At 45.1% G+C, this 88,424-nt stretch carries 64 protein-coding genes; 55 read left to right on the top strand and 9 right to left on the bottom strand.

The window, feature by feature from the left end; translation table 11 throughout:
* The 6 genes from DC345_RS31875 to DC345_RS26730 all read left to right on the top strand — a co-directional run.
* A partial coding sequence (locus DC345_RS31875; RefSeq protein WP_181586746.1) for a hypothetical protein occupies nt 1-414 on the top strand: 414 nt, incomplete at its 5' end.
* Nucleotides 415-497: 83 nt separating this feature from the next.
* Complete coding sequence (locus tag DC345_RS31870; RefSeq protein ID WP_181586745.1) at nt 498-635, top strand: hypothetical protein; 138 nt, start codon at nt 498-500, stop codon at nt 633-635.
* A gap of 541 nt (nt 636-1,176) precedes the next feature.
* Nucleotides 1,177-1,740, top strand: coding sequence for a ribosome hibernation-promoting factor, HPF/YfiA family (gene hpf / locus DC345_RS26745; RefSeq protein ID WP_113055799.1), 564 nt, complete (start codon nt 1,177-1,179; stop codon nt 1,738-1,740).
* A gap of 968 nt (nt 1,741-2,708) precedes the next feature.
* The gene (secA, locus tag DC345_RS26740; protein WP_113055798.1) at nt 2,709-5,213 is read left to right on the top strand and encodes a preprotein translocase subunit SecA; all 2,505 of its coding nucleotides are present in this window, start codon (nt 2,709-2,711) and stop codon (nt 5,211-5,213) included.
* Between the two features lie 430 nt (nt 5,214-5,643).
* A protein-coding gene (gene prfB / locus DC345_RS26735; RefSeq protein ID WP_099859210.1) for a peptide chain release factor 2 occupies nt 5,644-6,757 on the top strand; the annotation gives its coding sequence in 2 pieces (ribosomal slippage) (nt 5,644-5,715 and nt 5,717-6,757; 1,113 coding nt in all).
* A 101-nt stretch (nt 6,758-6,858) separates the two neighbouring features.
* Nucleotides 6,859-7,764: a YitT family protein gene (locus DC345_RS26730; protein WP_113055797.1), complete on the top strand. Its 906-nt coding sequence runs from the start codon at nt 6,859-6,861 to the stop codon at nt 7,762-7,764.
* A 209-nt stretch (nt 7,765-7,973) separates the two neighbouring features.
* Here DC345_RS26730 and cls read toward each other — a convergent pair whose 3' ends face one another.
* Nucleotides 7,974-9,422 (bottom strand): cardiolipin synthase, encoded by a 1,449-nt coding sequence (gene cls / locus DC345_RS26725; protein WP_113055796.1) that lies wholly within the window; start codon nt 9,420-9,422, stop codon nt 7,974-7,976.
* A gap of 330 nt (nt 9,423-9,752) precedes the next feature.
* On the opposite strand from cls, the gene argC reads away from it, so the two are divergent.
* From argC to argH, 7 genes are all read left to right on the top strand, one after another.
* Nucleotides 9,753-10,802 carry an N-acetyl-gamma-glutamyl-phosphate reductase gene (gene argC, locus DC345_RS26720; protein WP_110000868.1) on the top strand — a complete coding sequence of 350 codons (1,050 nt, stop codon included), beginning with the start codon at nt 9,753-9,755 and terminating at the stop codon, nt 10,800-10,802.
* 116 nt (nt 10,803-10,918) lie between these two features.
* A complete protein-coding gene (gene argJ, locus DC345_RS26715; RefSeq protein WP_113055795.1) occupies nt 10,919-12,157 on the top strand; it encodes a bifunctional glutamate N-acetyltransferase/amino-acid acetyltransferase ArgJ in 1,239 nt (412 codons plus the stop codon).
* 309 nt (nt 12,158-12,466) lie between these two features.
* Nucleotides 12,467-13,306 (top strand): acetylglutamate kinase, encoded by an 840-nt coding sequence (gene argB, locus DC345_RS26710; RefSeq protein WP_113055794.1) that lies wholly within the window; start codon nt 12,467-12,469, stop codon nt 13,304-13,306.
* Nucleotides 13,307-13,675: 369 nt separating this feature from the next.
* Nucleotides 13,676-14,932, top strand: coding sequence for an acetylornithine transaminase (locus DC345_RS26705; protein WP_113055793.1), 1,257 nt, complete (start codon nt 13,676-13,678; stop codon nt 14,930-14,932).
* 199 nt (nt 14,933-15,131) lie between these two features.
* Nucleotides 15,132-16,100, top strand: coding sequence for an ornithine carbamoyltransferase (gene argF / locus DC345_RS26700; RefSeq protein ID WP_113055792.1), 969 nt, complete (start codon nt 15,132-15,134; stop codon nt 16,098-16,100).
* Between the two features lie 85 nt (nt 16,101-16,185).
* On the top strand, nt 16,186-17,421 hold the full coding sequence (locus DC345_RS26695) for an argininosuccinate synthase (protein WP_113055791.1): 1,236 nt from the start codon (nt 16,186-16,188) through the stop codon (nt 17,419-17,421).
* Nucleotides 17,422-17,526: 105 nt separating this feature from the next.
* A complete protein-coding gene (gene argH / locus DC345_RS26690; RefSeq protein ID WP_053779582.1) occupies nt 17,527-18,930 on the top strand; it encodes an argininosuccinate lyase in 1,404 nt (467 codons plus the stop codon).
* 171 nt (nt 18,931-19,101) lie between these two features.
* Here argH and DC345_RS26685 read toward each other — a convergent pair whose 3' ends face one another.
* Nucleotides 19,102-19,890, bottom strand: coding sequence for an alpha/beta hydrolase (locus DC345_RS26685; RefSeq protein WP_113055790.1), 789 nt, complete (start codon nt 19,888-19,890; stop codon nt 19,102-19,104).
* 221 nt (nt 19,891-20,111) lie between these two features.
* Between DC345_RS26685 and DC345_RS26680 the strand changes: the two genes are divergently transcribed.
* The 4 genes from DC345_RS26680 to DC345_RS26665 all read left to right on the top strand — a co-directional run bounded on the left by DC345_RS26680 (nt 20,112) and on the right by DC345_RS26665 (nt 23,838).
* Nucleotides 20,112-20,735 (top strand): YhbD family protein, encoded by a 624-nt coding sequence (locus tag DC345_RS26680; RefSeq protein WP_113055789.1) that lies wholly within the window; start codon nt 20,112-20,114, stop codon nt 20,733-20,735.
* A gap of 14 nt (nt 20,736-20,749) precedes the next feature.
* On the top strand, nt 20,750-21,475 hold the full coding sequence (locus DC345_RS26675; protein WP_113055788.1) for a polymer-forming cytoskeletal protein: 726 nt from the start codon (nt 20,750-20,752) through the stop codon (nt 21,473-21,475).
* A 34-nt stretch (nt 21,476-21,509) separates the two neighbouring features.
* Complete coding sequence (locus DC345_RS26670) at nt 21,510-22,205, top strand: hypothetical protein (RefSeq protein ID WP_113055787.1); 696 nt, start codon at nt 21,510-21,512, stop codon at nt 22,203-22,205.
* 73 nt (nt 22,206-22,278) lie between these two features.
* Nucleotides 22,279-23,838 carry an MDR family MFS transporter gene (locus DC345_RS26665; RefSeq protein WP_113055786.1) on the top strand — a complete coding sequence of 520 codons (1,560 nt, stop codon included), beginning with the start codon at nt 22,279-22,281 and terminating at the stop codon, nt 23,836-23,838.
* Nucleotides 23,839-23,996: 158 nt separating this feature from the next.
* On the opposite strand, the gene DC345_RS26660 is transcribed toward DC345_RS26665, so the two are convergent.
* Complete coding sequence (locus tag DC345_RS26660; RefSeq protein ID WP_113055785.1) at nt 23,997-25,430, bottom strand: VanW family protein; 1,434 nt, start codon at nt 25,428-25,430, stop codon at nt 23,997-23,999.
* A 252-nt stretch (nt 25,431-25,682) separates the two neighbouring features.
* Here DC345_RS26660 and ftsE point away from each other — a divergent pair, with 252 nt between their 5' ends.
* From ftsE to DC345_RS26635, 5 genes are all read left to right on the top strand, one after another.
* Nucleotides 25,683-26,369, top strand: a complete 687-nt coding sequence (gene ftsE / locus DC345_RS26655; RefSeq protein WP_024631580.1) for a cell division ATP-binding protein FtsE — start codon at nt 25,683-25,685, stop codon at nt 26,367-26,369.
* Entirely contained in the window at nt 26,359-27,276 is a 918-nt protein-coding gene (gene ftsX, locus DC345_RS26650; RefSeq protein WP_113055784.1) for a permease-like cell division protein FtsX, read from the top strand. The genes ftsE and ftsX overlap by 11 nt, the downstream gene beginning before the upstream one ends.
* Before the next feature lie 153 nt (nt 27,277-27,429).
* On the top strand, nt 27,430-28,719 hold the full coding sequence (locus DC345_RS26645) for a murein hydrolase activator EnvC family protein (protein WP_113055783.1): 1,290 nt from the start codon (nt 27,430-27,432) through the stop codon (nt 28,717-28,719).
* 134 nt (nt 28,720-28,853) lie between these two features.
* The gene (locus DC345_RS26640; protein WP_076287642.1) at nt 28,854-30,323 is read left to right on the top strand and encodes a S41 family peptidase; all 1,470 of its coding nucleotides are present in this window, start codon (nt 28,854-28,856) and stop codon (nt 30,321-30,323) included.
* Between the two features lie 64 nt (nt 30,324-30,387).
* A complete protein-coding gene (locus DC345_RS26635; protein WP_113055782.1) occupies nt 30,388-31,713 on the top strand; it encodes a PDZ domain-containing protein in 1,326 nt (441 codons plus the stop codon).
* A gap of 52 nt (nt 31,714-31,765) precedes the next feature.
* Here DC345_RS26635 and DC345_RS26630 read toward each other — a convergent pair whose 3' ends face one another.
* Nucleotides 31,766-32,455, bottom strand: coding sequence for a response regulator (locus DC345_RS26630; RefSeq protein WP_113055781.1), 690 nt, complete (start codon nt 32,453-32,455; stop codon nt 31,766-31,768).
* Between the two features lie 21 nt (nt 32,456-32,476).
* A complete protein-coding gene (locus DC345_RS26625; RefSeq protein WP_113055780.1) occupies nt 32,477-33,751 on the bottom strand; it encodes a sensor histidine kinase in 1,275 nt (424 codons plus the stop codon).
* Between the two features lie 209 nt (nt 33,752-33,960).
* Between DC345_RS26625 and DC345_RS26620 the strand changes: the two genes are divergently transcribed.
* From DC345_RS26620 to DC345_RS26610, 3 genes are read left to right on the top strand one after another with little or no spacing between them, the layout of a single operon-like run.
* Nucleotides 33,961-34,896, top strand: a complete 936-nt coding sequence (locus DC345_RS26620; protein WP_113055779.1) for an ABC transporter ATP-binding protein — start codon at nt 33,961-33,963, stop codon at nt 34,894-34,896.
* Between the two features lie 10 nt (nt 34,897-34,906).
* Nucleotides 34,907-36,097, top strand: coding sequence for an ABC transporter permease (locus tag DC345_RS26615; RefSeq protein ID WP_113055778.1), 1,191 nt, complete (start codon nt 34,907-34,909; stop codon nt 36,095-36,097).
* Complete coding sequence (locus DC345_RS26610; protein ID WP_113055777.1) at nt 36,090-37,268, top strand: ABC transporter permease; 1,179 nt, start codon at nt 36,090-36,092, stop codon at nt 37,266-37,268. Before DC345_RS26615 ends, DC345_RS26610 begins: the two co-directional genes overlap by 8 nt.
* A gap of 189 nt (nt 37,269-37,457) precedes the next feature.
* On the opposite strand, the gene DC345_RS26605 is transcribed toward DC345_RS26610, so the two are convergent.
* On the bottom strand, nt 37,458-38,300 hold the full coding sequence (locus DC345_RS26605; protein ID WP_113055776.1) for a flagellar motor protein MotB: 843 nt from the start codon (nt 38,298-38,300) through the stop codon (nt 37,458-37,460).
* Complete coding sequence (locus DC345_RS26600; protein ID WP_113055775.1) at nt 38,284-39,081, bottom strand: flagellar motor protein; 798 nt, start codon at nt 39,079-39,081, stop codon at nt 38,284-38,286. Before DC345_RS26600 ends, DC345_RS26605 begins: the two co-directional genes overlap by 17 nt.
* Before the next feature lie 169 nt (nt 39,082-39,250).
* On the opposite strand from DC345_RS26600, the gene uvrB reads away from it, so the two are divergent.
* The 8 genes from uvrB (at nt 39,251) to galU (ending at nt 56,663) form a co-directional block, all read left to right on the top strand.
* Nucleotides 39,251-41,242, top strand: coding sequence for an excinuclease ABC subunit UvrB (gene uvrB, locus DC345_RS26595; protein ID WP_113055774.1), 1,992 nt, complete (start codon nt 39,251-39,253; stop codon nt 41,240-41,242).
* Between the two features lie 799 nt (nt 41,243-42,041).
* Nucleotides 42,042-44,900, top strand: a complete 2,859-nt coding sequence (gene uvrA / locus DC345_RS26585) for an excinuclease ABC subunit UvrA (protein WP_113055772.1) — start codon at nt 42,042-42,044, stop codon at nt 44,898-44,900.
* Between the two features lie 322 nt (nt 44,901-45,222).
* Nucleotides 45,223-45,435: a hypothetical protein gene (locus DC345_RS26580; RefSeq protein WP_076287653.1), complete on the top strand. Its 213-nt coding sequence runs from the start codon at nt 45,223-45,225 to the stop codon at nt 45,433-45,435.
* Between the two features lie 272 nt (nt 45,436-45,707).
* Entirely contained in the window at nt 45,708-46,874 is a 1,167-nt protein-coding gene (locus DC345_RS26575) for a S1C family serine protease (protein WP_258530815.1), read from the top strand.
* A gap of 43 nt (nt 46,875-46,917) precedes the next feature.
* Nucleotides 46,918-48,819, top strand: a complete 1,902-nt coding sequence (locus DC345_RS26570; protein ID WP_258530813.1) for a stalk domain-containing protein — start codon at nt 46,918-46,920, stop codon at nt 48,817-48,819.
* 364 nt (nt 48,820-49,183) lie between these two features.
* Nucleotides 49,184-51,697: a U32 family peptidase gene (locus DC345_RS26565; RefSeq protein ID WP_113055771.1), complete on the top strand. Its 2,514-nt coding sequence runs from the start codon at nt 49,184-49,186 to the stop codon at nt 51,695-51,697.
* Between the two features lie 361 nt (nt 51,698-52,058).
* On the top strand, nt 52,059-55,712 hold the full coding sequence (locus tag DC345_RS26560) for a DEAD/DEAH box helicase (protein ID WP_113055770.1): 3,654 nt from the start codon (nt 52,059-52,061) through the stop codon (nt 55,710-55,712).
* 72 nt (nt 55,713-55,784) lie between these two features.
* On the top strand, nt 55,785-56,663 hold the full coding sequence (galU, locus tag DC345_RS26555) for a UTP--glucose-1-phosphate uridylyltransferase GalU (protein ID WP_113055769.1): 879 nt from the start codon (nt 55,785-55,787) through the stop codon (nt 56,661-56,663).
* A 100-nt stretch (nt 56,664-56,763) separates the two neighbouring features.
* On the opposite strand, the gene DC345_RS26550 is transcribed toward galU, so the two are convergent.
* Nucleotides 56,764-59,229 (bottom strand): O-antigen ligase family protein, encoded by a 2,466-nt coding sequence (locus DC345_RS26550; protein ID WP_113055768.1) that lies wholly within the window; start codon nt 59,227-59,229, stop codon nt 56,764-56,766.
* 125 nt (nt 59,230-59,354) lie between these two features.
* On the opposite strand from DC345_RS26550, the gene rfbA reads away from it, so the two are divergent.
* From rfbA to ligA, 22 genes are all read left to right on the top strand, one after another.
* A complete protein-coding gene (rfbA, locus tag DC345_RS26545; protein WP_113055767.1) occupies nt 59,355-60,224 on the top strand; it encodes a glucose-1-phosphate thymidylyltransferase RfbA in 870 nt (289 codons plus the stop codon).
* A 16-nt stretch (nt 60,225-60,240) separates the two neighbouring features.
* The gene (rfbC, locus tag DC345_RS26540) at nt 60,241-60,780 is read left to right on the top strand and encodes a dTDP-4-dehydrorhamnose 3,5-epimerase (protein ID WP_113055766.1); all 540 of its coding nucleotides are present in this window, start codon (nt 60,241-60,243) and stop codon (nt 60,778-60,780) included.
* A 30-nt stretch (nt 60,781-60,810) separates the two neighbouring features.
* Nucleotides 60,811-61,641 carry a dTDP-4-dehydrorhamnose reductase gene (gene rfbD / locus DC345_RS26535; RefSeq protein ID WP_258530817.1) on the top strand — a complete coding sequence of 277 codons (831 nt, stop codon included), beginning with the start codon at nt 60,811-60,813 and terminating at the stop codon, nt 61,639-61,641.
* Nucleotides 61,642-61,663: 22 nt separating this feature from the next.
* Nucleotides 61,664-62,794 (top strand): DegT/DnrJ/EryC1/StrS family aminotransferase, encoded by a 1,131-nt coding sequence (locus DC345_RS26530; protein ID WP_113055764.1) that lies wholly within the window; start codon nt 61,664-61,666, stop codon nt 62,792-62,794.
* A 13-nt stretch (nt 62,795-62,807) separates the two neighbouring features.
* Complete coding sequence (locus DC345_RS26525; protein WP_113055763.1) at nt 62,808-63,335, top strand: GNAT family N-acetyltransferase; 528 nt, start codon at nt 62,808-62,810, stop codon at nt 63,333-63,335.
* Nucleotides 63,336-64,517, top strand: a complete 1,182-nt coding sequence (locus tag DC345_RS26520) for a glycosyltransferase family protein (protein WP_113055762.1) — start codon at nt 63,336-63,338, stop codon at nt 64,515-64,517.
* Between the two features lie 33 nt (nt 64,518-64,550).
* Nucleotides 64,551-65,330, top strand: coding sequence for an ABC transporter permease (locus tag DC345_RS26515; RefSeq protein ID WP_181586743.1), 780 nt, complete (start codon nt 64,551-64,553; stop codon nt 65,328-65,330).
* A 13-nt stretch (nt 65,331-65,343) separates the two neighbouring features.
* Nucleotides 65,344-66,108, top strand: coding sequence for an ABC transporter ATP-binding protein (locus DC345_RS26510; protein ID WP_113055760.1), 765 nt, complete (start codon nt 65,344-65,346; stop codon nt 66,106-66,108).
* A gap of 222 nt (nt 66,109-66,330) precedes the next feature.
* Nucleotides 66,331-67,269, top strand: a complete 939-nt coding sequence (locus tag DC345_RS26505) for an NAD-dependent epimerase/dehydratase family protein (RefSeq protein WP_113055759.1) — start codon at nt 66,331-66,333, stop codon at nt 67,267-67,269.
* Complete coding sequence (locus DC345_RS26500) at nt 67,247-70,327, top strand: glycosyltransferase (RefSeq protein ID WP_181586742.1); 3,081 nt, start codon at nt 67,247-67,249, stop codon at nt 70,325-70,327. The genes DC345_RS26505 and DC345_RS26500 overlap by 23 nt, the downstream gene beginning before the upstream one ends.
* Before the next feature lie 27 nt (nt 70,328-70,354).
* The gene (locus tag DC345_RS26495; protein WP_113055757.1) at nt 70,355-71,767 is read left to right on the top strand and encodes a class I SAM-dependent methyltransferase; all 1,413 of its coding nucleotides are present in this window, start codon (nt 70,355-70,357) and stop codon (nt 71,765-71,767) included.
* A 60-nt stretch (nt 71,768-71,827) separates the two neighbouring features.
* Nucleotides 71,828-72,451 (top strand): hypothetical protein, encoded by a 624-nt coding sequence (locus DC345_RS26490; RefSeq protein ID WP_181586741.1) that lies wholly within the window; start codon nt 71,828-71,830, stop codon nt 72,449-72,451.
* A gap of 8 nt (nt 72,452-72,459) precedes the next feature.
* Nucleotides 72,460-73,443: a dTDP-glucose 4,6-dehydratase gene (gene rfbB, locus DC345_RS26485; protein ID WP_113055755.1), complete on the top strand. Its 984-nt coding sequence runs from the start codon at nt 72,460-72,462 to the stop codon at nt 73,441-73,443.
* A 460-nt stretch (nt 73,444-73,903) separates the two neighbouring features.
* The gene (gene rfbB, locus DC345_RS26480) at nt 73,904-74,929 is read left to right on the top strand and encodes a dTDP-glucose 4,6-dehydratase (RefSeq protein WP_113055754.1); all 1,026 of its coding nucleotides are present in this window, start codon (nt 73,904-73,906) and stop codon (nt 74,927-74,929) included.
* A complete protein-coding gene (rfbD, locus tag DC345_RS26475; protein WP_113055753.1) occupies nt 74,926-75,804 on the top strand; it encodes a dTDP-4-dehydrorhamnose reductase in 879 nt (292 codons plus the stop codon). The genes rfbB (DC345_RS26480) and rfbD (DC345_RS26475) overlap by 4 nt, the downstream gene beginning before the upstream one ends.
* Nucleotides 75,805-75,886: 82 nt before the next feature.
* The gene (locus DC345_RS26470; protein WP_146752166.1) at nt 75,887-76,828 is read left to right on the top strand and encodes a glycosyltransferase family 2 protein; all 942 of its coding nucleotides are present in this window, start codon (nt 75,887-75,889) and stop codon (nt 76,826-76,828) included.
* 155 nt (nt 76,829-76,983) lie between these two features.
* A complete protein-coding gene (locus tag DC345_RS26465; RefSeq protein WP_113055800.1) occupies nt 76,984-77,913 on the top strand; it encodes a glycosyltransferase family 2 protein in 930 nt (309 codons plus the stop codon).
* The gene (locus tag DC345_RS26460; RefSeq protein ID WP_113055751.1) at nt 77,910-79,310 is read left to right on the top strand and encodes an undecaprenyl-phosphate glucose phosphotransferase; all 1,401 of its coding nucleotides are present in this window, start codon (nt 77,910-77,912) and stop codon (nt 79,308-79,310) included. Before DC345_RS26465 ends, DC345_RS26460 begins: the two co-directional genes overlap by 4 nt.
* Nucleotides 79,311-79,494: 184 nt before the next feature.
* The gene (locus tag DC345_RS26455) at nt 79,495-80,370 is read left to right on the top strand and encodes a phosphatidylinositol-specific phospholipase C/glycerophosphodiester phosphodiesterase family protein (protein WP_113055750.1); all 876 of its coding nucleotides are present in this window, start codon (nt 79,495-79,497) and stop codon (nt 80,368-80,370) included.
* 281 nt (nt 80,371-80,651) lie between these two features.
* A complete protein-coding gene (pcrB, locus tag DC345_RS26450; protein ID WP_113055749.1) occupies nt 80,652-81,347 on the top strand; it encodes a heptaprenylglyceryl phosphate synthase in 696 nt (231 codons plus the stop codon).
* Between the two features lie 296 nt (nt 81,348-81,643).
* Nucleotides 81,644-84,007 (top strand): DNA helicase PcrA, encoded by a 2,364-nt coding sequence (pcrA, locus tag DC345_RS26445; RefSeq protein WP_113055748.1) that lies wholly within the window; start codon nt 81,644-81,646, stop codon nt 84,005-84,007.
* A 251-nt stretch (nt 84,008-84,258) separates the two neighbouring features.
* Nucleotides 84,259-86,277: an NAD-dependent DNA ligase LigA gene (gene ligA, locus DC345_RS26440; protein WP_113055747.1), complete on the top strand. Its 2,019-nt coding sequence runs from the start codon at nt 84,259-84,261 to the stop codon at nt 86,275-86,277.
* Nucleotides 86,278-86,429: 152 nt separating this feature from the next.
* Here the strand turns inward: ligA and DC345_RS26435 are convergent, their stop codons facing one another.
* Complete coding sequence (locus DC345_RS26435) at nt 86,430-87,782, bottom strand: molybdopterin-dependent oxidoreductase (RefSeq protein ID WP_113055746.1); 1,353 nt, start codon at nt 87,780-87,782, stop codon at nt 86,430-86,432.
* Nucleotides 87,783-88,424: the final 642 nt, after the last annotated feature.

Genomic DNA, 88,424 nt, shown 5'->3' with positions numbered 1-88,424 from the left:
TATCTAGCGTTACAACTGAAAGATGATCAAGGCACCGTGTTGCCATTTAATGATGTGTTTGATTTTATTACGTTGCAAACGGACGGTGGTACTTTGGATACCATTCCAGATACCAACCGTGAAAAAGCAGATTTTGGAATCGCAGGATTCGATAGCTTTAAAACTATACTGGCGCAACCAGTGGGCGGAAATAGTTTGTTCTATGGCTTGAGACAGTCCAGTGGTATGGCACATACCGTGGGATTTGAAGCAGAAACAACTCGGAAAATTAACCTGACAGTAGCAGCTAAAGATGATGCAGCGGTGGGAATCTATACGATTACGATCTATGCTGCTCAACAAGGTACTGGATTCAAGGCCCAGGGAGAAGCACTGAAATATACAGTAGAAGTTAAAGCGGCAAGCCAAGACTAAGATCAAACAGCGCCAGTTGATCTGGATTCAACAGCTGTGACTGAACTAGGGGAAGATGGGCAATCACAGGTGTAACAGGAGATATGGAGTACCGCTTGAAAGATTCGCAGAATGACTGGATGCAAGTTGTGCGTACCAAAATCACAGACTTGGCAGCAGGAATCTATGAAGTGCGTTATGCAGCAAAAGAGGTTACATTGCTGGAGCAACCACTAAAGTAACGGTGGCACCCTACATCGTCCAGGGTGAATAGAGTCTAATATATGAAGATAGTTAGATTGTAACTGCAAATCCGTAAAAGAGGACATAGGAAAGCTCCTCTTTTACGGGTTTTCATTTTTAGTCTGTCCACAAACAAAGTCATATTTCTTGGCATGTTTAGTAAGTCACTAGTAAGAGTTTACTAGGTTGGTTCGGGTGCGAAAGGAGTAACCGAGAAAGTATTGGGGCAGTCCTAATCCGTGTCTGATTCAAATTTTAATGAAATTGTAATTATTCAAGTGATAAAAGAGATTTGAATTCATTTTACATAACAGATTAAAGAAGCTCGGAAACGGTTAATTACATCATCAAGCGCCTAATAAGACCATCCATGTAATTAACGATTATGCCTCAAAATGGTGAAATATCGCGAAATATGGCGGTAAGCCTATGTTGGGTGATGTGGCTTGAACAGATGTCATTATTCGGTCACCGGGAGTTTTTACATGGCGCTTACATTCGTGTTATAATGAAGTGGCAAAGGAAAAGGAGGAGTGCCCTATGAATTTAAGTATTCGAGGTCAACAAATCGAGGTTACCGATGCTTTGAAGGATTATGTCGACAAAAAGTTGAGTAGACTCGAGAAGTATTTCGATGCACCCCTTAACTCTGACGGTGCTGTTACCCTAAGCACAACGAGAGGCTTGCATACAGTAGAGGTGACGATCCCTTTGAAAGGCTTTGTGCTCCGCGCTGAGGATGAAAGTGACGATATGTACGCTTCCATTGACTCCGTGGTAGACAAGCTGGAACGTCAGATCCGTAAACACAAAACGAAAATTAACCGTAAGTTCCGCCAGGAAGGCAGCCTGAAAACGCTCTTCGTCGAAGATCCGACAGGTACAGTGGCTACCGCTGAACTGGATTCGGAAACCGAAGATGATGACTTGGAAGTGGTGCGGACGAAACGGTTTATGTTGAAACCAATGGACGTGGAAGAGGCTATCCTCCAAATGAACATGGTCGGCCACAATTTCTTCGTATTCTCCAACATTGAGAACGAAGAAGTCAGCGTGGTGTACAAACGGAACGATGGAAAATACGGTTTGATTGAACAAGGTTGAACCAATGAAATGAAAAATGATTCCTTAATGATAACGAATGAAGACAGGGATACTTTCGATTCCTGTATTGGATTAAACTAACAAGAGCCTCCATCCTTTACGGGATGGGGCTCTTTTGTGCGTGGATGGGCTGGAAAAAAGTCGCTGAAGCAAGATTGTGAAACTATTTCCCATGTTACTGCGTCTAATAGATAGTAGGAATGAGACCAATCCGTGCAAAGTGAATGATAAATTTTCAGTGCTCACGGAGAAGTCGTTAAAGATGTATTCTTTTTCTCTATATTGAGATTTTCATCCAAATTTACCACCGAAATTCGTTAACATGCCTTATCTAACTGGAAAATGAAACGATAGAATCCAGGGCTTCCGCTAACGACTATGATTTTTTGCACTTAAACTCCATCGGAGAGGCTTCAGAAGTTCAAAGAAGTGTGCCGTGGCGTGTTGCGGCGACCCTTACAAACTGTTACAATTTATGCAAGAGAATCATTGTCCTGATGAGGAATTGTCAACGAATGATCGCTAATCATAATCAATGACAGGCACAGCACCATGAACATGATTCATAAGGCTCGGTATTCGGCTTATTTCTAATAACCGGATCCGGTTGAATACCGAATCAGCTTCATGAGGAACCTTGGCAAGCCTGGAGTTGATTCATCTTATATTATTATTTTTCATATAATTTGAATTTGATTTTTACACGGATAACGAAGAAGGCAGAAATGACCTGTAGAAGCGAAGCGTTCGCCTTTATCCCCAAATTTCTACCTCTGAGAAGGAGTTAAAGAAATTGGGGGATAACAGCGATCGGAAGGACATTCTGCCAGCTGAGTAATGGAGTGTAACTTTCAGTAAGCTCAAATTATATCGTTTGTCACCCCCGGGCAAGTGGATACATATCCATCCGATGGTGTCGCGCGGCGGCAGCAGGGGGTCTATTCTGTTTTGCACGAAAGGGGTATACCATGCTAGGACTTGTCAAAAAGATCTTCGGCGACATGAACGAACGTGATGTTAAACGTCTGATGAAGACAGTCGATGTGATCAATAAACTGGAACCACAATTTCAGGCTCTGTCTGATGAACAACTGAAATCCAAAACGGAGGAATTCCGTGCCCGCATTGAAAAGGGAGAAACAACAGATGAACTTCTTCCTGAGGCATTTGCAACCGTACGTGAGGCATCTCGCCGTGTACTGGGCAAACGTCACTATGACGTACAGATGCTCGGAGGCATTGCCCTTCATGAAGGCCGGATCTCAGAGATGAAAACGGGTGAAGGTAAGACACTGGTAGGAACACTCCCGGTATACCTGAATGCATTGATGTCCAAAGGTGTACACGTGGTAACAGTCAATGATTATTTGGCTCAACGGGATAGCCAGGAAATGGGACAAATTTATGAATTCATGGGCATGACGGTAGGGGTTAACCTGAGCGGTATGGACCATGCTTTGAAACAACATGCTTATGCATGTGACATTACGTACGGAACGAATAATGAATTTGGCTTTGACTATCTGCGTGACAACATGGTGTTGTACAAAGAGCAGATGGTACAACGTCCATTGTTCTTCTGTATCATTGATGAAGTGGATTCCATTCTGGTCGATGAGGCACGTACACCTCTGATCATTTCCGGACAAGCTCAGAAATCCACGGATCTGTACTATGCAGCTGACCGTTTCGTGAAACGTCTGGTTCCAGAAGAAGACTTTACGGTGGATATCAAAGTGAAATCCGTAGCGCTGACTGAAGCTGGTGTGGCGAAAGCTGAGAAAGCATTTGGTATCGAAAACTTGTATGATCATGCCAACGTTACGCTCAACCATCACATTGTACAGGGATTGAAAGCCAACGTAATCATGCGTCGTGACGTTGACTATGTGGTGAGTGATGAAGAAGTACTGATCGTCGATGAGTTCACAGGCCGTCTGATGGCAGGACGTCGTTATAGCGATGGATTGCACCAAGCGATTGAAGCCAAAGAAGGCATTGAAGTACAGAACGAGAGCATGACACTTGCTACGATTACATTCCAGAACTATTTCCGGATGTACCGTAAGCTTGCGGGAATGACGGGTACAGCGAAGACCGAGGAAGAAGAATTCAAAAAAATCTACGGTCTCGAAGTATTGCAAATTCCAACCAACCGTCCAAACAAACGGGATGATATGGCTGATGTGGTGTACAAGAGCATCGATGGCAAGTTCAAAGCGGTTGTGGAAGAAATCGTGGCACGTCACAGCAAGAACCAGCCGGTTCTGGTTGGTACGGTTTCCATTGAAAACTCCGAGCGTATTTCCGATATGCTGAAACGCCGTGGTGTCCGTCACCAGGTATTGAACGCCAAATATCACGCTGAAGAAGCAGAGATAATCACTGGAGCTGGACAAGCGGGTGCAGTAACGATTGCAACCAACATGGCTGGACGGGGTACGGATATTATCCTGGGCGAAGGTGTAGCTGAAGTTGGCGGCCTTCATATCATCGGTACAGAGCGTCACGAATCCCGCCGAATTGATAACCAGCTGCGTGGACGTGCAGGACGTCAGGGTGACCCGGGTTCTACACAGTTCTACCTGTCACTTGGTGATGAACTGATGAGACGTTTCGGTGCAGACAATGTATTGAACATGATGGAGCGTCTAGGTTTTGAAGAAGACCAACCGATTGAGAGCCGGATGATTACCCGTGCGGTAGAGTCGGCACAAAAACGGGTTGAAGGTAATAACTTTGACGTACGTAAAGTCGTTCTCCAATATGATGATGTCATGAACCAACAACGTGAAATTATATATAAACAGCGCCGCGAGGTGCTTGAGTCCGAGAATATCAAACAGATTGTTATGGATATGATCAAGCCTTCCATTGAACGTATCGTTGAAGCTCATTGCAGTGATGACATTCCGGAAAACTGGGAACTGCAGGAAGTTGCAGACTACATGAACAGCAAATTGCTGGATGAAGGCTCAGTAACGAAAGATGATCTGTGGGGCAAAGAAGCAGAAGAGATTATCGACTACCTGTTTGAGAAAGTTCAGAACAAGTACAATGCACGTGAAGAGCGAATCGGTGAAGAGATGGTTCGTGAGTTCGAGAAAGTGGTTGTGCTTCGTGCAGTAGATAGCAAATGGATGGATCATATTGATGCGATGGATCAATTGCGTCAAGGTATCCACCTTCGTGCCTACGGCGGTACAGATCCACTGCGTGAGTACCAGTTCGAAGGCTTCGAAATGTTCCATCAGATGATTGCTTCGATTCAGGAAGAAGTGGCAACTTATGTGATGAGAGCACAAATCGAGAGCAATCAGGAGCGTCAAGCGGTTGTTGACGAAAGCCAGATCTCGACAAGCGGCGAGCCTACGGAGAAACGTCCGGTAAAAGTGTCTGACCAAATCGGACGCAACGATGCTTGTCCATGTGGCAGCGGCAAAAAGTTTAAACACTGCCACGGTCAAGAGTAGTTAAACGACTCTCTTATATATAAGTTGAACTATACATTTACACGAGAACGTAGAGGACAGAAATAAGCTGGAGAAGCATAGCGTTCGCCTTTATCCCCGGATTTTCACCTTTGAAAAAGGAAATCAAAAAATCTGGGGATAACAGCGATCGGAAGGTTGTTCTGTCATCGGAGTGGCAAGTGTAAATATTCTTTGGCTCAACTTAAATAGAATGACATGAACGGCTCCTTGCAGCCGGGTATTTCAAATGATCAAATGAAGGATGCATAACCTGTAATTGGTGCATAGTTATAACTATGTGACCATGATCAAGGAGAAGAGGATTGCCGATATAAAGGTGATCGAGACTCCATGGTGAAGCATTGGATACTTGATCTGGAGGAATACCCTGGATGCGGGGAGCTTATCTTAATGAAAAGAGGAATTGCACATGATCGATCCAAGCGTGAAGCAGGACCTGCGTGAAATAGGCAAGAAACTAACAAATCTTAGGGGGTCTCTTTGACTTAGATCTTAAGCAAGAGATGATTGAGAACTTCGAAGTGAAGATGTCCGCCCCGGATTTCTGGGATGATAATGATAAGGCACAATCCTTAATCGCCGAGCTTAACGCGGTGAAGGGATCTGTGGACCAATATACCAAGCTGCAGCAGGATTATGATGATGCGGTCATGATGGCAGAACTGGCTGACGAAGAAGGCGATGATGATCTGGCTGTGGAGATCGGTAACAGCGTGACAGCCATTGTGAGCAAGGTAGAAGAGTTTGAGCTACAGCTTCTCCTGAATCAGCCGTATGACAAGATGAATGCCATTCTTGAGCTTCACCCAGGTGCTGGCGGTACCGAGTCACAGGACTGGGGACAGATGCTGATGCGGATGTATACACGCTGGGCCGAGAAGCGTGGCTTCAAGGTTGAAGTGCTGGATTATCTGGCAGGAGATGAAGCAGGAATCAAGAGTGTCACGCTATCCATCAAGGGGCACAATGCTTATGGGTATCTGAAAGCCGAAAAGGGTGTCCACCGATTGGTGCGGATCTCACCATTTGACTCCTCCGGACGCAGGCATACTTCCTTCGTATCCTGTGATGTGGTTCCTGAGATTGATGACACGATTGAATTGGATATTCGAACAGAAGATCTCAAGATCGATACGTACCGTGCGAGCGGTGCGGGTGGACAGCATATCAATACCACCGACTCAGCTGTACGGATTACTCACTTACCAACAGGTGTGGTTGTAACGTGTCAGAATGAACGGTCACAGATCAAGAACCGTGAACGAGCGATGACGATGCTTCGTTCCAAATTGTATGAACGTAAAATTGAAGAACAAAAACAACAGCTGGACGAAATCCGAGGAGAACAGTCGGATATTGCGTGGGGTAGCCAGATTCGGTCCTATGTGTTCCATCCCTATAGTATGGTAAAGGATCACCGTACGAGCGTGGAGACTGGAAACACAGGAGCAGTAATGGATGGCGACCTCGATGGATTCATCGATGGTTATTTGCGCAGCCAGATTAAAGTAGATACCGATTAATCAAAAGTTCCTGTATAGACCCGATACGTGTAGGCGTATGCTGGGTGTATACAGGGGCTTTTTTTTGAGCATATATACAAAAAAAAGGAGAGCAAGATGACATGCAACAGCAACAGCAGTTACACAATAACCGCAAGAAGAGGCTAACCACGCTCATTCCCCTGAACGGCCCATGGAGAAACGTTGTAGATACCGTATCCATTATTTTAGGTTCGTTTTTGATTGCCATGGCCTTTAATTTATTTTTACTTCCGAATCAGATTGCTTCAGGTGGGGTATCCGGATTATCGATATTGGGCAAACATTGGCTGGGACTTGAGCCGGCATATACCCAGTGGGCTATTAATATTCCGCTTCTGATTGCGGGTTTTCTCCTGATTGGCAAGCAGTATGGCATACGTTCTGTTCTCGGCAGCATTGTACTGCCACTGTTTGTATACCTCACGAAAGACTGGACCGTTCCAACAACGAATCCGCTGCTCGGTTCACTCTATGGAGGAATTGGGGTGGGGCTCGGGATTGGGATCGTATACCGGGGTAGAGGTTCAACAGGGGGCATGAGCATTCTGGCCAGGATCGTACAAAAATATAGTGGACTAAGTTACTCTCTTTGCGTTGTGATGATGGATGCTACGGTCATTATTATGGCTGCCTTTGTATTGTCATTGGAACAGTCACTCTTTGCTCTAATCGGATTATACGTTACCGGTAAAGTCATTGATGCCGTCGAGATGGGGCTTGGTAACTCGAAGGTTGCTTATATTATTTCCAACCAGACCGAACCGATTACGAAGGTGATTCTGGATGATCTGGATCGCGGACTGACGAAGCTGGAGGCAAAAGGTGGTTACACCGACGATCAGCGCACTGTACTAATGGTGGTTGTGGGACAGAATGAGGTGCCTAGACTGAAAGCTTTGATTCGGTCCGTAGACCCGGGGGCTTTTGTCATTATTAGCAATGCGCATGAAGTGCTGGGCGAAGGCTTCAAGCGTGGGGAATTGTAAGGTACAGCGAGTAGGCACTCTATAAATCAAACTTAACATTCACATTCACATGATAAAGGAGAGCAGTGTAGTGGTCATTCGTTAACTTATAAGAAGAAAGTAAATTTATAATCAAAAAAAGCAGGTACTCCTCCACCAGACCTGGCTGGAAAGGAAGCACCTGCTTTTTGTTTTTCTTTTGACTGATAATCCTTCTATTACTACTGTATCTAGAGAATTGGAGACAGCAGACGAGAGATTGCTTCTTTGAAGCGGATCTTCACACTGCGTTTATTATATTCCTCCAGCGTCATCTCACGGGATACAAGCAGATCATGCTCAAACGTCTGCACAAGAGTAGTCGCAATCGCCTCGTCATACATAAATGCATTGACTTCAAAGTTTAATCGGAAGCTGCGGTAATCAATATTAGCGGTTCCCACAGATGCGACCATACTGTCGATAATGAGCGTTTTGGCATGAATAAAGCCGTTATCGTAGATAAACACGGTTGCTCCCACCTTTAACAACTCACCGATATAAGATAGCGTAGCCCAATATACAAAGGCGTGATCCGGCTTATTTGGAATCATAATGCGAACATCAATTCCTGACAGGCACGCAAGACGAATGGCTTCGAATACACTGGCATCTGGAATAAAGTAAGGCGTCTGAATCAGAATCGAATGTTTGGCTCCATTAATCATTTTCAGATAACTGTTCTTGATATGCTCTGTCTCTGCATCCGGTCCGCTGGATACAATCTGCATGGCAGTTGTTCCTGTGCCCTCAATATGCGGGAAATGTGCCGGAACATATGGGGTATCGTGCTGCTTGGACGCTTCATTCCAATCGAGAAGAAAACGGGTCTGAAGAGCATGAACAGCATTACCCTGAATACGCAAATGAGTATCGCGCCAGTAACCGAACTTGGAATTCAAGCCGAGATATTCATCCCCTACATTAAACCCGCCTGTATATCCAAGATTGCCATCAATGATGACGATTTTACGATGATTTCGGTAGTTCATACGCAGGTTAATCAGACTAAATTTGGATGGGAAAAAGACCTCAACCAAACCGCCTGCTTCGCGCAATTCTTTGAAAAAGCGTTTGGATACCCGCCGTGATCCCAGCGCGTCATACAGCAGACGAACTTTGACACCTTCGCGTGCTTTACGAATAAGTGCATCCCGGATTCTTTTGCCGAGTCGGTCGCCTCTATAAATGTAGTATTGCACATGAACATGATCTTTCGCTGCCTCGATATCATCGAGCAACCGCTGAAATTTATCTGTTCCGTCGGTAATAATCTCGACCGCATTGTCTTCGGTCAATAGAGCATCGTTTTGCTTCAGGTTCATATAAATCATGTCCTGACTACTCTCTGTCGCCTGATTACGGAACGGTGTTCGATTGTCTTGCAGTTGCTCAAGCTGGGCAGCAATACGTTTTTCAAGCCCAAGCTTCTTGCGCTCTTTCCACTGGAAAAGTCGGTAGCGCGTCAGGTTTTGCCCTGTTAATAAGTAGAGTACAAACCCGAACACCGGAATAAAGTTCAAGACGAGCAGCCAAGCCCAGGATGCACTGGCATCCTTTCGTTCGAAGAAAACGACCGCTGCTGCGAAAATAATATTCAGGCCCAGGAGTACAACAAGTAAAATGGATTCGATATGCACTGTAGTCCCCCATGTCTCATAATGACCATCATGAATCCATTCATAAACCCTTCAACGTGTAGATTGATTATGAAATAGACCCTGATTGTAATGTTTCCTATAATACGTATTTTAGCAGAAGTATACGGGTTCGTCCGCAGATGTTGGAAAGATATGTTCGGAAGCGATGAGAATCCATGTAAAATTGATGATAGAGTGTTGTATTTATATAACTAGAGTCGTATAATAATACACAAATATGCATAGAAGCGACGGAATTGCTGTATGAAAGCTCATTGGGAGCAAGAGGACAGTATAAGTAGCGCATACGAAAAGATTGGGGGAGCGAGAGTGAATAACAAATTAAAAGTGGCAATCGTCGGTTCCACCGGCTACGGCGGGGTGGAGCTGATTCGTTTTTTCCAGAACCATCCGCAGGTTGAAATTACTTCGGTAATCTCTTCATCCAGCAGTGGTGAGTCCATCGCAGATGGATTCCCGCATTTGACGGACGTGATTCAGAGGCCACTCGACGGCGTAGACCCGGCTGAGATCGCAAGTCGTGCAGATCTGGTGTTCACAGCAACCCCGTCTGGTGTAAGCGCGAAGCTCGTTCCGAGCCTGCTTGAAGCAGGTCTTAAGGTCATTGATCTGTCTGGAGATTTCAGACTCAAGGATGGAACGGTTTATGAAGAGTGGTATAAACATCCGGCACCATCTGCTTCATTGCTGGAACAGGCGGTATACGGCATGGCAGAGGTGTATGGCGACGAAGTGAAAGGCAAGAACTTTATTTCCAACCCAGGCTGCTACCCAACGGCTACGTTACTCGGATTAATTCCAGCTGTTGAAGCGGGATGGATTGATCCTTCCAGTATCATCATTGATGCCAAATCCGGCGTATCGGGTGCGGGGCGGGGAACGGCTCTGGCGTATCATTATGCAGAAATGAATGAGAATTTCAAAGCATATAAACTGAACAAACATCAGCATATTCCCGAAATTGAGCAAGTGTTGGGGAATATCACTGGAACTCCGGTAACAGTAACGTTCACAACTCAACTGGTGCCGATGACGCGTGGAATTATGAGTACGATGTATGCCAATTTAACTGGTGAGCACAGTGACCGTGAAATCGTTGATCTGTACCGCAAATATTATGAAAATCGTCCGTTCGTGCGTGTACGTGAGCCGGGGATCTGGCCTTCAACGAAGGAAGTGTACGGATCGAACTATTGTGATATCGGATTTGCGGCTGACCCTCGTACAGGTCGTTTGACGATTATTTCGGTCATCGACAACCTGGTAAAAGGTGCATCCGGGCAAGCCATTCAAAATATGAACCTGATGATGGGATGGGAGGAGAACCTCGGGCTGAACATGACGCCGGTATATCCATAAGGTTTGAATCATTGGGAGTGCGCTTAGACGTGCTCTCGAAACCATGTGGGGAAGACGGATCAGGCAAAGCAAGCGGACAATCGGCATGCAGCCGAACGCATAACGGGGGATAACATATGGGAACCAATGTGGAGCAAAAGGCTTTTACTATAGTTGAGAACGGAACGATTGTAACCCCGCGCGGGTTCACTGCTGGTGGATTGCACTGCGGATTGAAAAAAACGTCTCGTAACGACATCGGAGCGATCCGCTGTGACGTGCCGGCAACTGCAGCTGCGGTGTATACAACGAACGTATTCCAAGCCGCACCTCTGAAAGTCACACGTGAGAGCTTGAGCAATGGACGCCTTCAGGCAGTCATCGTGAATAGCGGGAATGCCAATGCATGTACTGGACAACAAGGTGAAGAGGATGCCTACGCCATGCGTACGGCGGCTGCACGTGAATTGGGAGTAGCAGAAGAGGATGTTGCTGTCGCTTCCACAGGTGTCATTGGTGAATTGCTGAAGATGGACGCTGTACACTCGGGAATTACCGCACTTCCGGCTCATTTGGGTGGCGAAGTGAATGAGGCTGAACAGTTCTCCCAGGCTATCCTGACAACCGATTTGGTGAAAAAAGAAGCCTGCGTCTCCGTTGAGGTGAACGGCAAAACGATTACAATTGCAGGTGCCGCCAAGGGATCGGGGATGATTCATCCGAATATGGCGACCATGCTGGCCTTTATGACTTCTGATGCGGTCATTGGTGCAGAAGCGTTGCAGCGCCTGCTGCGTCAGGCGACCAATCATACATTTAACATGATTACAGTGGATGGAGATACGAGCACGAACGACATGCTGGTAGCAATGTCCAGCGGTCTGGCAGGTAACGAAGAACTGAGCGTGGAACATCCGGATTGGGATGCTTTTGCTGCCGGATTTACTTATGTGTGTGAGGTCCTTGCCAAAGCCATTGCGCGTGATGGCGAAGGAGCAACCAAGCTGGTAGAAGTACAGGTAACGGGTGCTGTAAGTGATGAATCCGCGCAAGCTATTGCTAAGACCGTCATTGGGTCCAGCCTGGTGAAATCCGCCATGTTTGGCGCGGATGCCAACTGGGGACGAATCATTGCAGCTGTAGGGCGTGCAGGACAGCCGGTGAACCCGGAGACCGTTGATATCCGTCTGGGTGACATCTCTGTACTTGAACAATCCCGTCCAGTCGTATTCGACGAAGAAGCGGCGCTGGCCTACTTGCAGACCGATACTGTACGTATTGTAGTCGATCTGCACCACGGCGACGGAACAGCCATTGCTTGGGGCTGTGACCTGACGTACGACTATGTACGAATTAACGCGGCATACCGCACGTAATAAGTATTTTGCATTTACGAAACAGCTTCCCTATGAGAGCTGTTTCGTAAATATATAGAAAATGTATAAGGATTGAACTTTCTTTGGTGGCTGATAACTGCGAAGGTAGTGGAGAAGGCGGAATCGATTCTGTAGGAGCGTAGCGTTCGCCTTTGTCTCCGAGTTTTTCCCCTTAGAGAAGGGGAATCCAAAAAACTTGGAGACAACAGCGATCGAAAGAACGATCCGGATTCGGAACGTCAGCCGAAGAATATTGCATCAATGAAGTGTTAATCTCGTTAAAACATTTGAATTGAAAGGAGTGCCCTCATGAATTCAACATTGCAAAATGAGAGTATCGGAACAGAGGCAGGTGCCGAGAAGCAGACGTTTGTAATGAAATGCGGAGGCAGCACGCTGGCGGCGTTGCCTGAATCCTTTTTTGCAGATCTGCGTGATTTGCAGTCCAAGGGAACACAGCCTGTCATCGTACATGGCGGCGGTCCTGCGATCTCGGATAATTTGGCGAAGCTGGGCATTGAGACCGAGTTTGTGAACGGATTGCGTAAAACAACGGAACCCGTGCTGGATGTTGTAGAGATGGTTCTTGCGGGAAGTATTAACAAACAGATCGTCCGCCTGATCCAACGAGTTGGTGGACACGCGCTGGGATTGTCGGGTGTGGACGGTGGTCTGATCCAGGCAAAACCGGTTAGCAACCATGCAGAGATTGGTTGGGTAGGTGACGTAACTGGTGTTAATGCAGCGATTATTCAAGGTATTGTGGATATGGGGTATATGCCAGTTATCGCACCAGTTGGTGTAGATGCAACCGGTCAGCGTTATAACATCAACGCAGATACAGCCGCAGGTGCGGTAGCTTCCCATCTCGGAGTGAGTCGGATGATCGTAGTGACTGATGTCCCTGGCATTATGAAGAATGTAGGTGGCGAGAAAAAAGTGCTGCCATCCGTCTCTGTACAGGAGATCGAGGATATGATCCAAACCGGAGAAATCTATGGAGGCATGATTCCAAAGGTTCGTGCAGCCATCGCTTGTATTCACGGCAAAGTGCGTGAGGTCATCATCGTAGATGGCAGCGAACCACAGATTCTGAGCCGTGTGCTTGGCGGAGAAACGATCGGAACCCGAATTATCCGTATGCAATAATTATTCTCAGTGCGCTAGTGTCTTCATGGTCTTATAGTAAATAAAAAAATATGTGCATCGCTTTTTTATATAAGAAATCTAATATTACACACACAATAACGTAGGGTGCAGAACCAATCTGAAGAATAAAAATGCATAACGTAGAGGACAGAAATAACCTGAAGAAGCGAAGCGTGCGCCTTTATCCCCGGATTTTCCCCTTTAAGGATCAATCAAAAAAATCCGGGGATAACAGCGATCGAAAGGTTGTTCTGTCATCGAAGTGGAGTATGCGTACGTTCAAAAGATGGTCCTGCAATCGGAGTGGTCTAGTGTAAATTATAGCTCTTATATGATTGCCGTTGCACCAACCAATAGGAGTGATAGGTGATGGCAAAAGGCAATGAACAGCCAGGTTCTGGCACAGCAGTAGCGGGCGTAGCAGCGACGGGTGCAGCGGCACAGACGGAAAGCTCTCTTTTCCAAACGTATGCGCGTTATCCAATTAGTTTGGTCAAAGGTAAAGGCAGCTGGCTGTGGGATGATCAGGGCAATCGTTATCTTGATTTCATGTGCGGGTTGGCTGTAACGAGTCTGGGCCATGCACCGGAGAAAGTCGGAGCCAAGCTGAAAGCTCAGATTGATGAGCTATGGCATGTCTCCAACCTGTTCCAGATTCCCGGTCAGGAAAAAGCGGCAGCTTTGTTGACAGCAAATACGTGCGCAGACGCCGTATTCTTCTGTAACAGTGGTGCAGAAGCGAATGAAGCGGCAATCAAACTGGCGCGTCGCTATCACCAGAAGGTCAAAGGCACAGGTCGGTACGAAGTCATTACATTTGCCCAATCCTTCCACGGACGGACACTCGCTACTTTGACAGCAACTGGGCAGGATAAGGTGAAAGAAGGATTTTTGCCATTGCCAGCCGGATTCGTAACCGTACCATTGCATGACACAGCGGCTCTCGAAGCGGCAATCGGACCCAATACAGCAGCGATCATGCTGGAGATGGTCCAAGCTGAGGGCGGCGTGTATCCGGTCAAACCAGATTTTGTCCACCACGTTCGCAAACTGTGTGAAGAGCACGGATTGCTGCTGATTGTAGACGAAGTACAGACCGGAATGGGACGTACAGGCAAACTGTTCGCGCATGAGCATTATGGCATTGAGCCGGACATTTTCACGGTAGCCAAAGGTATTGGTAGTGGATTCCCTGTAGGTGCGATGCTGGGTAAAGGTTATCTGAAGGATGCGTTTACTGCGGGCAGTCATGCAACAACATTTGGCGGTACACCGCTTGCTTCCTCCGTTGTCATTGCAACGATTGAAACCATGCTCGAAGATCACCTGCCTGAGCGTGCAGCTGAAATGGGCGAATACCTGATGAACTCTCTGCGGGAGCGTTTGGCTGGTAATTCGTTTGTAAAAGAAGTTCGTGGTATGGGGCTGCTTGTTGGAATCGAATGTGCTGAAGCAGTAGGCGACATCGTGCTTGCTGGTCAGAAACGAGGCATTCTCTTTGTATCCGCAGGGCCGAATGTCATTCGTCTGCTTCCAAACTTGTATGTGAGCAAGGAAGAGATAGATCAGGCGGTATCCTTGGTAGCTACGTTGATTGAAGAGCATGTAGCTGCGAAGAACGTTTAATAAGACTTTATACCACCTTTCTGACTTGGGGCCTTCGCGGGCCTCGAGCGGAACCAAAATGATGAATCATGAATCCCTGTAGCCGCGCGGTAAACTAGCAGAAGATGAACGTGAGAAGCCTGATGGCAAGATCTCAACCTTCTACACTCTTCTGCCCATGCGGGTGCAGGGAACCGGAAATAAGGAGGACAATACGAACATGACACAAGCGCAACAGACGGAGAAGGTACAGAAGGTCGATCTAAGAGGCCGTGATTTTATTGAATTTACAGATTATACAGCGGAGGAAATTCGCTATTTGCTGGACCATGCGATTGAGATTAAAGGCAAACAAAAAAACGGTGTGCCGTATCAGCCATTGCAAGGCAAAACGATCGGACTCATTTTTGAAAAATCATCTACACGTACTCGTGTATCCTTTGAAGTTGGCATGTTCCAATTGGGCGGACACGCGCTCTTCCTGAGCAAAAATGATATCCAACTTGGTCGCGGGGAAACGACACATGATACAGCCAAAGTCTTGTCACGTTACCTGGACGGCATCATGATTCGTACCTTTGGACACCATAATGTGACTGAACTGGCCCAACATGCGGATATTCCAGTTATTAACGGCCTGAGCGATGCAGCACATCCATGCCAAGTACTCGCAGACTTCCAAACTGTATTGGAGCACAAAGGCAAGCTGGAAGGTTTGAAAATGGCATATGTCGGAGACGGCAATAACATGGCGCATTCCCTAATGCTTGGTGCAGCGAAGATGGGTATGCATGTTGCAGTAGCGACTCCGGAAGGATATGAGCCTGATAGCGCAGTCGTAGAGCAGGCGCGCAGCATTGCACAGGAAAGCGGCTCACAGGTGACAGTAACGTACAGTGCACAGGAAGCTGTGAAAGATGCGGATATCGTGTATACGGATGTATGGGCGAGCATGGGTTTTGAAGAGGAACAGAAGATTCGTGAACAAGCATTCGCTGCGTATCAGGTGGATGAGGAACTGATGAAAGGCGCGAAGCCGGATTATATGTTCCTGCACTGCCTGCCAGCTCACCGCGGAGAAGAAGTGAGTGCTGGAGTAATTGACGGTCCAAACTCCCTGATCTTTGATCAGGCGGAGAACCGACTGCATGCGCAGAAAGCATTGATGGCTGCGTTAATGAGTGAATAGATGCTGTTTGCCTGAATGGGTTGATTTTAGGCACAGATTTCGCGATGATAGATTAAGCAACTGAACTTGGGGAGGACCATCGAACATGGCTAAGGAAAAAATCGTACTCGCTTATTCCGGCGGGTTGGACACATCTGTAATTTTGAAATGGTTGAAAGAAACATATGATGCGGAGATTATCGCATTTACGGCGGATATCGGACAAAAGGATGAACTGGACGGCCTTGAGGAAAAAGCTCTCGCTACAGGCGCTTCCAAAGTGTATATCGACGATCTGCGCGACGAGTTCGCGAAAGATTTCATCTATCCAATGTTCCAGGCGGGTGCCCTTTATGAAGGACAATACCTGCTCGGTACAAGTATCGCACGTCCACTGATCGCTAAACGTATGGTGGATATCGCTCGTGCAGAAGGCGCTACAGCGATTGCTCACGGCGCTACGGGTAAAGGAAATGACCAGGTTCGTTTTGAGCTGAACGCAGCTGCGCTGACACCAGACATTCAAGTCATCGCGCCTTGGCGTCTGGAAGAGTTCCGCAACCAGTTCCCGGGACGTGCCGAAATGATCGCTTACGCTGAAAAACACGGCATTCCGGTAACCGCATCGACGGCTAAACCTTACTCCACAGACCGTAACCTGCTGCATATCAGCTATGAGAGCGGCGTGCTGGAAGATCCTTGGTTCGATCCAAGTGCGGACGAGAACAAAGATATGTTCCTGCTCAGCAGCGCCCCTGAAGATGCACCGGATCAAGCGGAATATGTTGAACTTGAATTTGAACAAGGCGACTGTGTTGCACTGAATGGTGAGCGTTTGAGCCCGCTGCAAGTGATGGAGCAATTGAATGAGCTGGGTGGCAAGCATGGTATCGGCCGTGTGGACATGGTAGAGAACCGCTTCGTCGGCATGAAGAGCCGTGGCGTATACGAGACACCAGGTGGAACAATTCTGTTCACCGCACACCGCAAAATGGAATCCATCACAATGGATCGTGAAGTCATGAACCTGCGTGATAGCCTGATCACACGTTACAGCACACTCGTTTACAACGGCTTCTGGTTCGCACCGGAACGTCTGGCGCTGCAAGCGCTGGTGACCGAAAGTCAGAAAAATGTAACAGGTACCGTTCGAGTGAAATTGTATAAAGGCAACATCATCGGCGCAGGCGTGAAAAGCCCTGTCAGCCTGTACAACCCGGACATTGCCACAATGGAAGCTGATCCAACACAAGCATACGATCAAGGGGATGCAACGGGCTTTATCCGCCTGAATGCATTGCGTTTGAAAGTAAATTCCGGTGTGGAACAAAACAAAAACTAATTTTATCAGGCATATAAAGCATCACGATAATAACTGACAAGGCGGGCCGTTCTTGCACATCTGGCAGGAGCGGCTTTGTCCATGAGCGAAAGGGGAGTACTCACTGTGAGCAAGCTGTGGGGAGGACGTTTTACCAAACAAACCAATCACCTGGTTGAGGAATATACCGCGTCAATCAACTTTGACAAAGCTTTAGCCGAGGAAGATATTCAAGGAAGTCTGGCTCATGTAACAATGCTGGGCAAATGCGGCATTCTGCCAGCAGAGGATGTAGAAACGATCAAGGAAGGTTTGATCACAGTTCTGCATAAAATCCGTGCAGGCGAAGTGGAATTCTCCGTATCGGATGAAGACATCCACATGAACATTGAGAAAAACCTGATCGATACCATCGGCCCTGTGGGCGGCAAATTACATACAGGACGCAGCCGGAATGACCAAGTGGCAACGGATATGCACTTGTACTTGCGTGAGCGCGTGGTTGGGTTTGTTGGCATGCTGCATTCGTTGCAGGAAGCGCTGATCGGACAAGCCAAAGACAATCTTGATACGATTGTACCGGGGTATACGCATCTTCAACGTGCACAACCGATTCTGTTCGCCCATCACCTGATGGCGTATGTATCGATGTTCCAACGGGATGCAGAGCGTCTGATGGATAGCTACAAACGCATTAACGTGCTGCCACTGGGTGCAGGTGCGCTTGCAGGCACAACGTTCCCAATTGATCGTCATTTTGTGGCGGAACAACTGGGCTTCGATGGTGTGTACGAGAACAGTCTGGACGCAGTAAGCGACCGTGACTTTATCGTGGAGTTCCTGGCAGCCGCTTCGCTGATCATGACTCACTTGTCTCGTCTGAGTGAAGAACTGGTTCTGTGGAGCAGCACGGAGTTTGGTTTTGTTGAACTGGATGATGCATTCTGCACGGGCAGCAGCATTATGCCACAGAAGAAAAATCCAGACGTACCGGAACTCGTTCGTGGTAAAACAGGACGTGTGTACGGCAACCTGATCGGTTTGCTGACAGTACTGAAATCTCTGCCGCTCGCTTACAACAAGGACATGCAGGAAGATAAGGAAGGCATGTTCGACACAGTAGCGACGCTGGAAGGCGCACTTCAATTGTTCGCTCCGATGATTGCAACGATGACGGTTAACAAGGGTCGGATGCGTCAAGCGGTCAATCAGGATTTCTCGAACGCTACGGATATTGCGGACTTCCTCGTGGGCGAAGGTTTGCCTTTCCGTCAGGCACATGAGGTTATCGGGAAAACAGTATTGTATTGTATCCAGAACGGCAAGTATCTGCTGGATCTGACCATCGATGAATTCCGTCAGTTCTCCCCGTTGTTCGATGAACGTATATACGATGTGCTGCAACCAGAAGCGGTTGTAAATGCTCGTAATGTGTACGGCGGAACGGCTTCGAACCAGGTGGCTGAGGCGATTGGACGTAGTGAAAAGGTGCTGGAAATTACGGAGCAATGGATCACCAATCGGGGTTAATAACGCATTTACTATAATGAAATAAAGATATATAACGAAAAAGCAGGCCGAGAATTTCTTCTTAACGGCCTGCTTTTCTTGTGTGTGACAACGATTTAGATATGTTCAACTCAACATTTACTGGATAACAGCGATCGGAAGGTTGTCCTGTCATTGGAGTGCCAGTGTCGACTACTTACGTTCACGCAAAGGCAACCATTTCAGCACATTCTGGATCTTCTCGTCCCAATATCCCCAGTCATGTCCACCGGGTTCTTCCTCGTACGTCAGCTGGAAATCGGTCTGTGCACAAGCTTGACGGAACGTTTGATTCTCGTCATACAGGAAGTCCTCTGTCCCACAGCATTGGTAGAGCAAAGGTTTTGGACCCTGACTTGCTTTGCTTTCCTCGAGCAGATGCAGCAAGTCATTCTCCGAACCTTTAATTTCTGCTCCGAAAATCCGTTTGAACTCAGCATCACTTAATGCCTTAACAATTCGGTTATCCATATGCGCTACCATGTCGAGTGCTCCAGACAAACTTGCCGCAGCGGCGTATTGCTCCGGTTTGTGAAGTGCCAGCTTGAATGCTCCGTAGCCACCCATGGACAAGCCAGCAACAAAGTTGTCCTCACGTTTGTGTGATAGTGGGAAGAAGGAACGTGCAAGTGCAGGCAGCTCTTCACTGATGAATGTCCAGTAGCGTCCGCCTTCCGCCATATCTGTATAGAAGCTGCGATGTACCTGAGGCATCACAACGGCAATACCAAGGTCCGCAACATATCGTTCGATGGATGTACGGCGCAGCCAAATGGAGTCATCATCCGATAGCCCGTGCAGCAGATACAGCGTGGGATGTAACCCTTGGCCGGATACGTTCTCCATGCCAATCTGATTGTGGGTCTGTTGTGGAAGAATAACATGCATACTGGTGCTTAGACCAAGCGTGTCAGAGTAAAAGTCACATTTAATAAGTGCCATATCTATGAGAAACCCCTTTCATAAGTCCATTAACGATGTGTTCTGACCCGATTCTATAGGAAGGGATCTGAATCCATAATGGTTCCATAGTGTCTATAATAAACAGGTTAAACGCAAAGTCTTTTCATTGCAATAATAAGAAATTAACCACTAGTTATTCGCCTTCTTTACAGCGTAACAATGTTATGTTACACTGTGTTCAACACAAAGGGGGACCATATATGACGGATGATTTGATCTCCAAAAAAGAATTGCTGGACCTGACGGGTATCTCCTACGGCCAGTTGTACCGCTGGAAGCGGAAAAATCTCATTCCGGAGGAATGGTTTATTCGGAAGTCGTCCTATACGGGACAAGAAACTTTTTTTCCAAAACAACAGATTTTACTGCGGATTGACAAGATTCTCAATATGAAAGACGGCTTGTCGCTGGATGAACTGGCAGATGTGTTTTCACCAACTTTGGGTGAAGTGGAAATGTCCGCTCAAGAGCTGTTAGAGCGAAACATTGTTTCGAATATTTCGCTTGAGCTGTTGAAAGAAGCGGGTCGGGAGCAGCGGCTGTATGCTTTGGAGCAGATTATGATGCTTTATGTACTTGATAAGCTGCTAATGAGCGGAGATATTACCCGGCAGGAGGGTTCGCTGCTGATCGATGTCATGTCCGAGCACTACTATCGTTTCACAGGCAAACCAAGCGAACTGGTGCTTATTCGCAAGATGGGTGTTCCTTCCTTCATGCTGGTCACGGCAGGAACAGAGCTTTATTTTGACAATGGAGTGAAGGTTGTTCTCAGGCAGTCCATGGGAACGTTCATGGAAGAGCTAAAACTCAAATTGGGATAAGGAGAGGATCATATATGGAGGAACGTAATTTGCGCAATGATCTGAACGTAGCGGGCATGAGCCAAACGGCAGGCGGGAACTTTCACCGGGTATCCATTGATGGAATGGCTAAGGTAAACGGTAACCTGGACTGTACGTCCCTGAATGTGAATGGAACAATGAAGATGCACGGAGCCTTGAGCTCTGAGAGTGCAACGATCAACGGTATGTGCACGCTGAACGGCCCCTTGATTAGTTCTCGTGTTCGTGTGGACGGTTTGACAACCATTAATGGAGACCTCCGAAGTCCTGAGCTAGAAGTTAACGGGAAGTGTACTGTACGTGGTCGGGTAGATGGGGAACGGATAGATATTGGTGGTGTAATCGATATTGAAGGCGACGTACAATGTGAGACCCTGAACGTACAGGGCAATATTAAAATTAGTGGCTTTCTGAATGCGGGGACGGTAGAGATCAGACTGCATACATCTTCTTCGGCCAAAGAAATTGGCGGGGAACGCATCGATATTCGTCGTAAGGAACAGACTGGTTTTTGGAAAAGTATTGGTCTGGGTGGTACACCGTCCTTCAAGACATCTTTGATCGAGGGGGATGAAATCGTGCTGGAAGATACCGAGGCTGATATTGTTCGTGGCAGCAAGGTTCATATTGGTCGCGGCTGTAACATCAGGTTGGTTGAATATTCGGGTGAACTAGAGGTTGATCCAGATGCCAAGGTGGGCAGCAGTCAGCGGATTTGAATTTTGATATGAAAAGAAAAGGGATGTGATCGATTTGAATAACCATTTTGCTGGTTCGTTGGATAAAAAACATGACATTAGCATCATCGGCGACGGCAGTTCTTCTGGCGGTGTATACGGCAAGGTCAAGGTAGTGGGAGATTCGTCATTTAACGATAATCTGTTCTGTGATCAATTCAAATGCACCGGCACATCCGTCATATACGGATCTCTTGAATCAACCGATATCAAAATTACGGGAACCCTTACCCTGAAAGAGCGATCTGATGTTGGTTCCGATGAACAGGAAGGCAATCATGCTTCTAACCTGTATGCAAAAGCTGAACATATGAAAGTAGTAGGCGAGCTTCATGTATCAGGTGATTGTCAGGTGGAGAATATGAAGTTGAATGGCCGTTTCACGATAACGGGTATGCTCAGTGCCGAAAGTATGACACTCAAAATTATGGGTCCATCCGAGGTCAAGGAAATGGGCGGTTCCATCATTTCAGTGAAGAGTTCGCGGGGAAAACTGCTGGAGGGTTTGTTCACTGGTAACAAGTCTATTCTCAAGGCCGATCTGATCGAAGGCGACGAAATTGAACTTGAGAACACGGAGGCCGAGGTTGTACGAGGAGATAAAATAAAAATTGGCCCAGGCTGCCGAATTGGTACGGTGGAATACCGCTCTTCTCTGCAAATTCATCCGCAATCGGAAGTTTTGGTGCAAAGCAATCGGTCCTTGGACTGATTATCCGCCGTAACTTTTCGGATATACTAATTCAGTCATATGAATCGGATGTGAATGGGAGAGATTGAGTAGAATGGCTACACGTAAAAATAATATTGGATTGGTGCTGGCAGGGCTGCTGCTGAGCATACTGATGGCTTCGATGGACAATACCATCGTGGCAACAGCTATGGGCGATATTGTCGGGAAGCTGGGTGGGCTCGACAAGTTCGTATGGGTGACCTCCGCTTACATGGTGGCCGAGATGGCGGGTATGCCAATCTTCGGTAAGTTATCCGACATGTACGGACGGAAAAAGTTTTTTGTTTTTGGAATACTGGTATTTATGCTCGGATCTGCATTATGTGGAACAGCAACATCGATTGTAGAGCTGACGATGTACAGAGCTATTCAGGGTATTGGTGCTGGTGCACTGGTGCCGATTGCCTTCACGATCATGTTTGATGTGGTTGCACCGGAATCACGGGGTAAATTGGGCGGTTTGTTCGGAGCCGTGTTTGGTTTATCCAGCGTATTCGGCCCACTACTGGGTGCTTACATTACGCAGTACGCGACATGGGAATGGGTATTTTATATCAACCTGCCGCTTGGTCTGATTGCGTTTGTGTTTATTGCATTTTTCTACAAAGAATCCCATCAGCATCAATCCCAACAAATTGACTGGCTCGGTGCAATCACACTGATTGGTGCAGTAGTCTGTCTCATCTTCGGGCTTGAACTGGGCGGCAAAACGTATGCCTGGGGTTCATGGCAGATTCTCGGCTTGTTTGCCGGATTTGTAGTGTTAGCGTTGCTCTTCTTGTTTGCAGAAACGAGAGCCAAGGAACCCATTATCTCCTTCGGCATGTTCCGCAACCGGGTGTACTGGTCCAGTAACGTTATTGGCATGTTCAGTGGTGCGGCGTTTATTACCGCATCCGTGTATATTCCAATCTTCATCCAGGGGGTACTCGGTGGCAAAGCGACCAACTCTGGCCTCGTGTTATTGCCCATGATGCTGGGGTCTGTTGTTACGGCTTCCATGGGTGGGGTGCTGATGACCAAAATCAAGTATCGTAACATTATGATTCCTACGCTGGCCTTGCTGGTGGTTGGTCTTGGATTGCTGACGACGCTGGATGAAACTTCATCTTTATGGACGATACGTATATTCATGGTGATGATTGGTCTCGGTGTTGGAGCGTCGTTCTCGGTACTAAGTAATGCAGCCATGAACGCATTTGAACCGCAAAGACGCGGAGCAGCAAGCTCCACACTTAACTTCCTGCGTTCACTTGGGATGACGATGGGCATTACGATCTTTGGTATCGTGCAGAGCCAGGTGTTTACGCGCAAAATGAATGATGCCCTCGCCGGATCAGCGGCAGAAGCAGGGGGCGCTGGTGCTCCTGCAGGCGGCGTGCCTCAGGGAGTGAATCTGAGTGATCCACATGCGCTGTTATCGCCAGAGCTGAGAAAGGCGATTCCGCCTCAGGTGCTGGACGCCATTACACACGCGTTGTCTTCATCCATCGTGCAGCTCTTTGCCTGGGCAGCGATCCCGGCCGCACTCGCGTTGATTGCTGCATTCTTTATGGGTAATGAGAAGATGGTTATCGGCGAAGAGCAGAAAGAGTACACAGGCGGACATTAAAGGTTTCAGTCTAATCAAACATAATATGTATCTGTAAAACAAACCAAAGACACATCTCTCGAGGGACCCAGAATGGGGAACGGGAGATGTGTCTTTTTCTATTTGTTATTACCTTTGCAGGGATGAGCTTATCCATGTGTGCACAAGTGAAAGGAAGATTAAGGCTGCTTCGTGTCGCTGATGCCATCCTCTACGACAGAAGGCTCCTTGGGATCAGGCAGGTTAGTATGACCAGAGCGAGCAATCAGGCGATTCTGGGCTTTGTATGTGTCACGTGTAATGGTCTTGGATTCAACGATTTTGCCATCCACCTTTTTGGTGCGCATCGTTTCTACAATATATCCGGGTTGACCGTTCTGGAGCACCTGCTGGGCACCGTCAGGCAGTACGTTGCTCGATACATATTTCACGGGAGCACTTAATGTCTCAATTGTACGGGATTCAAGTGCATAACTGACGTTCTCCGGGAAGGTGCCGAAAAATTTGACCGTTAAGCTTCCACCTTCCACTTTGGCATGAATGAGCAGAGACTTGCCGGTATTGTTTTTGAACCGAAAATTGATTGAGCCTGAGGCAAACGTGGCATCCAGTCCCTTTGGCAAATATTTGACGGGCAGGGAATGGTTACGGCGTTCTACAATATCCAGTCCGGTCAACAAGGCTGCGTTATAGACTGTGCTTGATACCTGGCAGATGCCGCCTCCAATGCCAGGGGTTAGCTGCCCATTCACGATGACCGGGGCTTCCCGGAAACCATAGTGCTCCTCGGCCTTCCTAATGACCTTCTCATAATCAAAAGTACCATTTGGAGGCAAAATCATGCCGTTAACGGCTTGTGCTGCTGCGCTGACGTTATGTATCCGGCCTGCGCTGCTGTTTCCGAGGCTAGTGGAGAACTGAATGATCTTCCGATCAATTCCCTCTTGGCGCAGCGAATCGAGAGTCACTTCGGGTTGCAGCGTATACAACGGCAGCTGAATCAACAGCGGGTTTGGCTTCGTATCATGGTCCAGTGGAGCGAAATCCCGGTGCAGTTTAGCTTGCATCAGGCTCGCGAGTTCATCCCAAGCGATCCGGCGGACGCCTTTTTCAGGGATGTACTGGACCTTGTCACTTGCGGTAATGCGGCGAACAGCGTTCGCGGGTGTACCGAAGGTTTCCTTTTCCCAGGCAGGGGTAAGCTGCTCTCTCAGTGATTTTGAATTATACGTTAGCTTCAGGGACCACTCCTTGATGAAATGATATCGGGCGTAAGCGCGCTCCCACAGATTGCCTTCATCCAGTTGCTGCACAGCTGTCCGGAAGTCGTCAGCACTGTAGCTGGCGCCTGTCTGGGCGGCCGTGAACATCATCGTTTTTGGTGCAGGATCTTCAACCTCCAGGGTGATCGGCCACGCTTCCATTTGTTTTAATCGTTCATCCAGTGCCGGTAGAACTTCCTTGCGATTCACGCCCTCAACCGACCACTCCCCAACACGTACACCTTCGGGTAGGGCGGGTTGGTTCACGTACATATACAGCAATCCATAGGACGCGGAACCGATTAATAGGATGGAGAACAGTGCAATGACCATCAAATGTATTTTTTTCATATCCGAACGCTCCTTTGTACTTCTGTTGTTCCGCATTTCGTAACACTTTCCATATATATGATCCAATGATGGAAAACTTTCGGGTACTCAATAGGTAACAAATTTGTTACAATAAAATTCATATGAATCCATGCTTCACCATCGAAAAAGGGGTGAAATGGATTTTCCCTGATGAAATTCAGGTCTTTTTAAAGGAAATGCCGGGATTGTGTCGAAATGATAATGGCTAACTATGCAACGGGAAGTGATGATGTGATAGAAATGCAGGACGTGTGGAAGACCTACGCCAATGGTACCCACGCATTACAAGGGGTGTCGGTGAAGATCGACCGCAATGAATTTGTCTATATCGTCGGTCCGTCCGGCGCAGGCAAATCGACATTTATGAAATTGATGTACAGGGAAGAAGTTCCGACCAAAGGACAAATATCCATTAACGGATTTAATATCGGAAAGTTAAAGCCACGCAAAATTCCTTACGTACGCCGGAATATCGGCGTTGTGTTCCAGGATTTCAGGTTGCTGCCACGCATGACGGCATTTGAGAACGTGGCATTTGCCATGGAAGTTATTGAAGCACCGAAGCGCCACATCAAGAAACGAGTGATGGAAGTGCTTGATCTGGTGGGATTGCGCAGTAAGGCTAACCGTGAACCTTCACAGTTGTCGGGTGGGGAACAGCAGCGTATTGCCATCGCACGTGCGATCGTGAACAATCCGTCTGTTATTATCGCGGACGAGCCTACGGGAAACCTTGATCCCGAGACGTCATGGGGCATTATGCAGCTGCTGGATGAAATTAATTTTCGCGGAACCACCATTGTTATGGCGACTCACAACAAGGATATCGTCAATACGATGCGTAAACGGGTTATTGCGATTGAACGTGGACAGATTGTACGGGATCAGATGAGAGGGGAATACGGTTATGAATTTTAGTACTCTCTTGCGCCATTTGCGGGAGGGATTCAAAAACGTATTCCGCAACGGCTGGATGTCCGTGGCCTCCATCATGTCCATTATCGTGTCATTGCTTATTCTGGGCGTGTTCATGTTGCTGGTGCTTAATGTGAATTCCATGGCCAACCAGGTGGACAGTCAGGTCGAGATCAGTACGTTTCTCGAGCTGAACGTGGATGAGAACCTGCGAAACACGCTGGAGCAGGAAATCAGTGCCATGCCTGAAGTCAGTGAGATTCGTTTTGTCTCCAAAGAAGAAGGACTCAAGGAGTTTCGTGAACGTCTCGGAGAAAGTGCAGACAATGTGCTGAGCGGTTTCGATGTGGATAACAATCCACTGCCGGAGACTATTGAAGTAGAGGTCATCGATCCGGAAACCGTCACTTTTGTGGCGCAAAAAATCGAAGCATTGAACGATAAACACCCGGAGAAGCCGATCATGAAAGTGAACTACGGCAAAGAAACGGTGGAAGTGTTGTTCAAATTTACGAAGCTTGTCCGGAATATCGGATTTATTTTTGTCGGGGGACTGGGGTTGATGTCCATGTTCCTGATCTCGAATACGATTCGCGTAACGATTCTGGCCCGGCGCCGGGAGATCGGTATTATGAAACTGGTTGGGGCAACCAACACGTTCATTCGTTGGCCTTTCTTTGTCGAAGGGGCATTGATTGGATTGATCGGTTCGGCGATTACGGTAGCGGTACTGTTCTTTGGTTACAGCCGCCTGATGGCCACGATTGGTCAGGATGTATTCATGCAGATGCTTAATCTAATTCCACTCGGTGATATTTGGCTGCTGTTTGGAACATTGTTGATCGGACTGGGTGTACTGGTCGGTATTTTGGGAAGTACATTGTCCATCCGCAAATCTCTTAACGTTTAATCGGAAAAGAATGGCAAAGCAGGTTCACAACTGAACGCTGTTTGACGATATGTAGTAAGGATGGAGTCTTTAGTGTAAAGAAAGCAAAGAACATGCTGTTCACCACCTGTGCAGGTTGCTTTCTTGTGAAATCATAGGATGGGGGATCACATTTTGAAAAAAACAGCTTCGCTGCTGGCTTTAACGTTATTGGCCAGTTTGACGCTTCAACCTTCTGACGGATATGCCAAGAGTAGCATTAGCGACATTGATCAGCAGATTCAGCAACTGGAGAATAAGGCAGCTTCGGCCAAAAAGGAGCAGCAAAAGGCTGCCAGCAACAAAAAGGAAGCCCAGCATTATAAGAACAAGACCAATGCTTACTTGAAAGTCGTCATGGAGCAGATCAATGTGGTTAGTGATGAGCTGGCAAACGTATCCTTGCAGATTGAAAATACGGAAGAGGATCTTCGGACAACGAAAAAAGATCTGCAAGCCGCAGAAGAACGTATCGTTGCAAGAGAGAAATTACTTGAATCACGTGTACGGCTGATGTATACAGATGGTGCCGTTTCTTATCTTGATGTGTTGTTGACTTCAACAAGCTTCTCTGATTTCCTGACTCGTGCCGATTCACTGAAAACGATTGTGGATCAGGATCAGCACTTGTTGGATGAACACAAAAAGGACAAGCAGCTCGTCGTGGACAAAAAAGCAGAACTGGATGTGCAATATGCAGAAGCCAAGAGTCTGTATGCGCAGAAGAAACAGCGTAAGTCCCAATTGAATGAGAAGGAACAGGAGAAGCAAGTGCTTCTCGCTTCTTATGATGCTAAAATTGAAGAGTCGGAAGAACTGACGCAAGAGCAGGAAGACGTATTGATGCAGATTGCCAGCAAACGTTCGGCCCTTCTGCAAGAGAAAAATAAATTGCGTGAGCAGCAAGCGGCGGCAGCAGCCAAAGCAAAAGCAGCAGCAGCTGCACGTGCCGCGGCAGCTGCGAAGGCAGCGACCAAGGTTAGCTCCAACAGCAGCAGCAGTAGCAGTAGCACGTCATACTCCAGTGGTAACGGCATCTTTGGTATGCCAGTATCAGGTGCGCGTGTATCTTCTGGTTTTGGACCTCGTATTCACCCGATCACGGGTGAAGTAGGTAAAATGCATGCAGGTGTAGACTTTGCTGTTGCTCAAGGAACGTCCGTTCATGCTGCTTCAGGCGGGATCGTCATCATGGCTGAATGGTATAGTGGATATGGTTACACCGTCATTGTTGACCATGGAGGCGGACTATGGACGCTTTACGGTCATTTACGTGAAGGCGGATTTAAGGTAAGCAAGGGTGACACGGTAAGCCGTGGCGATATTATTGCTGAATCAGGTAGTACAGGCAACTCCACTGGACCGCATTTGCATTTTGAAGTACGTGATAATGGAACAGCAGTGAATCCTTTTAACTATTTGTAGTTTTTAGCCAACAGTTGGAATGGAACAAACATATTCCGTACAAGCTAGGCATATACTAAGCTGGCATGTTCAGGGAAAGTTTCACAGAACAATTGAATTAGACACGCTTCAATATTAAAGGCGGTGACAAACGGATGATGAAGAAAAGATCGGCCCTGCTGCTTGTCATTGTAGCCCTTCTCGGAGGCAGCTTGCTTACGCTGGTGCTGATGAGCTCACCTGGTCTGGCACAAACGACACCTGGTGAAGGATTGCTCGCCAGCGTAACAGGCAGTTCGCAGCAGAAGAACGATTTGAAGAAGATTGAAACCGCGATGGATTTGATCTCAAGCAACTATTATAAAGACGTGGATCGAACCAAACTGATTGATGGTGCGATCAACGGCATGATGGAATCTCTTGGTGATCCGTACTCCAACTATATGGGGCAGGAAACAGCGGCCCAGTTCGAGGAGTCGATTGAAGGTTCATTTACCGGAATCGGTGCAGAGGTATCCTCACAGGACGGAAATGTTGTAGTAGTATCACCGATCAAAGGATCGCCTGCCGAAAAAGCGGGTATTCGCGCGAAAGACATGATTATGTCCGTGAATGGTGAATCCCTGCAAGGTTTGGAACTGAACAAAGCCGTTAACAAAATCAGAGGTCCAAAAGGCAGTGAAGCGAAAGTACAGGTTAAACGTGCCGGATCTTCCGAGCTGATTGAATTTGTCATTGTGCGTGATGACATTGATCTGGAGACGGTTTACGCCCACATGGAGGATAACGGTGTTGGTGTGATTACAATCACCCAATTCTCGCTGAACACAGGAGATCGCTTTAAGGAAGAACTGGCGAAGCTGGAGAAGCAGAACATGAAGGGCTTAATCATTGATGTTCGTAATGACCCGGGTGGTGTTTTGCAGGTCGTTATTGATATTGCAGAGCAATTTGTTCCGAAAGGCAAAGTTATTGTTCAAGTCGAAGACAAGAATGGTAAAAAGGAACAAAGCAAATCAAACGGATCAGGTAAATCGTATCCAATTACGGTATTGATGAACAAAGGAAGTGCGAGTGCGTCCGAAATTTTGGCTGGTGCATTGCAACAGTCGGCAGGCGCAACGTTGGTTGGAGAAAATTCCTTCGGTAAAGGAACCGTACAGACGAGTTATGACAAGCAGATGGGTGATGGCAGCCTGTTGAAAATCACCATTGCGAAATGGCTGACTCCGAACGGGGACTGGATTCATGAAAAAGGTATCAAACCGGATATTGCGGTGAACCAGCCGGATTACTTCTCGGTGGCACCAATCAACAAAGAAAAATTACCTTTGAAATACGACAGCAATAGCACGGATGTGAAAAGTGCGCAGACGATGCTGAGAGGACTTGACTTTAAGCCGGATCGTGTAGATGGATACTATGACCAGAAGACAGAAGAAGCGGTCAAAGCATTCCAGAAACAAAAAGGCATTCAAGCAACTGGCCAGATTGATGAGAAAACCGCGGAATCACTGGAAGCGGCTCTGATTGAACGCATTGCCAATCCTCAATATGATGCACAGCTGAAGCGCGCGATCGAAAATGTCTCAAAGGATATTTCGTCCGCAGTGTCGAAGCCATAAAGAAGGCTGATTTTCAGCCTTCTTTTTTTCTGAACCGGCTGAAGGAGAGGGGTGACCGTCCACAATGGAATGGGCTTGGCCATGGTTGACCACATTAGGAGAAGCATTGTTGCAGTTGTTTATTCAGCCGTTTTATTATATTGCGGTAATCTTGATTGCTCTCGTTTATCATCGTCAACTCTTACAGGAACGTAAATTGTTCCACGTTCGTCTGCAAAGCTCGATAACACAGACCATTCGTGCAGTACTTGGAGGTATTGTGATCGGTGTAATGGTCTCCGTTATATCGCTGTTTCTCGGGGCACATCTTACACTGAGCAGCCTGATCTGTATATGGGCAGCTACGTTATTCTTGGCATTATTCCGTATCCGATATTTATGTTTTGCTTATGCTGCAGGTTTGCTTGGCGTGTTGCAGTTTGGTTTAAATATGGCTTCGGGCTGGCAGCCGGCAGGTTGGATGGGAAGTGTCACTGAAGCATTACGTGCGATGGATATGCCTGCACTTCTTGTGCTCGCAGCTGTATTACATATCGGTGAAGCCCTGATGGTACGCATGCAAGGGGTATCGATGGCATCGCCTTTGCTCTTCGAAGGTAAACGCGGCAAGCTCGTTGGAGGATACCAGTTGCAGCATTTCTGGCCGATTCCGTTACTGATTCTGGTTCCCGTTACGGGCGGGGCCGAATTGCCATGGACAGCTTTGATCAGCGGTGGAAATAGCTACATGCTGGTTGCGCTGCCGATTATGCTGGGATTCGGAGAAGTTACGCAAAGTATGCTCCCGGGGAAAAAAGTCCAGATTTCCGCAAAGCGATTGTTGCTATATGGGACAGGCCTACTTGTGCTCAGCCTCCTGGCTGCGTGGTGGTCTCCACTCATGGTTGTCGCAGCCTTGGCTGCTTTCATTGGGCATGAGTTCCTGGTGTGGTACAGTGGCTTTGAGGAGCAAAACCGCAGCCCGCTGTTTGTACACCCTGAGCATGGCTTGAAGGTGCTTGGCGTCATTCCTGATAGTCCTGCGGAAGAACTGGGAATTGAAGCAGGGGAGACCCTGTACAAGGTGAATGGCGTATTGGTGCATTCGCCTGAGCAATTACATCGCGCTTTGCGTATGAATCCGGCCTTTTGTAAGCTGGAGGTACGTAATCATCAGGGTGAGAGTAAGTTCATGCAACGGGCGATCTATGAAGGTGAGCATCACCAGCTCGGGGTGCTCATGGCTCCGGATAATCATGAAGCCTGGGCGCTCCGCTTGCGTCCGCTAACTCTGTTTCATATCGTAAGTCTCAAGTTGTTCGCACGACGTCGGAAAGATCAGCTTGATGTTGAGGCTCCACTAGCACTGCCACCCGCACCGTCGGGGGAGCAAAGATCTGTAGAGATGTAATGAAGAAAGGGTATTTCCTCCGCCTAATTAGGCGAGGGAAATACCCTTTTTGCTACTTTTTTAACATGAAAATGGCGATTTGGGTCCGGTCGCGTAAACTAAGCTTGCCGAGAATATCCGTAACATAGTTTTTGACCGTGCCTTCGCTCAAGAATAGCTTTGCGGCAATTTCTTTATTGGACAGCCCTTCGGATATAGCCTCTGCAACAGCCAGTTCCATACGGGTTAATCCGTAAGAGTCAATGGGTTCATGTGTTTGAGGAGCTGCAGCAGGACGGAGTAGACTCGCGAGCTTACGAGCAATATCGGGATGAATCAACATATCCCCGTTATGTACAGTCTTGATGCCTTGAATGATCCGGTCAGGGGGCACATTTTTGAGCAAATAACCGCTGGCTCCGTTTTGCAAAGCCTGGATAATATACTCATCATCGTCAAACGTGGTAAGCATCAGTACACGCACGTCAGGGAAGCTTGCCTTAATAATTCGGGTACCTTCAACTCCGTCACAATCTGGCATGCGAATATCCATAAGTACAACGTCGGCAATTGTTCCTGACTCCAACAGTTCCATAGCTTCCCGGCCGTTTGAAGCTGTACCTGTAACGTTAATACCGGGATCGAGTCCAAGCAGGACTTTGAGACTTTCACGGATAAAGGAATCATCATCTGCAAGCATCAGTCGAATGGACTCAGGGGGGACAGAATGGCTCGAGTTATTTATTTCATTCAGGTAAGACATGAGCAAATCACTTCCTTTTTTTTAGATCAGTTCAGCCTTGTTCGCCATGGGCAGGCGTGTAATCACCGTATAGGGATAATCCGACTTGATCTCCAGTTTCCCACCAACCAACTGTGTGCGTAGGCGCATTCCTTCAAGTCCCATGCCGAGTCCTGTAGACTCTGCCTTTAAGCCCGGGTTAGGACGAGATCCTTCATGTCTTCCTTTCGTTTGTTCATTGGTGGAAAGGGTATGGATCTTCCCATCGTTGCTGATGGACATACAGATTTCTCTTTCTCCAAATTCCAGTTCCACCGTAATCGTAGTGGCATTTCCATGACGGAGGGCATTGGTCAGGGCCTCTTTGGCATTTTTGTACAAAACAATCTGCATGCTGGGATAGAGTACATGTGAATGCCCACGCACTTCGTAACGTGTCTTCACCCCTGTTTCCCGGCCAATGTCTTCAAGTAGACGATCTAGTGCGTAGGCATCGGATATATAAGAGTCGGGCCGCAACTTATGAAGCGTGGATCGCATGTCATCCATACTGGCGGCTAATTGATCCCGAATCTGTCTCACCATTTCCGTGCCCTGTTCTGGGTGTAAAGGGAGGGTGAGGAGGGCTGCCTCAGACATCATTTTGGTGCGAATCAGGCGATGACCAATATCATCATGAAGCTGCCGGGATATCCGGGTACGTTCCTCAACCTGTGCCGCTCCTTCAAGCTGCTTCGTGAATTGCAGCAATTGTTCGCGTGCTTCCTGAATCTCGTAATGTTTACTGCGCAGCTCATCGTACACCTGTTCAAGCTGCCCACGGCTGCTCGCACTTCTAGAACCCTGCCATGAGAGTGCTGCGGTGATGAGCAGGAGCAAGTTACCTGCTACCCGAGCCATTGTCTCTTGGGTGAAGCTATTAGGAATAGCCGTGTTTGTGTGAAGTGTAAGCCATGTATGAAGCTCCTGTGGTGGGGTGTAATACCAATGTAAAGCGATATTGCTGGCTATAAGCTGAATTGAGAGCATTAACCACCGCTGGGTCCTATCCAGTTTGTACATGTACACATAAAGCGCAGATAAGGAGAGGAAAAACATAAATGGGCCGTATAGAGCGATCAGCCAGCAGATGAAGAGAATTTCAGCCGCAAGCAGCAAACGCTGCATACCTGAACGGGAGAAGTCTTTCCAAACTGCGAGTCCTATCGCAATGATAATATACAAAGTATAGCTATCTTCTTGTTCCAGGGGTAGCACCAGAATGTACAGAATCGCAGGAACTATGAGTAAACCGTATTGCAGCAACCGCATCGGCATATGTCAGAGACATCCTTTATTTTAGAAGTGAAGGTATACCTTCCGGTAGTGTATGTCGATTATATCATAGGCAGTTTTCCCAACCGAAGATGACTTAAGTCACCTTTGTTTCATGACCTTTCGTACCTTCGCAGAAGATCATAATTCGTTACAATACAGATATGAAAATCCAGTCACAGGAAGCTGGACGGAAGAGGAGTGTATAATCTATGGCTATGCTTGAAGTGGATCATGTCGTGAAACGATACGGTAGCAAGCTGTCAGTGGATCATTTAAATCTAAGTGTCGGTAAAGGTGAAATATTTGGATTGCTTGGACCCAATGGAGCTGGGAAAAGTACCACAATTAGCATGATTGCCGGTCTTTTAAATATGGATCAGGGTGAAATTCGGTTGGATGGCATATCGGTCAAGGAACGGCCGCTTGAAGTGAAACGCAAAATCGGACTGGTACCGCAGGATCTGGCTCTATACGAAACGATGACCGCTGCGGAGAATGTCACTTTTTTTGCCCGGTTATATGGACTCCGTGGAAAAATGCTTAAAGAAAGGGTGCAGGAATCCCTCGAATTTGTAGGTTTGCAGGACAAAGCGAAGGACACCCCGTCAACTTTCTCAGGCGGTATGAAACGCAGGCTGAACATTGCGTGTGCCATTATGCATCGGCCGGAATTAATCATTATGGATGAACCAACAGTGGGCATCGACCCGCAATCGCGGAATCATATTTTGGAGTCGGTCCGTACGCTTAATCAGATGGGGTCAACCATCATTTATACAAGTCATTACATGGAGGAAGTTGCAGCAATCAGTCATCGGGTAGCGATTATGGATCAAGGGCATATCATTGCCTGTGGCACCGAAGCAGAGCTGAGAGAACGAGTTGCATCTGAGGAAAAAATAGTGCTCACCACTTTGGGCATTGGTCCCAACGTTGTGGAGGAGTTGAAACTTCACCCTCGTGTGCGGGCGGTAGAAGTATCAGACAACACATTGACCATTACGCTGCCTTCTGCACAGCAGGACCTACAGGATATGCTCTTCATTTGTAGCAAACATGAAATCTCCATTCAATCGCTCAAGGTCGAAGAGCCTGATTTGGAAACGCTCTTCCTCAATCTGACCGGACGTACGCTTCGGGACTAGGAGGATTCAGATGAACATATGGCATATTTGCATCTTTGAATTAAGACGGATTCTGAGAATTCGTTCCGTTCTGCTGAATCTGTTTATTCTGCCGCTGCTGCTCATCTTTATATTGGGTACTGCACTTTCCAGTACAATGGGGACGGCAAAAGAAGCTATTCCTGACCCGGTGAGAGTAGGGATCATTCAAACTGAAAAGAATTCCGGTTCAGATGCGATCAGTAAAGCGCTAAATACATTTGTGACTTCTCTGGCAGTAAGCGAAATGATGAAGGTACGGAACATACCTACGGAAGAAGAGGCTGTAAGTGCGCTGCGTCGTGGTGATCTGGATTTTGCCGTAATCGTCCCATCGGATCTGGAAGAGCGGATCATGAAAGGGGAAGAGGCAAGGTTGCAATGGATACTGGGGAAGGATGGCACGCTCAATGTCGTGGGTGAGACTTTGTTTACGCGGTTCACAGATGAACTGAACAGACAGGTCGCTGCGGCGAAAGTGTTAGGTCCTGACGCAGTAGCTGCAATGACTGAGCATTCACAAAACATTAGCGCGAACACTTCATATATAGCCGTCAGCAGTCCCGGAGAAGTGGGCACTTCTTATAGTGCTTCACAATATTATGCGGCTTCCATGCTCGCCATGTTCATGCTTTACTCAGGCATGACAACCAGCAACAGCTTGTTTGGTGAAAGAGACAAAAAAACGCTAACTCGCTTACAGGCAGCTCCAATTGGCAATGGGGTCATTTTTGCAGGGAAAATTGCAGGCAATAGCCTGATTGCTTTCTTGCAGGCCATCATCATCGTATTGGCGACACATTGGTTATATGGTGTGAACTGGGGCACACATCCCGGGTTGATTGTTCTGATCTGTGTACTGATTACGTTGGCTTCCATGACTCTCGGCGTGATTGTTGCCCTAGTTTGCAAGAATGCCGCATCGGCAAGTGCAGCTCTTCAAGGCATCATTATTGCCATGACATTTATTAGCGGTGGATTCACACCCATTGCCGTTGGTTTTGTACAGCGAATAAGCGAATTTACAGTGAATCACTGGGCTTTGCAAAGTTTTCTGCGGATGATGCTGAACGCTCCCGTAAGTGAGATTATGTACAGCATCATGATGCTCGGTGCGGTATGTGCGGTAATGGTGGCGGCAGCGGGATTGATCTATAGAAAGGCGGGATATCGTTATGAATAGCCTGAATATTGCCTGGTTGATGATCCGGCGCACGATATTGCGCAAACGTGGTTTCATCACGTTCTTTCTTCTTCCTTGCCTTGTCGTCACAGGAACAATTGCGCTGTTTGGGAGCGAGGAGGGAACACGTGCAGTTATTCCTTATGTAAACGAGGATCAGGGCGCAGCAGGCAGATGGATTTTGGATGAGCTGGGCCGCAAAGAGGAATATCTGCTCAAGCCCATGAACAACGTTGCGGAAGTTAAGGAAGCCATCGCGCAGCAAAGGGGGAGTTCAGGACTCGTTATCCCGGCGCATTACACGGATAATTTACTGCAAGACAGACAGCCTGAAGTCCAACTGGTGGAACTTCGTGTCAGTGAAAGCGCCTATACGCTGAGAGCTGCGGTTGAAGGTTTGGCGGCGGGACTGAATCAATCTGCTACGGCAGTATTGGCAGCGACAGATGCGGCTCCGGATGAGACTCCTGATCCAGCTCTGGCCCAAGGAAAATTTAAAGAGTTGTTACTTGAACTTGATAAACATCAAATTTCGGGTGAAGCAACTGAGCTGCAGATTTATCCCAAACCGGGTCTGAACAACGTGACCGGATTTACGATTATGTTCATGATGGGGCTGCTGACCAGTACAGTTGCTGTTATCATGGAAGACCGCAGGCAGCGTACGATGACAAGAATCTACACGGCTCCGGTCCGCGCTTATGAAATAGCGCTGGGTAATTTTCTGGGGAGTTTTGCGATCGGCTTGATCCAAATTGTTTTGGTGCTGGGGATTAGCAGATGGGTGCTTCATTATGATGCGGGGATTCCATTTGGCATCCACATGCTCATCCTGGCCGCATTTATGCTGGTCGCTATGGGGATTGCAAGTACGGTTGCCGGCTTGATTCGTGAATCCAAAAATGCAACCATGCTGAATTCACTGATTATCACACCGACGTGTATGATTGGCGGCTGTTTCTGGCCACTGTCGATCATGCCGGATTACATGCAAAAACTCGCTAATTTTGTTCCGCAAAAATGGGCGATTCAAGCGGTGGAAACGATCTCTGCTGGTGGTACGTTGTCGGATATTACAATGCCGCTACTGATACTGTTTGGCATGGCAGCCATTTTGCTGACGGTGGGTTCTGCGATTCTTCGTCCCAGCCAGCCGGGCGTAGATGCGTAATGTGTGAATCGCTTGTATGATGAAGGTAATCACATCGTGTTCCATTGCTGTAAGACGAAGAAAATATGGGATCTGTCGTTTAGCGATAAAATATGAAGTGAAAACAAAAAGCACGTTCTGCTGAATCGAATTCAGTAAGAACGTGCTTTTTATAATACAGCAAGGATGCTTCATACGAAATGTTGAAGATTATGGCTGGAGTTGACGCAAGACGGTGATTTCCACACGTCTATTTTTTTGCCGCCCTGCTGCGGTGGTATTATCCCCAGTTGGGCGCGTATCCGCGTATCCGGCATATTGAAATCCGTCAGGGTCAAGCTTTTCTTTATCGAGAAAAAATCGCAATACAGATAGTGCACGTTCCCCGGAAAGCTCCCAATTGTCTTTATAGGTTGCGTTCGCTCCGACAGGAACGTTGTCCGTATGTCCTTCAATGCTTACAACCGTGCTCAGATCACGGAACAGGCTTGCCAATTTGCTCAGTGTGGGTGCAGCATCACTTTTGAGTGCGGCTTTCCCCTGATCAAACAGGAAACGGTCACTGAGTGTGATAGAGATGCCTTGCGGCTTGTCCGCAACAAAAATTTGATTTTCCAGTTTGTTGTCTTCAATATACTGAGTAATCACATTGAACAGATTTTGCAGCTCCTGCTCCTGTGATCTGAACTGCTCTTCACGCTCCGTAAGTGGCTGATCGTCATCTTCTGTCTTACCTGTCTCGGAGCCGGAAGGAGAACCTTCGCCTTCTCCGGGATCTTCACCCTGAATCTGGGAAGGTGGATTTTTGGTAATGGCTTGTCCAGCTGTACCACCAATGCCTTCACCTTGATCAAGCAGGGAATTGGATTGGTTGAAAGTATTTTGCAACGATTGAGTAACCACATCGTACTTACCAGAATCCAGATGGCTCATGGCATACATGATCACAAAAAAGATCAGCAGCAGGGTAATGAGATCAGCGTAGGTAATCATCCAGCGATCTCGATGGTCTCCAGGTTCACGTTTTCCGCGCCGTTTACTGCGCCGACTCATCCAATCCCTCCTTCACTGCAGGACGTGTAATCTGGCGGTGAGTAAGTGTAAAGGACTCGAGCCGTTTACGCACAAGCTGAGGGTTTTCCCCGTTCTGGATGGATAGTACGCCTTCGAGCAGCATTTCCATCGTTTGAATTTCGTCTGCTCCACGGGATTTAATTTTGGAAGCAATGGGTAAAAAGATAAGATTGGCACTGGCGACCCCGTAAAGGGTTGCGGTAAAGGCAACAGCAATTGCTGGTCCGAGTCCGGTAGGATCGGTCAGACTGCCAAGTACCTGAATGAGTCCCATCACGGTACCAATGATACCCATCGTTGGAGCATAACCGCCCGCTGATTCAAAAATCTTGGCATAACCTTCATATTTTTGTTCGACGGAATCAATCTCCATCTCCATGATCTGGCGAACAACATCCTGATCTGTGCCATCGACAACCATCTGAATACCATCTTGTAAGAATGGATGCGGGTGGTCCATCACCTTTCGTTCCAGTGCAAGCACGCCGGAGCGGCGAGCAATTGAAGACATATCTACAAGTTCTTCAACCCACTGGCTTGAGTCATTGTTGTTACGCCCAAAGGCCATACGGAGGGCAGCAGGGATCGTACGCAGCCGATGTGCAGGGAAACTGGCAACAACTGCGGCGATCGTTCCACCAAATACAATTAGAGCAGCGGTCTTTTGCATCAGACCGGATAATTGGCCACCTTCCCATAAAAAACCACTAATGACTGCGGCAATCCCGGCAATAATGCCGATAAGTGTCGCAATATCCATAAATTAACCCACTCCTAACTTTAGTTCGCGATTGCATCACTTGCACAGACGAGGTATAATTAAACGGGAACAAATATTCCTATTACTATAAGTTTTCCCATATGTAAATTCGGGGAACTTCGACAATATATAGTGACTATTATTTTAGACGATAGGGTGAGATACGGCAATGAGCGATATTATAATGAGCGACAAAACGTTCGAAATCGAGTCAGAGTTTTCTCCCCAAGGTGATCAGCCTGTAGCCATTGAAGAATTGGTGAAGGGTGTTCAGGAGGGGAAAAGATATCAGACGCTGCTGGGTGCAACCGGTACGGGTAAGACGTTCACCATTGCACAGACGATTGCCAAGCTGCAACGTCCCACGCTGATTATTGCCCACAATAAAACGCTGGCAGCACAGCTTGCAAGTGAGTTCAAAGACTTTTTTCCGAATAATATGGTTGAGTATTTTGTCAGTTACTACGATTACTTTCAGCCAGAGGCCTATATTCCTTCCTCGGATACGTATATCGAGAAGGACTCAAGTATCAATGAAGAGATCGATAAGTTGCGCCATGCAGCTACGAGTTCATTATTTGAACGCAGGGATGTCATTATTGTAGCGAGTGTATCCTGCATCTATGGTTTGGGTTCGCCTCATTCGTATTCCAGCATGCTTCTGTCCTTACGGGTAGGGATGGAGAAACCGCGCAATCAGATCTTGTCTCGTCTAGTGGAGATTCAATATCAGCGCAATGACATTAACTTTGTACGTGGCACGTTCCGCGTTCGCGGCGACGTTATCGAGATTTTCCCGGCATCGAAGGGTGAACATGCGATTCGGGTGGAATTGTTCGGTGATGAGATTGAGAAAATTACGGAGATAGACGTGTTAACCGGAGAACTGGTTGGCGAACGTGAACATATCGCCATTTTCCCGGCATCTCACTTCGTAACCCAAGAAGAGACGATGCGTGTCGCGCTGGTGAACATTGAGCGTGAACTGGAAGATCGACTTGAAGTGCTGAGAGAACAGGGGAAATTGCTGGAGGCTCAGCGACTGGAGCAACGCACACGTTACGATATCGAGATGATGAAGGAAGTCGGGTTCTGTTCAGGGATTGAGAACTATTCCGGACCATTGACGTTCCGTGAACGTGGCGATACACCTTACACACTGATGGACTATTTCCCGGATGACATGTTGATTGTGGTTGATGAGTCCCACGTGACGCTGCCACAGATCCGTGCAATGTACAACGGTGACCAAGCACGGAAGACTGTACTGGTTGATCACGGATTCCGTCTGCCATCTGCACTGGATAACCGTCCGCTCAAATTCGACGAGTTCGAAGAAAAGATGAATCAGATCATCTATGTATCCGCGACACCAGGTCCTTACGAGATAGAGCATACGGATACGATGGTACAACAGATCATTCGTCCAACCGGTCTGCTTGATCCAATTATTGAACTGCGTCCAACAAAGGGGCAGATCGATGACCTGATTGGTGAGATTAACGATCGGATTGCGAAAGACGAGCGGGTCCTGATCACCACATTAACGAAGAAGATGTCCGAGGATTTAACAGATTATCTGAAGGAGATCGGAATCAAAGTACGTTATTTGCACTCTGAGATCAAGACGTTGGAGCGTATGGCGATTCTGCGTGATCTCAGGCTAGGGGTGTTCCATGTTCTTATCGGAATCAACTTGCTCCGGGAAGGTCTAGATCTTCCTGAAGTTTCTCTGGTAGCCATTTTGGATGCCGACAAAGAAGGCTTCCTGCGCTCGGAACGCTCACTGATCCAAACGATTGGTCGGGCAGCACGGAACAGCGAAGGTCGAGTCATTCTATATGGTGACAAAGTGACAGATTCGATGGATAAGGCGATTAAAGAAACAGAACGGCGTCGTGCAATCCAGATTGAATATAACGAAAAACATGGCATTACACCACAGACGATTCGTAAAAAAGTGCGTGATGTGATTGAAGCAACCAAAGTTGCCGAATCCAAGAAAGACTATCTTACAGGCGCTGCCGAGAAGATGTCGAAGAAGGAACGTCAGTCGCTTATTCAGCGCTTAGAGGCAGAGATGAAAGACGCAGCCAAAAACTTGCAGTTTGAGCGTGCTGCTGAACTTCGCGATGCATTGTTGGAACTGCGCGCAGAATAGCTTATTAAGCAGACTGTAGAGATATAAGATAGAGGCACATTAATGAATGTGTCGCAGCAAGGATAGATCTGCAACAAGAGAACGGCCGGATGGCCGTTCTCTTGTTGAGTCAGGAAATCATTGATATCTACCGATAATTAGACATGTTGAAAACCTAAAATCAGGTCTATACTGATAGAATAGTTCAAATTGGTTAAAAGGTTTATAGGAAAAGATTTGGAAGTTGTGTCCCCAGGAGCCGAGCCAAAGGCATGGCGACCTTCGCGAGCGAGGCGAAGCTGTGAGCGCCCCGGTGTTTAAGGGGAGCCGAGCCAAAGGCAATGGCGACCTTCGTGAGCGAGGCGAAGCTGTGAGCGTCCCGATGTTTAAGGGGAGCCGAGCCAAAGGCAATGGCGACCTTCGCGAGCGAGGCGAAGCCGTGAGCGTCCCGATGTTTAAGGGGAGCCGAGCCAAAGGCAATGGCGACCTTCGCGAGCGAGGCGAAGCCGTGAGCGTCCCGGTTTTTAAGGGGAGCCGAGCCAAAGGTAATGGCGACCCTCGCGAACGAGGCGAAGCCGTGAGCGCCTTCTCGTGGTGGAGCGCCGTCCAAGAGACCGGCAATCAGCCGGAGTCTTGGACGAAGCTGCGGGGCACACAACAACCTTCACATAGCAAGACCCGACCATTCACCATTGCACCGCCTGTTTCGGGTGTCCAGAGGGTTGCGCCCTCTGGGGCCCTCCCTTGGAAGGGAGGGTTTGGGAGGGATCGAAAAGCCTTTAAAAAGGTTGGAATTTTAACATTGAAAGGATGAATACCATTGGCGAGCGAGAACATTGTCATCAAAGGCGCACGAGCGCATAACCTCAAAAACATTGATATCACCATCCCGCGTGACCGTTTTGTCGTATTGACCGGTCTAAGTGGCTCAGGCAAGTCCTCGCTGGCTTTTGATACGATATATGCTGAAGGACAGCGACGTTACGTAGAATCATTGTCGGCTTATGCACGGCAGTTTCTGGGGCAGATGGAGAAACCGGACGTTGATTCCATTGAAGGGTTGTCTCCGGCCATCTCCATAGATCAGAAAACGACAAGTCGTAACCCGCGTTCTACTGTCGGAACCGTTACGGAAATTTATGACTATCTGCGTCTGTTATTTGCACGTGTGGGACATCCTCATTGTCCGGATCATGGCGTGGAAATTAGCTCCCAGACCGTAGAACAAATGGTTGACCGTATCATGCAATATCCTGAGCGGACCCGGCTGCAGATTCTGGCACCGATTGTCTCGGGACGCAAGGGTGAGCACAAAAGTGTGTTTTCCGATATTTCCAAACAAGGTTTTGTCCGTGTTCGGGTGAACGGGGAATTACGTGATCTGTCCGAAGATATTCAATTGGAGAAGAACAAAAAACATACGATTGAAGTCGTCATTGACCGGATCGTGATCAAGGAAGATGTGCAATCGCGATTGGCCGATTCTATTGAAACTGCACTTAATCTGTCCGGTGGACAACTGCTGGTAGATATTATGGGTGAAGAAGAATTGCGTTTCAGTTCCAACTTTGCCTGCCCGGTATGCGGATTCAGTATTGAAGAGCTGGCGCCGCGCATGTTTTCGTTCAACAGCCCATTTGGAGCCTGCCCGGATTGTGATGGATTGGGTGTCAAAATGATTGTTGACCCGGACCTGTTGGTACCGGATCGTAGCAAAACAATTGAAGACGGTGCGTTTGATGCCTGGACAGGTGGTACATCCACCTATTATCCGCAGTTCCTCAAGTCGGTATGCGAACACTTTAATATTCCGCAAAACGTACCTGTTGAAGATCTGCCTGCTGAACAAATGAACAAGCTGTTGCAGGGTACAGGTACGGAGAAAATTCGTTTCCGGTACGAGAATGATTTTGGACAACGGAAAGAAGCATTGGTTACCTTCGAAGGTATTGTGAATAATCTGGAGCGTCGTTACCGTGAGACAGCATCCGAAGGTATCCGTGAATTCATTGAAGGTTATATGAGTGCCAAGCCATGTGGAACATGTAAAGGTCAGCGACTGAAACGTGAAAGCCTTGCTGTTACGATTAACGATCATAACATGGCGTATGTGACAAGTTTGTCCATTGGAGAAGCTGGTCGTTTCTTCGATTCGCTGCAATTAAGTGAGAAAGAAGAAATGATTTCCAAACTTATTTTGAAAGAAATCAACAGCCGTCTCGGTTTTCTAGTAAACGTAGGACTGGATTATCTGACCCTAAGCCGTGCTGCAGGAACGTTGTCCGGTGGCGAAGCCCAGCGGATCAGACTGGCGACACAGATTGGTTCCAGCCTGATGGGCGTGCTGTATATTCTGGATGAGCCGAGTATCGGCCTGCATCAACGGGATAACGATCGTCTGATCTCGACACTCGCTCACATGCGGGATATCGGTAACACCCTGATCGTGGTTGAGCATGATGAGGATACGATGATGGCCGCCGATTATATTATCGATATTGGTCCGGGGGCAGGTATCCACGGTGGTACCATCATGTCGCAGGGTACACCGGAAGAAATCATGAATGACGAGAACTCGTTAACGGGTCAATATCTGAGTGGGCGCAAGTTTATTCCGGTACGTACGGAACGCCGTAGTGTCGGGGACCGCTGGCTTGAAGTGCGTGGAGCGAAGGAAAATAACCTGAAAAACCTGAATGTAAAAATTCCAGTAGGTGTATTCACCGCAGTAACGGGTGTATCCGGCTCGGGTAAATCAACGCTAATTAATGAAATTTTGTATAAAACGCTGGCGCGTGATCTGAACCGCGCACGAGTACGCCCAGGTCAGCACAAAGAGATTCGCGGTCTGGAACATATCGATAAAGTCATTGATATTGACCAGTCGCCAATTGGGCGGACACCACGCTCCAACCCGGCTACGTATACAGGCGTCTTTGATGATATCCGTGATCTGTTTGCACAGACCAATGAAGCCAAAGTGCGCGGATACAAAAAAGGTCGATTCAGTTTCAATATTAAAGGTGGTCGTTGTGAAGCATGTCGCGGGGACGGCATTATCAAAATTGAGATGCACTTCCTGCCGGATGTCTACGTGCCTTGTGAGGTCTGCAAAGGCAAACGGTACAATCGCGAAACACTTGAAGTCAAATACAAAAATAGAAATATTGCAGATGTGCTGGAAATGACGGTAGAGGATGCAACGCAGTTCTTCGAGAACATTCCGAAAATTCATCGCAAAATGCAAACCTTGCTCGACGTGGGTCTGGGCTACATTAATCTTGGTCAGCCTGCAACTACCTTGTCCGGCGGGGAAGCCCAACGCGTGAAGCTTGCTTCCGAGTTGTATCGTCGCAGTACGGGTAAAACCATCTATATTCTGGACGAGCCAACGACTGGTCTTCATGTCGATGATATTGATCGTCTGTTGAACGTCCTGCACCGTCTGGTGGATTCCGGAGAATCGGTACTGGTTATCGAGCATAATCTGGATGTTATCAAAACAGCCGATTATATCGTTGATCTGGGTCCGGAAGGTGGAAGCGGTGGCGGAACCATTGTTGCGACAGGTACGCCAGAGGATATTATTAAAGTGGAAGCTTCCTATACCGGTAAGTACTTGAAGCCAGTATTGGAGCGGGATACGGAACGAAGCAAGACGTTACAATTGACGGAGTAAATACTCCAGTTTACAGCTTGCTTATGAATATCTAGCCCTTCTTTTTATGAAGTAGGCGGCATCGGTGTATGATTTGATGTCCTCTTCTTCAGAGGAGAAGGGTTTTCTGATATTTTGATGTTGTCCCAATCTAAATATCACATCGGTGAAAGTGTTTACATATGCGATAGAGCAAGCATTCCATCAATCTACTGCCAAACTGGATTTTTTTCATTTTTCTGGATGATAGGGCTTGCATTACAAGCAGGGTACAGATAACATAGAGGAAGATATTAGGGTATGCGTTTAGCTGTTCAACTATGGTGAGGAGGTCTGTCTATCCATGCTGTTTGCAGAAGCTGCCGCGGCGAGTACTTCGAATTTTAATGCGTTTGATATTTTTGTCATCTTATTTACGATCCTGATTTTCATCGGAGTGGTTCGCCTGCTTCGCGCACCGAAGAAGAATTTGTTTGCTATCGGATTTGCAGTGGTCAGTCTGCTTGTATTTCTTTTGACGGACTATGCCATGATTACCGGTTGGTTTGGTTCGTAGAGACAAGGCTGAGCTTATTCGAAAACAGCAAGTAGAAGTACAGACAAACACTTTCCAGTGAGTTAAGGAGGGTGTTTTTTTGTGTTTTGCAGAGTGGTGTGGATAATACGGTCTTCTCTATAGAAATTAGGTCTTAAAGCGATTGTACAGGAATAATTTGTATGTTAAATTTGAGGATACCGGTATTGCAGATAATAGAGAAAGAGATTCAGTAATGGATCAGATGGTTCGGTTGCATAACGGAGGATATATAGAGAGGGTTAGGTGAGAGAATGAGAGTGTTGGGGAAAAAGGGTGTAGCCATACTGATGGCTGCTGTACTCTCGATCAGTGTTGCAGCAACGGCTGGAGCAGCGGAGTCTTCATCAAGTATGCAAGCCAAAGTGGTAGATGGACAAGTATATGTTAATTCAAAGGATTTAGTCAAAGCTCTCGGAGGAACTGGGCAATATGACGCCAAATCTGGAACGTTTCATTATAAGGGTAGTGAAGCAATCCCGAAAGTAATTGAAAAAGTATCTCCGTCTGTTGTAGGCATCATCGGCAAATCTACTGAATCACAGGATGGCGTCACATCGGACCGCTATAACCTGGCTCATGGCACTGGCGTGATCATCCGCTCTAACGGCTGGATTGTGACGAACGCCCATGTGGTTGATGGATTAATCGATCCGTTGGTCGTGACGACCGATGGCAATACATATAAAATCACCAAAACATACAGTGACCCGTTAAGCGATATCGCTCTAATCAAAATTAATGCCAAATCTCTTAAACCGGCGACCTTCGCCAAAGCTTCCCAAACAACCGTTGGGGAAACTGTCATTGCCATCGGCACACCGATCTCCTTCTCTTTGCGTAACTCGGCGACAGTGGGCGTAATCAGTGGGCTTAATCGGGGAGTGGAGGCAACCTATCGGTTGATCCAAACAGATACGGCCATTAATCCGGGCAACAGCGGCGGACCGCTGGTAAACCTCAAAGGTGAAGTTGTTGGTATTAACTCTATGAAATTTTCAGCAGTGGGTATCGAGAGCATGGGATTTTCAATTCCAGTAGATACCGTTCAATATATTATCAATCAGTTCTTTGAATACGGGAAAATCAAGCGTGCAAGCCTTGGACTGCAACTGGAAGAGAGCTGGTCAGCGATTGTGGGCCTGCCTACAGATGATCCTTTGACGATTACGGGCGTGTTGTCGGCTCAAGCGAAGAAGGCCAAAATCAAAGAGGGAGATGTGTTATACAGTGTGGCAGGCACACGTGTGTCCTCTGTGGTGGATATCAATGAGCTGCTCAAAACGTATGTGCCAGGACAGAAGGTCAAACTGTTAATGCAAACGGACGGCGATATTGTCACTCGTACGGTGGTCCTTGCTGATCGAGCGGATATCCAAGGCGATGAAGATGAACAGTTCACTGTAGATGAAGATCAATAAAGCCCGGCGAGCAATCCGGATCCAGAGAGGACGAATAAACGGAATGAAAAAATCATTTTTACGTGTGCTGAGCACAGGTGTGTTAGCCGGGATGCTGAGCATTGGAGCGGCAATACCTGCATGGGCATCCGATCTTACAACAAGTGAGCTGCGAATCACAGCAGGAAGCACGAGCGCCTATATCAACGGCAGCAAGCAGACAATCGCCAAACCATATAAATTCAAAGGGGTTACGATGGTTCCAGTCGGTGTATTCAAAAAGGCTTTTGGCAGCGAAATCCGACTGGAGAAGAATGATGTGGTCAAAGTTAAGGAAGGTCCGCATACTGTCACCTTAACGATAGGCAGTTCGATTGCCTGGGTGGATGGAGTCAAAAAAGAGATGGGTGCTGCCCCAAAAATGGTGAATGGCGTGCTCATGGTGCCGCTCCGTCCGGTAGCCGCAGGGATTGGCGCTACACTTGCCCCAAGCAGCTCAGGAGAAATGGTCATTCGATTATTGCAAACGGATGAATCGACGGATGAAGACGAGGGCGGCATTAATCTGGATGAAGGCAAAACGAGAATTGGTAACAGTTATTACGGCTGGTCCATTAATTACCCATCCGACCTCATGATTTTGCAAACGGGTGAGCAGGAGCGCATGATGACATTTGGCGCGGAGGACAGCAGTTATTATCTTGAAGTGTACGTGAGTGACCAGGATGTGAATCTGGATTCAGATGATTTGTTACAGCAACTTGTTCAGGAAGCGAAAGAGAGCGGAGATACGGTACTCGATCGGGAATCGATTGACAAAGGGAAAACCCCTTATGCCCGAATTGTGGTAAAAGATAGGGACAGGGTATTATGGGAAATGCGCCAATATATCCATGGTGGTCGCCAATATGATGTATATCTCGCGGATTATGAAGCTCTTAATTACAAGGATCTGGGCAAGCGTGCAGCACTGCTCAATTCATTCCAGCCTACTTATGTTCAGTCCGATCGTACGATCAAGGACCTTTCAACCGTGGATGAGGGTATGCGTTCTACCTGGAATGACGATTATGGCATCGAACTGAAGATTCCAGCAGGTTGGTCCATGGACAACACACAGATGATATACGAAGCCAAAGATGGTGCATATCTGCAGCTGCGTGTTACATCTGCACCGAAAGGTGCGACGGTCAAAGAGTGGAGCGGCCAATTGGACAAATGGATGCGTGAAACGTTCACGCCGGAAAGTTATGAACCGATCGGTTCGTATACGATGGATGTGTCAGGTGAGACTGCTGAGGTGAATGAGTTCCGTTATAACTTTGGCGATGGATGGCAGACGGAGTTCGATGTTCTTTTGCAAAAAAACGGCTATCGCTATTATGCAGAGTATACGTTCCCTGAGGAGCAAACGAAGGATCGTGAATGGTTTAAGAGTATCATGAAGAGTGTCGAGATTGATTTTGATACCGTATCCGATAATTTCGGACAGCTGGATGAAGACCCGTATTTGACGGATAAAGCAAAAGCTGTGACACGAACGTCCAAACGTTATCATTATAGTGTTGATATTCCGCGTTACTGGACGCCATACAATGATCGATTTGAGTATTCTCCCGTCTTGTATACCTTTACAGGTGGTCAATTCTCCATTGCTGCGAGTGAGGACAAATCCATTGAAATGACCGTAAGTCAACTTAGAGAGGCGTATGCGGAAGCGACCAAAACACGTAAAAACTTCAAATTGCTTAGCAGTGAGGAGTTGACGTTTGCGGGTGTGCCTGCGTTTTCCTTCATCTATCATGAAGTGGACAATGGTGTGCCGTATACCGGACGTCAGATCGTGTTTGAACAGAACGGAACGACATATACCATTACGAGCGGGCTGAATGACGCCAACAAGACAGAAGTGCAGGCAGCAGCGCTGGAAAAAGCCGTGAACTCATTTACTTTTATCAAATCATGAGAAATGCTGAAATAAAATAGATGTATGTTGCCGGAGGGTCACAAGACCTTCCGTTTTTTTTATTTTTATAATCGGGCAATCGGGGTGTCTAGTGTAAAGTTTAATGGAAATGAAAATGATAAACGGTTTTTTCAGGAAAGCGTAGAAGAGTCGTTGCAGAAGTGGTACACTATACTAGTTCAGGAGTTATGACTGCTGTTCTGAAAAATAAGAATGACTGTAGGCTTGGGAATCAGGCAATACAGACATAATGTATAGATATAGCGATACAGTGACAATGCAGGCGTATGGAATTAAGGTACAGGATTTAGCGTACAGGGTACAGGGATGAAATCCGGCTATGCCGGTTATGGGGAGGATACACATGAAAACAGCAACAATACGAAGAGAAGACGTTGAGCTTCTGGCACCCGCAGGTGACTGGGATTGTATGCGTTCGGCGGTAGCCAACGGCGCGGATGCGATTTTCTTCGGAGTCGAAAAATTTAATGCACGGGCACGGGCGAACAATTTCCGCATGGACGAGCTGCCGGAGATTATGGCGTTTTTGCACAGTTATGGCGTAAAAGGTTTTTTGACCTTTAATATATTGATTTTTGAAAATGAATTGACGGATGCTAAAGAACTGATTGACGCTTGTGTCGATGCAGGTGTGGATGCCGTGATTGTACAGGATTTGGGTCTGGTCAAAATGATTCGCGAGATCTCGCCGGATTTCCCGATTCACGGTTCCACCCAAATGACGATTACGTCACCGGAAGCGGTGGAGTTTACGAAGCCGTTTGATATGGAACGTGTCGTGCTTGGACGGGAGAACAACCTGAAGCAGATTCAGAAGATCGGAGAACAGGCGAAGTTGCCGATGGAAGTATTTGTTCACGGTGCATTGTGTGTGTCTTATTCCGGGCAATGTCTGACTTCTGAAATGTGGGGCGGACGTTCCGCCAACCGTGGGGAATGTGCACAGGCTTGTCGTCTGCCGTACGACCTGATGGTGGATGGTGAGCATAAACCGATGGGGGATGTGGCGTATCTGCTGTCTCCGAAGGATCTGGCTGCGATTGACTTGATGCCGGAACTGATCGAAGCGGGCGTAACTTCTTTTAAAATCGAAGGACGTCTCAAAACGCCGGAATACGTGGCCAATGTGGTTAGTAAATACCGCAAAGCGATTGACCGTTACTTTGATGGAGATAATACGCCTCCAAGTAAGGAAGAAGTTCGGGAATTGCAGCAGAGCTTCTCTCGTGGATTCACGCACGGTTTCCTGGATGGAACGAACAATAAACAGCTGGTTGACGGTACGTTCCCGAAAAGCCGTGGCGTCTATCTGGGTCGTGTAGACCAAGTGTTGCGTGATGGTGTCGTCCTGAAGCTGGATGCACCCGTGAAACGTGGAGACGGAATCGTATTTGATGCCGGGGATCCAACGAAGAAGGAAGAGGGCGGACGTGTCTACGATGTACGTCGCAAAGGTGTAAAGCTTGAAGGCGAAGCCGAGGAAGGCTGGATCGTGGACGTTGTACCAGGCCGTAGTGACGTGGACCTGCGCCGAGTAAAAGTTGGCGACAAAGTATGGAAAACGAATGATCCGGCGCTGGACAAACGTCTGCGTCAGAGCTTTGAAACCGAGAAGCCTTATCGCATCTTCCCGGTAAACGTAAAAGTGATCGGCAGCCCAGGTCAGCCTCTTAGCACATGGTGGACGGACGTGCAGAAGGGCACGACGGTCCGTGTGAATTCCGAGATGGAACTGGATATTGCCCAGAAGCGTCCAATGACACACGAACTGCTCGAAGAGCAATTCGGACGTCTGGGCGGCACCGTGTTCCAGCTGGAAGAATTGGACGTCAACCTGCACGGTGACGTCATCATCCCGATGCGCGAGTTGAATAACATTCGCCGTCAGGCGGTGGAACAACTCGCGGGCGAGCGCCCTAAACCGCCCGTCTACGTGAAACGGGCGGTGGAAGTCTACGGCGATGCGGTTAAACCGGCAGCGCCAGTTGCTCGCGGTCATGCGGAGCTGACCGCGCTATGCCGCAGCCTGCCACAAGTGGAGGCAGCGCTGGAAGCAGGTGTCGGCATGATCTATGCCGACTTCGAGTTTATCAAGCAGTTCCCGGCAGCAGTGGAAGCCGTTCGTGCCGCAGGCCGCAAGATTGCGTTGGCAACACCACGCATTCATATGCCTGGCGAGAACGGGTACCACAACAACATCCTGCGTTTGCAGCCGGATGCTGTGCTCGTACGTAATACGGGTGCATTGTACTTCTACTTGCGCCATCGGATGGAGAACCCGGATGCGAAGCACCCGGAATTGATCGGTGACTTCTCGCTCAACATTGCCAATCACAAAGCAGTGGAATTGTTTCTGGAAGCAGGTTGTGACTGGATTACACCTTCTTATGACCTGAACATTCAGCAAATGGTTGATTTTCTGGGACATTCCCGTACAAGTCAGACGGAAGTCGTTATTCATCAGCATTTGCCGATGTTCCATACCGAGCATTGTGTGTACTGTACGTTTATGAGTGAAGGAACGGACTTTACGAACTGTGGACGTCCATGTGAAGATCACCGGGCTTCCCTGCAAGACCGGATTGGCATGTCCCACCCGGTACGTGTGGACGAAGGCTGCCGTAATACCGTGTATAATGCGGTGGAGCAATCCGGTGCCGAATACCTGACCAACTTTATGGATCTGGGTGTATCCCGTTACCGTGTTGAATTCCTGGAGGAAACTCCAGAGCAGGTGCGTGAGGTTATCGATCTGTACAATCGTGCTCTGCGCGGCGAGATCAGTGGTACACAAGTATGGAAAACACTGAAAGCAACGAACCAGCTTGGCGTAACGCGTGGTCAACTGGTGAAATAATAGATCGGTACGGAAATAAATAGAACCATTATGAAGTTGAACAATACTGCAACCCCAATCTCTGCTTTACGGAGCTCTTGGGGTTTTTTCTATAAAAGAGACATGAACAATATCGATACTATATAAGTTGAACTATTCATTTACACGTGAACGGAGAGAACAGAAAAAACCTGAAAAAGCGGAGCGGTCGCCTTTATCCCCGGATGTTCCCCTTTAAAAAAGGGAATCAAAAAATCTGGGGATAACAGCGATTGGAAGGTTGTTCTGTTATCGGAGTGGATTGTGTAAAATCTTTAGTTCAACTTACATAGATTCGTATGTGGTATTTTGTTTGTCAGTAAGATAGAGGAGGCGAAGAACCGTGGCGCCATTCACGATGATGGATATCAAATTGCTGTGCGGGGTCACGGCATTCAAACGGGGGGAAGCGTATAACCAATCTGGCAGGGTGACCAACCTGGTCGCCAGTCAGGATGAACGTCATTACGAAGCTGTGGTTCGAGGTACAGAACGATACCAAGTAAGGGTTGATCTGGATGATGCAGGTGAGGTTGTTGCCGGATGCAGTTGTCCGGGCGATGGGAGATATTATGACTATTGCAAACATGTGGCTGCCGTATTGCTGGCGATTTACGAATGGGGAGAACAGCGTGACACGGGCTCTCAAACATCCTCGAAGCTGGTGTCTAAACCTGATCGTGGCTCCACTTCCAGAGTAGGAACGCTGGTGGAGGAGAAGGAGTGGGAGCGTCCAAGCTCCATTTCAAATACCGACTCAGTAATGAATGTCGGGTCTCATTCACCTTCATCCGCACAGTCCTTTGCAGCCGAGCCATTGCCTTCCGACTCCAAGCTTGATGACCATTCAGATTTGGATCGTCCGTCCGGACATTTCGCTCAAGCGGGTCGTCCAAGCTCGGCCCCAGGATGGGGCAGGTCAGCAGATAAACCTTCGTACCGAACAGCCGATCAGATTCTTTCGATGTTTGCCAAAGAACGCAGCCCTTTGCATGCAAATGATCGTAAATACACTGCGCCTGTAACCCGGTCTTCATTGCGGGAGGAGCTACAGCTCCAATTTATATGCAAGCTTGTGCAGGTTCACAAAGGCGGAGCCAAACTAGCGCTCGAACTGAAGGTAGGCAATAAACGCCTGTATGTCGTTCAGAAAGTGAAGCAATTCCTGAACTGCATTGAGAATGGTGAGCCCATGTCGTTTACCAAGCTGTTTTTCTACGACCCTTCAATTCATTATTTTAGGCCCCAGGATCAAGCGATCCTGTCTATGCTTATTCGGATGAGGCAGAGTGAGGAAGCATACCGCGAATCCATCTCGGGTTACTTGGGTGCTTCAGACGGAAGAGATATATTGATTGCTCCGCTCGTCTGGAAGCCTCTGCTGGATTTGCTGCTTCAGGCAGATAGCCGTATGGAGGGAACAGGGTTAGCGAATGGTCCGCTCACTTTGGGTGAGGGGGCACTGCCTTTATTTTATCGTATTGCGCAGGGGGCTAATGAAGGATATCAGCTTGAAATCTCCGGATTGCGTGAGTTGATTCTTCTGCCAGCCTATGATGCTGCCGTGGTGGAAGGGCAATTGCATATGTTGGAGCCGATGCAGATGCGAAGTCTGGAGGATTTGAGCAGAGCGCTCACTTCTTATGGAATTAAGGAAAGTATCGATATTTCTGCTCAACAGGTAGATGAATTTGTGCAGCATGTCGTGCCTGAACTGCGTACACTTGGACATCTGTCCATCGACTCCCAGGTGAGAGAACGAATTGCAGAGCCGGAGCTTGCGCCCAAATTGTATATCGATTTCTACCGGGAACGGATTACTGCGCGTCTGGAGTTTGATTATGGTGTAATGGTGATTAATCCGCTGGCCGAATATTTGATCGATGAGGAAGAAAAAAAGGTGATTTTGGTCCGTGACCGTCATGCGGAGCGTAACCTGATCGACCGACTAGACCGCTCTTTCCTGGAACGGGAGGGCAGTGTATGGGCAAGTGAACGAGAAGATGCGGTATACGATGTGATGTATCATCTGCTGCCGGAGCTTGAGAAGCAGGTAGATATCTATATCCCGAATGCGGTGAAGGCCATGGTACAATCCTATCCGACACCGCCGAAGGTTCGGGCAGATCTGGGCAAAGGCTTGGATTGGCTGGAGATCTCATTCGAGATGGAAGGTGTAGACGAGCAGGAGCTTCAAGAGATTATGCGCAGCATTGTGGAAAAGAAACCATATTTCCGCTTGCGCAGCGGTGTGTTTGTCTCTCTCGAAAATGAAGGAGCGGACAGCTTCGCACACATGGCCGATTCGCTTGGACTTGCGTCGGGGGATATCAATGGCAGTCATATTCGGATGCCGGCCGTTCGAGCGCTGCAGCTTCCAGGCCGGGATGAGGTTTCGGGACATGTGAAGTGGGGCGGTTCCCTGAAACGTTTCCTGGATGATCTTCGTGACCCCGAGCGGATGGATTTTTCATTGCCGGATGCGCTTGCTCCTGTGCTGCGTGATTATCAGGCCAGTGGATACCAGTGGCTGCGTACACTCGCATTTTACCGATTTGGCGGTATCCTGGCGGATGATATGGGACTTGGTAAAACGCTGCAAAGTATCGCCTATATCGCGGCGGAACTGAAAGAAAAGCCGAAACAGCACATTAGCAGTATGGATGATGCTAGCTACACTGTCGATGGACATGGTTTATCTAGTGATGTGGCCAAGACCACTACAGGTATCGACCCCATTACGGGCCTTCTGATAGACAATGCATCTGATGAGGGTATGGCTGCTCATCCTCCGGTACTCGTCGTTGCACCAGCTTCGTTAACGTACAACTGGGCGAATGAATTTGCCCGATTTGCGCCGCATTTGCGAGTTCTGATTGCAGCGGGGCAGAAAGACGAACGAGCCAGTATGCTCTCAGGCATGGATGATGCAGATGTTATTGTGACTTCCTACCCGCTATTGCGGCGTGATCTGGACACATATCTCGGAAGAACGTTTCATACGCTTATTTTGGATGAAGCCCAGGCGATCAAGAATTCTTCTTCCCAGACGGCTCAGGCGGTTAAACAGATTCAGGCACCACGTCGCTTTGCTCTAACAGGGACACCCGTAGAGAATTCATTAGATGAGCTATGGTCGATCTTTGAAGCGGTTTTCCCGGGCCTATTCCCAAGCTATCGCAGATTCCGGGACCTGTCGCCTGAGCGGATCGCGCGAATGGTTCGTCCGTTTATTCTCCGCCGTCTGAAGAAAGATGTGCTGGAGGAACTGCCGGATCGCATTGAAACCGTACAGCGCTCTGAGCTGAAGCAGGAACAGAAAAAACTGTATGCCGCTTACCTGTCCCAGCTTCAGGATGAGACATCCAGGGATATGGAAGAGAACGGTTTTCAGAAGAACCGTATCAAAATACTTGCTGGCATTACACGCCTGCGCCAGTTGTGCTGTCATCCCGCTCTCTTTGTGGAGGGTTATCAAGGGGATTCTGGGAAAATGGAACAGCTGCTGGAGACGGTCCAGGACTGTCTGGCTGCTGGCAAGCGGATTCTCATCTTCTCCCAGTTCGCAAGCATGCTGAATCTGATTCGACAGACGCTCGCTGCACAGGGGAGGGATTTGTTCTACCTGGATGGTCAGACACCTGCACAGAGTCGGGTAGATATGTGCCGCAGGTTCAACGAGGGTGAAGCGGAACTGTTTCTGATCTCGTTGAAGGCTGGCGGTACCGGATTGAACTTAACGGGTGCCGACACGGTTATTTTATATGATTTATGGTGGAATCCCGCCGTGGAAGAACAGGCCATCGGGCGCGCCCATCGCATGGGGCAGAAACAAGTCGTACAGGTTATCCGCCTCGTTACGGAAGGTACAATTGAAGAAAAGATTCTGGAGTTACAGCAGCGCAAAAAGGATCTGATTGCCGAAGTCATTGAACCCGGAGACGGGGGATCGACCACGTTATCCGAGCAGGATATCCGGGAGCTGTTGATGGTATAATGAAGTCTGGCCAATGAGCACTCTTTTCATTTCATATATAATTATTTCGCCATCAGAAGGAGCGGATTTAGCGTGCGTATTCGCAAAGCAATTATTCCGGCGGCCGGGCTGGGTACCCGGTTTCTGCCTGCCACGAAGGCGATGCCCAAGGAAATGCTGCCCATCGTCGATAAACCAACGATTCAATACATTATTGAAGAAGCCGTGGCTTCAGGCATTGAGGATATTATTATCGTAACAGGTAAAGGTAAACGGGCCATCGAGGATCACTTTGACTACTCATTCGAGCTGGAGCAGAATCTGGCCGGGAAACAGAAATGGGATCTGCTGAACGAAGTCCGCAAGCCCTCCGAGATGGCAGACATCCATTATATCCGTCAAAAGGAGCCGAAGGGTCTTGGACACGCCATCTGGTGTGCCCGCAAGTTTATCGGAAACGAACCATTTGCCGTGCTACTGGGGGATGACATCGTAGAGTCCAATCATCCTTGTCTTCAGCAAATGATCGAAGTCTATGATGAATTGCAATCTCCGATTGTAGGGGTACAGCCAGTCGATTGGAGCGAGGTCTCACGTTACGGAATTGTGGACGGGGAGCTGCTCTCTCCGACTGACAATCGTGTATTCCGCGCACGTCGTCTGATCGAGAAACCGAAGACGGAAGAATCACCTTCCAATCTGGCGATTATGGGACGTTATATTCTGACGCCGGACATCTTCGATATCCTTGGCCAGCAGTCTGCGGGCGTGGGCGGCGAAATCCAGTTAACCGATGCCTTGTCCCGTCTGAATGACCAACGACAGATTCTCGCCTATCACTTCGACGGCCTGCGTCATGATGTTGGGGAGAAACTTGGTTTTATTGAAACCACGATTCATTATGCTCTTCAGCGCCCGGATCTTAGGGATGATTTACTTGATTACTTGAAGAAGATCGTGTCGTCGAATTAGCGTGCTTCAAAAGGATTAGAGAAAAAAAGGTTTGCCCATCTAGGGCAAACCTTTTTTAGTGTGAAATATTATTAATAGAATCATTAGAACACTTTTTTTGTTAGAAGTTCAGTTCAGCAATCTGTTTAATCTCGTCAGATTCATTAGGTGCAACAGCGATCAATTTATCATACACCGCTTGATCCTGTTGTCCCTCTTTCGTCAGAGCGGCAAGGTACCAACGAGCAATTTCACGGTTGGTCGCATCGGACAGATCCTCAGCAATTCCACCCTTAAGAATAGTTACAGCTCCGACGGAATCATTTAGCATGTATTTCATTTTCCCTGTATTCAGAATCATTGTTGGAGTGAGCTCAAATGGCTCTCCTTGAAGCTGTCCTTCAGGGAGAGTCTTCAGATGCTCTACGCCATCAACAACATGTTGGTAAGCATCCAAACCCGAAGTGAAGTAGGATTCCTTCTTAGCTGTATCGCCTTGTCCAAGTGCCTGATATCCGAGATCGAACGAGCGGCTGATAAGCGTCTCGTACCAATCCATATCCCAGATGTAGTTGGCAGCATACTCTTTTTGGAGAGCATAGGCTTGGTCTGATTCATCCTTCAATTCGTATAAGCTCATGAGTTGCTTAACGATGCCCTTATTAAATGGTTCTGCTTCAAGACCACGTTGAAGCAACTCTACAGAAACCGTATAGAACTGGTCATCTTGTGTCTGTTGATAGCCCTGTTGATAAAGGGAAGAAAGCATCAGCAACGAATCTGTATGTGTGCTGCGAATCGAAAGATCTTTATCGAGTGGAGCTTTGATCTCCTGGAAGTCCTGGCTAACTTGAGCTACTTCTTTTGCTTCGAAAGCATAATGGTTAGCTTGCAGGAAGCGAACAGATATAATGAGTAGGAGAATTACAGCTACTCCGGCAATCGCGCTGTAGATTCCACGTGCTGTGGATTCACTGAGCTTTAATCGACGCAGCGGCTTAGGATCTATCGCAGCAGCCATTCCCCCGAGACCAAGGAAAACAAGCATTCCAATAAAGACATAACTCATATTGAAATCAAGGACACTCAGTACCAGGATAGACATGGACAGGATGAAGTACACAAAATGAGATTCGCGTTCTTCCTCACTCCTTTTTACATAGCTACGTACATATTGATAGAAAACAAAGAGTATGAATGTCATAAAGATAATAAATCCAACGATTCCAACCTCAACGAGGTACTGCATGAAGAAGTTGTGTGCTTGGGCACTGACATAAGGATTGTTCTGATACTTCTCATACAAGGTGGTCCATGCTCCACCACCCGCACCAATGATCGGGTAGTCTGCGAATAGTTTCGTGGCATCTTTATAAAACGTAATCCGCTCGAGTACACTGTGCTGTTGGAAATTGATATTTTCAAGTCGCGTACTAATGCTGTCTGGCAAAATGTTGCGAACGCTGGTACCGAGCAGAAGCACGGCAACAATGACGGTGAGAACGACGGAGCCTAGTGGAATCCATAAACTGGACCCTTTCCGATCTGACCAGGATTGAAGTCTGCCCTCGAGGCGAGGTGCAATCCAGCGCTGGATAACCCAACATAACAACGCCATAACTATGGATGAAACAATCAGATAAATCCAACCCTTGGCTGCGAGTGAGCCAGAGTATTGCTTTTGTACTTCTAGTCCAGCTGTATTTATCGGATATAAAACGATAAGTGTACCGATTCCTGCTACTCCACAATTGATAAACCACAAAATTTGCTTTGCAGGTTTCAACAGGAGCAAAAGAATAATAAACACAATCGGAAGCATGACAAGCCCCGTCCGGGAGAGCGTCAACAGTAGGGACAGGATGATCGGCACAAGCATGAAACCATGTAGAAGCTGCATGTACCCTTTTTTGGAACGGGTCATACTAAAAATGGTAATAAACAGAAATGCCATCAGGAAAGCGGCGTATGTATTGGGATACTGAAACACCGATGCAAGCCGTGGACCGTTTGAATCGTTCCATATGGCTTGGTTATAGACTCCATTCACGACGCCGGCCGAGAACCACCCGACAAGCTTGCCTGCGAAACTAAAGGCCCCCAGCCAGTTTAACAACCCAAATCCGACAATTACATATGCAATCCCTATTAAGGAAGATTGTATAATATGATTGATTTTGTTGTTTTTGAGCAGATACATAGCCATTACAAAGATCATGGCATACATGCATTGGATGAGGATCATGTTGACTGCCAAATATTCAGATGCTGCACTGATGAGTGACAAGATGTAGGTGAGTGGCAGTAATATCACCGCGATTTTGAGCCAATCTTGTTGTGTTTCTAGTTTCATGTACTTGAAAGAGGCAGCTGCCCAAATAACGAATAGTAGGGTTGAAATTACAACTGCCCAATAAATGGGGCCCTCGTATTGGAGCAATTGCCCATTAAATAACGCAACTTGGAAAGAGGACCAGAGTAAAAATAAGATAAGCCCTATGGACAATGACCACAGGAGCATCGATGCCGAATTGGCCGTAGCTTTACTCGACGTTTTCATTTGTTTCCCGTATACTGGATTCGACAAGGTTTCATTCTCCTTTTCTTGTAGATACGACAATATTTTAGCATAAGTATACTGATAAGAGATATACAAGAGAATTTCTCAACATAAAAGTTGAATTACTATTCTAGTTTTAAGGGTGTGTAAAAATGAAAGGTATTATTTTGGCTGGAGGATCTGGAACTAGACTTTATCCACTAACTAGGGCTGTTTCAAAACAGATGCTTCCTATTTATGATAAGCCCATGATTTATTATCCTTTATCCGTCCTAATGTTGGCAGGAATAAGAGAAATTCTAATCATATCAACACCTAGAGATCTTCCTTTCTTTACTCAATTGCTTGGGGACGGTAGTCAACTTGGGATGGACTTTAAATATCAAATCCAAAATGAACCTAGAGGTTTAGCTGAGGCTTTTATTATTGGTGAGAATTTTATTAATAATGAACCCGTAGCGATGGTACTTGGTGATAACATTTTTTACGGTCAAAGGTTTAGTCAAACCTTACATAGAGCTGCTGAATTAAAAGAAGGAGCACTGATTTTCGGCTGTAATGTAAAAGACCCAACAGCATATGGGGTTGTAGAGTTTGATGAGAACAATAATGTAGTTTCCATAGAAGAGAAACCAGCTGTTCCAAAATCAAATTATGCAGTGCCGGGTTTATATTTCTTTGATGGAGATGTAGCGAACATAGCCTCCAAAGTAATTCCTTCAGCGAGGGGGGAATTAGAGATAACTTCCGTAATAGAAGAATATAAATACAGGGAACAACTTAAAGTTGAGCTGATGGGCAGGGGAATGGCTTGGCTTGATACCGGAACACATGAATCATTGCTTGAAGCAAGTAACTTTGTGGAAGCAATCCAAAAAAGGCAAGGTCTATACATTTCATGTATTGAGGAGATTGCTTTTCGAATGGGTTATATCTCCAAGGATGATCTCGTCCAACTTGCTCAACCTTTGTTAAAGACTCAATATGGCCAGTATTTAATGGATATTTATAATCTTAGCTAATTTGAGGAGGTAGAGAATGGGGAACTTTAAGTTTACTCAAATCGATATTGAGGGCTTAGTTATAGTTGAACCTAAGTTGTTTGGTGATGAACGAGGTTATTTTATGGAAACATATCATGAAGAGGAGTTTAAGAAAAACGGGATCAGCGTATCCTTTGTTCAAGACAACCAGTCTATGTCTAAAAAAGGTGTCTTGAGGGGAATGCACTACCAGACCAGGAATCCACAAGGGAAACTGGTTCGGGTTCTTGAGGGAGAAGTATATGATGTAGCAGTTGATCTTCGAAAGGGCTCCCCAACATTTCTAAAATGGCACGGTATCAACCTTTCGGGCACCAATCGTAAACAGTTTTTTATTCCCGAAGGCTTTGCACACGGCTTTCTTGTGCTTTCTGATGTTGCTGTGTTTTCATACAAATGCACACACTTTTACGATCCAGGGCATGAGTCAGGGCTTCTCTGGAATGATCCAAAATTAGGAATTCAATGGCCTTTAGACGGATTAGTTCAACCTTCTCTTTCGGACAAAGATGCAAATTGGAAACCTTTGAGTTAGAAAGTCTTGAAAGGGAGTGAGAACTTGAGAGTGTTAATACTAGGTGGATTCGGATTGCTCGGACAAGAAATTTACCGTCAATTTAAATTAGAGGGACACCAAGTAGTAAGAACACCAAAACAAGAGTGTGATATAACTGATCTTAGTTCCCTTAAGGCAGCTATAGAAAAATATAAACCGGAAGTAGTCATTCATTCAGCTGGAATTACAAATGTTGATCAGGTCGAAGACGATCCTTTACAAGCCTATAATGTAAATAGTCTCAGTATGTATAATCTTATAGAGAGCGTAAGAGAACTACAACCAATCATTGTCTTTATAAGTACAGATTATGTTTTCGATGGCCATAGTAACATCCCGTATAGAGAAAATGATGATCGTAAACCAATTAATGTATATGGTAGATCTAAAATGCTAGCTGAAGATATTCTCAAGTCTAATTATGAAAATTATTATATTGTTAGAACTTCTTGGTTGTTTGGAAAGGGAGGAAAATGTTTCCCTGATACAATCGTAAAGAATATTTTAGGGGACGCAAAAATCTTGAATGTAGTAGATGATCAATGGGGCTCGCCAACTTATACGGTAGATTTATCGGAGTCACTACTCGAGCTTATTGGATGTCCATACGGAACGTATCATATTACTAATACGGGAATTACCTCGTGGTACGAATTTGCCAAGTTGATAGCTGAAGTTAAACAGTTCAAGCACAGTGAAATATGTCCAGTGTCATCAGAGAAATACCCGACAAGAGCTAGGCGGCCAAAATACTCTGCCTTGGACAATTCAAACTTTATTCGCAATAAACGACAGTTGAGACACTTCAGTGAAGCGCTTCATAGCTTTTTTATCGAATAACAACAAGGAGAGATTATATAGTATGTCTATTCAATTATTTATGCCTACATTTAGAGTTGAAGAATGTTTAGAGGAGATTCGTGAGTGTCTAGAAAAAGGCTGGACAGGTTTAGGTTTTAAAACCGTGCAACTCGAAGAAAAGTGGAAAGAGTACACTGGACTGGAGAATGCCCATTTTTTGAATTCTGCGACTGTAGGACTCGGTTTAGCATTTAAGATTCTGAAGATGCAGAAGGAATGGGGAGATGATGCTGAGGTTATCACAACACCACTAACTTTTGTATCCACTAACCATGCTATTCTGTATGAGGATTTAAAACCAGTATTTGCTGATGTAGATGAATATATGTGTCTTGATCCTAGAGATGTGGAAGCTAAAATCACGGATAAGACTAAAGCGATATTATTTGTAGGTATTGGTGGAAATACCGGGAGATATCTTGAAATTGTTGAACTTTGTAAAAAATATGATCTGGCACTTATTTTAGATGCAGCTCATATGGCAGGTACCAGACTAAACGGAAAGATCCCAGGTGGAGAAGCAGACGTAGTAGTGTATTCTTTCCAAGCTGTTAAAAATCTCCCTACAGCAGACTCTGGTATGATTTGTTTCAAGGATAAAGATAACGATGATTTATGTCGTAAATTGACTTGGCTGGGTATTAACAAAGATACTTATGCCAGATCTACGGATAAAGGGGCTTATAAATGGAAGTATGACGTTGAACATGTCGGTTACAAGTACCATGGAAATTCCATTATGGCCGGAATTGGTCTTGTGCAACTTAAGTATCTGGATCAAGATAATGCTTATCGTAAACAACTGGCTCTCTGGTATGATCAAGGGTTCGAAGGGCATGAAAATATTAGATCAGTTAAAGTAGCTCCTGGATGTGATTCCTCTCGACATCTTTATGTTATTAAAGTTGATAAAAGGGATGAACTCCTCCTTGCTTTAAATGAATCTGAAATTTATCCCGGAGTACATTACCGAGACAACACAGAATATAGAATGTACTCTCATGCTAAAGGAACTTGTCCAAATTCTCACTATATTAGTGAACGGATTTTGTCGTTACCAATGCATCTTAGAATGCAGAAGAGTGATGTAGACAAAGTAGTCGAACACGTAGTGAAGTTTACAAGTATGTGATGGGGGGCAAAAAATGCACCACGACTATGTAATCAAAAATAATAAGTTTATCTTAACACCAGTGACAGAAGCAGATATTGAGTTGATGAGGGGATGGAGAAACTCCCCTCTTAATCACTCCAGTTTTCTGACTAATAATTATATTGATATGGATCAGCAAAAGAGATGGTTTGAGAACTATTTACAGAAAACAAATGATATTATGTTTATAGTTAAAGATCTCGAAGATTCAGGTAAAAGAGTAGGGATGCTTGGCTTATATGATATTGATAATGACAAAAACAAAAAAAAAGCCGAATTTGGTAGATTGTTGATAGGCGAACCCTCGACTCGTGGAAAAGGCTTAGGATTAGCTGTCACCCTTAACTTATGTAAATTCGGTTTCCAAATTTTAGAGCTAGATGAAATATATTTAGAGGTAATCACAGACAATGTAACAGCGCATAAAATTTATAAAAAGGCTGGTTTCCTGGAAACTGAAAGATACTCAATCAATGGTAAAGAAATTATTAAAATGTCCTTGTTTAAGGAGAACTTTTAAATGCGTTTAACAAACGTTGTCGCATTCTGTCTAGGTGATATTCCATCTGCAAAGGTTGGAATAGTGGAAATTATGAATTATTTACAACATGAACAGTTTATTAACTTTCAATTTTATTTAACCGCTCAACTTACCAAGGAAATATTGGCGGAGGCTGATATCATAATTAGTATCCGTTCAGCAGATTCTTATGAACTTGATATTATCAAGGAATGCAAGAGATTGGGTAAATTAGTAATATATTATCTGGATGATGACTTATTGAATATTCCTCTAGATGCTACTAGTAAAGACTATTTTAATACTGAAATGGTCAGAAAAAATATAATTACAATTATAAATAATTCAGATTTCTTATTGACTAATAATATTCATATTAAAAGGAAATATGAATCATTTGTAAATAAAAGAGCAGTTATTATAGATGCTCCTGCCCTTTTGATTAAAGAAGTTGCAATAGAGAAGCATTCAGAGAATGAGAGAGAGTGTATAAAAATAGGGTTCAGCGGTGGTATTGATCATAAGACTAATATCGAAAAGTTTCTGAAAAGACCACTTAATGATTTGAAAGCTAAATATAAAGATGGTATTTCTTTTGAATTTATGGGAGCTGAGCCTGATTTAGGAGCATTAAACTATAAATTCATTCCTTATAAAACTAATTATGAGGAATATATACAAGAGATGAAAAATATACACTGGGATATTGGAATAGCTATTTTACCAGCTAGTGATTTTCATGCATCTAAATACTTTAACAAATATTTAGAATATGGGGCTATTGGAGCAGCAGGGATATATTCTGATGTTGAACCATATCGTTTTGTTGTGAAAAATGAAATAAACGGGTTACTTGTAGAGAATACAGAGGATGGATGGTTTCATGGATTATCATATCTTATTGATAATACGGTTTTAAGGAGAACAATTGCAATTAATTCAAGATTACATCTTGAGGAAAAATTTTCAGTCTCTAAAATTGCTAGTGACTGTATTGGTGAGTTAAATGATCTTGTTACATTCCGAGCTCAGCATTGTAACCCTAACGAAATCAAACTTAATCTAGGATCAAACAAACTTTTATTCAGTAAGGTTTTTAATATTTTCAAATCAATGGGATACAAGGCACCAGTTTATATAATTAAAAAAATCATAGAGAAAATGTGGAAAAATAATAAATAATTTATTTATAAGGTCAGTGAGGTTAGAGATAGGGTGAAATATTTTAAAAATTTATATGAGGCCCGCTATATATTGTTAAGTTTGACGCGACAAGATCTAAAAAATAAATACAGGAATTCTTTACTCGGAGTAGCTTGGAATTTTTTCTCTCCTCTTGGTATCGTTCTTATTATTGGCTTGGTATATTCAGTAGTTTTTAATACCCCACTTAAAGAGTTGGTTCCTTACTTATTTTCCGGTTTATTACCTTGGATTTTCTTCACAAGTAGTGCTGAAGGTGGTGCGCTTTCCTTTTTAAGTTCACAGGGATACATTAAGCAAACGCAAGTACCTATAGAAATTTTCCCTTTAAGAGCTAGTATTGTCAACTTCGTAAATTTACTTATTTCATTAGCGGCATTCTTTTTATTGTATATTTTTATAGATCCAGGAAGCTTTGGATTCAATATGCTGTATATTTTTCCAGCACTAATAATTTGGCTGTTATTTTGTTCGGCTTGGGCTACGATCTCATCAATAGTGAACTTGTATATAAGGGATTTTCAGCCGTTACAATCACTGGTGCTTCAAGGATTTTTTTACTTAAGCCCAATTATTTATAAACCTGAAATGATGGATTCAAGAAACTTCCAATGGGTTTATCTTTTAAATCCATTTTATTACTTTTTGGAAATTATAAGATGGCCCCTATTGGGTAAAAACATCCCCGGTTGGAGAACTTGGATGATTTGCATAATAATTACGTTATTATTAATTCAAGTATCTATAATACTCATTAATAAAATAGGCAGAAAAATCACTTTTAGATTGTGAAAGGTGAAACAATATGAGCTTAATTGAATTGAACAATGTTAATTTGCAGTACCAGATTATGCAGGAAAGCAGTTTGAAAGATATATTAATTCCAAAAAAATATAAAAATAAGTTATTAGAGAAAAAAAAGACAATTCATGCTTTAAAAAATATAAATTTATCTTTGTCAGATGGTGACCGTCTAGCAATAATTGGCCACAATGGAGCGGGGAAAAGTTCGTTCTTAAAAGTTATAGCCGGCATATTTCCTCCCAAGAGTGGTGAAATGAGAATTGAAGGTAAAGTTGCTAGTTTATTTGAATTATCCACAGGGTTCGAGATGGAAGCAACTGGCTGGGAGAATATTAAACTTAGAGGATTAATGCTTGGTCAATCACCGAAAGAGCTTTCAATGAAAATGCAAGAAATTGCTGATTTTAGCGAATTAGGTGAACATTTGAATTTACCGGTCAAATATTATTCCTCTGGTATGTTCATTCGACTGGCATTTTCAGTTTCGACATCAGTTGAACCAGATATTTTACTTCTGGATGAAGTTATAGCTGCAGGTGATGCTAAATTTTTGAAAAAGGCGCAATCTAGATTAAATGAACTTGTAGACCGTGTCAAAATTCTCGTTTATGTCACGCATAGTATGTCCTCTGCCTTAGAGTTTTGTAATAAGTGTATTTGGCTGGAATATGGGGAAATTAAAATGATTGGTACTCCAGAGGAAGTTACGACAGCTTATATAAATTATACAACTGGTTTGGCAGTTGATAAAGAAGGTACGATATGATTTAAAAGAAAAGAATATAGAAGTCTGTACACCGGAGAAAAGTCGATGGATTATTAAAACAAGGGCAAAAGTGTTACTGTACCCTTTTGACAAACCAGGTCAGTTTTACAAAAACGCATACTGAAGTTAGCTAAAAGGGGAAATTATATCTTAAATTAACATTCTCCTTTCAAAGAAATGGTATAGATTTTTACTTAACAAAAAGGGAAATGGAGGAGAAAAATGGGAAAGAGTGCGCTAGTGATTGGTGGACAAGGTTTTATAGGCTTTAGCGTAGCAATGGCATTGTATAATAATGGCTGGAATGTAAGAATTTTAGATAGAAATATCAATAATAGATTTAATGGATTAAATATAGAGACCATGGTAGGGAATGTATTTGATGAAAATTTAATTGATTTGGCAATGGAAAATATAGATATTGTATTTTATTTTGTTTCACATTCGTTACCAAGTTCAAGTCAATATAATTTGAAATTTGAATTACAGAATTCACTTTCAGCACTGGATAGTGTCTTAGATACAATGGTAAGATTAAATGTTAAAAAGATAGTGTTTCCTTCATCGGGGGGGACAATATATGGAAGTGTTGAAGAACAAAATTTGTCTGAATCGACTGAACTGAACCCTCTATCATCTTATGGGCAAGGAAAATTATTAAGTGAGGAAGTTATAAAATTTTATAGTCGAGTTCATAATATCGATTATCTCATTCTTCGGATTTCAAATATTTATGGTTGTCACCTTTATAGAAAAGTTGAACAAGGAGTTATAGATATTTTTATACAGAATATTCTTAATGGCAAGGATATTTCCATATGGAGTGGAGCAGAGAATTCTGTAAGGGACTATATTTTCATTGATGACTTTTGTGATGCACTTATTACACTGTTAAATCGAAGCAAAAACGGGATATACAATGTTGGAACTGGTGAAGGCAGAAAGTTGATTGATATCATACAAATAATTGAGAGGGTTCTGGAGATAGAAGCAGTAATAGTTAGGAAAGATAATTATAGTGGAGTTATTAGAAATGTGTTAGATATATCAAAGATTAAAGAAGACTGTGAGTGGTCACCAAAATATAACCTTGAAGAAGGAATTAAAAAAACTATTAACTGGAAAAAGGAAAATGATAATGAAATTTCAAGAGTTCACTAAAGATCAGCATATCCTTGATAATGGTTACGAGAATAATAATCCCTTAGTTAGTATTGTTATGCCAACTTACTCTAGAATGGCAGAAGGTTTCCTCAAACGTTGTATAGAGTCGGTCCTGAGTCAGACATATAAAAATTTTGAATTTATCATTATTGATGATGGTTCTAGCGACGGATCTCAAGACCTTATAACTCAATTTGCTTCAAAAGATAATAGAATAGTTTATATACGTCATGATATTAATTGCGGTTTACCAGCTGTTAGAACAAATGAAGGCATATTGAAAGCTAGAGGGGATTATGTTGCCTTTATATTTGATGATAACATATGGGACCCTCTTTTTTTGGAAGTTTTACTAGATGCAATGAATTCAAAACCAGCTGATGTTCAATATTCTATCACAAATATGAAAGTTAACGACGAGCAATATTTTCTTCTTGGAGAATGGCCGTTAACATTTGAAATATTATATCATTTAAACACTATTCCAAATGGTTCAGTCCTCTGTAAAAGGTCCTTCTTCGAAAAATATGGACTTTATGATTCTCATATTGGAATGCGACGTTTATGTGATTGGGATTTATGGTTTAGAGCTAAATCATTAGGTGCTTCCTTTAATTTTGTGAATAAGATACTTAGTACTGAACTAGGTCCTTCCTCTCCAGTTTCGCTGGGGCTTTCGGTTAAAATGGATTACAAGTTAACTTATGCATATATGACTGATGAAAAGTTAATCTCTGCAAGAACTAAAAAACTACTGCCTGATACGATTGATCAATTTGATGTATTTGATTTTAACGCTTTATTACCATATTTAAAAAATTATGATGAGTATCTGAATGTAGAGAACATCGTATATAAACCTTTTTTTGAAGGACATACCTATTATAAAAATGAAAATTCTTTTAATAACCGATTGTTCGGTATTAATAATAATCAACTTTCTCCGTTCAAATCTGAGTTTAACCTAAACCGTAAAATTCGGATTCTTTTAGTTTGTAATGTCTATAATGATAAGATTTCTAAGTATAAGGAACTTTTACATCAGCAGCATGCGGATTCTATTATAATAACTTGTGGAGAATGGCAACTTTCATCATTTTCACCATCAGACATTGATTTTCTCTTTTTGGTTGATTGTACAGGTCTTTTTATAACGGACTTCGTCAGCCAATACAAAGAACTAAATATACCAATTATATTTTTGATTTCGTATGGACTTCAGTCGAATCGCTTCCCAGATGTACTTGATTACAATCAACTTGAATGTGTTCAAAATGTCTTTAAAATGGATTTATACTTCCCTAAAAACGGACTTCCATGGAATGACGAACAGCTTCAAGCTGCTATACAATTGATGGACTTATCAAGTCTTGTTATTAATCTCACTAATAATGATGATAGTTTTATTAGAACAAGCACTAGAAAAATACCATTAGAGGAAGATGAATTTAGTAATTACATTATATATACTGCTCAATTACTAGCAAATATTAACCATAATAAATGTTTTATATTTTTGAATTCTTCTATGATTTCTGGTTCGGAAATTTATGGGGTACAAATCGGTAAAATGTTGCATAGTGCGGGTATTGATGTTCAGATCTGTGTTCCGGATGAAAAAAACTATGGAGATGATGAAAACGTTGAGAACATAAACGAATATATTCAAGATTTAGGGTTAAAACCCATAATCAATGCTCCATACAACATAAGAAATAGAGATGATAATTATATTGAATCTTTACTTAATTGGATATCTAATCAAGATATTGGATTAATAATATGCAGCAGTTACATTCAGGACATTGTCTCAGCTGCGTCCATGGTGGATGTTCATTCTGTGTTTGCTTTATTTCAACCTACTGGATATTCTGACGAAAGAATGTTGGAATTGAAAGCTGCAGCAAGTGGAACGATTTCCGATTCAGATTGGGCTGCTAAACTTTACAATCAAGCATTTGATTTAACTACAGTGAAAATCCCCTCGATAGTCTTTAATCATAAATTTAATGAAAAAAATAACGAAGGACAAAAGATCTCAATAGCAATAGGTGGAACATTGCAAAAAAGGAAGCGCCAGTTAGAAGCGGTGGAAGCATGCCATCTACTCATTCAACATGGACATAATATAGAGCTCAATATCTACGGATACAAACTTCAAATGCTGTCGTCGTATGTTGAAGAAATACAAAGTTATATCGAAAAAAATGAATTGAAGGACAACATTAGATTGCATGGGCTTGCACCGATGGAGGAGATAATCTCCAACAATGATATTATATTATCAACTTCAGTTGATGAGAGTATTCCACAAACCTTGTTAATTTGCGCAGCGGGTGGATTAATCCCGGTCGCCTGCCCCTGTGGTGGAATCCCAGAATTAATAGTTGATGAGTTAACGGGTTATTTATCGAAAGATTTTACAACCATAAGTATATTCCAAACACTAGAGAAAGCTATAAAAAACAAAGGAAAATGGAAGGGGATTTCTAATAATATCAATGATTTGATTAATAATGAATACAGCTTAGAATTAGTAAGAAGTAAACTACTAGAGCATCTTATGTTAAAAACTAGTGCACAAAAATTAAAAAATCATACTTTCTCTACGAGTCATGGGCTTAATCCAATCGCTACAAAAGTCATAGATGCTGATTCTATTAGCTTTTCAAGGCCTATTTCGACATCGAAAAAGTATAAATTTATTTGTACTATAGATAAATTAAGTGAAATAGGCATAATCTTCGGGACTTTAAATGGAGAAGTTGGTACTGGAACAATTCACATGGCTTTATTTTCGAACGGAAGGAAATTAAGAGATTCGATAATAGAGATTAGTAACATTAGTTTTAATGACTGGACTTATTTCAAATTTGAGCCTTTATTGAATTGTTCAGAAAAGCATTTTACGATTCAGTTATCTTTCCAAAGTACCTTCAAAGTAATTGGAACATTTGAAAATAAAAATAGAAGGGGTTACTTATACAAATTATTAAATAGACTAAGTATTTATTTGCCGATTGTTGATTTGCTTCATATTGACCTGAAAGAATGACTTAGTTAAATGGTGGAGGATACATGAATGGAAAATTTAGTCAGAGTGGACTTGGGTTGTGGACACACGAAAGCTGAGGGGTACCTTGGAATAGATCGCTATTTTTTTCCTGGAGTTGACATCGTAGCGGACTTGAATAAAGGAATCCCTCTTGAAGATAACTCAGTTGATATTATGTTATGTTCACATTCCTTAGAGCACTTCGATAATATCCACCTTATTATGGAGGAAATTTATCGTGTTTGTAAGCATAAGTCTCTGATTTATGTTTTGGCTCCTTACCATATGGAAACTGTAAACCTATCTAATTTTTATCATAAGCAGGTATTTAATGAGTCTAGTTTTCGCTTTTTTACATCTGATTCAGCTACTTCTATAGATAAAAGGGATTATTACAATCCACATGCTTTTAATTGGGGATTAGGTCTAAGTGATAATAGTCAATTAAGTATAAATATACACACTGTTAGCATGGAATTTTTTTATTTCCCTGATTATATTGATTTATCAGAAGAGGAAAAGCGGAATGCGCGCCGGTCTCTGCAAAATGTATGTGATCAAATATGCTATATCTTAGCGGTAAATAAATCAGGTGTTCCGTTCACTTCGGATGATACTGTTGAATTTAAAAAAATTGCAAACGAAAATGAACCTGATATTATTTATCAAGTACGTAAAAGAGAAATAAATCACGATATGGGCACTTCGATTTTATCAGATATAAAAAAGTGGGATGAAAAACTTGAAGAAAAAATAGACAGCGAAATCAAAGAAGTTAAAAATAGGTTAGTTGAATTAGAAAAAAAGTCTCTTTTTTTAGAAAGAAAGATAAATCAAATGGACGAAATTTTTAATTCAGAAAGAATGGATAATATCAAAGAAATGGAAGCTATGAAAGCTATTCTCCATGAAACATTACTGAAGAATAATAGTATAGCTTCATCCGTACTTGAACTGACAAAGAACAAAGAAGCTGCTGTCTTTAAAACAGGTAGTCAAAAAATGTTTAGAAAAGAGCATGACCTTTATGATGTACTAGTTAGTAATCATCTTAGTTTTTTAGATGGAGTTACAGTTCAAAATAAATATTTCAAGAAGAACTCAATTTTGACGATATCTAATACTATCCCATATAGTGGATATGTTGAATACTCTCTATTTGGAGTTGGTAATAAAATTAATTATTTTCTTTTTTCCCATCTGGGTGCTAATTTATTTCTAGAACTAGTTCAGGACGGGAATATAGTTCAGCAAATGAGTTTTTCTGTAGGACATGAGGGTATGCATACTTGGGTTTTGGAAAGAGAAATTAATGGTGAAGCGTTACTTAGATTTCGAGTTCTTGATAACTATAGTATTGTAAGATTATTAGAGATTAATAATCGAAAGCTTGTGCTATTATCTAAAAGGAGTTTAGCTGCCTTTGTTACTAGGATCTAGAAAAAGAGCTCACTCTTTTGATTCTATAGTGGTGGCTAGCTCCATCCCAGTGACGCTATTTTGCCAAAATCATTCAGAATATCTCCAAAAGAGGAAAAAATGAAAAAAATATTGCTAATTCTATTCGATCTATTGCTTGTTGTTCTGTTGATAGTGCTAGTTAAAGATGAATTTAAGCATACTATAAAACCTGAATCTAAACCTATCATAGTGAATCAAAAAGAGGACACTGTAGATGTTATACAGTTGTTAAAAAACGAATTCCCTAATTTGTTTGATAAAAGCTCCCTCAAAGAAGTTTATAAAGAGGGCCAACCTATAAATAAATCTCAGATAAAATCTATAGATAATCTATTAGGAAATTTTGATTCAATAACTAAGGTGTCTAGTAATATGGGCATTGTTTCCGGATGGTTTTTTTCAGGTAAAGATCAAGTGGATTTCATTTTATTTATTGATAATAAGAATCAGGTTCTAGGAGCTGGATTAGCTGGAATTGAACGCCCTGGATTATCTAAAGCGATAGGGAAAGAGAATGCCGATGATGCTGGATGGGTTGGTTATATCAATCTCAATGATAGTATAGAGAAAATTCAAGTCATTTGTAAATTTAAAAACAAAGCAGGGTTTTACGCTATTACTAGCCAAGAAGAATGGGACATGGTTCAAAATAATGAAAAGTAGGTGCTGACTTGAGAATTTTAGTAACTGGTGGAGCAGGATTTATAGGAAGTAATTTTATTAACTATATGTTGCTACATTATCCCGATTACAATATTATAAATGTTGATTCTTTGACCTATGCAGGAAATCCAGAAAATCTGGTCCATGCTAAAGGATACTCAAACTATAAATTTGTCTGTGCTAGTATTCTTGACCAAGACTCAATTGAACCATTATTCCAAGAAGGAATAGATGTAATCGTAAATTTTGCAGCTGAGTCTCATGTGGACCGGAGTATAGTGGATCCGAATGTTTTTGTTATGACGAATATAGTTGGTACTCAAACGTTGTTAGAATTATCGAGGAAATACAGTGTTTTGAAATATGTCCAAGTGTCTACAGACGAAGTGTACGGTTCTTTAGGAGAAACAGGGTTATTCAGTGAAACAACTCCTTTGGTTCCTAATAGTCCTTATTCCTCTAGTAAAGCAGGAGCTGATCTGCTTGTGAGAGCATATTATGAAACTTACGGGCTCCCTGTTAACATTACCAGATGTTCAAATAATTATGGGCCATATCAGTTTCCGGAGAAACTTATTCCATTGATGATTATCCGTGCCATGAACAACAAGTCCTTGCCAGTTTATGGAGACGGCCTTAACGTAAGAGATTGGCTCTACGTTGAGGATCATTGTAGCGCAATCGACCTCGTGATCCATAAAGGGTTTATTGGTGAGATCTATAATATTGGTGGGAACAATGAGTATACGAATATTGATATTGTAACGCATATTTTGCAATTATTAGATAAGCCTGATTCTCTAATTAACTATGTTGAAGATCGGCTTGGGCATGATAGACGTTATGCTATTGATGCAACTAAAATTAAAAACGAATTAGGTTGGGAACCTAAGCATAGATTTGAGACAGGGATAAAAGAAACGGTAAAATGGTATCAAGAAAATCCAAAATGGTGGGGAGCTATATTGGACGGGACCTATCAGCAAAGATGATAGATCTACTTTTTAACTTCTCCCTAAATAGCTTCTTCTCGATTTACGTAGACACTTCGATTTAAATAAATCCAATATCATGGACTGGGTAATAATTCAATTAACTATCTGGTTTTTTATAGAGTAGGTTTTAGTTAATATTATCGATAAGTATGGTCGCTTATATAGAAAATTTGCCCTTCTAGCACCCTCTTAAACCATTTGAGGGTGCTTTTTTATGTTTATTACATTGTATTTATGTAGGTAAGTAAAACGATTAACTTTATCTGCAGAATTACATCTCTTGAACTAGAGTATTAGTAGAGATTATAAAAAAACATCCATCAACATCTGCTTGAGTGGTAATTATGATGTTTAGTTTCTTGAACGAATAGCACCAAGTGCAATTCAATTGAATAAGTAATAGGATGAACGACTTTATGAGATGTACGTTTTTTCTAATCTCTAAAGGAGGTATCCCATGAAATTGCTCGTCACCGGCGGAGCCGGATTTATTGGAAGTAATTTTGTTATGTATATGCTTGAGCAGTATTCGAGCTACGAAATCATCAATGTAGACGCGCTTACCTATGCCGGCAATCTAGAGAATTTAAAATCTCTTGAAGGTAACAAGCGGCATACTTTCATCAAAGCAGATATTACAGATGCTGCAGAGATGGACCGCCTGATCGGTCAAGGCTTAGACGTTGTTGTTAACTTCGCGGCAGAATCGCACGTGGATCGCAGCATACTGGAGCCGGATGTTTTTGTTCGTACAAATGTGAATGGAACTCAGGTGCTTCTTGAAGCCGCTAAAAAACACAATATTACGAAGTTCGTGCAAGTATCAACGGATGAGGTTTACGGTTCCTTAGGTCCAACAGGTTTGTTCACGGAAGAGACGCCGCTTCAACCTAACAGCCCTTACTCTGCCTCCAAAGCAGGAGGAGACTTGCTGGTGCGTGCCTACCACGAAACCTTCGGTCTGCCTGTAAATATTACGCGTTGCTCCAACAACTATGGTCCGCTTCAGTTTCCTGAGAAATTGATTCCCCTCATGATCTCACGTGCGTTGAATGATGAAGCTTTGCCTGTATACGGAGATGGGCTCAATATTCGGGATTGGCTTTATGTAGAGGACCATTGCAGTGCCATCGATCTGGTTATTCATAAGGGGCGTAATGGTGAGGTCTATAATATTGGCGGTAACAACGAGCGGACGAACACACACATTGTGAAGACCATCCTGGAGCAACTGGGTAAACCTGAATCCTTGATCCAATATGTACAGGATCGTCTGGGACATGATCGGCGTTATGGTATCGACCCAACCAAAACGATGACCGAACTTGGCTGGCAGCCTAAGCATAATTTTGAGACAGGAATTAAGGAAACCATTCAGTGGTATTTAGATAACAAGGATTGGTGGACACGTATTCAATCAGGCGCTTATCAGGAGTATTATGAGAAGCAGTATGGGGCCCGTTTAGGAGACGATAAGGCATGAAGGTTCTCGTAACTGGTGCCAATGGTCAGCTTGGACGGGATGTTGTGCTTCTTTTAGAAAAAGCAGGGCATGGTGTTCTTGCATGTGATCGGGATCAGATGGATATAACCAATCAAGCCCAGTGTAAGGAGGTCATATCATCATATCACCCAGAGGTCATTATACATTGTGCAGCCTATACTGCTGTGGATGCAGCAGAGAAAGATGTAGATGGTGCATATAAGGTTAATGCGGTAGGAACACGTAATGTTGCTGTAGCCGCCGAAAAAGTCGGAGCCAAACTCATTTATATCAGCACAGACTATGTCTTTGACGGTAATTCGGCTATTGCCTATCAGGAATATGACAATACGAATCCTCAAAGTGTGTACGGCAAATCCAAACGAGCTGGAGAATGGCTGGTACAGTCACTGTGCTCCAAATGGTTTGTTGTACGAACATCATGGGTGTACGGCCTTTATGGCAATAATTTTGTCAAAACGATGCTGAAGCTGGGGCAGGAAAAACCAAAACTTCAGGTCGTTTATGATCAAAAAGGATCACCCACATATACTGTAGATCTGGCTGTATTCCTTATTGAATTGATGGTTACAGACATGTATGGGATATACCATGCTTCCAATCGCGGAGATTGCACATGGTACGGATTTACCCAAGCTATATTTGACGAGGCTCGAACGACTGGGGGAATTTCCATTCAAGCTGAATTGGAACCTTGCACAACGGAGCAGTTTCCGAGACCGGCTCCCAGACCGGCTCATTCAGTGATGGATCACCTGTCCATCCGAACCAACGGTTTGACAGATCTCCGCCCGTGGCAGGAAGGGTTACGTGATTTTATCCGTTCTTTGTCAGAAGTTAAACAAATCGAATAGCCATCTACGAACTCTCGCTCTTGTATTTCCGAGCGGGAGTTTCGTATATAATAAAGAGAAAAGTTAATTCTTGAGGTGAAAAGTGAGCCAATCCAAAGTATGTGTCATGCTTTCTACATATAACGGTGAAAAATATATTGAGGAACAGCTTGAAAGTTTGCTCGCTCAGCGCCACGTCAAAATGGATATTTACATCAGGGATGATGGTTCCTCCCATGAAACTCTCCATAAGGTTCGTAAATATGCTGAATCTATTCCCGCTCAGATCGGAATTCATATTTTCGAAGGTGAGAATTTAGGTGTGATTGGAAGTTTTTTTGAACTGGTGCGTTTAACAAAGCCTATATATGATTATTACGCCTTTTGTGATCAAGACGATGTGTGGCAGCCGCTTAAACTCAGCAGAGCTGTGGAAAAACTCCACTCAAGGCCATCCGATATTCCGCTGATGTATTGTTCGTCTACCCAAATGGTAGATCAGGAGTTGAACCCTTTGAACATATGGCCTCAGCTTCCCCCGAAACCACTCAGCATGTATAACGCTCTGGTTGAAAATTGCTGTGTGGGCTGCACGATGGTCCTGAATCCAGTCGCATTCGAGCAGATGAGGTCTAATTTGCCCTCTGATCTGACAAGTATTCTTATGCACGACCGTTGGATTTACCTTTATGTTAGTACCTTCGGAGAAGTTATCTTTGATGAGGAGCCTACCATCCTGTATCGGCAACATCAGGAGAACGTTATGGGAGGTAGCAATGAAGGATGGAGTACGAAATGGAAAAGAAGATTTGATCGATTTATAAATGCAGGAAGCCTGAAATTAAGTGAGCAAGCAAGGTTATTTGATGACATGTATGGAGAGTATCTAACTTCAACTCAATCACAAGACATTAAACATTTTTTGGATGGATTAGAAGATAGCTTTATCAGACGGATAAAGTATGCCCTAAACATGCCTTTCTACCGTCAAGCCTCGTTGGATAACCTTGTTCTCAAACTCATCTATGTATTGAAGAAGGTATGAAAGTGCAGCTTGAATCTACTTTTAGTCCCTTGCCATGTCCAAGATATGCTATAATTTCAATAGTTAAACAAGAGATGAAGTCAGGAGTTTTCAAAATGATTTATACAACAGATGCTTCACGAACCGAAGTGTCGAATACAATTAAAAATGGTGAGATTGATGTTGGCATCATCATCGTTAACTACAATACACGTCAACTGACTCTGGATTGCTTGGCATCGGTTTACGCTTCCGAGACTTCCTACCAATACGAGATTATTGTTGTAGATAACGCATCAAGAGACGATTCAGTTCAAGCTATTCAAGATATGTACCCTGACATTCGTATGATTGCCAATGCTAACAATACCGGCTTTGCCGTAGCCAACAATCAAGGAATGGATATTGCTAACGGACGTTACATCCTGCTCCTCAATTCGGATACCGTTATCCAGCCAGATACGCTGCATACCATGGTCTATTTTATGGATCGCCATCCTGAGATGGGGGCATCTGGCTGTAAAGTCATTCTCCCGGATGGCTCGCTGGATAAAGCATGCAAGCGAGGATTTCCTACGCCATCGGCATCCTTTTATTACGCGTTCGGTATTTCTCGCCTCTTCCCGGATCGACCGAAGTTCAATCAGTACCAATTGGGACACCTCAGCCCGGACGATGAATATCCGGTAGACTGTCTTGTTGGTGCGTTCATGCTGGTACGTCGTGAGACAATTGAGCAGGTTGGTGGGTTGGATGAGACGTTTTTTATGTATGGAGAAGATATCGACTGGTGTTATCGCATCAAAGAGGCGGGTTGGGGCATTTTTTATTATCCGCGTACATATATTGTGCACTACAAGGGCGGCAGTGCCCGTCGCAAACCTTTGAAAATTACGTATGAGTTTCATAGAGCGATGTGGGTGTTCCACCGCAAACATTATGCGAAGCAATACAATCTGTTTACGAATGCAGCCGTGTGGATGGGCATCTCGCTCAAATTCTCGTTGTCTCTGCTGCGCAGCAAGCTGTCTCTTCCTGCCCGCTCGGGGCAGACTGTAACCCGCATGAGAGCGGAGAATGAAGCTTCTTCCGAGGTGAACCCATGATTCGGCGTAATCAGCGATTTTTAACCCAACTGTATATTGCGGCTGACTTTGGCGTGATCCAGCTTTCGTTCCTGCTGGCCTGGTGGCTGAAATTTGAAAGTGATCTGTTAACACACCAGAGCCCCTTGCCTATAGAGAAATACATGTTATGGAGTCTGGTTTACGGAGTTCTTGCGACCTTCGTTGGCATGATGTCCTCTCTATACACGCCCAAGCGCAAAAAGCGTTTTGCAGACGAACTTTGGAGAATTGTTCAATCTCATGGCGTGGCCTTCTTCATGCTGCTGAGCCTGATGTTCTTTTTCAAAGAAGTAAACATCTCTCGTGCGTATCTCGCCATATACATGATTGGCAACGTATCATTCACAATGTTTTATCGCTATGCTGTGAAATTACAACTGAAACGATTGCGTAAAAAAGGATTTAACCGCCAGTTCGTGCTGATTCTTGGTGCAGGTTCGTTAGGAAAAAGATTTTATGACAACCTTCGAAACTATCCTGAGCTTGGATATGAGGTGACCGGATTTCTGGACGATTACCGCCGCTGGGATCGGACGGAACAGGGGAGATACAAACCAATCCTCGGTCGTATTGACCAACTGGAAGAGTTTTTGTCCAACCAGTTCATAGACGAAGTCATTTTGGCGCTGCCGCTGGATGCTCACGATAAGTATTCGCACATTATTAATGTCTGTGAGAAGGCGGGAGTGCGGACGCTAATCATCCCAGACTTCTTTGATTATTTACCGGCCCGTCCTCATTTTGACAATTTTGCTGGTATGCCAATGATTAACGTTCGTGATATCCCACTGGATATGGCCGTAAACCGACTGATGAAGCGTTCATTCGATATTCTGTTTTCTCTCGTCGCGATCATCCTGACTTCTCCAGTACTGGCTATCGTTGCACTCGGCGTACGAATTACATCATCCGGTCCAATCATCTTCAAACAAGAACGCGTTGGACTCAACCGACGCAACTTCATGATGTATAAATTCCGCTCCATGAAAGTCATTCCTGAAGGCACAATAGATACAGGTTGGTCAACGAAGAATGATCCGCGCCGTACGGCCTTTGGCACATTTATAAGACGCACCAGTCTGGATGAATTGCCTCAATTTTTCAACGTGTTGCTGGGTCACATGAGCGTAGTTGGCCCAAGGCCGGAACGTCCATACTATGTTAATCAATTCCGGGATGAAATTCCGAAGTATATGATTAAACATCACGTCCGCCCGGGAATTACGGGATTGGCGCAGAGTAAAGGATTAAGGGGAGACACGTCGATCGAGGATCGGATTGAACAGGATATCTTTTATATTGAAAACTGGTCCTTATTATTTGATATCAAAATCATATGGGAGACCATTCGAAATGGTCTTAAGAATGCTTATTAATCTTCGCTCAATTTTAATGATCCACCATTTAACAGCCGCCTTCGGGCGGCTTTTTGTTTTACACCTCTTCAATCAGGGTAGTTAGCTATCAAAAAGGAAAAATCGCACATGCTTCGTCATATCATTACAATTCTTACCCATACTTTTTTCTTTCCCACCACCCTACTAAGGAAGTGAACGCCATATGAAACGAATTGCCGCTGTCATTACCCTACTCATCGTAACCGTGGGCACACTCTTTTTTGCCTATGAAAGTCAAAGTGAGGAGCAGCATGATGGATTTACGGCCTATCGACTGATTGCGCATGCGATGGGCAGCATTCGTGAGCAGCCTTACACCAACGCCTATGAGGCGATGATTGCCAATTATGAGAAGGGCACACGTGTGTTTGAGATTGACTTTATGCTGACCTCCGATCGTGTTGCTGTAGCAAGGCATGAATGGACCGCCAACATGAGCAAAATGCTGGGACAGGACGAAGAGTTACCCGAAGACAAACAGGCTGGGGCACTGACACATGATGAATTTATGAATACGCCCATTCTGGGCATGTACCAACCGATGGATGCCGACGGCATTATGGATGTATTGGCCAAGTACCCGGATATGTATATCGTGACCGATACAAAAGAACAGAAAGACGAGGATATTCAGCAGGTGCTAAAATCACTCGTGGACGCAGCCAAGAAACATGACTCATCAATCCTTAATCGGGTTGTAGTACAGATCTATAACGAGCCAATGCTCGAAACCGTGAAAGAAATCTACGCGTTTCCTTCTATTATCTATACACTCTATGCGACGCAGGATACGGAAGCCCAGGTGGTTGATTTTGTACAAAAGAATGACATCGATGCCGTAACCATGCCGGAATATAAAGTAAACCAGAATTTCGTTGCCAAGCTGAAGCAGGCAGGAGCCGTCACCTATGTGCATACCATTAATGACACTGACCAGGTAGCGAACTATGAGAAATGGGGCGTGTATGGCGTGTATTCGGATGTATTGACCGAGCAGGAACTGGATGAGATGAACACACGTTTTGCCTGGAAGCCTTGAGTATTAAATTATGATTCAAAGGGGATAGAGTGTCTCTACTTGAGACTTTGGATCCAACCCTACTCAAGATATTGATGTTTGAACTGGCACCAGGTGCTGACTTAAATTCTGTAGCATCACATCCCTATCTTTTAAAATTACAGGCTTCTCCTGCAATTCCAGGGAAAAGTCTGTGATTTTTTGTTCCCCTTTTTATACGAACATTGACACTCACTCCCTGCTGACTTAGACTTAGTTTACAAGCTTTTTAGGATGCAGAAGAACCTCTGGAGGAATGTTCGTTGATAGACATGATTAAGCAGTGGAGACATGTATTTAAGCTAGACCCGGACCGGGAAATAACGGATGAAACACTTGACCTGATCTGCATGTCGGGAACTGATGCCATTATTGTTGGTGGGTCTTCGGGAATTACCTATGACAACACGGTGGACCTGATGTCCAGAGTACGTCGCTACGAGCTGCCCTGTGTGCTTGAAGTATCCGATCTGGAGGCAGTTGTGCCTGGTTTTGACGGATATCTGATTCCGATGGTGCTGAATGCAACGGATAGCAAATGGATGATTGGACAGCACCAGCAAGCCATCGAGCGTTACGGTTATCTGATTCCATGGGATCTGCTTATTGCAGAAGGCTATATTGTCCTTAATGCCGACTCCACTGTTGCCCGAATGACCGGAGCGGATACGGAATTGACGACGGATGCTACGGTTGCTTACGCCCAGGCTGCGGAACGTCTGCTGAACCTGCCTATCGTATACTTGGAGTATAGCGGAACGTTTGGAGATATGGAGCTGGTTGGAGAGACACACAGACAACTCACCAAGGCGCATCTTATCTACGGCGGCGGGATTGATAGTCCGGAGAAAGCTGGACAAGCTGCACAGGTCGCAGACACCGTAGTGGTTGGCAACATTGTGTACAGTGATTTGCACAAGGCGCTGGAGACGGTCCGGGCTGTGAAACAATCCGTTTAATCGGTTTAGTTTACCATTCCCCCAATTTCCCCTCTTGATCTGTTAAAATAGAACTTTGGCTTTGCTATTATAGAACAGCTTTTATAAGGATTAATTATCTTTTACACTAAAACGGAGAAGGCGGAATCGATCTGGAGAAACGAAGTGTTCGCCTTTATCACCGGATTTTCCCTTTGGAGAAGGGAATCAAAAAAATCTGGGGATAACAGCGATCGAAGGACGGTTCTGCAATCGGAGTCCTAGTGTAACCTCTGAATTAGACTTTATATTTCAACCAATGAAAGGAGCATGCATGCATGCAACCTGTAAATATACATGATGCCGTTGCACGGCTTAACACCCCCCAACGGCAAGCCGTCGAGGCGACGGATGGACCATTATTGATAATGGCCGGAGCGGGCAGTGGTAAAACCCGGGTGCTCACACACCGGATTGCCTATCTTATTGCAACACGAAAAGCACCCCCGTGGGGCATTTTGGCTATTACGTTTACGAACAAAGCAGCACGCGAGATGCAAGACCGGGTATCCCAACTGGTTGGCGGCTCTCAGGGGCGTGACATTTGGGTATCAACGTTTCACTCCATGTGCGTGCGTATTCTGCGCCGTGACATTGAACGCATTGGATTCACCTCCAATTTCAGCATTTTGGACTCATCTGACCAATTATCTGTCATTCGTAGTTGTATGAAAGACCAGAACATCGACACCAAGAAATTTGAACCCAAAGCCGTTCAATCGATGATGAGCACCGCGAAGAATGAATTGATCAGTCCGGAGCAATATGAGAAGCAGGCTGCTGATTATTTCGAAGGCATTGTGGCGAAAGTGTATAAGATGTACCAGAAACGGCTCAGAGCCAACAATTCGCTAGACTTCGACGATCTCATTATGGCGACTATTCAACTCTTCAAAGAAGTGCCTGAAGTTCTCGACTTTTACCAAAAGAAATTCCAGTACATTCACGTGGATGAGTATCAGGATACCAACCGTGCACAGTACATGCTTTGCCGCATGCTCGCGGACAGTCACCACCGCATTTGCGTCGTAGGGGATAGTGACCAATCCATCTATCGCTGGCGTGGAGCGGATATCAGCAACATCCTGAACTTTGAGAAAGACTATCCTGAAGCCAACACGATTTTGCTGGAGCAAAACTATCGTTCCACTTCGAATATCCTGAATGCAGCGAATGAGGTAATCGGCCTGAATACAGGGCGCAAACCGAAGAAACTGTGGACGGACAAAGAGGGTGGTTCGAAGATCAAGGTGTATCGTGCGGACTCCGAGCATGATGAGGGATACTTTGTAACCTCCGAGATTAGTAAAAATGTGAAGAACGGCAAATCCTATCAGAATCATGCCATTTTGTACCGTACCAATGCCCAGTCCCGGGTTATAGAGGAAATTTTGATCAAGTCTGATATTCCGTATCAGATCGTTGGCGGCATCAAGTTCTATGATCGTAAAGAGATCAAGGACATTCTGGCGTATCTGCGCCTGCTTTCGAACCCTGACGATGACATCAGTCTTACCCGGATTATTAATGTACCAAAACGCAGCATTGGTGATACAACGGTAGCGAAGCTGGCAGCTGCGGCAGGAGAACGGGGGATTTCGATATTCCGTGTGCTTCAGGTCGTGGACGATCTTGGTTTTGCCGGTCGAACGCGGAATGCGCTGGTGGAATTCTATGACATGATTGCCGCGCTGCATCAGATGGTGGAATATCTGTCTGTAACTGAACTGACCGAGAAGATTCTTGAGATGAGCCAGTATCGACTGGAGATGCAAAATGAAAATACACTCGAATCCCGTGCGCGGCTCGAAAACATTGATGAGTTCCTGTCCGTTACCATGGAATTTGAGAAAAATAATGAAGACAAAACGCTCGTTTCCTTCCTCACCGACCTCGCACTTATTGCGGATATCGACAGCATGAACGACGATGAAGAGGATCAGAGTGACGCAGTTACCCTGATGACGATGCACAGTGCCAAAGGTCTGGAATTCCCTGTCGTCTTTATCGTTGGTATGGAGGAAGGAGTTTTCCCGCACAGCCGTGCCTTTATGGATAACGAGGAGCTGGAGGAAGAACGCAGACTGGCTTATGTGGGCATTACGCGCGCGGAAGAACAACTCTTCCTGTCTTGCGCGCAAATGCGGACCTTGTTCGGACGCACAACGGCGAACCCGCCTTCACGTTTCCTGGATGAAATTCCGGATGAGTTAAAAGAGGATACTTCAATCGCTCGTGACCGCTACCGTCGTGGTAGCAGCGCAGGTGGATCCTATGTTGGCCGTGGACTTGGTGCCAGTGGTGGGAGCAATTTTGGTGGCGGAGCAAGCAAACTGTTTGATCGTCAGAGCCAAAGCGGCTCTTCTGCTTCGTCCGTTACTTCCTCACGGGTTACCATGAGTACGTCGTCCAGCACATCCAGCTCGCCTGCCCCGTCGTCAGCATCTAAACCGGTCGCTGCCGGAGCTGGTTCTGATGGTTTCAAAGCCGGAGATAAAGTACAACACGGCAAATGGGGAACAGGTACCATTGTTGGGGTGAAAGGCACAGGTAATGACACAGAGCTTCAGATCGCATTCCCGGCTCCGGTTGGACTAAAACGTCTGCTTGCAGGATTTGCTCCTATTACCAAAGTGGAATAGATTAAGAACGAACTTCAATAATGCACAATAACTAAGAGGGCAGAAATAGCCTGAAGAAGCGGAGATGAAAGCTTTCCTAAGGAAACCTTCTTCGTAAGGATCGACTCGCCTTTATCCCTGGATATCCCCGAATTAAAGAAATTTGGGGATAACAGCGATCGGAAAGTTGTTCTGCCATCTTAGTTCAAGTGCAGTTTTTGAGTGTTCGTGCTACATAGATCCAAATTATAATAACGGAGGGATGGCCCTGTATGGACCCGATGCACCGGATGGAGCAACTCGTTACCGAGCTGAACCAGCATAATTATCAGTACTACACGATGGATCAGCCGCAGATCAGTGATAAGGAGTATGATCTTCTGTACGATGAACTGGTTACGCTGGAACAGGAGAGTGGCATGGTTTTGCCTGATTCTCCGACACAGCGTGTGGGTGGTGAACTGCTCAAAGGGTTTACACCGCATCGCCATTTATCCTCATTGTGGAGCTTGGACAAAGCCCAGAATATAGAGCAGCTGCGAAACTGGAATACTCGTGTGCTTAAGCTGGTAAATGACTTCAACACCAAGAATCCAGACAATCCGTTGCCCGAACCTGGCTATGTAATTGAACTGAAGTTTGACGGTCTGACCCTGAATCTAACGTACACAAACGGTGAGTTGGTTCAAGCCTCTACGCGTGGAAACGGAACCGTAGGCGAAGGCATTTTGGCGCAGGTTAGAACGATTAAGTCGGTTCCTCTCAAAATCCCTTATACAGGCGGCACGATTGAAGTTCAGGGTGAGGGCATCATGAATTTGTCTGTATTGAATCGCTATAATGAAACAGCAGCGGAGCCGCTCAAAAATGCCCGGAATGCCGCAGCGGGAGCACTGCGCAACCTGAATCCAAAAACTACTGCTGAGCGGCGGTTGAACGCCTATTTCTATAATGTAGGTTACTCGGATGATATTCAGTTTGCCAACCATCAGGAGATGATGGACTTTCTCCGTGAGAATCGATTCAAAGTCAATCCGTCCATCACGTATTTCCGTGAGTTTGACGATGTGATGGAGCAATTGGCTGCAATACAGGAGAGCCGTGGTCAACTGGACTATCTGATTGATGGAGCTGTTATCAAAATCACAGACATGCGCACCCGTGAGGCATTGGGTTACACCGATAAATTCCCTCGTTGGGCGGTAGCATACAAGTTCGAAGCGGAAGAGACCACGACTATTCTGAACTCTGTTGTCTGGAATGTGGGCCGTACGGGCAAAGTAACTCCACTTGCTCGAGTAGAACCGGTTGAGCTAGCTGGGGTGACGGTACAGAACTGCACTTTGAATAACGTGGGTGACATTGAGCGGAAAAATCTGAAGTTTGCCTTGGGTACACGTGTCTTTATCCGTCGTTCCAATGATGTCATTCCTGAGATACTGGGCAAAGTGACTGAAGAGAGTGATGGCGAAGAAATTGTGTTCCCTGAGCAATGTCCGGCATGTGGATTCCCACTGGAACAGCGTGGGGCGCATTTATTCTGTAACAATAAGCTTGCGTGCAAACCGCAGACGGTAGCCCGGATTTCTCATTTTGCTTCCCGTGATGCCATGGACATCGAGACATTCAGCGAGAAAACAGCGATTCAGCTGTACGATGAATTGAACGTGCGTGAGCCTGCTGACCTGTATACATTGCAATTTGATGATTTGGTGAAGCTGGAGCGGTTTGGTGAAAAGAAAGCGAACAATCTTATTGCTGCCTTAGAGCAGAGTAAGGATCGTGACCTCGCTTCGTTCCTATATTCACTGGGTATTCCGAATACAGGTAAATCGACTACACGTATGCTGGCTGACCATTACCGCGACCTGCATGCCATTATGAATGCAACGGCAGAGGAGCTTGTTGAACTTTCTGACGTAGGCGGCATTGTAGCTGAGAGCATTGTGACTTTCTTTGCAGACCCGTTTACACAGGCAGCTATCGAGAAAATGCTGAATCTGGGCGTGAAAGCCCAGGCGCCTGAGGCACCAGCAGCGATTGTGGAAGATTCCTTCTTCAGTGGCAAAACAGTCGTGCTTACTGGAACGCTGCATCAACTCACGCGTGAAGAGGCAACACAACGACTGGAAGCCCTTGGAGCGAAAGTAACGGGCAGTGTCTCCAAAAAGACAGACCTCGTTATTGCCGGAGAGAAAGCAGGTTCCAAACTGACCAAAGCTCATGATCTCGGCATTCCTACCATTGAGGATGAGGACGAACTGGTCCGTCTTTTGAATCAACAGGGATAGATTGTGAATGTGAGTAGACTTTGGTTAAATCGCAGCTTAACTCAAGTAAGTAATTGATAACTTAAAGACCCCTGTACCACGAATAAGTGGAACGGGGGTCTTTGGTTTGCGCATTTATTTTAAACTTAACTATATATCGGCAGTCACTCTCATCAGGAACGCGCCTGAGTAGCACCAGTAAGCCATGCGTTCTTGTCATAACCTCGTTCTTCCCAGTAGCCGATATGTTCGCTGTCAATCAGTTCAATGCGATTCAGCCACTTGACGGACTTATAGGCATACATCTGTGGAATGACCAAACGTACCGGACCGCCCAGATCTGCTGGAATTGGTTTGCCATCATGCATGACAGCTACCATAATATCCTCCATCTGTGCCTGATCCATCGTAATGGCATCCGTATATACACCATCGCCGGAGTAGAATTTGACGCTGTGTGCTTCGGGTTTTACTCCGGCTTGGGTCAGTAATTGCTTAAGAGATATGCCCTCCCAAGTGTTCCTGTATACAGACCATCCTGTCACGCAGTGAAAATCACTGACCTGAACGGTACGTGCAAGCTTCACGAACTGTTCCCAGTTCCATACCTGTGCGCGTTCAACAAGCCCATCAATTTGGAATGACCAGTTTGCATTGGAAAAGGAAGGGATCGGTGTCACCGTATATACACGAAAATGACCTTCGGCTCCGCCTCCCATCGGTGGTGATGAAGCAGGCAGTGCTTGGGGTAAAGGGACCATGTGATTGGGATCGTTCTCCAGCATGCTATCTATACTGTTGTCTATACTAAGGTTACGTCCAACCCACGATATAAAAGTAGGTCCCAAAGTCACGGCCAACCCCACTCCGACAGCAGACCGAATAAATGCCCGGCGTGTATAGACAGGTTGGGGTTTCTCTTCTTGATGAAGAGGACTTTCCTTAATGGTACGCACAGATTCAGTAGAAACGACCGCCGCAGGTGTTGTATCCTCATCAAAGTTCCCGGTTTGACGTTCCGTATGTCTACCCTCTGCTACAACTGTCGTAGCTTTTACAGCGCGGCGTGCAGGATCTTTTAACCATTTCGTTCGTGTGATGGAGTGGTAGATGATATAAGGCAGGCCAATCCACGTGAGCAGATCATGAACCAAAAGGGCGGCGTTCGACCATCTCGGTCCAGCGAGCTTGAACTGCCATAGCACTATACCTGATAAAAGCCACCCTACCAGCAGTGCAAGCACAACGATTGTATTTGCTCTCTGCCAGGGTCTATTACGAAGTTGCTTCCAGTGTTTTCCCGCCAATAGTAAGTAATACACCACGGGGGCCAGCATAGCTAGCCCGACGACAATATGCAACCACTTTAACCACACGCGTCCAATCCCGAGTAACTCTCGCCAGAAACCACCGACCAGCATTAGGCCTGATATTGCGAGGATGACAACAATCCAGGCATTCCACGCATGAATGGATACGAGCTTTTTACCATAACCCTTTCGAATGTTCTTTGACCATTGCTTCATAGGTTCACCCCGTATAGTTATTCGTCCGTATTTCTTTGATCTACATGAAGCTGATTGTGTTTAGGGAACGCGTCCTGAATGAAGTAGTGGTATTATTATTAGAAATTGTGCCATGGACTGCACGAACAGGAGTATCCTAGTCATTCCTTATTCTATAATATATATACCTTATTATAGAGCGTTTGGATCACCAGTTTCAAAAGGAGAGAGGGACCCAGCACCTTCTGGAATTATATAATCTCTCATCTAATGTAGTTGAGCGTCTCCATTGCTGGCAGGAGTTGTGGATTATAATGCAGTTATATAAAGTTTATTAAAAAGTGCTTGCTAAATGAATTAGATCATGATATATTATTTCTTGTCGCCTCAAACGAATGATTGTCGAAACGCTTTGAACGCTGGCGAAAAAAAGAGTTGACAGTTAGTTAGTCAACATGATAAGATAAGATTCCTGTCCGGTTGACAAGCATTAACACAAACCGACAACAAGTTCCTTGAAAACTGAACAAATGGATAGTAACTTTTGATTCATAATGAATCGTCAGTTTCAAAATGAGCTTATCGCTCTTTTCAATACCACCGATGATTTTCATAGTGTCTAACCACGCTGCTGAAATTCATCTTTATTGGAGAGTTTGATCC

It is taken from the genome of Paenibacillus taichungensis (assembly GCF_003287275.1).
Taxonomy (GTDB): domain Bacteria; phylum Bacillota; class Bacilli; order Paenibacillales; family Paenibacillaceae; genus Paenibacillus; species Paenibacillus taichungensis_A.
Note: the sequence above shows the minus strand (reverse complement) of the source record. Positions and strands in the feature narration are given on the sequence as shown.

Excerpts from the sequence above, each read along its gene's own strand:
- DC345_RS26640 (WP_076287642.1), top strand. The coding sequence starts at position 28,854 with ATGATGAAGAAAAGATCGGCCCTGCTGCTTGTCATTGTAGCCCTTCTC.
- DC345_RS26685 (WP_113055790.1), bottom strand. The coding sequence starts at position 19,890 with ATGGCACTTATTAAATGTGACTTTTACTCTGACACGCTTGGTCTAAGC.
- DC345_RS26665 (WP_113055786.1), top strand. The coding sequence starts at position 22,279 with ATGGCTACACGTAAAAATAATATTGGATTGGTGCTGGCAGGGCTGCTG.
- DC345_RS26695 (WP_113055791.1), top strand. The coding sequence starts at position 16,186 with ATGGCTAAGGAAAAAATCGTACTCGCTTATTCCGGCGGGTTGGACACA.
- DC345_RS26635 (WP_113055782.1), top strand. The coding sequence starts at position 30,388 with ATGGAATGGGCTTGGCCATGGTTGACCACATTAGGAGAAGCATTGTTG.
- uvrB (WP_113055774.1), top strand. The coding sequence starts at position 39,251 with ATGAGCGATATTATAATGAGCGACAAAACGTTCGAAATCGAGTCAGAG.
- DC345_RS26510 (WP_113055760.1), top strand. The coding sequence starts at position 65,344 with ATGAGCTTAATTGAATTGAACAATGTTAATTTGCAGTACCAGATTATG.
- argJ (WP_113055795.1), top strand. The coding sequence starts at position 10,919 with ATGGGAACCAATGTGGAGCAAAAGGCTTTTACTATAGTTGAGAACGGA.
- ftsX (WP_113055784.1), top strand. The coding sequence starts at position 26,359 with ATGAATTTTAGTACTCTCTTGCGCCATTTGCGGGAGGGATTCAAAAAC.
- argF (WP_113055792.1), top strand. The coding sequence starts at position 15,132 with ATGACACAAGCGCAACAGACGGAGAAGGTACAGAAGGTCGATCTAAGA.
- hpf (WP_113055799.1), top strand. The coding sequence starts at position 1,177 with ATGAATTTAAGTATTCGAGGTCAACAAATCGAGGTTACCGATGCTTTG.
- DC345_RS26730 (WP_113055797.1), top strand. The coding sequence starts at position 6,859 with ATGCAACAGCAACAGCAGTTACACAATAACCGCAAGAAGAGGCTAACC.
- DC345_RS26610 (WP_113055777.1), top strand. The coding sequence starts at position 36,090 with ATGAATAGCCTGAATATTGCCTGGTTGATGATCCGGCGCACGATATTG.
- rfbD (WP_113055753.1), top strand. The coding sequence starts at position 74,926 with ATGAAGGTTCTCGTAACTGGTGCCAATGGTCAGCTTGGACGGGATGTT.
- DC345_RS26705 (WP_113055793.1), top strand. The coding sequence starts at position 13,676 with ATGGCAAAAGGCAATGAACAGCCAGGTTCTGGCACAGCAGTAGCGGGC.
- DC345_RS26500 (WP_181586742.1), top strand. The coding sequence starts at position 67,247 with ATGAAATTTCAAGAGTTCACTAAAGATCAGCATATCCTTGATAATGGT.
- rfbA (WP_113055767.1), top strand. The coding sequence starts at position 59,355 with ATGAAAGGTATTATTTTGGCTGGAGGATCTGGAACTAGACTTTATCCA.
- DC345_RS26570 (WP_258530813.1), top strand. The coding sequence starts at position 46,918 with ATGAAAAAATCATTTTTACGTGTGCTGAGCACAGGTGTGTTAGCCGGG.
- DC345_RS26600 (WP_113055775.1), bottom strand. The coding sequence starts at position 39,081 with ATGGATATTGCGACACTTATCGGCATTATTGCCGGGATTGCCGCAGTC.
- DC345_RS26495 (WP_113055757.1), top strand. The coding sequence starts at position 70,355 with ATGGAAAATTTAGTCAGAGTGGACTTGGGTTGTGGACACACGAAAGCT.
- DC345_RS26615 (WP_113055778.1), top strand. The coding sequence starts at position 34,907 with ATGAACATATGGCATATTTGCATCTTTGAATTAAGACGGATTCTGAGA.
- DC345_RS26575 (WP_258530815.1), top strand. The coding sequence starts at position 45,708 with ATGAGAGTGTTGGGGAAAAAGGGTGTAGCCATACTGATGGCTGCTGTA.
- DC345_RS26460 (WP_113055751.1), top strand. The coding sequence starts at position 77,910 with ATGATTCGGCGTAATCAGCGATTTTTAACCCAACTGTATATTGCGGCT.
- secA (WP_113055798.1), top strand. The coding sequence starts at position 2,709 with ATGCTAGGACTTGTCAAAAAGATCTTCGGCGACATGAACGAACGTGAT.
- DC345_RS26530 (WP_113055764.1), top strand. The coding sequence starts at position 61,664 with ATGTCTATTCAATTATTTATGCCTACATTTAGAGTTGAAGAATGTTTA.
- DC345_RS26580 (WP_076287653.1), top strand. The coding sequence starts at position 45,223 with ATGCTGTTTGCAGAAGCTGCCGCGGCGAGTACTTCGAATTTTAATGCG.
- DC345_RS26435 (WP_113055746.1), bottom strand. The coding sequence starts at position 87,782 with ATGAAGCAATGGTCAAAGAACATTCGAAAGGGTTATGGTAAAAAGCTC.
- rfbC (WP_113055766.1), top strand. The coding sequence starts at position 60,241 with ATGGGGAACTTTAAGTTTACTCAAATCGATATTGAGGGCTTAGTTATA.
- ligA (WP_113055747.1), top strand. The coding sequence starts at position 84,259 with ATGGACCCGATGCACCGGATGGAGCAACTCGTTACCGAGCTGAACCAG.
- DC345_RS26660 (WP_113055785.1), bottom strand. The coding sequence starts at position 25,430 with ATGAAAAAAATACATTTGATGGTCATTGCACTGTTCTCCATCCTATTA.
- DC345_RS26605 (WP_113055776.1), bottom strand. The coding sequence starts at position 38,300 with ATGAGTCGGCGCAGTAAACGGCGCGGAAAACGTGAACCTGGAGACCAT.
- DC345_RS26630 (WP_113055781.1), bottom strand. The coding sequence starts at position 32,455 with ATGTCTTACCTGAATGAAATAAATAACTCGAGCCATTCTGTCCCCCCT.
- DC345_RS26525 (WP_113055763.1), top strand. The coding sequence starts at position 62,808 with ATGCACCACGACTATGTAATCAAAAATAATAAGTTTATCTTAACACCA.
- DC345_RS26565 (WP_113055771.1), top strand. The coding sequence starts at position 49,184 with ATGAAAACAGCAACAATACGAAGAGAAGACGTTGAGCTTCTGGCACCC.
- DC345_RS26675 (WP_113055788.1), top strand. The coding sequence starts at position 20,750 with ATGGAGGAACGTAATTTGCGCAATGATCTGAACGTAGCGGGCATGAGC.
- DC345_RS26625 (WP_113055780.1), bottom strand. The coding sequence starts at position 33,751 with ATGCCGATGCGGTTGCTGCAATACGGTTTACTCATAGTTCCTGCGATT.
- rfbB (WP_113055754.1), top strand. The coding sequence starts at position 73,904 with ATGAAATTGCTCGTCACCGGCGGAGCCGGATTTATTGGAAGTAATTTT.
- DC345_RS26520 (WP_113055762.1), top strand. The coding sequence starts at position 63,336 with ATGCGTTTAACAAACGTTGTCGCATTCTGTCTAGGTGATATTCCATCT.
- DC345_RS31870 (WP_181586745.1), top strand. The coding sequence starts at position 498 with ATGGAGTACCGCTTGAAAGATTCGCAGAATGACTGGATGCAAGTTGTG.
- pcrA (WP_113055748.1), top strand. The coding sequence starts at position 81,644 with ATGCAACCTGTAAATATACATGATGCCGTTGCACGGCTTAACACCCCC.
- DC345_RS26505 (WP_113055759.1), top strand. The coding sequence starts at position 66,331 with ATGGGAAAGAGTGCGCTAGTGATTGGTGGACAAGGTTTTATAGGCTTT.
- DC345_RS26680 (WP_113055789.1), top strand. The coding sequence starts at position 20,112 with ATGACGGATGATTTGATCTCCAAAAAAGAATTGCTGGACCTGACGGGT.
- argB (WP_113055794.1), top strand. The coding sequence starts at position 12,467 with ATGAATTCAACATTGCAAAATGAGAGTATCGGAACAGAGGCAGGTGCC.
- DC345_RS26455 (WP_113055750.1), top strand. The coding sequence starts at position 79,495 with ATGAAACGAATTGCCGCTGTCATTACCCTACTCATCGTAACCGTGGGC.
- DC345_RS26620 (WP_113055779.1), top strand. The coding sequence starts at position 33,961 with ATGGCTATGCTTGAAGTGGATCATGTCGTGAAACGATACGGTAGCAAG.